Genomic DNA, 115,343 nt, shown 5'->3' with positions numbered 1-115,343 from the left:
ATTGAAGGATTCCAAGAAGGCGATCATGACTGCCGCCAGAATTCCTGATTTTATATTCGGGAGGACGACTGTAAAGAATGTGCCCAATTTACTCGCTCCGAGACTCTCGGCCGCTTCTTCAATCGAAAAGTCAAAGTTTGATAAGCTTGAAGAAATCACACGGATGATGAACGGCAGCATGATAACAGTATGTCCCACAAAAAGGGCCGCATATATCGGAAGCTGATAAGTCCCCACAATATAACGTAAAAACGCAAAGCCCAGCACAATTCCCGGTATTAATATCGGAGAAACGAAAAAGGCATTTATCACGCTTTTCCCTTTGAAATCAAACCGGCTTAATGCATAGGCAGCCGGCACTCCCAGTAACAGTGCCAAAAGATTGCCTCCGAGTGAAACAAGGATGGACGTTTTAAAAGCGACCAAAAACATGTCCACATTAAAAATATTTTCGTACCATCTGAAAGAAAACTCTTCTGGCGGGAACTTCAAAATATTTCCGCCTTCAAATGACGTAACGGATATGATAAGCAAAGGCCCTAGTAAAAAAAGGAACACCAGGAATGTAAACAGGGCCAATCCTCGATTTTTTTCCTGCATACACCTCTACCCCTTTGGATTTAATTTTTTTGCCAAACCATTCATGATCGATATGATCAGAACGGTCACGGCAATCATTATCGTAGCGACTATCGATGCCACTTGCCATTCGTTCAATGTAATCGCGTTTTGATAAAGAAAGGTCGAAATGACCCGCTGTTTCCCGCCTAATAAAGCAGGAGTGGTATACGCCGTGAAGCTTCCTACGAAAACAAGGATGCTGCCAATGACCAAACCTGGAACCGAAAGCGGAATGATCACTTTTGAGAATACGGCCAATCTTGATGCTCCAAGGCTTTCCGCCGCTTTTAATAAGTCCGTCTCGATGTTCTCCATCACACCCACCAGCGTCACGATGATCAATGGCAGGAATAAATGGACCAATCCGATGATGATGGCAGTGGGCGTGTACAATATATCAAGCGGTTTTTCAATCAAGCCCATGCCCATAAGCAATTTATTCACGACACCATTTTTACCGATGATCACCATCCAGCTGAATGAGCGGACAACAGGGCTTGTTAATAGCGGGAAGATCGTCAGTAAAAGCATGATGGCTTTTTTTCGTTGTTTCAGTTTTGAAATATAATAAGCTGCTGGAAATCCCAATAGAATGCAAATGATTGTCGTGAACAGACTCACCCTAAGTGTCGTCAGCAGAATTTCAATAAAGTATCGGTCTTGGAAAAAATCGAGATATCCTTGTATGGAAAAACCGCCGCCTTCATGGAAAAAGGTCGTGCCAATCGTCATTAGGATCGGAATGATCATGAAAATCGTTAAAAATAGAACGCCTGGTAACAGCAGCAGGTATAGATAGCGTTTCTTCACCTCGGAACCCCCTGTTCGTATTATTTATGAATTGATTATGCGAATGAACAGGTCGAAAAACGCTTCCGCATCGACGTCCAGACATACATGCGCATTCGGCTGCTTCATCAGCCTATTTTGAAAGTCGCAAACCATCTGTCCGTCACAAAGCTCGCTTTTTGTTTCAACATCCACATAATATTCTTCTCTGGTGACAAGATCTTCTTGCAAGGCAATGGCTACAGCCAATGGATCATGCATCGCACATGCCCATATGCCGTTACGTTCAATATACCTTTTCCGATAATCAGATGTACTTTGCCTTATATAGTCAGCAAGTTCATGGTTTTGAATCGATTCGATATGCTCTTCACCCAATAGAACCTTTCTCGTGACATCAAGACCAACTTGCGTGATGGATGCGAATCCAGCCTGTAATACGATTTTGGCTGCTTCAGGATCGACATACGTGTTATATTCAGAGGTCGGCGTGACATTGCCAACCCCTTTGATCACTCCGCCCATGAAAATGACTTCTTTAACGAGCTTGGTGATTTGCGGACATTTTTTCACCGCCAATGCCAAATTCGTAAGAGGTCCCGTCATGACAAGAGTCACTTCACCAGGAAAATTTAAAATGGAATTGATGATGAAATCAGAAGCAAATCCATCATCAGGCCGCTTTTTGACTGGCATATCCTTCAAGGCTCCGCCAATCCCGTCTTCGCCATGGATCCGGTGTTCAAAAAAGGGGCTCCTGATAATTGGACTATCTGCCCCCTTTATGACTGAAATGTCCTGTTCATTCAATAAATCCATTATTTTGCATGTATTCAATGTGGCCGTATCAAGTGATACATTCCCGTTCACTGTTGTGACCGCCAATATGTCGAATTGACGGCTTTTGACAGCAAGAATGATCCCGATCGCATCATCTATTCCAGTATCCACATCAAGAATCATTTTTTTCTTCATCAAGCACACCTCGTTTCTTTCTTAGTGTGTAAGCTCACGATTCCAACGATCGATCCATTGTTTCGAGTTTTCATTAACGAACTTCATGTCCAATACACGCAGGCTGTCAATGACTTCAGCCCCATAGGTTAAGCCTTTCGCTTCCGTTTTAGAGAGCTTGACTTCCGTATTGACAGGAGAATCCACTTTCGCTTTCGCTGATTTTTCCTGAACTTCCTTGCTTAAGATGTAATTCATGAATTCGCCTGCCAATTCTTTTTGATCGCTGGCTTTAACAATATTCACCGTATTCATCACGGCGTAGCCGCCCTCTTCAGGGGATATGAACTTAGCATTGGGAACGGCTTCCTGTAAATCGCCAAAATACATTTCCATGATCGGGCCAGCAGCGATTTCCCCTTGCGAGAACATGTTGACGAACTCTGATGTTTGCCCATATTCCTTAACCGCATTCGGCATGATCTTTTTCATTTGATCGAAGGCTTTATCTTCATTGAACTCTTCACTTCCGCTAACTTTTGAAGCGGCATCCAAAAACATCGGTCCAGTTGTCGAAGTGATGGATGGGATCGTGATCTTCCCTTCCATATCCTTGCTCCAAAGATCCTTCCAAGAGGTGATCGGTTTACTCAATTCATCGGGATTATAGGCAACCCCAAATTGTGCAATGGTATAGGCTGGTCCATACTCAGCGCCATTCGGTGCTTTTGCTTTGTCGTATATATTACCAATATTCGGAATTTTATTATGGTCAACTTTCTCAAATAACCCTTCATCGATGCCCTGCTGTGCATAGTAGTCGGATAAATAGATAACATCCACATCGCTATTCGCTTGGCGCACTTTGTTCAATCGATCTGCATTATTTCCTGAATCAACGACAATCTCGACATTATGCTTCTTTTCAAATGGCTCATAGACTTCAGGACGGAAGAAATCATCGGCGAATCCCCAAGTGGAAACGACTAATTTCGCTGGTTTTTCCTTTCCATCATCCTTTGAAGAACATGCAGCTAAAACTAATGTGAACAGTGATAACATCATCAATATTTTTTTCATCATCCAAACCTCCAAGTTCATATTGTTTAAAATTTCCTTTTTACTGATTTACATGTAAAAAAAGACAATCTTAAATAGAATTGAAATTCTACCCAAGATTGTCTTTTCTTTGTAAACAAAGATAAAACTTATCATTTGGTTCTCTAGTGGCGTCCCCTCCAGATAAATCCGAAGGGAAATCCATTTATATGATTATATATTTTTTTCCTTCAATACTATATTGGTGAATGCCAGCTGTGTCGCTGAGTCATAATCCCTCAGGACAGCTTCGATATCCCAATCAGTTTGCGTTTCCAGCTTTTGTTTCAGTTTCTTTTTATAAAGCAGGGACATATGGAAGTCAACCTCCTGCTTCAGGCTGGGAACTTCCCCTTCCAAAGCTTCGGAGCGCGGGGCACGTCGATGTTTGGCCTGAAATGTAATCACATTCTGCTCAACAGTAACCTTCAGCAGCGTCGTACCAAAGCCGAACAATTCCTTCGATACCTCATTATACATATGAGAAAGCAATTTCTTCGTTTCGTTAGCGTTTATCGGTAAGATGACTATCACCTGCCAAACTATCGTTTGAGGTAATTATATATACTTTTTTTTGATTGCACAAGATAATATTCGGATTTTGCACAAAAAAAATGTTTTTTCTTATTAAATAGTACATTTACTCACCAATACACGAATTATAAAAATAAGCAATAAAGATTTCAATATATTCATATAACTTTTTATCCAATCCAGCACCTTCTATTAATGAAAACATTTTCAGAGAAATAAGCACAAGATTGAAAACAGTTGATATAACCTTGCATCGCATTGAAAACGCTCTCAAAGGGATTTAATATAGCTAGTATAAAGCGATAGAAAATAAAGAGTATCAAAGGCTCGTTAAATGAGGGAGGAATCATTATGAAGAAAGCTTTCGAGAAAGCGCAGCAGTTCGGTAAATCTTTTATGCTCCCGATTGCCGTTTTGCCAGCAGCCGGTTTATTGCTCGGAATTGGCGGTGCTCTTTCCAATCCAAATACAGTTGAGGCTTATCCATTTTTAGACTTTGCTTGGCTGCAGGCCATTTTCACGATCATGAGTTCTGCAGGAAGCATCGTATTCGGCAACTTGCCGGTTATTTTTGCCGTAGGTGTTGCAGTAGGCCTGGCACGTTCGGATAAAGGAACGGCTGCATTGGCAGCGATGATCGGCTATTTCGTCATGAACAGTTCAATAAATGCACTGCTTCAAATAAACGGGGAACTTGCCAAAGAGAATTTGGCAGGTGCCGGACAAGGAATGGCGGTCGGGATCCAGACACTGGAGACCGGTGTGTTCGGCGGGATCGTAGTAGGGATCGTTGCCGCACTTTTGCACAATAAATATAATAAAATTCAGCTTCCGCAAGTGTTAGGGTTTTTCGGGGGTTCCCGTTTCATTCCCATCGTCGTTTCCTTCGCATCCATCTTGGTTGGAGCCGTGCTTTTTATCGTATGGCCTTATTTCCAACTTTTCATCAACCAATTAGGTGCGCTGGTAACGAGCACAGGTACGATCGGGACTTTCTTTTACGGATTCATATTACGGATGCTCGGGCCTTTAGGGCTGCACCATATTTTTTACCTTCCCTTCTGGCAGACAGCTTTAGGCGGAACGATGGAGATTAAAGGGCAGCTTGTCAGCGGGACCCAGAACATCTTCTTTGCCCAATTGGCCGACCCAACTACCGTCAAGTATTATGAGGGTGTTTCCCGGTTCATGTCGGGACGGTTCATCACGATGATGTTTGGTCTGCCTGGCGCTGCATTGGCCATTTACCACTGCGCTAAACCTAAAAATAAGAAAATCGTGGCCGGTTTGCTGCTTTCAGCTGCCTTGACCTCTTTCTTAACAGGCATCACCGAACCGCTTGAATTCAGTTTCTTATTTGTCGCACCGATCCTTTATGTATTTCATGCCTTGTTTGACGGACTTGCCTTCATGATGGCAGATATATTCAATATAACGATCGGTCAAACCTTCTCAGGAGGATTTATTGATTTCACCTTATTCGGGATACTCCAGGGCATCAGTAAAACAAACTGGATTTATGTACTTTTCGTCGGAATTCCGTGGTTTTTCCTATACTACTTCACTTTTAAATTCTTGATCAGGAAGAAGAATTTGAAAGTGGTTGGCCGTGAAGATGATGAACAGGCCGCTGTTACACAAGTAACGGCATCTGAGAGAACCCAGACCATCGTTAACGGATTGGGCGGACAGGAAAATATCGAGATAGTCGATTGCTGTGCAACCCGTCTCCGTGTCACGGTAAAGGATGAATCATTGGTGAAAGAAGACGTCATTAAACAAACCGGTTCAAAAGGTGTCGTAAAAAAAGGAAACGGCATTCAAATAGTTTACGGTCCCCAAGTGACGATCATCAAAAATGAAGTGGAAGAATTCTTGGGTCATTGAGAATATAGACAACGATAAGGACGTGTTAAACATGCAACAGGTGCTGGATAAAATTCACAAAGGCTTAATTGTATCATGTCAAGCATTGGAGAATGAGCCGCTGCACAGCTCTTTCATTATGGGACGCATGGCCATTGCTGCCAAAGAAGGCGGTGCGAAGTGCATTCGCGCAAACTCTGTAGCTGACATAATGGAAATCAAGAAAAATGTGGACCTTCCAGTCATAGGGATCATTAAACAGGTGTATGGACAAAACGATGTCTATATCACTCCCACCATGGCCGAAATTGATGCATTGATGGAAACCAAAGCGGAAATCATTGCGACGGATGCTACAGCCCGGGTAAGGCCGGACGGTAAAACGTTAAAGCAGTTTTATGGTGAAATAAGAGCAAAATATCCGGATGTCCTGCTAATGGCGGATGTATCCACCATTGAGGAAGCCAAATACGCGGACGATTTAGGATTCGATATTGTGGCGCCCACTTTATACGGCTATACGAACGAAACGCTCGGCAAGAAAATATATCAGGATGACTATGCTGTGCTCAAAGAGATTGTAAAAGCAGTGAAACAAGCGAAAGTGATCGCGGAAGGAAATGTCATCACACCAGAAATCGCCCGCTCTGTATTGGATATGAACGTCCATGCAGTAGTGGTGGGCGGTGCCATTACCAGGCCGCAGCAAATCACCAAAAGATTCGTGGATGCCATCCAAGAATAGAACATGGCATAGTAATGAAAAGACCCAGACTGGCAACAACAGTTTGGGTCTTTTCTTTTTCATATTCCTGTTTCCATTCCTCCGGTTATTGACGTACCTACTGGATACATTAAACTATAAATACAGATAAGAAATCCGAAATGGGTGATCAAATGGAATACCTAGCAGAAAACCTCATATATGGCATAGAATGCAGCATGGACAAGTTCACCAAAACAGAGGAAGAATTGGCCCATTATATTCTGCAGCGCCCTGAAGAAGTAAGTCAGTTAACGATCAGTCAAATAGCTAAAAAGCTTCATATTTCACCTGCAACCATTACGCGTTTCTGCCAGAAGTTAGCCTTTTCTGGGTTTAATGAGTTCAGGCATGAGTTAAAAAGGTTCGTAGATCTCCAAAGTACGCCGAAAAACATGAAGAACATCAAGCAGGTGGATTATTTCGCTAAACTGTATCAAGATCACTTAGGTATCATTGATAATACCTTTCATATAACGACATATGACAATATCCAAAAAGCTGTCTCTTTCCTTACAAAGGCAAATAAGATTCATGTATATGGAATAGGGAGTTCTGGTATAGCCGCCCAGGAGTTCAAGTCCAAGTTCTTTCGTATCGGCTTAACTGTCGAAGCCATTACAGACCCCCATCAGTCCATGATGGATGCAGCTTTAAGTAACGAGAATAGTGTTGTCATCGGCATTTCCATTTCCGGAACGACGAAAGAAGTGATTTCTGCAGTTAAAATCGCAAAGAAGCAAGGCGCATGCATCTTGGTCTTTACTGGAGATAAGAATTCCGCGCTCTCCCAGCTTGGCGACCTAACACTATTGGTCACAAGCAAAAACAGCATGCATATGGGACAAAACATCTCTCCATTGCTTCCGCTCCTATTGCTTTTTGATTTATTATATACAGAGTTGGTAGCTAAAGATTATAAAAACCGGATAAGCATCAGGGAAAAGACTTTAAAGGTATTAACCGAGAACGACTGACTTTCGGCATCTGAAAGTTACCAGCGATAGTCCTTTTCGTTATTCTTCATAAAGAAACTGCATCTCCAATTGGGATGCAGTTCACTTTTATTCCTTTTAAACTAAATTCCTTATTACTGGCATGGAACGTTCTTGAAGGCTCTCCGAAAGAAGACTATACGCCACTACTTTATTCTTGTACTGTTTGACTACGTCCACATGGTCGTTGTAAATGAACACATATAATCTAACATCGTTTTTCCCTCTTTTTACATCCATTATAATGGGAGTCCCACTGTTCTCTGGATGTAAAAACAATTTCTCGTTCCCGGGAAATATATGATTTTTTTTCAAAAACTTAGCTTCGTTAAAATAATTAAGCACTTGAATTTTACCTTCACCTTCCAAACGCTTTCCATCAAAGGTCACGATTGCATCCGCGTCACTAATTTCTGAATGTATTTTAAATTTACTCATAATCCAATTCACGGCATCGGTTGGAAGACAGGTAACCAATAATTTAAGCAAACTTAAGATAATTGTCAAAATCAATACAGGCCATGTCATATTTGATCATCTCCACTACAACTATTATTTAATGATTCATCTATATATTTTTCATCCATAATTATGTTGAAAGGATTTTTCACTCAGCTTGCAAAAGTATTGTTTCCAGGTATCGATCAGATTCTTTTTGTTCATATTTTCGTCATGTTTGTGAACAAGTTCACATTCCTATTCATTTTGATAGGCTATTACGGTATCTTAGGCTGATTTTATTACGAAGTAGATGATGCCCACAGTTAATACTAGGGCGAGACCGATATAAATATAACTAAGGTTCAATAAATTTCCTCTCGTTGCTGCAGAATAATCACTATCACTTTTCCCCGTTAATGAAAGGGTGCCGACCAGGGCAACTAAACTAATGACCACCACTGCTATTACACTTACCGTCATGAATCAACGCCTCCCAATATTATTTTCCATTTCCTTGATTTAAGATCACACCAAATCTCATCGTATATCGCAGTGTAACTACATTAAGATTGCTCTTTGTGTTTACTGAGTAAATATATTAGTAAAACCCTTCCCCTCTATAATAAAAGAACAACCATTTTTAGGACCATCCAATTCAGTGAAATTTCCACCATCCACTTGTTGATTTCCACTCCAGGTACTCGCTTTCCGCGGGCGGTCCGGGAGCCTCCTCAGCGCAAGCGCCTGCGGGGTCTCTCTTTGACGCGCTTTTCCCGCAGGAGTCTCGTACCTTCCGTTCCAATCAACTTGGTTTTATTTAGATAGAACCCTTTTGTTTCCAAACTAGATAATAATTTTTGCCGACAGCTTTTTTGTGGGTTTGTAAAATAGGAACATTGATTTTCACTCCAGGCACCCGCTTTCCGCGGGAGTCTCGTACCTTCTGTTCCAATCAACTTTGTGTTTTTAAAAGAAGAAACTGATGGCACGTCTTATACCAAACCCTCTTTAAGACTAGTTTATCCTTCATGTTTTTTTCCTGTAATCCTTAATGGATGGTAGAAATTTACAACGCTCCTGCCGAAAAACTGGCTAGCCGAGACCCCACAGACGCTTGCGTCGAGGAGGCTTGGCAGACAGTCGGCGGAAAGGGAGCGGATTTCTGAAATCAACACTTTTTAATAAAAAAACTGCAGGCAAATTGATATTTCATCAAGTTTGTCTACAGTCTGGAATCATATGATTATAAACTTTTTACCGCCTCTGCAAACCTTTTGATGCCTTCGTGAATGGAATCCTCATTTTCCCTTCCAAATGTAAAGCGTACGTATTCCTTATTTGTACCTAGCGTTGAACCCGGAACATATATGACTCCTCTTTTGATGGATTCCTCCAGTAACTTTATTTCGTTCAATGGCACTTTCAGCTTACACCACAAATGAATTCCGCCATTTGGCGAATAATAATCTACTTCCTTTTGCAGGAATTGTTGAAGACTCGAAACCATTGCATCCCTTCTTTTTCCCAGTTGCCTCCTTAAGCCGGCAAGATGGGCAGGAAAATAATCTGAATCCAAAAAATCATTCGCTATCCATTGAGTGAATGATCCATGACCGAAGTCAACCTGCTGCTTAGCATCCGATAGTCTATCTATGACTGATTTCGGTCCAATGATCCACCCAATTCTTAAACCGGAAGCAACAATTTTTGATAAAGAGCTTATGTATAAAACATTTCCGTTGTTGTCCATCGATTTAAGAGTGGAAATTTCTTCCCCGGCAAAGGACGTTAAACTATAAGGATCGTCTTCTATGACCGGTATTCCATATTCGGATGAAAGCTCAAGAATCCTTTTACGGCGGTTGATATGAAGGACAGTTCCTGTAGGGTTTTGAAATATAGGGTTCAAAAAAATCATCCTGATCCGATGTTTTTTATGGAGTTCCAGTAAATCCTCTGGGTTGATGCCATCTTTATCAACCGGCAAAGGAAAGGTTCTTAGCCCTGCGGATTGATAGATGGGAAGGTTGTAACTATATGATAGATCTTCCAATACAACGGCATCCCCTGGCTTTAACAAGCATTGGACCACCAGATGCAGGGCTTGCTGTGCACCAGAAGTAATGAGTATAGAAGATGGATCCGTGTCAATTCTCCTATACTGTTTAACATGATTGGCTATCGTTTCCCTTAAAACCGCATTGCCTTGAGGATGATCATAACCTAAGCTACCAATGAAGGATCTATTGGAAATGATTTCACGCAAGGATTGGACTGGAAATAAGTCTTCTGAAAGCTCCCCGCTAGCTAGGTTAATAAGGTTATGCCCTTCCGTCTCTTTACGTATTTTTTGGGTTACTGGCATATTGGGCAAAAAAGATCCCGCTTCGATATATCTATTCCAGCTAGGGATACGTTTTCGGGTAATTCCCCAGATATCCTTGCTGATCATCGTTCCGCTTCCTTTTTTTCGTTCAATCAGCCCATTCGCTTCCAATTCATCATAAGCCGCAACAACTGTACTTCTGTTAACTCCCAGTTCACTTGCCAGGAAGCGTTCAGACGGTAACGGCTTATCCAATAGGAACGTTCCATCAGCTATGCCACTCTCGATGTAAGCGGCTATTTGTTTATATAAAGGCTTCTTGGATTTTCTGTCCGTTTTCCATTCCATAAGCTACATCCTTTAAAATGTTTAGTTAAAAGCGTACTGCATTAATAACTTTATCTACTATTCATTCAGTATAATCTTCAGCAGAGATTATTGCACTCTGCCACACTGTAATATAAAAACGAAAGCCTCCATTCCTTAAATGAAATGGAGACTTTCGTTTCGTCTTCTTCAACTATGCAGACTACCCTTCAGCCAAGGGCGGTTCAGATAGTGTCCGATCGGGATTTGAATCAGGCTCGTTTTCCTTTGCGGGCCGTCTATCTTATAAAGTTCATCACACATATTCACATCAAAGCCGAGCAGCGGGTGCCCATTCATTCCGAGGGCTGACGACGCCAGCAGTAATTTCTGAACGAGCATCCCCGCCTCCATTTGCTGGATGCGGTATCCTCTATATCCAAGTTGCGTTTTGGAATGGTCCCGCTCACCAACTACATGTATGCAGATCGGCACTTGCTGAAAGTTCATGATATCGAGGGACATTCCGTATTGCAATAGGAGCCGATGATCTCCTGGTTGTATCTGCCGTAATGAATGTGTCATGCTGTCATAATGGTAGGCACCATCTTGTATGTCTTCCACATTATATAAACAAGCATAGAGGGATACGCGATTTCCGTTGTTCCCGTTTGTTCCATCCAAGTCATTTCGATAGGAGAACGAAGCGGTTGCCTCCTGCAGGAGAGCGGCCAGTTGCGATTGACTGACTTTCCCGAGTACAAAGTCCATTTCAGGTGAAAACCGCTTCCGGCAAACCGATGCGAAGTCATAGCACAACCGCTTCACGATAGGAAGGGCTACAATTTCCCCTTCTGATTCCGCCCCATTCTTTGGATGGATCCGCCGGAATGATTGGGTGGATTCGATCATGGATGCTTCATTCATTTTGGTCAGCATCGGAAATTCCCTGATCCTCTGCGACCGAACATAGTGTTCAGTCTGAATTCCCTTCAATTCCAGCAATAATTCCGTCGAAGTGACAGGTCGGTCCATACTTCCTTCTTCCCTAAATCTCCAAGAAGGCTCTGCCGATAAGGGGATTGCCGCATACGTGCTCTCTTCCTCCTCCGAAAGCCCGAGCAGATGATTGATGGCCCGATCAAGGAATTGGAAGTACACCCCGGCAGCGATTCCAAAGCGTTTCGCCACTTCGAGCAACTGTCCAAGAAGCACGCCTGCATCAAGACCTTGCAGACGGTATGAAAAGTTATTATATTTATAGAAGTTTTTCCAAAACATCGTCGATACGAAAACCGTGCCAAAGCAAGCGGACATATCAATGGTTCCACCAAGAGCCTTTGTTATATATGAATCGAAATTCCCTTCCCGCAGCAAAACCAGCCGGTGGTGTGCCGCATCATAATGGTATACGCCAGCAGGTAATCCCTCAATCTTCAAATATACGTATAATTCGCTTGGATACAAAGCTCCCCCTGATGGCGGAAAACGCCGGAATGACTGCATGAGGTCCTCAGATTCCGAGGATCTCGGTACCTGACTGACTTGGGTCAGGCCATAGGCATACCAGAGGAAATGACCGATTCCTTCGAGGTCCTGCTTTGAAGGCCCGCTTTCCCCCTCGAGCGTCAGCGGCACCTCCAATGATAGCGGAACAACAGGCAAGTCACGGTAAAGCTTATACGTTAGCGGCGCATCATCCCAATCCACTTCCCAATTTGGCGGACTTGCCTTTTCGATATCAAAATGTAAATTGTGCAAAAATGCCTCTAGACTCATCCTCCAACCTCCTACGTCACCGCTTATGGAAAAGGATGCGGATGCGGATTGAGCTGTTCGAAATCAAGCGGCCGTTCAGCATATCCAAGTTCCATCGGAACCCTCAGTATTCTCTCAAGCCCCGTTATGCGGGTAAGATGATGGCCGAATGTCATCGGCAGCATCCCCGGAATCAGGACTTTCACGCAATGTAATCCATTCCGTGCAATTTCCGGTGTCGTCTGATCCACCACAATCACCTCGAGTTGCAATCGGCGGAACTGCTGAAGGATTTCCTGCAAATCTTCCGTCAAGTCCGGATGGTTCACCTTTTCCCCGTATTCTTCAGCGAAAGTTCGCATCGGGCGGTCATCATCCAGGAGAAACTGCAGTCGCTCTTCGGCTTGCGGTAAACCGTACAGCATGCCATGATCATCCATTTTCCGTACCAGTGAGGAATCCTGCAGCATTTTCTCAACCTCATCCCGGTTCTCTTCCAATTTATCGTCAAGTGTCAGCATCATGCCGGCCAACTCGAATACCGCGCTTTTCACAGCCCGGACCGGGTCGAGATGGGCCCCTGCCGCACAGATGATATTCAATCCTTTCTGTTTCCTGTTTTTCGCCAGCGCCCATACGCTCGGTATACCATGTTCCATTGTCGAATTAAATAAATGGATATCATATCCCGCTGCCGCCCTTGCCCTGTCAATCATCAGCTCAAGTTCTTTGTCATTTGCAGAATAAGGGTCAAGGCGTGTGAGTGGCAGCTGCGCATACCAGGTCAGCAGGAACGAATCACGTTCGACCACTTCCATGATGCCGTAGAAAATGGCCTCCTCCAAACTTCCCCCTAAAGCACAGCCATTGGAAGTTTCATAGACAAATCCATGACCGCAGCCCAAGCTGTAATAGGAAAGCAATTCCGGGACCAAGATCGGCCGCTCTTGCAAAAATGAGTGGCCCCACACCCAATCTATCGAGCGGTCAGGATTAAACGGTTGAAACGGGAAATCAGGCTGTGAATAATTTTCCTTCGAGTGCACCCCGATCCTGATGGGATCGAGCGCAGAATCTTTCAGGTTGTTGTAGCTGTCATGAATGACTGTCCGTTTACCGCGGGGCTCCATTCCGCAATACCTTTCCAATCCCTCCAATATGGCAGTCATCTCACTGACCGCATATGAGAGAGTCCGGCCTGCCGCCCCCTCATCGCCTATGAACAAAGGCAAATTAACACTTACATCGGCAAATGGCGGCACAAGGTCTATCATTTTATTATTCAGGAAACCTGTGCGGTGGTCCAAGTAATCCTTGGCCAGCACTTCATTAAGCTCATCCATTGAACGGGTTCGATAACTATCGGGACTGATTTTCGGACTTGGCTGCAACGAAATCCTAGCACGCTCCTTTGAGTCATCAGGTAATGTTGAGCAAACAGGACACAATGGATCTGGTAAAAAGGAGTGCCAAGAACCATTCAGCGTTTTCAGGCTGATTAAAGATACATGCCCCTCCGAACGGGCGCGCTCTCCTTTCATCACCTTCCTTACCTCTGCACAAATCAAGTGGGCCATCTGTAAAAGGCCAGTGCGGGATGCCGCCGGATCACGCTCCATCCCCCCATTTTCCTGTAGCTGCTGGCGGATTCCCCACATTTCTTTTCGATCACGCCCGGCCATGAGATGCCTTTGGTCCGCACACTGTGAACAGCCAGGAACACCCGGGCGCACCAACGGCCCTACCACTCCCTCTCCAAATGATACGAACCCCCGCAGCCATGGAATGCCCGCTTTCCCTATCACCTCTTCCGCCTTTACATGGACAGCGGGATTCCAAGCATCTTGCAGCAGAAGGACCATCGCCGTCGTTTGCCGGATTCCTGCCTCGAAATCGGTTTGGCGATTCACCTGATATTGGCCGGACAGGTACCCATGAACATGGTCGGCCAACACTCCTTCCCCGACAAGCAATATGTCAGTTTTCACCCTGATTCCTCCTCTCGCAAAAACACCCCGAACACACCTGCCATTTCTTCCTTCAAGAAAGGTTCTAGATTTAATTCGAAAACATGGATTCGCTTACTGTTCTTCTTCAAAACTTGAATGGCGGACTGTACTAGTTCGGAATTCCCTTTCACCCCGCATGAAGGAATCACAAGATCCACCTTTTCTTCTTCAAGAACAGGTGATGCCACTAAACCTGGAGCTGTTAAGCAAACGGTCTGGTTTTGGACTTTCATGACGGCCTTTTGCAATGCGTTCCGTAATGCGATCGTTACATTCAAACCGACAGCCCCGGACCAGCCATCGCTCGTTCCTGCCCAAACTACCGGGAAACCGGACACTTCCTCACCCAAGGCGATGATCGGATCTCCCTGCAGCCGGGTCAACGCTTGTAGATAATACCTGCAGCGCTCATCTTCCACTTGAGCCAATTGCACCGTCACAAGTTTCTCTTGGTTGAACCGCTTATTTAAAAACTCTGTATCCAAACTGCTTTGCAATCCACGGCAGACACATTCAGCAAATGTTTCCCCTGCTCCGACACCGATCGATTCCTTTATTTCATCTGCTCCCTGAAGCGAAGGAAGAGTCGCAACGAGCTGGCTGAGTGTTCGGGATGCATATGCTTCAACTCCTGCAAGACCGGTTTCCCGCCTCGCTTCCTCATGCGTCAGATCTGAACGGATGATTTCAGTCAGGAGTCCGGCCGGACCGGACGACAGCGGATCCACGACCTGAACGCGGCATTGAGCCAGCGGCAGCTGTTTTAAATCCCCCTCATCCCAACGATGAAAGATACCGGATTCCGCGGATGTCAACCGGCTGAAATACATAAATACTTTCCCCGGTTCAACCGGGTCCGAATTCTGTTCAAGCCGCCGTTCAAAATCTTCAATCCATGCAGCAGTCCCATTACCCGTCACGCCAGGGTGGGGAATGAACGGATGCCATTTTCCCTCCAATGTATCCATATCCAGCAGATAAAATTGATTGGCTTGTTCTGCTGTCGTAACGCCTGTAGCGTCTTTAAACCATTCAAATACCATTATATTGGCTAACATCGCTCCGGCTGTGGCGGAAAAGGAAGATGATGCCTGATTCTTTTCAAGCTCACCTTGATGTAAACGATGCCACGCTGACTCCCAGCAGCCCTTGGAATCCGGATGGACGAGCGGACCAGCCATGCCTACTTGATTGATGATCAATGCAGGAAACAGGGTCTTTTCCCCTTGCCTGCAAACCGAATGAAGTTTTCTTAATTCCTCTATATCACCCTCCTGTGACACATATAAGATCGAGTCAAAAGGCCGCACGATCTCCCGCCATTCAATCCCTGTTCCCTTTTCAAGCATGACCTCCTCTATGGCAACCTCGTCGTCTGTCTTACGCGCATGTGCCACGATCTCGTTCAATCTTGTTCTATTGGTCGGTACTGTGTCCGTAATGAAGATATGGAAAGCAGGCAATCCGGATTCGATCATCGAGGACACCAATGAAAGGAACAATGGGCCAGAGCCTATGGCCAACGCCTTTTTCTTTCGATAAGTTTCAAAACGGTAAGCCCCGGAATCGCCGCAGCTTTCCAGGAACTCGATTTGCGAAGCATACCTTTCAAGAACTTGATTCCTTAATTGATGGGGACTGTCCTGACTTACATCCCGAACAAACCCATTCCCATACAAAACCTCGGCAATTTCCATCACCCGGTTCCGGTATGGGCCAGGCAATCCATCCGTCAACTCGCTTAATGTATGGTTCCCGTTGAACATCGGTAATAACTTTTCAATCCACTGAACGATCGAGGCGCCCTCCATACGGAACGAACTTATGTTATTCCTGAAATACACACCTCTGTTTGGTTCCGGAAGAAAAAACGTATCCCTTTTCACTTTCAAACGCATAGAAGGGGTTAAATTAACCATTCCGCTCCTCCTAACCCGATGCATTCTAAGTACTGCTTTTAGCACAGCACTTCACTTCAATCCTATGTACGACAATTTGTCTCTTATGTCTAATACCATAAAGAAAAGTCCCTGCATATGCAGGGACTTTTCTTTAGAAGACCTGAAACCTTAACCGCCGCAACGTCCGCAACGACCGCCACACCCTCCGCAACGTCCGCATCCACCACAGCGTCCACAGCGTCCGCAACGTCCGCCGCAACCAAAGCAGCCAAAGCACAAGAAGCAGCCAAAACAACCAAAGCAACCGCCAACACCAATGAATTGCCGGGACGAATCATCCAGATTGTACTGGTTTTGCTCCCAAGGAACTGGCTGAGTCACCTGGAAATCATCGACATTCAGATTTTGCAATTGATTTTGAAATTCATACATTTTTTATAACCTCCGTGTATTTATTAATAAGGCAAATCTTAAAACAGGTACTCGAAACGAAATGGTCAGGGAAAGAACAGCACATCAAATACTCCCTCCAACAAAATATGTAAGGGGATTGGGTATTGCTACTGATTACAACGCCCATTTCCCATTAAAAGGCCAATGAAAAAGCAGAAAACCGGAAGGGTAATACCCTTCCGGTTTTCATGATCGCCTCTTAAATTAGCTTTATGTATAGCTCTTTCAATCGAAGTCAGGTTAGTTCTGCAGTTGTTCATAACGATTCCAGTTGACCGTTTTTTCCAGCACGATTGATATCAATACTCCCATTATGAGCCCATTCGTCAAAAAGGGCTGTAATAGCGCGGGCAGGTTCGAAAATGCATTAGGCAGGACATTCATCAAACTCACGCCAATCAATACTGGTACGGCAAGCCTGAATATCGTGTCTGAAGTGAAATGCTGACCTTTGACGCTGTTGAATGCCGTACCGAACAGCTGAAGGTACGCAACGAACAATACTGCATTCCCGACTGTTATCGGCATCGTGGCCAGGAAAGAGATGAAAGGGGGAATGAGGCCAATTATGGTCAATAACATGCCCCCAAGCAAGAAGGGCTTCCGCTCATAGATTTGAGTGCTCTGCAAAAATCCGATCGATGAAGTAAAGGGTGTATACGGAACAAGGCCAAGCAACGGAGCGAAAATGGTAAATCCGCCAGTCATGAATAAAGAATTTCGATACTGCTTGTGTTCTGCTTCATCACCGATTAATTCCGATGCAGCCTGAATGGATGCGAACGTGTTGCACAAATTCAGCAATCCTGCAAAAAAGGAAATCGCTATTATCCCGAATTGAAGGTTTGGAGCACCTAATGGGAAAAATGAAAAAGCGGCACCCGTCGATCCCATTTCTCCCCCGGCCTCCGGAAATAGCAACTCGTAAAAAATCCATCCCACTATGATCCCGATCAATATCGAGAAATTGCTTATCGTCCTTGGTCCTTTTATTTTCAATATACTGACTAGAAGTACAATCCCCACTGACAGGAAACTGACCGGGATGTTAATTTCCCCATTCTCCGTAATCCCCAGCATCCCCTTAAAAAAGACAAAAATGAGCTGGAACGTCAGAAGGAATAAATAAACCGTCATGACCATGGGAGTGAAAATCTTCTGGACATGAGAAATCAGGTTGAAGGCAGAAATAATGAGGGTCACGACACCCGCGGCAAAGAGGCCAGTAGCAATGCCCCCTCCTATTTCAGCATAACCGAGCCCTATGGATGGTGCAGATAACCCTAAATTCAGCATCACTCCCCACAATAGACCGGAGTGTCCTTCCATAAGCGGATACTTATGCCCCTTCCACCCCTGAAACACGCAAGCGATCCCGGTGAAAATGAGCGAGCTTCTCATGGTCATTTCCGTAACATTGGGAGGAAGATCAAAAGCTGCGCCAATCGATATGGGCACAACTACCGTATTTGCAAAAATAAAAAACAACCATTGAAAAGAAGAAAATAGAGTCACAGAAGATCTCCAACTTTTCATAGATTCCATCTCCTTTGAACATGATACTTTTCAAACTCATGGTGAATTTCACTTGTCCTTCCCTTGAAAAAGGCGATAGGACATCACCATGTTAATAAACGCGGTCCCGGATGGTCCGCTGCTGCATTGCTGGACATATGAATTATGTCATATGACCTTTGCAGATGCATGAGAAATGATAACGTTCCCATTAATAGTAACAAAGACTGCGGCTCCCCGCTAATTTGTTTGCTTGATTAAGGTTTCATGGCCGGCAAGCAAAAGCAAGACATTTTATAATATAAAGACATGGGAGGGCAACCCATATAGCCAAAAAAATCACTTTCACAGCATATAACATATGTAAATAAAAAATACACGGAAGCCGCCAAAAACGAAAAAGGAAATCCGGAAATATCCAGAAATCCTTTTTTGGTTCAGTCCTACCGTTCAATGGACTGCTTTTGTTTATATAGTGAACCGGAAACCAAGTTCCCCTTGTAAATGACCGCTTTACGTTCCGAACGCCTGGCAACCGCCTCTGCAGAACAACTTGCATCAATTAACACCAGACTTGCGGCATCCCCAACTTTCGGCCATAACTGGTTACCCTTATCATCCTTTTTCCGCCAGTTATATACCCGAGTGTCCGGGAAAGCGAGACTTCATCAATCCATTTGAAACGTTCTGCGAGCCTTCCTGCCCTCTCAAAGATGTCACCATTCCCAAGAGGGGACCATACATCAAAGATATTATCATTTCCTACTGATACTTCAACCCCTCTTTCATGTAATAGATCAACAGGGGGCATCTGCCTGTTACAACCCAAAAAAAGCGACCAGCAAAAAATAAGGATGGCCTGCCTGCTTTCGATCTGTATTGGAGGATTGGTTTACGTTGCCACACTCTTCTATTCCCCCAACCTATTGGAGCTCTTATTTTATTCAGGCAATATATACTCGGCATTGCTGGCACCAATCCTGGTTATCGTATTCAGTAAAGGAAAAGTCGATGATTACATACCGATAAGTGCGGTCCTGGCGATTGTGGCTTCATACATCATCCAGCCTCATGTAAGTGAATTCCAAAGCATATGGTTCAGTGGATTGGCTTCATTGACGATCCTGGTGATTTGTACGATCCTTAGCCTCATCAAGAACAAATGGAGGATCGTAAAAACAAAACCATGAATACGGCCAACCCCATTCATTATGCATGAATGGGGTTCTTCTTTAATCTCGTAATAACTTAGCTAGCCACCTTCCTGAAATACCGATAAACCTTTTCTAGCTTTTGGGTTTGTTTCCCCTTAGGGCTTTCCATATTCCCGAATTCGAAAAACTTCACTTTCTTGATCCCGACAAAATTGAATAGTGCTCTTTATGCGCATCATTCAACCAGAGAAGAGGATACTTTGCAGGTCCCTTCATCGTGGACACACATACGACCGACTTTCCTTTCAGAAGGCCTTCCGGGAACAAGCCCTTTTTATCCCTGTAGGCAAAATTCGCAGAAAATAATTGATCGATGTATCCCATCAGCATAGCCGGAGGCCTCCCCCACCAGATCGGATAGACAAAGACAATCTTGTCAGCCCAAGTAATTTGATTTCTATATTTTTCAAGCTGAGGATCACGATGCATATCACGCCTTCTTTTATGCTCATTGAATTCCAAGAGCGGATTGAAGCCCTCTTCATATAAATCCAAGACCTGCAGCCCCTTTATGTTCGGGTTCTCCTTACTTCCTTTGACGACTTTTTCCAAAAAAGCATGGCTTAGGCTTTTATGATTTGGATATGTGTAGATGACCAGCATGTTCATGACGCACCCCCTATTTACTTATCATTTGATAACAATCATATAACACCATCTTTTTTGTTATCAAATGATAATTGTATTTTGATAATATTTTTGATATCTTCTCAGTAAGAGGTGAAAGTTATGGACAAAAAAGCTCTTTTTGAAAAAATGGTCACATTTACAACTTCCGTACATCAAGTGACACACGAATTGACCCAAAACGCCAAATCTGATTCCATCACGCCTGTACAATATAAAATTCTTGAATATATAACCGTCAGTCAGCCTGTCACACCAAGTGAAATCAGTGACTGTCAGCATATCTCCATGCCTAACACGAGCCGTGAACTGAAAAAATTAAGCGAAAAGAATTTAATTGAAAAAATAAGTGATTCGGAAGATAGACGGAAACAATACATCCGCCTTACCAAAGAAGGGGAAATCATGATGAACGAGGCTTTTGCAATCGTGGAATCCCGTTTCCAAAGCCGGCTGCAACATGCATCAAACGAAGATTTAGCGGAGATTGACCGTGCCCTGGACATTCTTCAAACAAAACTTTTTTACTGATGAACACAAAAAGAGCTCCCGCAATTGAAGTTGACGAAGAATCGACTTCAATCGCGGGAGCTCTTACATTATCTCCATGCATGTTTCATTATCAGGTACCGCAAAATGTCCGGTAAGGTTTTGTTGACTCAGGCAGTGCGGCGTATTCTGCTTGTTTTTCGCAGTGTGCATAAGGATTTGCAAGAACATCCAACAGCCGTTCCATCACGGTGTAGTCCTCTTGTTCCACTGCCGCCTCCAAAGCCTCTTCCACCCGGTGGTTCCGCGGGATCACTGCAGGATTGCTGCTCTGCATCAACTGATTCGAAGATTCTTTCGATTCTTTCTGCCTCCCTAGCCTCGCCTGCCAAAGTTCCTGCCACTGGGCGAATTCCGGTGTCCCGAAAAGGACCGTATCCTCCTTTTTATCAAAGGTCAGAGCACGGAAAGTATTGGTATAGTCGGCACCATGCTTCTTCATCATGCTGAGGATGCCATTAATAAGGGCCTCATCCTGAGTCTCTTCGTTAAATATCCCCAGTTTCGCCCTCATTCCCGCTAACCAATTGGAGTGATACAGATCATTAAAAACGGAAATCTTATCTTGGGCCAGTGTAACGGCCTGATCCTCGTCATCATGCAACAGCGGCAATAGGGACTCAGCGAACCGTGCAAGATTCCACCCCCCAATTACCGGCTGGTTTCCATAGGCATAGCGGCCTTGCCTATCAATTGAACTGAATACGGTTGCAGGGTCATAGGCATCCATGAAGGCGCAAGGGCCATAATCGATGGTTTCCCCGCTGATCGTCATGTTGTCGGTGTTCATCACTCCATGAATGAAGCCGACCAGCTGCCATCGGGCAATGAGCTCAGCCTGACGCTTGACCACTTCCTGCAGCAGCGAAAGATAACGGCTTTCATCGGCTTCAATGTATGGAAAATGACGCTCAATGGCATAATCGGCAAGTGTCCGGAGTTCCTCGATCGTGCCCCATTTTGCAGCGAATTGAAAAGTTCCGACACGAAGATGACTCGAAGCCACACGGGTCATGATCGCACCAGGCAGCCCGGTTTCACGAATCACCGTTTCACCGGTCGTCACCACTGCCAGACTTCGGGTGGTAGGAATGCCGAGCCCGTGCATCGCCTCGCTGATGATGTATTCGCGCAGCATCGGGCCAAGTGCAGCCCGTCCATCGCCACCGCGGGAATATGGCGTTCTTCCTGGACCCTTCAGCTGGATATCGACCCTCCCGCCTACTGGCAACACCTGCTCGCCAAGCAATATCGCCCGGCCGTCCCCTAACATGTTAAAATGACCGAATTGATGACCAGCATATGCCTGGGCAAGAGGCGAAGCACCTTCAGGAATCTCATTTCCGGCAAACACCGCCACACCATCCTCGCTTTGCAGCGACTTCACATCCAAACCAAGGGAATCCGCCAAACTCTCATTGAGAATGATCAACTCCGGTGAACGTACAGGGGTCGGGTTCGTGCTCGTGAAAAACTTTTCCGGCAGACGTGCATAGCTATTGTCTAAATTCCATCCTGTTTCATTAGTCATGGTTTCTCCTTTTCTTATTTTGACTTTTTTATAAAAGATATTTCGCTCCAGATTCAGTTAAAACACGCGATAAAACTAAGTTGCAGTCCATTTTTTAATGTCTGCTTCCAACAATTAATTATACCTTTTTTGCATAAAAATGGCTCTTTTAAAGTCGTGTTAAATCCATGACGCCCCAAGATTTCATAAAACGATTGCGGTCCTTAGAATGAAAGAAAGCAGGTACCCTTAATGGGTTGCTGCTTCAGAATGTGACAAACCCGATGAAATCATTCCACTCAAGCACTCGCTTTCCGCGGGCGGTCTTCCCTCGACGCGCTTATTCCGCGTGAGTCTCGCGCCTTCCGTTCCAATCAATTTTGTTCCATGCCTATAAACTCAAGTAGGCACCCTGTAGGTTCCTGCTTCGTTTCCTAAGATGCCAATAGTTATAATTTCATCGAAACATCAAAAAAGCCTGCCATTGATTCGGCAGGCTTTCTTCTTCTTCTCTTATTGGTTCCGTCCTCCACCCATTCGAAGGTAGTCTAATTCAGTAAAGTCAGGCTGATAAAGGCAATGCCAAATATACAGTACAGAATGAGGGTAAAGGGCTGGGGAAAAATAATATATACGATCATACTGATGATCATCAGCAGGATGCTGAAGGCATTTATCCTATCTCTCCACATACTCACCTTTGGTCAACTCCTTTTCCACAAGCGTAAGGTACATTTTCATCGCAAACTTCTTCCGGTGCTGCTGCCGGCTTTGAGGAACCACTTCTCCCACAGTCAAAGCGAACATCAGCAAAAATAGTTTCTTCTTCATCCTTTGTTTCTCTTTGTTATAATGGCTGTGTGCCTAATTTGGACTTTTTTCATTTTTCGTTAGTAAGTAAGCGACTGATAATTTATAATTATAAAATTGAACCCACTAAACAGCCATGTAGCCAAAATGATAAATTCATGAAAATAATTTTAATTTTCAGATTTTTTAAGGGGTATGAAGTGAATGATCTATAAAACTTTCAAGGTTGTATTGAGGACAATGCACAAAGGCCAAACCGAGGAATTCGCCTATGTATATGAAGGGAAAAGCCTGCTGATCGGCCGGGCAAGCCAGCACTCCAAAGCTGATTTCAGGCTTTACAATGACTTTGTTTCCAGGGAACATTGCCGGATTTATATGGAGGAAGGGCAGCTCCTCATTGAGGATTTGGCAAGCAAACACGGCACCTCCGTGAACCAGATGCCGCTCGTACCGGGCAATCCCTGTCACATTGAACCGGGGGATTCGATTACTTTGGTCAATGGTTTGATTGAATTCATAATCTCCATCGACAACGATTTAACAATGGATTTCACGCCGGTGAACCCCGAGTTCCTTCAAACCGTCGCTATCAATGAGCACCTTCAGACCGTGATCATCAATGAAGAAGCACCCATTAAAATGCCGACCAAGGAGTTCAATTGCTTTAAGCTGCTATATGAAAATTTGGACAATCTTATTTCAAAGGAAGAAATTGTCCAGCAAGTCTGGCCAGAGCGTGTCGGAGATCCCGAGCAAATTGTGACGGCAGAGGAAATCGCATCACTGCTGTACCGCGTACGGAAACGGTTAAATGGGCACTTTGCCATAAAAGCCGTCATTCAAAAGGGATATTATATGGAATCCATCCATTCATTCAATTTATCGGACTTATCATGACAATCATTCGAAAACATGAAAAAAGCATTGCGGATAACAATGCTTTTTTTCATGCTTATATTGGAGATGGCAAGTGTATATGCCCACGGTCCATTATCATTTCTTTGGCAAATCCAGATTAGTGAATTCATCGACTGGAACGATGTCTTCTTCCATATCCATCACCTTCAGCACAACCCGGTCTCCTACATTCGTCAACACCACATCAGATAGCGCATTGACACCTGGGTCCACCGAGAACCTCTTGGCATTGCCTTCGACGATTAAATGGAATACGTATCCATTCGAGAGATTGGCATCATTGATCCTCATTACCTTCCCCTTTATTTCTTTCATCTCAAATCCTTTTTGAGGCGTCACACCGCTCACCTTCCCTAAAGAGGCAATCAGTTTTTTATAATTGCGGAAAGCTTCGTCTTTCGTTTTCCCAAAGACCACTTGGGGATTATCGCTATTGGCATAAACGATCGCCACACCTTGGAACTTGCTGCCCTTTGTAACCGGAATCACATATGTGGGAGCACCGTAAATCGTATAGAAAATTCCATTAGTGGCTTTCCAGCCTGGATATTTGGACAAAAACTCACTCGCATTGGCGTTGGATTTTGCTTCCTTTCCGGTCAGAACGGACGTGACGCCTTTGTAGTACGTCATTTCACCGGTTTTCGCATTGAAAACACCATAACCTACAAGGGTTTTGGAGTTGCCTTTTGATTTAGCCCGGGTAAAGTCCACTACGTAAATCAATTCGCCTTTTTCGTTAAACGTAACCTGCATATTATCCTCATTAGGAATCAGGACATCTTTCTTGGGCCCAATCAGGGACTGGTTTTTCCAACCGTGAATATATTTTCCCCAGTAAGTCCAATATTCCAGGGCTGTTTCCAATGTGAATGTCCGATCTACCCATTTAGGTTCTTTTCCTTTTGGATAGTATTTCGTGTCCCCCGTTTCCGGATTCACCAATACCACCCCGTCCACCACGGGACCGCTGCGGTATTTCAAATAATGTCCGACTGAAGCTACGAAGAAGGGCTTTCCATCTTCATTCGGTTCCAAATATGAATCATGGATGATTTTATTCGGATATGCCTTGCGGATGGTCCTTTCCAAATCATGATCAAGGTACTGAGATGGAGCATACAGCATCTTCCCTTTGACAGTACTTGCCCCTTTATCCGTCGATACGGCGGAAATCAGATTATAACCTGGCGTGTATTCCGCTTTCCCGGCTTTTAAAAACCCGTCCATTTCAATAGGTGATGTATAAGCCAATTCATCATTGATATTGGTCAGACGGTATTCGCCTTCAGTGAAATATGATGCATTTTCTATTTTATTAATCGCCGCATCGCCTTTTGCGTCAGCCATTTTCACTGTAACGAGCGGCATGGTTTTTATATCTTGAACTTCTTCCAGCTCTTTTTTCTTATCGACCTTCGCCAATCCATGCAGATCTGCGGCAAATGTGAGCGGGTAAAACAGCATGATGATCCATGCGGCAATCAACACGACACCCATCAAACTGTTGAAGTGTACGTTCCAAGGTGTTTTTGGCTGCTTTGCTGCTTCATTTCCCCTCCGATTCCGTCGGGTGCTTGAAGATTCACTGGCCCTGTATATATACATGCTTGAATCGATGATGAGAATGAGCCCGAAAATAATGGCAAAACTTGAAAAGAATGCAGCGGCAGTAAGATCCAGCAGCATGATATCGATAACGAAAAACAATATCGCAGCAGAAACTAAAAGTCTCAGCACTTGTTCTATGAAAAAAGGTATATCTTTTTTGGTGATGGCGTTCGTCCATCTCTGCGGAATCAAGGAAAGTCCCAATATGGCAAATGGTATTTTCATTAAAATTCCTTTTAAGATGAAACCGAGTAGTGAAAGTATCATGGTTTGAAAAATCTCTCCTTGTCATGTATGTTCCTATTTACCCATTTTACCACTTTTGTGCAACTAATTTACTATTTTTTAAATCTAGCGAAATTACGTCAAAACTATCTGCTCCACTGATGCTACTTTTTCCGATTCAATGTTTATATAGACTCTAGAAAAGAATCGATGCCAAAGGGGGCGAAGCCTTATGATTTATGAAGAAACATACCGATACCTATTAAGAAATGTATCTTCCACTGAATTCGATACGTGTTTGTACGCCTTGCTCCACAGTGATTGGGATGGGGTCATCCAGTGCCCGCTTCATATGATGGCCCGGGGAGTCGGAACGACAGAAAAGTACTTAAGGCAAATCATCCATAAATTCACCGTACCACAAGGATCACTAAAAAAAGTGTTTGTGCCTGTTCATCTGGGTGAAGATGTTTTGTACAAGTTTAACCTTGGTCCTGCAAGTAATCTTGGCTATAACAGGAAGACGGACCGTTATTGCAAAAAGTACCGTTTCTTTTATAGCGCTGCTTTCAAGGCCCTAACGATTCATGGAAAACGGCTGTTGCTTATGGGTGCCTTCCGAATGTCCGTTTTGAAGTCTGAAGAAGTACTGTTCGATTATCATGAAATCGTTCCTGATTCCCGCTCGCCATTCACAAGGCAGCGCTTATTGGATGCAGTCGCTGCCATCCATGACGCTTTAGGCCATATCGTAAAGATTTCTTTTGCGAGCAGGGCTTTTTCAAAAAAAGAAATTCTGGTATTCAACTTTAACGAAGGCGTCTTGGATGAGTATAAGGAAAATAGGGCGGAACGGACATTGTTGCGGAGAACGATTTTTAACTCTGGCTACCTTGGGCATATCAATGATTCTGTATGCAGGGAATTGGAAAGGGTCGGCAAATATATTTTCCGTTCATTTCTGCAAGAAGCGACGAACATCTCCCATGATATCCAAAAGGAACTGCAGAAGTTAGCCCGTTTCATCTATTCTCATTCCCTTAAGAAATTTGGCCAGGCGCTTCCCGCCAATAAGCAGTTGCTTCTTGCCCCAAAACAAGCCTCTGCTTATTTAAGCAAAATCATGTACAATGAAGCATTGGAACAGATGGTCAAGTATGCCCACCAGGCAGAATCCATCAAAAGCCTGCTTGAACGCGACCATTTTCATAGAAACATCTCCGAGAAAGCCCTCCGCCGGGAAGTGAATGATTTGGAAATGGGTGAACATATCGAGCCCATTCTCCGTAAATACCATCAAGCGGACTTCATCCGCCATGTGCTGAACGACTGGTGCGAAACATGGCTCATTTCCCGTGTAAAGACAGTGACCGATGAATTCCGGGCGGAAGGAAAAAGGAAAAGTACCGATGATAAACAGGTCACGGCCGAATATATGGCCCGCATAAGAAACGATACATATGGCCAGTTGGACAGGCTGTTGACCTTGCTTCTCCAATTCGGCAATCATGCAGTGGCCCCGGACGTCCGGAACTTCCCTCTCACAAAGAAAAAGGAAACCCTCCAATCCTATTTCGCAATCCAAAAGGAGCGTCTCGATGTTCTCTCCATTTCCTCCTAAAAATCACACGCTTTTAATATGTTTTCCAAGAGAACGGCTCCGTTCTCTTTTTTTTGTAACAAATGCCGACTGTGAATTGCAGAATGAAGATTGTGGTTTGGTGATTGGCGCACTGTGGATTTCTCCTCTGAATTCGTGTGTTGCATATGGCCCTTGTGGATAAGGGAACTTGGGCAGCAAGTTGTTTTGACGGCAGGCCATAACACCTGTAAGGGCAGGGGCATTTAAATGGAGTTATTCCAAGGGTCTAAGAATCGGTCTAAATAAAGGAACTGAAAAAGGTTTTAATCATCAGTATGAATAAGGGGTTGAATCTCGGCAGACAAACAGGCCCCCATTTAGAATGGAAAGCCCTCATGATTTGTTACGGTATTAATAATAGTTTCCCCGAACTTTTCCTGCTTTCAAGAAGTCGATGTGCATCCGCCCCATTTTTTAACGAAAAAAGAGTCGGTTCTTTGATGTGGATTTCCCCTGACAGAATCCATTGGAACAGCTCTTCTGTCCTTCTTGTCCGTTCTTCATGGGTAGTCAGGACATTCCAAAGATCTCCGCCTATTAATGCCTTGGATGTATCCATTAACATCCTGGGATCGATTTTCTCTGGATCACCGCCTGCCATCCCAAAGAATACGACAGTCCCTCCCGTCTTGGTCGCACGGAAACTATCCATCAAGGTTTGGCCCACTGATTCATAAACGACATCAACGCCCTTACCGCCGGTAACATCCTTAATGGACTCCACCCAGTCCGACCCATAAAGGAAAACATGATCCGCACCCATTTGTTTGGCAACAGCCGCTTTATCATTTGATGAGGTCAGGCCAATGACCAGCCCGCCCTTCATCCTGATCATCTGTGTCAGTAATTGCCCGACTCCGCCTGCAGCGGCATGGACCAGAATGATTTCCCCTTCTTTAACTCGATGGCTGTCATGCGTTAAATATTGGGCAGTCAATCCTTGAAGTAAAACGGAAGCGGCCGTTTCAAAGGAAATGCCCTCAGGCAGCGGTAACAGCTTATCAGATGGAACTGAAACCAGCTCGCTATTGGCATGGGGAACATCAGCGAACCCGACACGATCTCCTGCTTTCACATGATGGACATCTTCCCCGGCATATTCGATGACCCCAGCCCCTTCATACCCTAGAATGAAGGGGGGATCACCCACCAAATGATAATTCCCTTTCCTTCTATATACATCAGCAAAATTCAACCCAATTGCTTTCATTCGAACGATCACGGCTGATTTTAAACGTTCAGGCTCTGCAATTTCCATTACGGACAGAACTTCCGGCCCGCCGAAATCATCAAAGACAAGTGCTTTCATCATCCTAACTCCCTTCAATGTTTCTTCATTCTTTAAGATATAGGATGGCCCCTTCAATGGCAAGAAAACAAACAAATGACCGCCCTGCCCATTAAAGGCAGGAGCGGTCACTACGTTTACTCAATCTGTATTGGAACCAGGACCGTTCTTTCGTTTATTTGCAGAATACTCCTTACCGTGTGCTTCATGTTCTGCTATGATATCCGCTTTCGGTATATGGTTATTCTTTTTTGGTGAAGCGATGCGGTTGCGATGTTTTTTTCCCATGATCTATCTCCCCTTCATCCAATGTTTTTTATTGAACTAATGTTAGCTTGTCCGATTAACACCGATAATACCGGCAAAATAAGCACTTCATAATAAAGGAAAAACCTTTATCGAGACCGAATAGATAGAAAACTGATTTACGAGGAGGAAAAAATGTTCCCTGTATTGAACACAGAAAGGTTACGCTTACGGGAAATTCGTGAAAGTGATGCGGAAGCTCTTTTCCAATGCTTATCAAAAGATGAAGTCACCCGCTATTATGGCCAGGATTCATTGGAAAATGTCGAACAGGCCAAGGATATTGTAGCAGCCTTTGCAAAAAACTATCATGAAAAACGAGCCGTTCGATGGGGAATTGAAAGAAAAGATACACAGGAATTGATTGGCACCATCGGTTTTCATGCCCACAGTCCCAAATACAGACGGGCAGAAATCGGTTATGAAATCCATCCAGCGCATTGGCGCGAAGGATTTGCATCAGAAGCTCTTAAGGAAGCTATCGCCTACGGTTTCAACGACCTTGATTTAACCCGCATCGGAGCGGTCGTTTTTCTGGAAAATCAGCCATCAAGTGAGCTCTTGCTTAAGCAGGGGTTTCATCAAGGAAGGAATATTAAGGAGTTATATTTACCAAAACGGGATTACTCATGATACATATGTCTATTCCTTACTGAAGTGAAACCAACTTCTTTGGAAGGTTGAACCTGAAGAAATTCGCGACACTCCTGCCTATAATGGTCAGTAGGCAAAAGGGTGCGAATTTCCGGAACCAAGATTCGGTTCTTATCAGGAGCATCCTTTCCCCATTCAATTTACTTATTTCGGTAGGATAAAACCAAAAATATTCTTCCTTTATATTCCAAATTACCCACAAGAAAAAGTCACCAAAACATGGCGACTCCCACTTCACGATTTAGGTGACTACAAGATAGTCCTTCAATGCCTGCTGCAGCGTACCCTTTGTTTCCGCTTTATTATCGAGCTGAATCCCTGAACGGATCATTTTCGTAACAACCTCTGGGCGTAATCCAGTCACCACAGCTTTACACCCCATCATTGCCGTCCCATCGAGAATTTTCATCAAATCAGTGATCATTTCAACTTCGATTTCGATGATACCGGACAAATCCAAGATCAAGGTTTGTATCCGCAATTTACCTATCTCCATCAATACCTTTTCTTCGATTATCTGTATCCGTGAGTAATCGATTGTCCCAATTAACGGAAGGACACAGGTGGTGGAAGTGATGGGAATGATCGGGACGGATAGGTTTTCCACCAAGTTTTGCTGAGCGAGAATCAATTTGTCTTTGTAATCGGAGTAACTGACGAAAAAGGATTTAAGAAATAGATCAACCTTTTCATTCACTATTTTCTCTAAATCAAAAAAGACCTTGGAATCCTCAATGAACGCTTTCTTTTCTTGTTCGAACTTATAAAGAAAGGTCCAAAGCGTTCTGCGGAGGGCCTGAATCCATTCCAGCTTGAATGAAAGTGTCAAGGAGTGGGTTGCCCACGTAACTCCCTCTTGTTCGGCAAAGGCAGTCAAATCCGTTTCATTCTGCTCCACTATATAACGGACGAGCTTATGTGCATTATTCAAAAGATCGACATTTCCAATCAGAAGGATTTCTTCGATTTTATCCCTGACATTGACCGCTGCTGATAAAAGATATTCTTCAAACTCACTTTTATTCTGCAAAAGGAATTCCATTATTTTATCTTCATCATAAACAAAACCCACTCTTCTCCACTCCCTTTTTGAACATCCTACTGTGATTTTTGTTACTATTTTACTTTCTATATTGGTGGAGTTTTTTCCTGCTAATCGCTTATATATTAAAGAGTAGGAAAGTAAAGTGGTTGAAGCCGGTTAAATCTCCTCTCCTGAAAAAACATTTTTCGATGCGGAAGAAAAGATCAGATGGGTGGAAGACTTCCCATATTTAATGGCTTCATCGACGAAGTCTTCCAGCGTTTCCATCGAATATGTACTTATTTTAATAAGATAACTGTATTGACCGGCTAACCGGTGGCATTCCAAAACTTCCGGATGGCTCAAGCTAAATTGATAAAAATCCTTGCATCTATCCGTTTCGAATAATATGAATGCCGTAATGCTCCTATCAAGTTTTTCAAGTGATATTTCCGTTTTATATCCCTTTATCACTCCGCTTTCCTCTAATTTATTCACACGTTCTTTCGTTGCTGGAGCCGTTAAGGACACTTCTTGTGCCAGTTCTTTCATGGACATGCGCCCATTATTCTCCAACAAGGAAAGTATTTTTTTATCCGTTCGATCCAACTCAATCGCCCCCACTTTTTATTATTAACAGAATCCTTTCAAATACATTATAAAATAAAAAGAAATGTGATGAATACGTAATTAATCGTATGTATTAGGGAATTTGCTTTTTATATAATTAATTCAAATATAAATAAGGGGGTTCTGCTTTGAAAAAAGTATTGATGCTGCTATCCAATGGATTCGAGGCGGTTGAAGCAAGTGTGTTTACAGATGTATTGGGGTGGAATAAATTAGAGGGTGATGGCACCACGGACCTGGTTACGGTGGGACTTCACGAACAATTGAAATGCACATGGAACTTCATCGTGCAGCCCGAACTGACACTCGATCAAGTGAACCTTGATGACTACGATGCTCTGGCCATTCCAGGAGGCTTTGAAGAAGCCGGGTTCTATGAGGATGCCTATGATCAGAGATTTCTTGATGTGATCAAGCATTTTCATAATAAGAACAAAATCATCGCAACCATTTGTGTAGGTTCCCTCCCACTAGGAAAAAGCGGGATATTGAATGGAAGAAAAGCCACAACATACAACCATCCAACCAGTAAGAGACAGGGGCAGCTAAAAGATTTTGGGGCGATTGTCGTGAACGAACCGGTGGTCGTCACGGACAATATCATTACATCCTACAATCCATCCACAGCTTTCGAGGTTGCCTTTACGCTCTTGGAAATGCTCACTTCAAAAGATAATTGTGAACATGTGAAGGAATTGATGGGCTTCCATTAAGAACCATGATTGGGATGTTATTTGGATGTTGATTTCCTCTCCTGGCACTCGCTTATCCAGAGGCGGTCGTTGGGCCCCCTCTAGATGCGCTTTGCTGCAGGAGTCTCGAACCTTCCATTCCAATCAACTGGAACGTTTTTCAACTAAAAAAATGCAGACCAAACTCACTATTCTTCGAGTTTGGTCTGCAGTCTGGGGTTCCGGGTGAATTCGGAACCTTTTTCACGTTATTTCCAATAAGCCAACGAACGGGTTTTCATGGATGCACGGAATTGTTTTGTTGATTCCGGCAAGGCTTTATTCGTTGCATAATCGATGATGACACCATACCGGCGAATGACATCGAGACTATCCAGCTCGCCATTGGCGAATTTATCTTCCACGCTTTGTATGTTTTCCTCAAGCCAGTTGTTCCTGCTATTTTAAGTATGCTTACACAATAATATTATTTATCAGGTGTTTCCGATGTGCCTTCCTCGCTGTTTTTGAGGTAAACTTCAGAAATTCCATTCATACCTTCCATTAGTTGCGCTTTAGTATATTCCATACTGCCAACCAGTTTATGAAGCTTCTTATCATTATTCTCTTCTGTAAGTTTAGATTTTGAATCAGTCACATTTTTTCACCTCCATCATTTAGGATGGCAAATCAAGATGGAAATATGTATGACAGGCGTCGATGGCAGACACCCTCTTACAGTACACTTTAGGTAAAAACAGGTAACTTTCATTAATATCTGTACTTCAAATAAGCAGGAAAAGATGATTTTATGAATCTTTTTTAAAAAATCAGCTGTTTTCAAGCCACTAAAGGGATATACTATAGTTTAGCTTTTATTACATTTTTGTTAGTATTTTTTCTTGTCTCACATTGTGTAATATTTTACAAGTTTTTCTAATTACATCAACAAAATGCATATTGCAAAGGAGAATTGGATATGTCAGAAACGATTACCCAATCACAAACTGAACAACTTAATGCCCGCCAAAAACAATTAGATGTACTGGACCAATTATTAAAGCCTGAGGTTCAGGAATCATTGAACACTTTAGTCGAGCAGTTACCAAAACTAACTGAGTTAGTGAATATTTTAACAAAGTCTTATGATTTCGCTCAATCGGTTGCGACTGATGATGTGTTGAAAAATGATACGGTCAGCGCCATTTCGGAGATCGCGACACCTGTGGTCCATTCAGTGAAAGGCCTTGCGGCAAATGCCATCGAAGCTAAGGATCGTGCAGAAGCGAATAATGATGTGATCGGTCTTTTTGGTCTGTTAAGGATGATGAAAGATCCGCAAGCACAAAAGCTTTTCCGTTTCGCCCAAGCTTTTCTTGAAGTCTCTTCAGAACGTAAAAACCAAAAATAATTTGATAACTTTCAATCAGTAAGGACGGGGGATTAACTATGTCAAAACAAATCGTCATCTTAGGTGCAGGTTACGCAGGATTACTATCTGCCTTATCCGTACGTGAATATTACAAAAAGGATGAAGTGCAGGTTACAGTGGTGAACCAATTTCCAACGCACCAAATCATCACCGAATTGCACCGTCTTGCAGGCGGATCCATTTCTGAACAAGCCGTTTCCATTCCTTTGGAAAAGCTTTTCAAAGGAAAAGATATCGACCTTGTCATTTCCAAAGTGGAGTCATTCTCGGTCGATAATAAAGAAGTGAAACTTGCCAATGGTTCCACATTATCCTATGATGCCCTGGTTGTTGCTTTGGGAAGCCAAACAGGATTCTTCGGCATTCCGGGACTTGAGGAAAACAGCATGGTCTTGAAATCCGTAAATGATGCTAACAAGATTTACAAACATATCGAAGATCGCATCCGCGAATATTCTCAAACGAATAATGAAGCGGACGCAACCATCGTGATCGGCGGAGGCGGATTGACGGGCGTTGAGTTAATCGGTGAAATCGTGGATCATTTCCCTAAAATCGCCAAAAAGTTCGGAGTGGACTTCAAGGACTTGAAAATCAAGCTTGTGGAAGCTGGTCCAAAAATCCTTCCGGTCCTGCCTGATCACTTAATCGAACGTGCCATGACAAGCTTGGAAGCACGCGGCGTGGAATTCTTGACAGGCCTGCCTGTAACGGGTGTTAAAGGAAATCAAATCGAATTGAAAGACGGACAAACGATAACGGCCAATACGCTTGTTTGGACAGGCGGAGTTGCGGCTCTTCCTATCGTAGGCGAATCAGGCCTTGAAGTGGATCGCGGCAAAGCAACCGTCAATGAGTATCTGCAATCCAAATCCCATAAAGACGTATTCGTTGTCGGCGACAGTGCCGTTGCCTTCCCTCCAGAAGGCGGCCGTCCATATGCTCCAACTGCACAAAATGCTTGGCAAATGGGTGAGCTTGTAGGATACAACCTATATGCAGCATTTGAAGGCAAGAAACTTGAAGAATTCTCACCTGTAAACTCAGGTACACTTGCGAGCCTTGGCCGTAAGGATGCAGTGGCAACCGTTGGGGCCAATAACACGTCCCTTAAAGGCCTGCCGGCTACATTGATGAAAGAAGCAAGTAATGTTCGTTACCTATCACACATCAAAGCCCTATTCAGCCTGGCTTATTAATTCATTATCACCGTGACATGTTCACGGTGCATGCCCTTCATTCCCGTTTGGGAGTAAGGGCATTTTTCATATCAAAAAAGGCGGGCACCCGCTGGAGGGGGCCCGCCATATTTCACTCTTGTTGCTTTTTTATCTTACATTTTATTCGGTGCTGAAATTCCCAATAAACTTAACGCATCCTTCAATACGATCGCAACGGAAAAAGCGAATGAGAGCTTCATTTGTTTCCATTCATCTTCCACTAAGATTTTCGAATGTGCATAATACTTATTGAATGCACGCGATACATGCAGGCTGAATTTCGCGATTTGTGATGGATCGGCTTGTTCAAATGATTTTTGGACAATGATCGGGTATTGCTCCAGCAGCTGGATGACTGGCCACGCATATTCGCCTAAAGCGTCAAATTGGATGGCTTGCTCTTTAAAATCGCCTTTTTCAAGCAAGGAGGAAATTCGCGCATATGTGTACTGTACATATGGGCCCGTTTCTCCCTCAAAATTCATCATTTGCTCTAATGAAAAATCAATATCGTTCATGCGGTTATTTTTTAAATCATTAAAGATTACCGCTCCGACACCGACCTGTCTTGCAACAAGTTCTTTCTGTTCAAGCGCTTGATTTTTTTCTTCAATATTGCGCTTTGCAGTTTCGATCGCCTCTGCCAATACATCGGCAAGCAGCACGACTTTCCCTTTACGGGTCGACATTTTCTTACCGTCTTTCAGCATCATGCCAAATGCTACGTGCTGTAAGTCTTTTGACCACTCATACCCCATTTTTTCAATGACGTTAAAGAGTTGTTTAAAGTGCAGGGATTGTTCGTTTCCGACCACATAAAATGTTTTCTTTGCCTCATACTGTTTTTTACGATACAGTGCTGCAGCTAAATCACGTGTCGCATAAAGTGTCGCACCATCCGTTTTCGTAATCAAACAAGGCGGCATATCTTCCAATGGCACGACATAGGCACCTTCTGAAAGGGCAAGCAGGCCTTTTTCTTTTAGTTCCCCGACAACCGCATCCATTTTATCATTGTAAAACGCTTCTCCCGCATAGGAATCAAAACGGATGCCCAATAAATCATAAATCGTCTCGAATTCTTTTAAAGACGCATCCCTGAACCATTTCCACAATGCCAGTGCTTCCTCGTCCCCGTCTTCAAGCGACTTGAAGCTTGCGCGTGCTTTTTCATTCAACGATTCATCGGTTTCTGCTCTTTCATGGAACTTCACATAGATTTTCAATAATTCCTGAATCGGCGAAGCTTCGATTGCCTCTTTGTCGCCCCACAGCTTATACGCGACAATCAACTTACCGAATTGCGTGCCCCAATCTCCTAAATGATTGATACGAACGGCATTGTAGCCGTTTTTTTCGGAAATGTTGGCCAGTGCATTTCCTATGACCGTAGAGCGTAAGTGCCCCATGGAAAAAGGCTTGGCAATATTCGGGGAGGAATAATCAATCACGACATTTCCCTGTCCAGGCTGCATCGAACCATACTGATCTTTTTCCCTTAATATCGTTTGCAGCACGTTTTCCGTCACCATCTGTTGATTGACGAAGATATTCAGATAGCCTCCCACTACGTTCACTTCTTGGATCAACGCACTGTTTAATTGTTGGGCTATTTCCGACGCAATCACCTGAGGCGATTTTTTGAATTTTTTCGCAAGAGTAAAGCACGGAAAGGCGACATCACCTAACTCCATCAATTTCGGCTTTTCCATTAATTTTTCTATTTCACTTGCTGGCATTTCATTGTTCAAAGCAGTTGAAATCAATTCTGCAATTGGTTTATTCATCGTCATTTTCCCTCCTAAACAAAAAAGCCCCCGCCTCTAAATAAGAGACGAGAGCATGAATTCCCGTGGTACCACTCTAGTTGCCGCAAATTGCGGCCACTTTCCATTGTTAACGGGGTGACTCCCCGATATTCCCTACTGAACGTTTCAAGAAATTTCTCCAAAGTGCGCTTCATTCATCCGACCTGCATTAGGCTCCCACCATCCCTAACTCGCTTTCCATTTCAAAATGAACTACTCTCTTCATCACAGAATTTTCAATATTATAATTTAATCCATCGTACACAATTTAAAAAAACGTGTCAACAGAATTTAAAAACAAATCCTAACCAGCCGGTAATTTCATTTTGTCCTTGATCGTCGAAAAATACTTCCTTACTGTCCCAATTGTGCCGCTTTGATTGGACGGCTCAATATTGGATGGATCATCGGCTAACAGCCCTAACACTCCCATTTCCCGGCCATTATGGCTGGAAGGCCCATCAATAAGCTCTGGGGAGTATATTCGCTTGCCATCCATTATGCTGCGAATCGAGCAGGCTAACTCTTCACCCGGGTTATCCTTCAATAAATAACCACTTACATCAGCCTTTAATGCACGTTGAAAATAACCAGTCCTTCGAAACGTAGTTAAAATGACCACTTTGCATTCAAATGACCTTAATGCTTCTGCTGCCTCAAGTCCGCTCATTACAGGCATCTCCATATCCATGATACACACATCAGGCTGTAATTGGTGTACAAGAGCCATCGCTTCTTCTCCGTTAATGGCTTGCCCGACAATTTCTATATCTTCTTCAAGATTGAGTAGAGAACTTATTGCCTCTAATAGCATTTGCTGATTCTCTGCAATGACAATTCGAATCATTTTAAGTTCTCCCCTTTATCGAGTTCCTTATATGAAGCAAAGACTCCCCAAATCCGAGGATTATTAAGGGAGTCTGGAATGATACATGAACGTTACAGTTCAGATTTCACTTGAGTGGGAACACTTTTTTTCGTTAAATATTTTATGTCCTTGAAACCGACGAAATTCTTGGATTCCTCATCCCATAAGCGGAAACGGAGTGAGCTCAAGCTTGTCGCAAGAGTGATTGTCGGAACGTTCTCTAAAGGCTGCGTATTATTATGCGCCATTTCCAGTTTATAGTTAGGCACCCTTGGACTTAAATGGTGAACATGATGGTAACCGATATTACCAGTAAGGAACTGCATCAGTTTTGGAAGCTTATAAAAAGAACTTCCCTCCACTGCAGCCAATACATATTCCCACTCTTCATTTTCTTCAAAATAAGAGTCCTCGAATGTGTGCTGGACGTAAAACAGCCAAATGCCGATCGAACCAGAAATCATGAAAATGGAACCTTGTACCAGAAGGAAAGACTTCCAGCCTACTGCCAGGCAAAGCAATGCCGCTAAAACGACGATTAATGCATTCGTCAAATACGTATTATTTTTTTCCTTCTTTCTAGCACCTTTACGGTTAAATCTATTTTTAAGAAGGAAAACATAAATCGGCCCCAAACCAAACATGACCAATGGATTACGATAAAAACGATAAGCAAAACGAAGTTTAAACGGTGCAGCCAGATACTCATCTACCGTAAGGGTCCAAATATCACCTGTACCCCGCTTATCCAAATTACCGCTTGTTGCGTGATGCACAGAATGCTCATGTCCCCATTGATCAAACGGGAATAAAGTCAAAACACCCATGATCGTACCGACGATTCTATTCGCACGGCGGTCTTTGAAAAATGAATGATGCGTACAATCATGAAAAATTATGAATATTCTCGTCAAGAATCCTGCAGCAAACACAGCTGGGATTAAAGCTAACCAATAAGAAACGGAAAGACTTATATATGCTAGGTACCATAAAATGATGAACGGCCCCAAGGTATTGATGATCTGCCATATACTTTGCTTTGTCGTTGATTGTTCAAAAGGAGCAATTTGTTTTCTCAAGGATTTCGTATTTTGCAAGGTCATATTTCAATTGCACTTCCTTTTATTTGTCGTTATCCATAGTATAAAGAATCCAACCTGATTTTATTAGTACCAGGTGTCATGACTAGAAGATGACAAATGTCATGTACAAGTGATTTCCAGGTGAAAAACGTAAAAAAGGCCAACCAGGAAGAACCGGTTAACCTTTCACTTATATAGGATCTCGTTATCTTCAAAATGACAGGCGGCCTTACTTAAAGAACAGGACTGTCAATGCTTACAGCCCAGGCCCGTTACTCTCCTTTTAAAAACAAATAAAGACCATAATCCGTCGAAGTTGAGGCATAACCCATTTGGTGCAACATGGCCGTGATATTGCCGCGATGATAGGTTCCATGATTCACGACATGAGGTACCAATTCAGCTGCACTTGTTTTCATTTGTCCGCCTGCTGGATTCTCAATCATTAGAGGCTTATCTAAATTTTCTATTTGGCCAAGCAGCGATTTGTACCGCTCGGACAACTCAATAAACATGGCCTCCATTTCCTCCAATTCCTTTGACTCCGTTTGTTCCTTCTGTTGTTCAGCCAGCTCCAATGCATGTTTCATGCTTTTACCGGAAAAAACCTCCGCCCACCCCAGATCAGAAAGATACACATGGGCCATCACACTCGATATCGAGGAAAACACACTTTGAACTTCTTGATGGTAAACATCCTTTGGAAGCTCTTTTAAACGGTTGAAAATCTGATTATTTGCCCATATGTTGAAATCATAAAACTGCAATGCAAAATTTGACATATAAACTCTCCCCTTCTACTTACAAATCACTTGCCCTTCATACGGAATAACTCGTCCCACACGCTGGTTAGAAATGCCTTTCCACAATGTACCTCTATTTATATGGCTATTCCCCATAGTAAACTAGTAAAGTTAAATTTTTCAAAGGGGAATAAAATCATTGTGAAAAAATTCTTTGGATGTTTTATCATGTTAAGCCTTCTTTGTATGTGTCTCTTTCCGACCAGTGGTCATTCAGCAAGTAAAACCCAATCCATAGGTTCTGTTAAAGCGGACAATACAAAAGTTTTTAGTTCTCCTAAATTAGGTTCCACTCAATTAAAGACCTTAAAAAAGGGCGAGGAGTTTCCCATCATTTCTTCTTCCGTTGGGGATTCCGCTGGTCCCATCATTCATAAAGTGAAGACTGGAAACACATTATGGAAAATAGCAAATCAATATGGTGTTTCAGTAAGCGAACTTCAAAAAGTAAATAAATTGACCTCTTCCGAAATAACTGTTGGCCAAAACCTGAAGATCCCCCAGAAATATAAGATCCATAAGGTTGTATCAGGCGATACATTGTGGAAGATATCTACTAAATACAAGGTTACAACCAGTGATTTGACGAAATTAAATAACTTACGCACGGTTACCCTTAAAGTCGGCCAAAAATTGAAGGTTCCGGATTATTACTGTCAGGTTCAATTGCTTGGCGGAAAAAAGGGCTGGATAAAGGAATCCCAGCTTCAAAAAAAGGCGCAAAACCGTATCGTCATGGGCTGGAAGTATAATGGATTGAAAGAAAACTATACCCAGCAGCTTAAACACCCCAATTTGAATGTAGTATCTCCCCGTTCTTATACGCTGACGGATACTGGTAATTACGTTTCCGTTTCTGTAGATACAAAATACATCCAAGCTGCCCATAAACAAGGAAAACAAGTTTGGCAGCTTATCGGGAATAAATTTGATCCTGTTTTGACTGGTTCTGTATTAGGCAATACAAAAAAACGCCAGAAATTAGTTTCAGCTTTACGCGATTCACTTGTTAAAACGAAAAGTGATGGAATAAATGTGGATTTCGAAAACATCGACCCAAAAAATAAGAAGGATTTTGTACTTTTCATCAGTGAACTAAAAAAGGCACTAAAACCGCATGGAATTAAAGTGTCTGTGGATGTCACCCGAGAAAATGAAGACCCTTTTTGGTCAAAAAGCCTGGATAGAAAAGCACTTGGCAAAATAGCGGACTATCTAATCATAATGGGTTATGACGAGCATTGGGGAGGGAGCCCGGTAGCCGGGTCCGTTTCCTCGTTACCTTGGATCAAAGAAGGAACCAAGCTTTTAATGAAAGACGTACCTGCCCATAAGATCATATTGGCTGTACCATTTTATACGAGAGAATGGGTGACCGATTTGTCGACCAAAAAAGTGAAAAGTCATGACCGTACCATGGATGAGGTCAACAAAATCATTTCATCTCATAAACTTAAAAAGGTATGGGATAAACAGACGCAACAAAATTACGTGGAGTATACTTCCAAAGGGGAAAAGCATCAAATTTGGATAGAAGATAAAAAATCGATGAAGCTCCGTATTGATCTGGTAAAACAAAGTCATCTAGGCGGTGCAGCTGCTTGGTACATTGGATCAGAAACCCCTGACATTTGGGATGTCTATCATTTTAATCAATAGATAAATGAAAAAAGGAAAAAGGCCTCACATTGTGTGGGGCCTTTTCTCCATGACATCATTTTCGGTCGGTCTAGTCGTCTTAAGTGAATAGACCACCCCGATAAATATCAAGGAGATACCCAGAATTTGAATACCATCCGGTTTAAATCCTGAAAGCAGAATATCCAAAAGGATGGCAACTGCCGGATCGACAAAAATCATGAAAGATACTACATTTGTAGGCAAATGGCGAATACTATTAAAAAACAGCAAATACACGACGCCTGTATGGATGATGCCGGTCAGTACCGTATAAAACCATTCGGAAGATTTTAACGTTGTATATACCGAATAATCGACAAAAGGAATCAGTACTAAAAAACCAATGAACATTTGCAGAAATGTAGTCGCATATACACTCGTCTTTGCAATGCTCTTTCCTAAAAGCATGGTTGCTGCATAGAAAAAGGCAGCAATGATCCCATACATGATCCCTTCCCATTCAGGAGATGATGATCGAAATCCATCTGTTCCCATAATGAGTAATGTGCCAATGAAGCAAAGGGAAATCGCCAAGATGGAGAATACATTCATTTTCTCCCTAAAGATGAAGCTCCCTATAATGAGTACAATGATTGGCGCTAAATGATAAAGCGAAATGGCGATTGTCACCGATATCAGCTCAAAAGACTTAAAGAGGAATATCCAGTTCAACAAGTTGGCCACCGCGCAGAAAATGATGAGCATTACCTCCCTGCCATTCCATGTTTCATTCTTGAAATGTCCGGTGATCATCCAGGCTGCACATAAGAATACGGCAGCACAAATGCAGCGAACAAAAACCAGCTCCAATGCAGGAAGTCCTGATAGTTCCGAAAAGAAGCCGACAGAACCAAAAATTGTCATGGCTAGAGACAGTTGAAGAAGTGCTATTTTATTCATTTCATTTCCCCTCATTAAATTTCCAGTTTTTACATTTATACTATCATTTCTCGGGCATGCCGTCACGAGTGTAATGATATTCGCCCACATTTGATCAGGAATAAGCGCGGCAAGGCTGCCACGAATCTCATCTTCCCTGCCTTCCTTTATTTTGGCATCCCATTCCGGTTCACGTAAAATAAAAAAACAAGAATCCCCTTTTCATGAAAAGGGGATTCTTTCCGTGCCAGTGATCATCCCAAGAATAGATCCAGCAGATTACTGCCTGCAGATGATTGCCTATTATAAAACTCTGAATAACCGCACTGCTTGCAATACACAACCGTAAATTGATTATTCTGGACATCGAACATTTTTGACAAGCCTGTTCCTGTCATCGCTACATCCTTCTTGGCAGCATCATTGCTACCGCATTTCATACAACCCTTTTCGCTCATGATCCTTCATCTCCCAAATTTATTAAAATGATAAATGCTTATAAATACCGGAGCTTCCCGGCACCGTTCATAATTACATATACGGATAACCTGGATAAATGGTTTCGGAATTCATGCAAAAATATGTAAATTCCATTGAGTACTGTTTTATTGGCTGCCTTTTTTATTACGGTTAGATTTCATGGCAGGCAAAGCATTATACACACTAATTACAAAATAATAGATTAAAATCATATGCATATCGTCACTTATAGGAACGGGGGTATCATCAAGCTTAAAAATAACAAATAATGCATATACCCCCAACAAATATGATCGGATAAATGATGTAATGATAGATGAAATTTTTTATGAACATATTATTTTATCGCATCGCTTTCTTATTACTTAAACGGCCAAATTCTTTAATTTGGTCCTCCCCATGTAAAAGGGGTGTTTTCTTATTATTATATATTTGGTCCATCCACAGGTAGAAACTGTCTTCCTCAAAAAAAGAAAAGCTCTGTAGAAAATCCCCTTCCACAAAGCTTTCTTCAAATCTATTAGTATTTTACAAAGATAGAGTAGTGACAGGCTGTTTTATCCTGCATTATGATATTTCTTCTTATTTTATATGAGTAATCAAAGGTCTATATCTTTAAACGCCACTTTAAATGGTATAGAATTTAATGTGCCTTCTTCGATTAAATCACATACACTTTTATACTCTTGAGAAAAACTCTCACTAACCAAGGTTAGGAAAAAAAGACCTTCATTTTGGCTTATCCAGTATTCATTATCTTGGAAATTAAAAACAAATTCTTCACCATTTAATAATCTTTCTGTTAGCTCAGCTAATGTCATTTATTACTCACCTCATCTTCATTTCCTAATTTTAGTTTCAATACCATTTACCTCTTTTTCCGTTAGTAAATTTATGTCTATGTGGTACTTTAGGATGTTGCTTCGCATTCCCATGATTAGTATAATCAATATCAATTTTAGGTTTTCCGTTTTTATCATAATATCTTCTTTGTTTTAACTTTCCGTTAGAATATAAATCTTTTGAAGAATAAGGCTTACCCTTATATGATAATGAACCCTTCTTTTGTTTAGAATGATTTTTTGTTTTAGATCCATTTTTTACGGGAGCATTAAAATCTTTCTTTGCCTTATTATCAACTTTCTTATAAAGAGATGAACCAGCATAAACTACTGCTCCTCCTACTATAATAATTCCACCAACTAGTATCACTGCTTCTCCAACACCAGGAATAAATAGTAGTGTGCCTGCCGCTGCTGCATATTGCCCATCAGTATCCACAAATGTAACTGGATTATTATTTGCATAGGTATACCCATTCCATGAAATTGGATTAATATTATCTCCCGGGTGTGAATCTAATGCCAAGAAGCTGCCGTTCTCTGAATTATAATAACGTGTTTTAAGATAATAATTCTTTGTTTCGATATCATAGTAATACCCAGCATAACGTATCGGGTTAGATTGAGCTACTTCACCAACCTCGCTTAACACATTACCATAGGCATCGTACGAATAAGAACCTAATTCTTTTCCCTCATTATCTCGAATTGAAATAACATCCCCACGATAATTAGTCCAGTAGTGAAAAACTTGTTCCTCCCAGTTACTTTTCTCCTTTTCACGAATGACCATCCCTAGAGGAACGTCCTCATCCCACTGGTAGTATCGATATTGGGTATTAAGATTGCCTTCCAACACCACTTCTAGAACTAAATGCTCTTCATCATAATAATATTCGTGTGTTTTACTACCTTGTATTTTTTTTGTGCGTAATCCAGCTTCATCATATTCATATCTAGCAATTTCTTTGCCCTGTAAATCGTCGACTCTTGTTAGATAACCAAGAGCATTATACTCATAATTGTAATGTTCATCCTGAGTTAAATTACCGTCCAAATTATATAAATAAGATTTTCCATTTTTAGAAGTAATCTGATTAGCTGTGTTATAGGTAAAGGTATCCCTTTTTTTACTCCGGGTGCTTTCAACGCGATTTCCAACGTCATCGTAACTATACTTATTAATAGTTCCGTCGGGTAGTATTTCTTGGATTAATTGATTATTTTTATCGTTAATAAAACTTGAAACACCATGTATGCTCTTTTCTTCTAAAATATTCCCTGAACCATCAAATGTATATTCATATTTTACTCCCGTACCATTTCTTTGGGTATATTCGATACTTTTTAAAAGGTTACTATGATTATATATATTAGATTTTTGATATAGATTATCATTGATATTGGCTTTCTTTATATTATTAGTCAAGTCATAATCATAATCTAAGGTCAACCATTTTTTTTCACCAACTCCAACATTTAATTCATCAATTTTTCCTTCATCAGTATACCTAAAAGATTGTACAAGCTCCCAAGGCTCTTTATCTTTAATATAATTGATGCTTGAACTCAGTAGTTGTTCATTCTCATCATATATATACCCAATTTTGTATTTACCTTGCGTGTAAGACTCCAGCAATTGAGAATTAACATTATAGGTTAATTCTTTTTTCAGAAGTTGAGTGGATTTTATATCTTTATATATTACACTGGTTATTTGACCACTGTCATTATACGACTGATTCCTCTCTAATATTTCGTCAGATGGTGAAGTGGCTATTACACTTTCTATTTGGTCCATATTATTATAGGTATAAGTTAGTTTATTTCCAGAAGGTTTTATTTCCTTTTCCATTTTCCCATTTGAATTATATTGATATTTAAATAACATACCCGGTAGGGTTGCTTTAATTACTTGATCATTATCATTATATTCGTAGGTTTTATTTCTCCCTAAAGCATCTGTAAGATTCGTTAAATTCCCATTTTTATCATACTTGTATTTGCTAGTTTTTCCTTTCCCGTCTGTTATGTCTGTAATCACATTAGGCTGTAAAGGATGATATTTGTAAGATATACTTCTTTCTCCAGCATCTGTTTTGCTCTTTATATTCCCAAACTGGTCATACGAGATACTTGTTATTTGACCATTAGCATCTTTTATCTTTTTAGTATCAACTCTATCATCATAGACCGTTTCCTCATATGTTTGATTGGTATAAATCACTTTCGTTTCTCGACCATAAGAATCATACAGATAAGTTGTCGTTTCCTCACCATTCTTCGTGTTAGACAAGTTTACCCCATCATAAGTGTATCTTGTTTGTGTACCTGTTGGATTGGTGATTTTATTTACTCGATTATTTTCATCATATTCATATGAAGTTTTTCCATTAGAATCTGTATGGGTCTTCTGATTGCCGTTGGTATCATAGGTAATGGAAACCTTTACACCATTCTCATCGATAGATTGCAACAAATTATATTGATCATCATTTTGGAAACTTGAAGACGTCTCATCACTATTCATGATCTCGCTAACAGCAAACGTTCCATTTTTTGTATCTCGTTTATAAACCGTCTCATTGTCGTCAGTATCTGTCACCGAAAATTCATTTTTTGCACTATCATAACGGTACGTAGTAGAGACGGATATGGATGCATCTTTTTCCTGTTTATCGAATATCTTCAATTCATTTTCATCATAAAAATATTTGGTTTCATTCCCCTTGCCATCTACATAAGATGCTAGTTGGCCTAGTGAATTATAGGAAAGCTTTTCTGTGATGCTATCCGTTGTGCGCGAATCTTTCGTTACAATGGATGCCAACTGCTTATTGTGATACCCAATTTCCTTCCAATTACTTCCGTATCCTACTTTATTGATTAGTCCATCAGTGTTATAGGCTAATTGAATACTAGTCCGAATTTTATCACCTTGTTGATTGACTTCAGAGATTTCGGATAACTTATCTAGAGTGTAAAAAAAGCGGATTGTATTTTGATTGATATCCTTGTATGCATATAAGCGATATTCTTTACTTTTGCTCGAATTCCCCTCGAAGGTTTTTGAAAAACCATTTTTTTCTTTCAAGATAAATCCTTGTGCACCATTAACCGTTTCCTTTGTTAGTGTTAAATATTTCCCTTTTGGAGAGATATATTTTTTATTGCTAGAATCATAGCTAAATTCATGTTTGGTTCCATTTTCATCATAATAAATGACTTTTGCTGGTTCTGTGCTCTTAGCATCTACTTCTACAAGATTTTCATTTCCTGCAAATGTCCACCCTTGCCCAAGCGCAGATGTACGAGTGGACCGTGAATTATAGTAACGGGTGAAATCAAACCCCAAGAGTCCTTGAGTGAATAGGGATTGATCCGTGAACTCCATGACCATATTCCCCGTCGTTACATTGACGGAAGCTGTTACATTTCCAAATGAGTGGTCTTCATAAGTGAAATAATCTTCTAACCCGTTTAAATCTTCTCTAGGATCAACTGATGCGGTTGCTTTATTCGAAGCAGGACTTAAACCACGATTTCCTGTAACTTTACCCTGTTCTGTTTCTGAAGCATTATCGTCGTCCACAAAATAGGCTTTAACCGTTGCGGAATAATTTGATGAAACACCATAAATGGGTTCTGTTGTGAAAGACGTTTTGCCTTTTACTTGATATGTTTTACTTGTTTTATTATCTGCAATCTGTACCTCGTAATATTTTGCTGAAGGTGTCGCATCCCACTTCACTGTCAAACTACTTTTGTTATTGACCATATCCACTAAATTACTAGTTAGCTTTGCATTTTTAGGTGCATATAGTGGAATGTATCCATAGTTAACATCAGATGAAGCAGAATCCCCTGCTGCAGAAATTGCTTTGACTCGAATACTATAACGATTTGAACCATTTCCATAAGTAATACTAGGGTCAATTGGTAATTCTGTTCCTTTACCTATACTTGTCGATTTGTCTAATTCGACTGGATAAAGTTCTTTCATCCCATTTTTCAAATCCGCATCCGTAGGCCAGATCTTTTTCCCCTTTGTACTGACACTGGTTACTTTACCTACCGAAAATTCTTTATATTTTGTACCATTCCAAATAAGAACTTTATAACCCGTTGCATTAGTCACTGGTTTCCAGGAAATATCTAGCCAACCACGCCCTTTATTTACTGTATCTGTTTCCGGGTACGCATATGGTTTTACGGTTGGGAATCAATGGCTGCACCCTTTAAATCCAATAACACTAAATTTAATAAATGGGTAATTGGTTCCTGTAGTGCTATCATAATATCCTGTTTTTAATACATATTCCCCTTGTGATGGATCCCATTCTTTATTGTAATTGTTATTCGGATAGGCACTCATCACGAATGTATCTCCCAATGCATCAATCGATACAGAAGGGTCAATATAAATAGGGAAGACTCGCTTAGACGAAGATAGCCATTCTTTACTAGCATTTAAAACTAACTCATAACTATCGTCCGACTTTTTATTTAAATCATAATGGATATCTGTTGATCGTACACCGTCGCCTAACGTGTCGTTATAGTTTGAATCCACCATTACAGGCTTTGGTAAAGTGAAAACTGATTTCTCTTTAGATTCATTTTCATAGAATCCTATTGATCCGTCCTTTTCAACTTGACCGTATAAATCCGTTTGAATCGTATAATGAAATTCATTGATTCCATTATATTCATTCATAATCCAATCTTCTTTTACCTCATTATTTAAGGCAACATGCCGTAAATCAATATTCGGGTATAAAGATTTATGAGTTATTGAATTATCTTCTTTTACTGAACCCGATGTATAAGTTGGTTCAGTTTGCTTCTCTCCATCAGAGGCATGTGTTAACTCAAATGATAACTTGTGTTCACCAGATTGATAAATTAAAGGCTTATCTTGCTCTAATTTTTCAGGAAACTTAAATTCCAAGTTTGTTGTTTCTGTCTCTATGTAGCCCTTATTATCTTTTTCCACTAACTCTTCGGAAATGGTCTTGTACTTTCCGTCTACTTTGTTATGTATTTCTTCTGGATAAATCTCTTTAACAAAGTTTCCTTCTCCATCAGTGAATGTTTTTGAACTTTCCGTTCTTTCTTTCACCATTTCATCCAAATTGTCAGTATTGATTGTTCCCTTTTCATTTTGTATTGTCTGACTCGTATTATCACTTGAAGCACCTGTATAACTAGGCAACAAGCTACATAGCAAAGCCAAAATCAAAATCGATGCAATGTACTTTCTGAATTTAAACAATATATTTCCTCCAATTCCAATTAATTCTAACAGATTATACATCAGTAAATATATCTAGTAAATTAGTAAAAATATCAGAATAATAACAAAATATATCAAAACACACATACTTATTAACCATTACAAAAGAATCTTTTATATATAATGAATTTTATATAATCATAAGTATTTAAGTTAAAATACCTATTTTCGCTTAAATAACTCAATTTATATACTTACCAGGTATGCAAAATTATTGGAAATAAAATTTATAGTAACGATAAATTCGGAAGAACTTTTCAATTTTCAATCAATATGGAGATTCGCATTACAAACTTTAGATTGGGGGTTTGAGGGGATTAACACAGTCGATTTCTATAATAGTTATCTCCTGAAAGAGTTCTGATGTTTTATGAAAGATGAAGTTGGTTTAATCGCCTAATGCAAAAACAAAAAAGCGACACTTCATCTGAGAAGTATCGCACCTTTAATATAGAGAATGGGTATAACATTGTTTCGTCGAATGATTCATGCGTTCCCCTGATGCATAGGTCGAATTTCCAACACAATTGCCGAATTTCTGTGCGTGTTAACCAAAGAAAACCGATAATCGGGGACACTGGTGAAAAAACATTAAATCACATCTGCATCATCCAATCGTATTTCTGCGACCCTTCCACCTGGTACACACCAGAATTCCAAGGTAATATTTCGTTTATGGTCAATGTATCCGATAATATCGGCTCCCTGTTCATAACTTTTATAATAATGATCTCCGTACTTCGAAAGGACGTCCGCTTTCTTACTTCCTAATTTAATGCCTTTGCTTGTTTGAAGGGAGTTTTCAAATTGGGCGTCGTCCGTGCTTGAAATGATCAACCGCATGATTTTGCCTTTATCCTTGTCTGTATTGATAGAGGCCGTTTTTAACCCGCCTTTCCAATAATAATAATCATAAGCATTATTATTATCCTGATCGATGGGTTCACCATATTCCCTAATGAATTCTGGACTCGATATGTTATCAAACACTTTAAATCCCCCGATAGATTCATCAGACAAATCTGTTGATTTTGTCAATTTTTGAGAGAATGCCGAGTACACGTAGAGCCCTAATGCTGTTCCAATAATTATTAATACAATGACTAACTTTCGTTTATAATGCATTTTCCCCATCTTTAAATCTGCTCCATCTCTATCAGATTATTTCCGCGAAGTCCGCAATTAACTAGTGTTTTGTTCATATGTACATGGAGCTACTGACTAGCAAACAGGTAGGAACTGATCCCCATTACGAGCCCTCCGCCTATCCCGATCACTACGCCAGCAACTGTCCATTGTGATATCACCATGCCCATTAGAAATAAAGAAAATCCTATAATTCCAATTGATAGAACCTTGTTTTTATTCATTTTACACCCCTAAACCCAACTGAATATCCTCATATTATCTTATACGGATAATTTTGGATAAAGGTTTCACTTTATTCCAGAATCAAGCAGCAACATTCCTTTTGCATAAAAAAACCGAAATCAGCCACTGATTTCGGTTTTTCACTCTATTTAATTAGTGATATCTTTTTTCTGGAAGAAGAAGAAAGTTAGCGCTAAAAAGATAAGATAATAGATTCCGAGTACACCCATCGAGAATCCAAGTGTAGCTCCATCGAACATGTCTATCGTTCCGGAAATATAGCCCCTTAAATCGAGATGGGGGAATAAGACGAATTTTAACCACTCGTATTTTCCGATGAATGATTGAATGACCATATTTAATGTCGAAGAGGCAAATAGGATGAAAATCGATATACCTACTGCAAGTGCTTGGTTTTTAAATAATGTGCTTAACATGAAAGCGATGGTCGTGATGACTAGGAATCCTGGTATCCAGTAAACGATCATGTCCACGAAATATTCGCCGACTACCACCGGACTGAATTCACCGAAAGAAGCGGGATCCATGATTTTGTCTGAATACGAGCCATTGCCAAAGAATATGATTCCGATTAGATAACTGAATATAAGCAGGCTCGCAAGTAATAACGCTGCAAATAACAAGGAAGTAATATATTTGGAAAGCAGGATCTTCCAACGTTTATAAGGCCTGATCAACAATTGTTTAATGGTGCCATCGGAAAATTCCGATGAAACGAGCGAGCTGCAAACAATGACGACGAATAATGTGACAAATGATGTTAATGATGTAGTCCATTCAGCCATATAGGTCCAATTCGTGTTTAAGTCAGGGTTTATATTATCAGCCAACAGTTGCTTGTTGTAATTAATTTCTTCCATGATGGCGGCTTTTTCTTCTTCACTGATTTCCTTGGCTTCCAAAGCCTTTTCCTGTTCTTGGATATCGGCGTTTAACTCTTGCTTCCAATCTTTATTCGTTTCGTCAGGACTTAGTTTATAATCGATGACCGCAGCCCCTAATGCTGCCAATAATAGAAAAGCGATGAATATATAGGTTGATACTTTTGAAAAGATTTTCATCCATTCATTTTTTACTAAGGACATCATACAGACTCCCTCATTTCCTGCTCAGTGATTTCGAAGAATTTATCTTCCAGCGATTTTCTGGTTATGCCAATTTCAAAGACATCCAGATCATTTGCATTAAAGCTCCTGTTTATATGGGCCGTTTGTTCTCGGGTGGCCGATACGGAGATTTTCTTCGCACCATTTTTTAGGATCGTAATATCCGCAAACTGTTCTTGAAGGATTTTTTTAGCTAGCTTCCCATCACTGACGGTGAATGACACTTCATTGATCGTTTCGGTTTTTTCATCAACAATATGTTCTTTCGTATGGATCAGTTTTCCCTTTTCGATAACGGCAAAACTATCACACATCAATTGCATTTCCGATAGTAAATGTGATGAAATCAATATCCCGACGCCTTCACTTGCCAGTACTTTCAAATAATCACGAAACTCGCGAATCCCTTGCGGATCCAAACCATTCGTCGGTTCATCAAAAATCAATAACGACGGTTTATGTAAAATGGCCTGTGCCACGCCAAGGCGCTGGCGCATTCCCAATGAATAGGTTTTAACCTTCTTATCGATGGCATGATCCAGTTTGACAAGCTTAATGACCTCTTCAATTCTCTCATTGGATATGTCATTGGATGACATCCGGGCATAATGCAGGATATTCTTTCTGCCTGTCATATACTTATAGAACTCCGGATTTTCAACAATGGCCCCCAATTCATGCATCGCACCTTCGAAATCATGATCGAGGTCACTGCCATTGATCATGACCGTACCGCCCGTACGATTGATGAGACCTGTGATCATACGGATGATCGTGGTCTTCCCAGCACCATTCGGACCAAGCAAACCAAATATTTCATTGCTTTTTATTTCAAAGCTAACATTGTCTACGATGGTTGCTTTTCCAATTTTTTTAGTTAAGGATTGAACCTTAAGAACCGCTTCAGACATATAATACCTTCCTTTTTTATGAATTTCCAAAATCACACAAATTCAACATTACCATATTATTCATATTATTACTATACTGATATTCTACTAATTGGGTATATTGAACCAATGCCTCCGCCGGCGTGACCTTCCCGCCCCCATTATCCTAAACACTGCCAACACTTCTTTTCCTCGAAATAGCAACAACTCCTATATATCGTTACCATTTTATACGATTACGTAAGGAGAAAGTTTCAGGTTATTTTATCTGATAAGGAAAATTCATCATGATTTATACAATATATAGGTAAAGCCGATAGAAATGGCCAGACCCAATGCAAATAGAAGGATTTTTCTAATAATGGAAGGTAAAAGCTTATATATCATCATTAAAATTACATCGATGAAATTCGTGGGTATTCCGGAGCCGAACTCTTTGATTTCTTTCTTTTTGCCAAATATGGCGAACCACATCACAAAAAGACCGCATAAAATAAAAATGATGGAAAAAATCTTATATCCCATTGTCTGTCACCCGTTTCCTCATAGGCTAAACGATATTGTTATTATTATCTTACCTTTCAAGTTTCAAAATGAATTCTTCAACCTCTTTGCCTCTTGCATGGGAATACCCTTTGTCCTCATCGAATCTTTCAAATCCGCATTTTTCCAGTACCCGGATGGATGCAAAATTATCCTTGGCTGCGCGGGCATATAGAGGGCGGACTTTTATTTCCGGCAAAAAATGGAGCAGTGCACATGTAGCGATCCCTTTACCCCAAAATTGCTTCCCGATCCAATAACTCACTTCCGGGTTACCAAAATGATCAAACTTGAGAATGCTTCCTGCCACACCCCCATTGCAGAGTATGGTCATTTTTTGAATATCCCGGTTCGATAAGATGTTCTTCCAGTGTGTCATAAATGCCGCCTTGTCTGATGGATCCTTAGATGTGAAAGCAGCCATATAGTTTGCGGCAGGATCCAATTGCTGCTCGAAAAGGATAGGAAGTTCACTCTCCTTGACCTCCCGCAGCCGGATTCCTTCGTCATTTGTATGCAATCCCATAAACTCATCCTCCCCACCATGTTTACCCTTCATTAAAACCAGAAAAACCGAAGACTCTGCCATCTTCGGCGCGGTTTCATTCTTTCATCTTACTATAATTACCGATGAACTGTTATTGCTCAATATGCTTGATAACGTCAGACAAGCTCTTATCCGCCATGGATCGGAGGCGTAAATGATGGTTTTCAAAAGCTAAAGCTTCCGTCACGGGATTTGGTTCAATGACACACTTTAATCCAGCAGTCAGGACCGCTTGCAGCCCATTTAACGAATCTTCAAATGGTACGCTTCTGCAGGCTGAATGCCTAGGTCCTCAATTGCCTTTACCTACAAATCAGGAGCCGGTTTAACTTTATCAACATCATCCCCTGTGATGATAACTTCAAAATAGTGTAACAGGCCGAGCTTCACCAAATGATGAGTGACCCGCTTGAAGCGAGGGCGACTTTATATCCCTTTCTCTTTGCTTCTTCTAGATAATCCTTCACACTTTCACGTGCCTGTGCTGTTTTCATCTTTACTACATGGAGGCTTTTTGCTCAGGATTCAATTTATTCTATTTTACACCTTTCCCCTGCTGATCTTTGAAGTGCTGATTTAGCTCAGTATTATCGGTTCCGATACATGTAACAAAATGTTCAAGAGGCAAATCAGATTCATAAAAAGCCATCGTTTCTTTATAGGCCTCATACCAAACCGGTTCCGTGTCTAAAATTAAGCCATCAAAGTCAAAAATAACTGCCTTAATCAAATGATTTCCTCCTTTAACACTGCAATGGAATTTCAATTAACTTAAACGTACATGAATGAATGCCCCTGTTCAACAAAACGGTTCCGTTAGTTTCATATGAAACTATTTTTTTCCATAATTCTACAATTAATAAGGATATGGTAACCCGATGTCCGCCTCATTTCTTTTCTTTCTGTTACATGTTTTAACAATTACTTAGTGCCTTCGCGGTGTTTTTCCGTAACTGCGCCTAAAAGGGTGATAGTTTAACGAATGGTTTAATTGCAGGAAACAACAAGGAGGATAAACATGAAGAAAATTTTATTAACGATCCTAACGGCTTCTGTATTCATTCTAGGAGTTTGCATGCCAACTAAAGGCGAAGCCGCTGCTTTGGATCGCACACTTTCATTTGGAATGAGTAATAGTGATGTTAAAGAATTACAAGAATTATTACTGACAAAAGGGGTTTTTCCCTATCATGAAGCAACAGGTTACTACGGACCGATTACAAAGGAATCCGTAAAGAAGTTTCAGGAAAAATCAGGACTGAAAGTCGATGGAATATCAGGAACACAAACGAATCAGAAAATACAGGTACTGAAAAGCGGGGACATGGGAAGACCTGTAGCTGAACTGCAAAGGCTGTTGAAAGCCTGGGATGTTTACTCATCAACGGTCGATGGCATTTATGGAACAGGTACAAAACAAGCAGTCATGAACTTTCAAAAGCAAAAGGGATTATCCGCTGACGGTATCGCCGGTGCACGAACCTTCAGTAAATTAGAAGAAAGAGCCAGTTCAGCAAGTTCAGCCGTTAAAGAACTGACGGTTACAAGTACAGCTTATACAGCAAGCTGCGAAGGATGTTCAGGCACTACAAGAATGGGTGTCGATTTAGAAAAATATGATGATGCCAAACTGATAGCAGTCGATCCGAACGTGATTCCGCTAGGCTCCATCGTGGAAGTCGAAGGCTACGGACAAGCCATCGCTGCAGACACGGGCGGTGCGATCAAAGGAAACAGAATCGATGTCTTCATCGCGAAAGAAGCGGATGCTTTAACGTGGGGAAGAAAGCAAGTGAAGGTAAGAGTAATTAGATAATGCATAACGTTTTACTAAAAATAGATACATAACAAAACCGTAAAGAGCATGTAATGAATCCATTCATGCTCTTTCGGTCTGATCAAACCCATTTGTACATGATAATATCATCAACGTATTCACTTTCGCTCATCTTGAATTCCTTGATTTTCCGGCCTTCTTCAACAAACCCCAGCCGTTTATACAATGATATTGCCCGATGATTTGTTGAAAAAACTCCTAAACTCACCTTTTCAATCAACGGATTGGCTTCCGCCCAATCCAATAACGCTTCAATAAGCTCTTTTCCCATTCCCATCCCTCTGAAATTTTTTCTGATCATCACCCCAAATGAGCCCTTGTGGGACATTCTCTTCCTATTTTCCGATTGAAAGGCAATCCATCCAACCACTTCATCATTCATTTCGGCCACGATGATGGTTTCCCGTTCATTTTCCAATAACCTTCGTAGCCAATCTCGTTGCTGTTCAGGTGTTTTATTGAACTCCTCCGATACGGCAATAAAATACTCACCTTCGGAAATAACGGAATTCTGTACATCCAAAACCGCTTCCGCATCTTCCAAAACACCAGTCCGGATCATATATTCACCTGACATCCCACTCCCCCTTAATGAACCATGTTCGGATCGAAGTGAACAATAGTTCGACCTTCCATGATTCTTTGTTCGATTTTTTGAACGGTGCTGGATAATGAACGATCCGCATTCTTCAAATCATACTTTTTATGAAAAAAATTATATAACGTTAAATCCCTTAGCTTTAAAAATAGAGGAATCGTTTCGTATTCCACAGGTGCCAGGATATTTTCCGTCTCATACCCTTTTATGAATTCCCTCATGAACTTGGCAGCATATTCATCGAGCCCTTTTATCCCTTCACGTTCCAAACTCCACATCAGATAGTACAGAGGGATAGCCAAATCGCTGGCAAACCAGTGATATGAACAGTCATCAAAGTCAAAAACATGAATCCTCCCCTCATGATAATGGAAATTGCCGTTATGTATATCAGAATGAATCAAGCCAAAATTATCTTGATGAACCGGAAGGGCATTTAATTTCTGCTTGATTACTTCTTGTTGGCGGATCACTTGCTCCGGTACATCGGATTGATAGAGCTGGACATTCAATAATTCCTCTTCGTACCAATCCAGCCGTTTATATTTCGCTTCTGGCTTATAGCTTTTTGTTTGTTTATGCATTTGGCCAATGGTCCTTCCCCATTCAAAAAATAAAGGTCCATCGAAATGTTCATCAGTGACATTCATCCTAACACCAGGAGCTTTTTCAAACAGGCAACAATAAAATTCCGTACCATCCGCGCCCTCTACATTTTCAACTAAGTTCTTTTCTTTTGAAGTGAGAACTTTAGGAATTTCACTTCCATTATTCTGTAAATGCTCAATCCACTTTAACTCCGCAAGCACTTGATCTCTTGTACGATGTGATTGATGGGTCATTCTTAAGATATATGGCGTTCCATCCCTGTAAACCTCAAATACGTAGTTCTCTGCATCTCCAAGTTTAACCGGATTCCCAGCATTCACTTGAAAAAAATCCCCCGCCAATTTCACCAATTCATTAGAAAAAATTCGTTCTACCGCTGCTTCCATGATTCTCACTCCCATAAATGATATTGCCAACGTTATTAAATAAAAACGATTTATACTATACTTTATACGATACCAAGATGCCTTTTCCCTTTATTTGTATTTTATAAATCTAAAAAGTAAAGATATGTTCTTTTGCATAATAACGCTCCTTCGTCTTTCTCAAAAAAAAAACGCCCTATAGGGCGCGTCCAAAATCAGGTATCCTTTTCTTCTTCATTCGCTATTTTATTGAACTTCAAGATCGTTTCTTCGATTACTGGATTATTGAAATCCGCTTGGATGGCTGATTGTACAAATTTATCTTCACCATTCATTTCATCCCACTCATTAACTCTGTAATCTGGATCCCGACGAATTGATTTCCCATTTTGTTCATCATGATTTGACAACTATTTTCACCTCTTAACCATAGTAGAATTCGAACCATTCAGAAGCAGCTTTTTAATAATCATCCTTGATTGAAATGGGTGAACCCGTTGAGGTATGTTGATTAACCCAGTCAAGCGATACTTTTGAGACGGCATCCCACTCAGGTATTTGGGCTTTATGCTGTTCCACCCAGCTCATGCAATATTGCGGGTCTATATTGCTTTCTTGAGATTTTGCCAAAAATGACTGAATTGTAGTTTCCGTACAATTTTCCCATGATCCACATGTATCCTGCCAAATATGTTCCATTTTCATTTGGATATTTTCGTTAGCCATTGGGTTTCCTCCTTCATTAAATGTTACTTATTGATATCTTCCTTAAGTATGTCCAAGGCTAAATAAATCATTACAAAATTTTTAGCGTAAAAATGAATTTATAGTTGTAAAAATGATGAATAAACTGATTACGATAAAAAAAATCCGCCAAAACCAATAACTGCTTACGAAAGGAAAAATCATTGCCTTCCTCAATCTCCTTTACACCTTTATTCAGCCAATTGTATTGAAACAAACCAGTTTTGGAGAATTTCCAGTAAGTTTGGGGCTATTATGCGTGGATTGGGGCATTTAATCGTGAATTTTTCACGCTTTATTTGTCGAATCGGCGTTTACTCGTGAGTTTAGCCATTTTACTCGTGAATTTCACGCTTTTACTCGTGAATTTTGCCGATTTACTCGTGAGTTCCACGCTTTTACTCGTGAATTTAGCGATTTACCCGATTTGGACTCCGCTCATCCCGGCGACGTTCGACGAACAATCCGTTGCCGAGTTCGGTACAGAGGCAACGCTTGGCCGCCCTGGGCAGCCGGCAGATCATGCAGGCGCCTATGTGCTGCTGGCATCTGATGAAGGTGCTTATATAACAGGACAGTGCATTCACATCAATGGCGAGATCACGATGTCCTCATAAACCCAAAATGACCGAAAAGCATGGTGCTTTTCGGTCGCTTTTTTTTTGAAAATTAATTTCATATACCGGGCGAATTCATCAATACAATTCTCCAACCATCCGGATCCTCAATGGTGACACCTGATTTTTCCCAATATGGATTTTCCGGTGAAACCGGTTCATAGCCCATACCTTTCAACCTATTCGTGATTTCCTCAATGGTTTTACGTTCAGGAATATAAAAGACAAGCAGATTATCTTTTGATGGGCAGGACAAGGACTGCCATCTTCATGTTGAGTGAACTCCAGATGATAGCTGGAATCCGGAAGTCCGATTATGATGCCGTCATATCCCTCGTGCCCTTCGAAAGAACCGATTTTTTTCAAACCTAATCCATCACAATAGAAGTTTACTATCTTTTTTAATTGATCAGTAGGACGTGCAACCCGGATCTGCGCTACTTTCATATCAGTTGGCCATTTACTTTCCATTGTCCCATCCCTCTCTGGAATTAAATTTCTTCTTTCAAATTACTCTTTCCAATATTCATGCCAAAACCTAATGCAATCGCCGCACCTAAGCAACTGAAAAGACAGCCGGCTCCCAAGAAAATGGTTGGATCTGATTCACCAATCATCACTGAAGCTATACCTCCAATTGCTGGAAAAAGGGCAACCATGTATCCACTTTTCGCCCCACCTATCTTTTCTACAAGCTTGAGGTAGAATAGCCAGGCTCCAAAGGAAGCGAATATAGTTAAATACAACAAAGCCGATAAATATGTAATGGATGTCGGTATAATGACTGCTTGTCCTTGGATGAACACAATGGCCACCAAAAGAATTCCTCCTGCTGCAAATCCAAGTACATTGGCATAGATTGGGTTCACTTTCTCCCTGGCATTTCTAGCCGAGCTTGCATCGCCCAATGCAGTGAGGATGGTACCAAGAACGGCCATCATGATGCCCTTTATATCATTGAACCCATGAATATCATGTAAGCTCGGATAAATAACAATACAAACAGCCAGCACACCAATTATCCCGCCAATTATGATACGTGAATGCAATGGTTCCTTCAAAAAAACACGAAGGGCAATGGGCGTTAAAATGACTTTCAACGAAAAAATTAACGTAACCATTGCTGCTGAACTTAAGATAGTGGCGTAATAAAGGCATAAATAGCTTAAAGCAAAATTACAAACTCCAAACGCAATAATGAATGGAACATCCTTTTTCTTGGGTTTTCCTTTAGGTCTAAGCATGCACAATAAAATGAAAAATAGGATGGCCGTCAAACCTAAACGATAGGTTAAAGATAATTCTAAACTCACAGGTGTACCTTGAATCTTGACGGCAATAAAATTAAGTCCCCATACTAATAAACAAAATATGTACATAAAGTTTGTCATAATAACATGACCAATTTGCGATATTGCCCACTTACTATCAGTTTATTAGACTCGTCGCAACTGATTTTCCCATCCATAATTTAACCGCCTTCTATTAAAAATCACATATGTAATAATAAAGTAAATATTACCAATTCGAAGGGAATTGTCAATATTTAAACATACATTCCGAAAAGCCCTCCAGTTAATTTGGAGAGCTTTTCATTGGCAAACGACCATTAGCACAAACTCGGTAATTGATTTTCTACAGTTTTAAAAAAAGTTGCAGTTGATTTCAGAAATCCGCTCCCTTTCCGCCGACTGTCTGCCTAGCCGCATCAAAGCAAGCGCCTATAGGGTCTCGCCTAGTCAGTTTTTCGGCAGGAGTGTCACGAATTTCTTCCTTCCATTCCAAGTCTGCTTTGTTCGGGGTGCCATTCCGATTCCCTTTTGTCTAAAAACTGTGGCCAACGACTATTAGCCTTTATAGTTGACTTGTCCAGTTTCGACCAATTCCTTCAGGCCCATGAACATTAAATTCCAGCCATGTTCAGATCCATCGTGATACTCTCCGAGAGCTTTTTCGATATCGGATTGTGTCCAATTTTCTTCATGAGGAACAATGATGTTTTGTGAAAATGTCATTTCACAGCCCTTTTGAAGTTCTTTCAGTTCAACTGTAATTGTATCTGCCGCTTCACTGAATTGCGGCATTTTAAACGTGAACACTAATTTATTGGGACGGTCCATTTCAAGGTACTCCCCTATCGCCCGATAATCTTTTCCTTCGCGATGATCAATAATCTCCCAAGCTCCTCCCACTTGAGGCTCATTTTGTGCCACTTTATTTGTCCCCTCCAATGTAAAAAACCATTTTCTCATCATCCCAGGGTCCACCCATGCATCAAATACCCTTTCAGGCATTACATCAAAATTTCTAATCATCTTTAAAGTGGTTGTTGAGTATTTTTCCATTTACATACTCCTTATATCATTTTTACATACTTTTCCATTATTCTTTTGAGACAGCACGCCAACCGTTTGCTTCCAGTTTCTCCAAATAAGTTTCCATCCTTATTTCCTCGATTTCGATCGCAAGCGGGTGCAGGGATACCAAACATTCATTCGAAGCATAATTTATGGTAACCTTTACAACTTCATATCCATTATGAAATCGTGGATCGAACCCGGGATCATCGATTATATCCCCTGTAACAGGACGAATATCGGAATCGAATGTTTTCATCATCAGCCTATTCTTTTCTTGTTCTTTTATTGATGTAATGAAGATCATTAAATTTACTTTCATTGCAGTCTCCTTTTCTCTATCCTTAGCGTCCTGCGACCATGCTGCCGCAGCTTACCCTAACAGTTCTATAAGACTTTGGAATTCACTATTTCCTTTTTCATATTTTGAAAGGAATAGAAATCATTTATACCTTTATATAGTTCCCCGTTCTTGCAGAAAACTGCACTTCCATTTGGTATTGCATATATCTTTCGTTCATTTGATAAGGGATATAATTCTCCATCTATATTATCCTCGTAATGGACCTCAACGCTAAACCTCACTAATCCTAAGCCCTTGATCACTATCGTTTCTGGATAGTCTTTATCTTTTGTGATTATGCAATCATGGCCGAAAGCTAATGAACCCGCACTATATCCAATGATTAACCCTTGAAAGTTTTTGATAATTGGGGTAAGTCCTTTTTCTTCAATTACATGGATTAACCTTTCTGGCTTTCCACCAATAAAGTAAAGAATATCATGTTCTTTTATAGATTTTTTCATTTCTTTATCTGAAAGGTCTTCGTTTAATAATTCAATGCTTACATTCTCCATTATTGAAAAGGCTTGTGTAATACTTGCCATCCAACTTTCATACCTGGAATTATCGGTTGCAAAAGGGATTATTAAAATTTTAGCATCAGGTTTAATCATTTTTGAAAGTTCCAGGAACACTTCACCTAATTCATTATTCGTGTGATTCCCCCCGCCAATTAAACAAATGTCCATATATGTCCCCCTTTTATTCACATGCTATTCTCTTAAAATATTCTATGTAAAAAAGACAATACCTTTATATGTAACTACTCTTTAGCTAATATGCACCGACAGTTGCATAGAAAAAGCTGTCATAAAGATAGCCCCGATAATCAGCTAAAGCACATCCGTTAGTTATATAACATCATCAACTATTTTAGTGATGATATACGTTTAGTAACACCTATGTTTACGATAGTTTGAATACTAGGATTAAAGAAACCAACACATCCCCCTATTGATTGCCAAGATCCTTTCACTAATAACTGTTATTCATAACTTAATGACTAAATTTCTTTACCTCAGTAATAAGGAGTGCTGCGGTTGTCTTTATCTTACGTAGCTAAAGGGGCAGTATGTTTAAGCAAGAAATGAAATAAAAAATTACAAAACTAGGGTTATTTTGAGAAAAAAATCCAACTTTATAAAAAAATAAACTATACTAAAAAAGGTAATGAAAAAATAAATATTTTGGGGGATTTATGAAAAAAACAAGGAATTTTATTATTTTATTCTTGTCAGTACTTCTATTTCTTAGCACATTCAATTTTTCTACATGGAAAGTTTCTGCTCAAGATGATGTGACAAAGGTTAATCATTTTTACTCTGCTGACGAAGTAGTTTCTGGTACGACAACACCAAACACACGAGTGAAATATGTGGGCAAAAACTACTACGATGAGAGATACGGAGTTTTTAGTGCAGTATCGAATAAAGATGGAATTTTTAAAATATATGTAGGAAAGCATCAAGCAAATACCACTTTTACGATTAATACGTATGATCCCAATGGAAACTTAATCGATTCTGATGAAGTATTTGTATTAAAAGCATCGCTTGAAGCTTACTTTTCAATTTCTTTTGGCAGTAAAATGATGATTGATGATCAAGGCGAAGTTGGACAAACACCGATCAAAAGACCTATGACTGGAATTTACTATAAAGCGAGTCAAGGTTCAAAAATTGAGGTAATAGTCGATGACAAGATCGTAAAAAATGTTTTCGCAGGAGGGAGTTATAGTTCCCTTGAATGTCCCGAAATACATCTAGGAGATTTTGTAAAGATAAGGGTTTCAAAAGGAAAGGTAATAAAAACCTATGAATTATTGGCCACATCCTATGACATATATGATTGGTTTATGGTTGACTATCCTATTTCTACTTCTAAAATTACGACATGGTCAGATTCAATCAGCGTTTATCTTCCGCCGAATCTAAAATATAGTGGTCTATTTAATAAAAACAAGGATGTTCTTTCAACTGGAGCAACGGGAGTAATTAAACAATCTTTCGATGAAAATACAACATTAAAAGATTTGAAACCATTAACTTTATATGAAGAAGAATTTGAAAATGTGATTAGTGTTGAAACTTTAAGATTAACAACGTCGCCGAAACCAGAAATTGACCCAGTTTCACAGATTTCAAATGAAGTAACTGGAACTGCAACCGCAAATAGTCTAATTACCGTTTTGGATGAAGAAAATACCAAGTTAGGTGAAAGTACGACTAATGAAAATGGAAGATTTGGCGTACCTGTTGATGGACTAGATCCTGACACAATAATAAAAGTGGAAACAAGAATGCCAAATACGAATCAATATGATTATAGTTATACTTCAGTAGAGGAAGTCCATATTGAAGAACTCTCAGACAACAATGCTTATATTACTGGACAAAGTTCATTTGGGAACGAGGCCGAAGTCTATCTCTTGGAATCGAATCCCATTCCAAATAATTCGATGAAGAAAAGTTTTAGTTCTAACGGATTGACTACAACTGGAGAAATAAAAACAAACTCGAAGAAAAGTATTGGGAAATTCACGCTTAATAATGACTCGATGTTTAAATTAAATATCGGTAAACAAAAAGCAAATTCCATCGTTCAAGTGGTATTAAATGAAAACGGGAAGTCACTCTCCCTTCCTTCGAAAACGGTCAAAGATAAAACGGCACCTGTAATTTCAGGTACAACAAAGAAATCCATTCCTATCAACTCAACTTTTAATGCTAAAACAAGTGTGACTGCGAAGGATAATGTTGACAGTGATTTAACAAGTGCTATAAAAGTGACTGGTACGGTTAATACAAAGAAAATAGGCACCTATGATTTATCTTACGCTGTAGCAGACAAGTCAGGAAATGGAGCAAAAATCACAAGAAAAATAACTGTTTATGACAATGTTAAACCTGTGATATTAGGTGCCACGAATAAAACTGTTCGACTAAATTCTTCATTTAATCCAAAAACAAGTGTGACTGCGAAGGATAATGTTGACGGCAGTTTGACTAGTAAAATTAAAGTAAGCGGAACCGTTAATACAAAGAAAAAGGGTACTTATACATTGAAGTACACGGTTACTGATAATTCAAAGAACGTAACAACTATTACAAGAAAGATCACGATTGATAGCACTAAACCAGTGATTTCAGGAGCTAAGAGTAAAACGATTGAATTACATTCATCATTCAGTTCCAAAAAAGGTGTAACAGCAAAAGACAATCTGGATGGCAATTTAACAAATAAGATTAACGTAACAGGTTCTGTTAATACAAAGAAAAAAGGTACTTTTACATTAACCTACTCTGTTACTGATAAATCAAAAAACAAAACAGAAGTGAAGAGGAAAATAACTGTTAAATAACCAAAACGATAGGGGTTCTAAGCTATTAGAATCCCTTTTTTATATTGGTTCGTTTCTAATACACTATTCTTTAAATCAAAGAACCCTGTCTTACTATCCGCAATTTTAAAATTAGCTTGGTAAGAAGCTCTAAGGTTTTATTTGATAAGTATTCATTACTTCCTTTGTTGAGCTAACTTGCCCCTTCAGCTCAACAAAAAAAGGCTGCCGCAGCAACCCTCAATTAAACCCTTGCCTATTTTCTCAAATATACGGCACTTCGTTTCTGTCTCCTCGAAATTTAAACCATCCTTAATATTAAGCATATAGCGGCAATATCCATTATTCTTAGGATAACCATATAAATAGCAGACCACTTTTCCATCATTCATTTTTAAATACCGTATTGTCTTTTAAATTCAAAAATCTCATCAACAGCTTGTTGATATCCACCCGATTCTTGAAAGGATTCTTTTAAATTTGAAACAGTTTTATGGAAAGTTGGGTCGTTTAACACATGATCTGCGGCCTCACGCAGCTGGTTTGCAGTCAAGCTTTGCATTTGTAGTGTAATACCGGCTCCGATATTGGCAACTTGCCCTGCAATCATCGGCTGATCCGCGCTTTGCGGGATGACAATTAGCGGAACTCCATAGTAGAGACCCTCATTGGTACTATTCATTCCGCCATGTGTGATAAATAATTTAGTGTATTTTAGCACTTCCGTTTGTGGAACATAGTTTTTCACAATGAAGTTTTGGGGGATCTCTCCTAATTCAATTAGCGGGGTTTGTTGACCGACCGACATGACCACCGTGTGATTGCTATTTCCAAATGCTTCAAAACAAAGCTTATAAAAATCAAGAGATCGGTTAAAAACTGTCCCAAGAGAAATGTAAAGGGGACTTTTTCCTTTGATATCAGCAAGGTTAAAGTTATCCTGCTTTAATCGTGAAGAGATGGATGGACCTACAAATTTGTAAGTTTGGTCGAATGCTTCTTTAAAAGGTTGAAACTCCCTTGTTGTATAAACGATTGAAAGTGGTGCAGGATTACAAAAAACTTCGTAAGCAGAATGGATCTCCACATCATATTTTTCCTTCACCATTGCCGTCAGTCTTTGAAATTCATCTTGTATAGGTTTACCTATTTCTGGAGTGATTTTTTTAGAAAGCTGTTCCAGCATTTTATCGAATGATGCTTTTGTCTGCGCAAAAGAAGTACAAGAATTGATTGCAGGAAGCTTAAGGATTTGGGCAAGCATACGTCCACAGCCAAACATGGAGTCATGGATGATGTAATCGAAATGCTCTCCTTTGATCTGTTCAAGCACGCTAGGTATGACGATATCTACCGTATGTAAAAGACCGTTGATTCTTTCGAGTAAATAATTTCTTCCCCCTGAGAGAAAAGCTTCTATAAATTTTTCACCGTCAATTGTTCGTACAGTAGCTCCCGTCCTCTCTATACGTTCCCGGAAAGCTTCTATCGTAAAGTACACGACCTCTTCTCCACGCGAAATAAGCTCTTGCACAACGCCAATAGTTGGATTGATATGTCCTTCTGATCCAGCATTAATAAATAAAACACGTGCCATTTTACCACTCCTTAAATGATTCTGTAAGAGTCTGGTCTTTGTCCCATACCCTTCCAAAATCAAACAATATAAATTTATCATAGTACAATACTGGAAAATCTCAAATTCTTATTCACCCTTGTAATCTAAAATTAATATCGTTCATAAAGATCAGCCGGATTCTCAAAGGGAAAATGGGCGCTGTATGTAGCTATCGCTTTTTTCATCAGGGGAGTATAGCTGAAAAAGGTGATCCACTCATTAATAGAGAACTTATATTTTATAATGGATTTCTTTGGAGGGAATAATGATGGCAAAGTATTTTCCGGAAATGTCACCTGAGCATCAAAACTTCATAAAGAAACAGCATTTGTTTTTTATTGCAACGGCACCTTTGGATGCGTGGGGTCATGTAAACCTTTCTCCAAAAGGGTATGATACCCTTCGCATCCTATCATCTACCGAAATAGCGTATTTGGATCTAACTGGAAGCGGTAACGAAACAAGCGGACATATTAATGAAAATGCCCGGATCACCTTTATGTTTTGTGCATTTGAAGGTCCACCGATGATCTTGCGCTTATATGGTTCAGGCAAGGTGATTCTGCCAGAAACAGAAGAATGGGATCGGATGATAGGTCATTTTGAAATGATGCCCGGTGCAAGACAAATCATTTTAGCTAAAATTCATAAAGTGCAAACCTCTTGCGGATATAGTGTACCCTTCATGACCTACTCCAGTGAACGTGAAACATTGAATCGGTCCAACATGAAAAAGGGTGAAGCTGAACTGAAAAAATATTTACGTGAAAAGAATTCCTCCACCATCGATGGCATTCTGACACCATTAGGGAAAAAACTATCGAATGACTCGAGGCCCAATAAACAATAAAATTAATGATAAGCCTTTGTCATTTGACTTATGGTGAAGATTCTTTGTAACTAAAAAAAGTAACTATTCGCCGCTAAGAATAGTTACTTCAAATGAACCGGATGGGAATAAATAGGACAGGAGAGAGTTGTCCTATCTACTTTCATTATATGGAATAACGATTACAAGGTGAACAAATTGTCTGTTAAAGAAACAGTCCGAAGAAACTTTGCACAACCTGCCCCTATAGTTCCATAAGAAAAGGAGCTGCAAAAGCAACTCCTTTAGATGCGAGAAACATTATATGTTACTTCAGACGAACAACTTATATGCATACGCGTCTATTCCGTCTATGCTTGAATTAAAGCGTGACAATGATCGGTCCATTTTTAGTAAGGATAATCGTATGTTCCACTTGAGCTACATAGCTTTTTTCTGTAGCATAGGTCCAACCGTCTTCCTTTTGGAATACTTCTTCTTCAAAGGTTGAGATGAATGGTTCGAATGCGATAACCATCCCTTCCTTTAATATTTCATTATCCCATGGATCATAATAATTACAAATATGGTCAGGTGCTTCGTGTATTCTACGTCCAACACCATGTCCTGTAAGGTTTTTGATAACCGTGAATCCCTGCTGTCTCGCTGTTTCGAACACTGCTTTTCCGATTCTGCTTTTTTTGGAACCGGGTTTTGCTTTCTTAAGACCCGCTTCGAATGCCTTTTTTGCGACGTCGCATAATTTCGTTAATACTTCTTCTCCTTCGCCTACTACAAATGAGATTCCTGTATCTGCGAAATAACCGTTCTTTGAAGCAGATACATCTATATTGACTAGATCCCCTTCACGAATAATCCGATCACCCGGAATGCCATGTGCCACTTCATCATTTACGCTGATGCAAGTATAGCCAGGAAAATCATATTCACCTTTTGGAGCTGAAACTGCACCCGCTTTTTCTAAACGTTCCCCGGCTATATCATCAAGTTCTTTGGTCGTTATTCCCGGAATTGTTCTTTGTACCAATTCATCTCTAATGGAGGCAATAATTTTGCCAATTTCCTTCAAACCATTAAAATCATCTTCTGTTTTTGCAATCATTTTTTTCTACCTCATTATCTTTTATCATCAATAAACTATATACGCATTCATTATACCCTTTATTTTAGCGAAAAATAAAAGCAATGTACATAATTGGGTACGATGCCCCTCTTTTCCCCCTACTTTTATTCTCATTCAAATATCCAACTTAATTGAAACATCTTAAATCGTTCTTCAACTATACTGCCCCAATAGTTCCATAAAAAAAGCTGCCTTAAAGGCAGCTCCGATCTTTACAAAGGCACTTGTTAGCTGAAGAAGCAGGTTACTTTCCGGGGTTCTCATCAACAGGTTTTCGTTTATGTTTTTCATTAATGATCTTTTTATTAAATATCTTAACTTCTCCAACCATTAGTAACCTCATATCCTCTACAATATACTTGGCTAACTCTTGGTCAGTGATGTCATCTCCATCAATATCAAGGCGGAATTCCTGCCCTTGAAGCCCACCGCCATTAGTAAACTTGATTTCAAAGTCAAATTGAACTCTTTTATCCATTTGAACCCTCCTCATATTGATTGATACTGAAGTGCATTGATATATAAACCTTTTGGTGACACAGGGTTTTTACACCTTTCACAGTTCCCACTAGACATATTCTAGACAAAAAAACATTTTCCTTCATCAACTAATTCACCTGTTAGTTCTATAATGTTTTACTCAAAAAAAAGCCAACAGATTACTCAACTTAAAGGAATAAGCAAGAACCCCTTTAGGGTATATTCTAAAGGGGTTTATTACATATGAACCGATTTAACCTTTAATAACATATATGAGGGGGGCAATGCTTTTTAAATGTTATTGAGGAGCTTGTGTTTGCAGCAACTTTAACCCCATGCCAATAAAAATTATTCCTGTTATTTTGTTTAAAATCATTCCTACCTTTTGGTTTCCTCTTAGTTTTTTTGTAGCATGCGAAGAGAAAATTGCAATAAATAGACACCATAGAAATCCAGTGAATGTAAAAGTAAGTCCTAAAATGATAAAAGGAATAGGACCTGAAACCTTTGTATCTATAAATTGCGGAAGAAATGCAATAAAAAATAAAGAAACTTTTGGATTCGTAAGACTTGTTAAAAGTCCTTGTATATATAACTTTCTGATGTTTAATTTACTGGATGGAGCAATATCAAAATTTGCATTTGTTTTATCGATCAACATTCTAATTCCCAAGTACATCAAATAAATAACACCAACAATTTTAATTGCATTAAATAAAATAACAGATTTTGTAAGGATGATTGATAAACCCAAAGCAACAAATAACGTATGGATTAAAGATCCTGTAATAATGCCAAAAACAGAATAAACACCTGCTTGTCTTCCTTGTGAAATACTTCTTCCCACAATATACATTGTGTCTGCACCAGGAATGAGATTTAATAGGATTCCTGTTAGTAAAAATACCTCGTAATTAATGATTCCGTACATTGTAGCACCTCTTTTTATTTTTTGGTGCCCTTATTGATAATAGTTAAAATTGTATGAAAAGAAAAGATTTTTTTGTTTTTTTAATACTTCTCTTAAAGTTAGACGATTCAAATTGCTTCTTAACATATTCCCTTCTTCAACTAACCGCCCCGATCATTTCATAAATAAAAAGAGCTGCCAATTTCAATAATAGACTCATTAGAAAAACTTGGAATTTAAGTTGCTGTATATTAAGATAGTATATGGTTAATATTTTCCATTATATAGGAGGAGACATATGAAAAAGAAAATTCTACATACGGTACTTTCGATTGCAGTAGGAGCAGGGATACTTTCCGTTGGTGATGTTCCTGCCCAAGCTAAGAGTCAAAATCAGGAGATGAATGACTCATACGCAATAGCTTTTAAAGGTGGATTACCAGAGAATTATCAAGAGGTAATACGGAAAGCCGGTGGTAAAGTAACCAAAGTCCTTCCCGAAGTTGGAGGAATAGAAGCTCAATCTGACGAGCCTTCTTTTCTTAAAAACCTAAAAGCTAATTCTTCAATAGAAGCTGCTAACAGGGAAATTCCCCTAACCTTAGACAAAACAGCAGTCAGCCCTTATAACAATGGATCCAGTATCATCAGCCAGCAAAACTCTGAAAGTTATTGGGACTCCCAATGGGATATACGGAGGGTGACCAACGATGGGAAATCATATGATTTAGAAACAGGCGGATATAAAAATAAAGATGGCAGCATGACTCATAAAGCAGTGGTGGGAGTCATTGATACTGGAATTGATGAGTCTCATCCTGACTTAAAGAATAATATAATAGGCGGACGTAATCTTGTTCCTGCTGGAATGGATGAATCTGAAACAGGTGATCCCACTGATATAAAAGATCGCAACGGGCACGGCACTCACGTTGCCGGGATCATTGGCGCAAATGGTAAAGTAAAGGGTGTAGGGCCAGATTTAGGAATCAGGGCCTATCGCGCATTATACTCAGAGCAAGCCCTTGGATTACCAACTTGGATAATAGATGGGATCATTGCAGCAACAAATGACAAGGTAGATGTTATTAATATGTCTCTACGTTTCTATAATAATAACAAAATGACCATTGAAGGAGAAAGTTATAAATCAATCGCTGAAACGTTACTTTGGAAGAGAGCCATTCAATATGCAGTAAAGAATGGAGTAACTGTAGTGGCCGGCAGTGGTAATGAAAGTTTAAATTTAGATGACAAGAAGGAAGTTAACGAATTTTTAAATAAATTGTATGAACCATATGGAATGAGCGTGAAAGGGCCTGCAACTGTAGTACCGGCACAGATGCCAGGAGTCATTAATGTGTCTGCCTCCACAAAATGGTCAACTCAACAGCTTGCTTTCTACTCTAATTATGGAAACAGTGCTATTGACGTGGCAGCTCCCGGAGGAGATTACGGGCCTGAATACGCAGCAACCAATGACCCTGCGACGGCTGATCCAAGTAACTTAATCCTAAGTACTTGGCCTACCTATTTAGGTACTCCATATGAGTTTAATGCCGGTACTTCCATGGCCACTCCTCAAGTAGCTGGAATTGCAGGAGTAATTAAGGCAGCTCATCCGGAGTATAAACCAGCCCAAGTATCCGCACGCATTAAGCAAACAACTCTTGACTATGGAAAGAAAGGACAAGATGCTTTATTTGGTTCAGGAGAAGCAAATGCTTATAGAGCATTAGAAAATATAAAGAAGTAGCTTATATTTCTGAAATATTAATAGTACAAGGAAAGGTAACCCGAACAGTAATTGGGATAAATATATCCATAACAAAAAAGGCTACATGCCCGAAATATAAAAAACGGAAACACATAAAATGCGTGAAGACATATTCTAATTAACACAACTCACCAGTTAAAATTCATCCCCTACATAATTGTAGGGATTTTTTTGTTTTATCGCTTAATTACAATTTCTGGTCCAAGCAAATACACATTTTCCAATTTGTGTTATGGAATTATCCTGACCCTTTAGTTTCATAAAGTACTGGCCGCCAGCTAGCCTTACCTTTTCATGATTTTGGCAATCTTGAAAATTCCAAAGCCGCAAAGAATTATGAGACCCATTATAATAATTGGTATCAAAATATTAAATGACATTAAATCATCTCCCTTTAAATAATGTAAGTCATTCTTATATCCATATAATACCACACCAAAAACATCTACTTATTGAACTAACGCCCCCTTTACACAAACCTGTGTTTTTAATTATCTAAAAAGGAACTGCTTCCACAGTTCCCTTTTAGATATTTTCCCAATGAACAACTAAAGCCAATCTGCACTTTCATCAGCAAACCTTTGGAATTCATTCATAAAAACACTTGCATGATAACCATCAGAAACTGCATGATGAATTTGCAACGAAACAGGCAAGAACCATTCATCTTTTATTTGTGAATATTTCCCCCCAGTTATAATCGGTAAGAGAAAATCGCCACCATTATTAATATTTAAATTAAATGCTGTAAAAGAACTCCAAGGGATCATGGATATCGGAATATAATTATCTGGTATAGGGGTCTTTGGAAATAAACTACCCGTACCATTGTATTCTTCTACATCTTTTTCATACTGGGAATGGAATTCAGAAAACCTACTTGCATTTGGTGACCAGATGCTAGAAAATGTGTTTGTCTTCTTATCGAAAATTGTATAAGAAGGCACAATTTCCGACCAATAACCTAAATTCCCTTCTTGGTTAAAACTGGTTCTGAATTCTCGATGGGAATTAACTATTTTTGTAACCATAAAAATAAACGCGGGATATAACTTATAATTCTTCTTTCTTAAGTTTTCCATAAGAACAGTAATATTCATTTCATTCGTTATACTGAATGTTGTTTGTTGTTGTAAATAGTGTTCAAAGTACTCTTTTCTAACCCAATTTTCACGATCAATTTTATTGAATTTCATATACAACGCCTCCTAATGTGTTTTATTTGATTTAGGAGGCTATTTCCTCTGCTTTTTTCATGACAGTCATCCTTTTGCAAACGAATTTATACCCTTACATTATCAAATATTCCCAGACTAAAATCAACTTACAGGGAACTTTCTTTAACAATCCCCCCTCGCCCGTTCTATAGGGCATTAAGCATCACTATTTCTTATTCTTCTCAAATAACACAAGCACTGCATTAGAACTTCTTATCAAAAGGGGTATGGACAAGGTTGAGGATATGATATGCCCACATACTAAAATTCGTGCACCTATACTCAGCCTACATACAGTACATTAAAAGTTCATGGCCTAAAAAAAGAACATACCCTTCTTTAAAGGATATGGTTTGTGATATGGAGTTACTTTCATTACGGAACTGTAAAAGTGATTCTAATTTCATATGTTGTCGTACCAGTGATAGCAGCAATATTAACATTAGTAGAAGCAACAGGAAAGCGCCGGGATCTCCTGTTGGCCCTGTAGTTCCACTAGCTATCGCAACTTTATGAAATTTGTAACAACAGTGAAACTGCACAAATCCTTTATACTTGTAAAATATCCAGCGTCCTCCTAAAAGAGGGAAATATCATCTGTATTTTTTATTTAGTCTAAGGATAATCAATATTCTTACGATTAAAAGATCAAATTACCTTTCAAAAAGCAAAAAAGCTAATCCCTTGGCGTTCAAGGAATCAGCTCTTTTCCTTTTTTTCAATACTCTGAAAGTATCTGCGGTTATAGTCGATGGAAGGGTGATCCGGAAAGTATTCAGCAGCTAACTCATTATGCCTTTTTGCTTCCTCTAGCTTGCCGATGCGGTCAAAACATACGCAAAGCTGAATATGCGGCAACCATGTGTAACAATTCCGCTCGATAAAAGGGCTTTTTGTTTCTGGTATTTCTATTCGCGTCGCCAAATTGTACCAGAATATGGAGCGTTCATATTCATGCTGCTCCATATGGATGAATCCGAGCCTGCAGCATATTTCCCCTCTTGGTGTATCGTACTCGAAAGACTTTAAACAGCTCTGAACAGCTGAACTCCAATCTTTTAAGTGAATATAACAGTCCGCCAGCTTGCCGCAGGCTTGAATGTTATCCTCGCTCCATCCTTTACCCTCATCAAGAAATTTACGATACCACTGGATGGCTTCATCATATAAACCATGGTCATTGCATTCATTCGCATAGTAATATTTGTCGCGCGGTGAAAAATCCATTCCGGATTGAAGGGACTTCTTGTAAATTCTCAAATTACGATCATTAAAGCTTTTTTCCTTTTTATGATGTATGGCAATATCCGATTGAAATGTGAGTCCGGTCACTTCAAGATACTCATGAACGAATCCTATCCAATTGAAGTTCTTCTCCCGTTTTACGAGTCGGTTCCGCCTGGAACTGAAGCTGGGGTTTCCATTCCCATCAAAAGAAAGATGATAAAACATCATGACAGAATCGAAGTGAGGAGGAAGCTCTTTTTTCAGAGTTGCAAATTTCTCCTTATTCTCTTCTGTTAAAATATCATCCGCATCAAGCCAGAGTATATATTCTTTTGTCGCTTTAGAAAAAGCGAAGTTTCTCGCCGCCGAAAAGTCATCGATCCATTCAAAATCATAAACATGATCAGTGAAGGCTGAGGCAATTTGTTTCGTGTCATCCTTTGATCCTGTATCAATGATAATCATTTCATCGACCAGTTCCCTAACAGAAGCAAGACAGGTAGGAAGGGAATCTTCTTCATCCTTTACAATCATGCATAAGCTAATTGAAATCCCGCCCATTAAACCACCTCCAATAACAGCATATTAGTTCCTGCCTGCTATAATGTCTGGATTTAGGCTGATCTAATTAATTTCAAGTCATGACAAGGAAAATCGTCATTGCAGGAAATTTAAGATTTTTTTGCAAATGCATTTTGTTATAATTCCTTTGCTGAAGAACCCTAATCTGTTTAAAATTTTGTTTTTACATCAAATGTATGATTTTGTTAAGACCGTACATTCAAAAGGCCGCAAATTGGCGACCCTCTATGGCGCTAAAGCCCGCGTTCGTTTAAATACAATAATTAACAGACTTAAACTAATTTCTTCTTTTTATTTGGCTATATTAAACGATTATGTTGATATTTGAAAAAACGAACTGTTGTTCTATATCAAAAGTGATTGGGCAAGGACGTATCGTAAAATCTCGCTTAGAGAAAGCAATCGGCTCCAAGTTATCTAAATCGAATACCCTTTGTACAGATGCTTGGCGGGCTTTCAAAACCTATGCAAAAGTTAAAGGATTAGAGCACTATCCCTTCAAATCAGATGGGAAGGAACGTGTAAAAGGGCTTTACCATATCCAAAATGTCAATAACTATCACAGCCGTCTGAAAGGTTGGATGGACTGTTTTAATGGTGTGGCAACAAAATACCTCGACCAGTATTTGAGTTGGTTTCAATTTCTGGATTTAATTAGATTCCGTAATGATTCTACAACGGTAAGCAAAATGGTTATTGATAGCTGCTTGTTATCCACCGATGCTACTTATGATAAATTAAGACTATCGACATTTAAGTTATAGCTTGCCTTAAAAATAACCTAAGTAGGAGGGAAGAAATTGAAAAAAGATTATTTCGTTCAAAGCTCACACGATAGCATAATAAATGATTTTGCCCTTCCCAAAGATATATTTAAATCAATCAATGTTGGAATTAGAGACATAGAAACTGACTTTCTTTTTACGTTGATTCAAAATATGAGCTTTCCTGTTTTCTTTGTGCTGGAACCTGTGATTTTTGAACACATTGAAAGGATTATTTTAGAAAAGAGAATCCCTTCCTACAAATTTGCTTCTGACGGTTTTATTATCAAAGTTGATTCGGTTGACATACTAGAAGTAATTTGTGATTGTACGGTTGATTTAGTTTTAAATGGATTGAGCGTGTTTATTTTCTTTGGACAGGGACTTTCTGAAGGGAATTTAGTTCCAACAAGAAGCTGGGATAAACCTATTGAATTTAAAAACCTTGATTTTGAAAAGGTCGATACATTTATTGATGTACACGAGGTTGGACTTACTATATTTAGTAAGAATGACAAATACAACTCCCCTAGAAAAGTTACACACTATATATCGGAAGCCTACTCGCTTGATTTGGAAAACAGTGACATTTGATGGGCGGATTAGCTTAAATAGAATATAAATCAAGGACCTGATTTGAGGTCCTCAATTTATATTCTTTTAGCAACAATATTATTTAACAGAGCCTTTTATTTAAATAATAATACGTATTTTCCTTATACTTGCGCATATTAAAAACAATAAACATTGAAAGCGAGATGGATACGTATTGTCTAAACAAGGGATGCAAAACAAGGATCAAACGAGAAAGCAAATCGAGAAACAGGATAAAAGAAATGATGTAGAACTAGGTAATGAATTTCAAATTGGAAACACAAGTTCACAGAGCTCAAAAAAAAGTGGACGTCAAGTAAATAAAAAATAACCCCGATTTTCGGGGTTATTTTTTCGGTTTATGAACTTTTTTAAAATGTTCCATTTATATTGGAGAATGACAACAATATCATATAAAGCCTATTTACCACTATTTCACATAAAGTTACTGCTGGATTATCTGAATAAGGTTGCCGCATGTATCATCGAAGACAGCTATTGTGCTTTCGCCCATTTTTGTCGGCTCCATCGTAAACTTCACGCCGTTTTCCAGTAGTCGTTTGTACTCTTTATGAATATCCGCAACGCCAAACATTGTTGCCGGGATGCCTTCGGCTACTATCTTCTTTTGATATTCCTTTGCGGCAGGATGCTCATTCGGTTCAAGTAAAAGCTCGGTACCATCATGATCGTCGGGAGAAACAAGCGTAATCCACCTGAATTTCCCCATGGGAACGTCATGCTTTTTTACAAATCCCAGCTTTTCGGAATAAAATTCCAGTGCCTTGTCTTGGTCTTGTACGAATAAACTGGTAACAATGATTTTCATAATCTTTTGCCTCCTTTAATATTTACCACGTTGGTGCTCTGCAAACAATTTGGCTCCAATCCGAAAAAACACACATGTGACAGAAGTCCTGTTCCGATTTTATAAAATTACTCTATCCATCCTTTCAGCAGGTTTTTAAGTGGTTCGTTGTTGAACATTAGTACTCGATATTTTCCCTTACGTTTTGATTTTACGAGTCCTGCATCTTCCAATGCAGCTAGATGTTTAGCGATTGCCTGTCGCGAAATGGCAAGGTCGTGCTTTGTAATGAGACGTACCGTAAGTTCATACAACGTCAGCTCGTTGCGTTCTGTTAGTTCGTCCAATATCAGCCGCCGAGTCGAATCGCCGAGTGCTTTGAATATAGCGTCTTTATCCCACATACACCGATTATAAGCAACTCTATGGTTGCGTGTCAATGAGCATAAGCAACTTTATGGTTGCGTGTCAATCGCACCTATTCCTGAACGAGAAAGCCAAAAATACATATGTTGATCTATTATCTCCATCATGAATAACCCCAACACTCATTCATCTCCAATAATTGCAGACAATTTAAGTATTGGTTTTAGTTTTTCATCTTAAACCGCCCCTTAAGTAACGCACTCCTTTAGATTCCTTACGCTCATACGGAAAGTGATGCATTGCCTTATCAGATTCCCCCCCTGCCTAATTTGGTACTAATGGACAGTTCTAATCATATTCTTATTAAAGAAAACAATAAGAAGGGGGGCAAAATCAGTTGATAAAAGTGAAAGTTGGTTTACGGCCCATTGTAAGTAAGATAAATTTACCTACTGTTTTGAAAACGACTATACTTCCGGGTGACTCCATTGAAAGATTATTTATTGCAACCCAGGTAGGAGAGATTTTTTACATAGGAAACGGAGAGATAAGGACTTTTTTAGATATTCGCCCGCGAATCCTAAAACTAGGTGCTTCTGGTGGCGGATATGATGAACGGGGATTGCTGGGGCTGGCGTTTCATCCCGAATTTTATTATAACGGTTTGTTTTATCTCCATTATTCAGTGGCCGGAACACAAGGACCAGGTGCTCTTTCTGAATCTTTTAAGCCTGACCCGTGTGATCCCAAAACATTAAACCTAAGGTGGATGAATAGAGAAACTAAATATGACCATATTGATACAATTGAAGAATGGATTTTACAAGCGAATGGTCAACCCAAAAAACGACGGACTTTACTTAACTTAAGAAGACCATTTTTAAATCATAATGGGGTCAATAGTTTAAACTTTTCACCTGAAACAGGAAAACTTGTTTTAACAACCGGAGATGGCGGATCAGGCTATGATCCATTTAACTTAAGCCAAGATGATCTCGAAATCGCTGGTAAAATAATTGAAATGGATGTAGGTAAGAATCCATACATCAATAACCCACCCATTGTCACTCGTTTTAATGAGCTTCCCACACCCATTCAGGAAACGCTCATGGTAATGGCCAAAGGGGTGCGCAATATACCAGGCATTTCATTTCAAAGGTTTTATAATCAGTATATTAAATATGCGGGAAATGTCGGCCAGAATTTGGTCGAGTCGATTTTTTCATTCGTTCAGTATAAACCAATACCGGTTACTGAGCTTGTTCAAGCTCCTTTCATGAATTCTCAGCCTGACAAAGAAGGGTTTATTAACTTGGGCTGGCGAGGCTGGGAAGGTGCTTTTCCTGCATCAATTATAAAAAGGTGCACGAATAATCCGGCTTTGGATGAGAAAACCATTGCTTATTACAATGAAGCAGCTGCGCTTTCAGGGAGCCGTCTTCAGCCTTTGACCAGTTATTTCCATGAAGATTCCAGACCCGATAAGTTTGGAGGAACTGCACTTACAGGGGTGCAAGCCTATATGGGGGAAAGAATCCCTGCTTTGACAGGAAGCGTTGTGTTTACCGATCTTGCCCGGAAAGAATCTCAACCTCAGGTAAGAGGGGCTTTAGCTTATACCACCGTAAGACCAAATGGTGAACAAAATGATTTTAGTGTGATACAGACCGATTATGATTTTGGGTCTCAATCAGCTTATTATGTTAATTTGGGAACGAACCTGGATCAAACCAGATTATATTTAGGGGTTTATGGCTCTATGAAAGTAAAGGATTTTAACCAAGGTACGATTTTTGAAATCGTTGAAGCCTAAATATATGATTCTACTTAATCATGGTAATTTGATTTAATGAATCGAAATTAAAATCATTTTTAGTCTTTTAAAAATGATTAAAGCAACTTCAACCCAAAACCAGCTATAAATGAAAGCTAATAAAAAGGCAGTTATCAGAAATGAATAGGAAACAGACACGGCTGGACCTAAAACCGGAAAGTGAAAAATAAATAGCAGACTCATAATTCCTGACATTAAAAGAATGGCACCAGCAGCAATAACACTTACTCTCTTCCTTAAAAAAGAAAAAGATGCCCCTATGCCAAGTCCCAACAATCCTGTTGTAAAAAGAAATACAATGAGTTCAGTTGGCTGTAGGATGAATAACAACATAATTGTCAAAAGGTAGGACACCACTCCAAATGGAATGGAAAGCATCGAACCTAACAGAATAGGTGCAGTGGCTAGCGGACTTATAAAATATCCGATACCTGGTAAAAAGCCTGGAGCAGCCTGAAGTATGGCAGCAATGCAAGCAAAAATGGACACTAAAATGAGCTTCATCGTTTTTTTATGTTTATTGAATATGATTTGAAATAAACGAACCTCATCAGAAATAGGTTTAAAAAAATACACCTTTCCACCTCTTTCTAAATGGTTTATACGTTACCATACATTATATTTGCCATTCATTAGAGGTGGAACCATTATTCATGATCCAACACCCATATCCTGAAATGAAAAATGATTTTCCTTTGTCTAATAAAAAAACAAGGCCATATTTGGCCCTGCCTTTTATTCGACAATCACTTTTCCAACCATTCCTTCCTGGAAATGGTACCGGCATATCAGTTCATATGTACCCGGCTGTTTCGGTTGCACGGTAATGGTTCTTTCTTTACCTGCCTGGACCTCAGCGTCAATTCCGAGCTTTTCCACTGTGAAGGTGTGCTCTTTCTTACCTTTGTTTTTCAAAATCAACGTTGTGGCTGTTCCATTCGGAATAGTGATGACTTCCGGATTAAAGAAATCATCGTTCAAGTCGACCTCAATCGATTTCACCGCAGGTTGAGCTACAACACGGGATTCGGCAGATACGCCGAATGATCCTAGAGATGTCACAACTACAACCGTTGCAAGCGCAACGACCAACCCCGTTACCCACTTTTTCACTGACATTCGCAATCCCTCCTTCCCTTACCCTATCTTTTTCTAATTCATAAAATATTATTACTATTAATTTGGTCGCAGTGCGCTTTCAAATAAATGAAAAGAAAAAGACCGCCATTAATGACGATCTTCTGGAGTCCAATCTTATGATTTTGCAATGGTCTCATTGTCCTTTTTGACATTTTACCATTATAAATATAAATGGAAGGAAATACACTCTCCATTCTTTCCAAGCTTTAAGATAGCCACTTAAGTCACGCGGATGAACTCTAATACAAACGCCTATACGTGTGGTGCATATGCATGAATTTTTGTGGTTTCACTTTTTCATGTCTCATTAAACTTTGAACCCCTTCTAGAGGCGCCCATGAATCTATTATGCTATGCTATTTATAGACTTACAAAGGGGGAATTATGCACATGTCATTTTTTGACAAAACGAAAGCCAGCATCGGAATCGGTGCGGCTAAAGTGGATACAAGATTAGAAAAAGATTCATACAAACAAGGAGAAACGGTAAAAGGGAACGTGTTTGTCCTTGGCGGAAACACCCAACAGGAAATCAATGGGCTGCACATCCATGTGATGACACAGGTTTTGAGGGAACAGGATGACCGTAAGTATTTAGATGATGTTACCCTTTACAAAATAAAGGTTTCGGATGCATTCGTCATTGAAAAAGGCGAAGAAAAGGTGATTCCGTTTTCCTTGCAACTTCCGTACGAAACGCCAATCACGATAGGGGACGTGTCTGTGTGGATGAAGACGGAAATGGATGTGACGTTCGCATTGGACCCTAAAGATAACGATTATATAAACGTATTGGGAAATGAAACAGTCAGTAGCTTCCTAAAAGCAATCGAATCATTAGGGTTTTACTTGAACAAAGTGAAAAATGTACCCTTCAAACGTAGCAAAACGGGTGTCTTTCAGGAATTCGAATACAAGCCAAATAGCGGTCCATTCCAAAGAAGCCTTGATGAAGTTGAAATCGGATTCGTCGCGGACGCTCGATCCGTAGATTTATTCATCGAAGTGGATAGAAAAGCAAGAGGACTTTCTGGCTTTTTGGAAAGTGCAGCAGGAATGGATGAATCCAAGATCCGAGTGCAATACAAACATTTCCAAAAAGAAAGTGTAGAAACAGCTAAGCAAGAACTGATGGATATACTATCCCGTTATTCTCGATAAATTGGATTTGCTTATCTGCCTTATATAAACCCCATACATCAGTTAAGGTCATACCTGTTTCTCTCCAATCTATACCATATTAATAGACAGTATAGACAAAAGAAGAACTATTATCCTAGATTAGCAGGTTTTCCATTAAACAATAACACCTGTTAGTTAAAGAAGAAAAACTGCCTTAAGACAGCTCCGACCTTCAGCTAACGCACCCTTTAAAGGAGTTGCCCCAACAACTCCTTTAAGAACAAAATTTATTTATTAATCACTAATAATACTGTTTTTATTTTTAAAGTAAAGAAAAAAATTAAATATGCTTAACCCTAAAATTATAAGAAACAAATATGAGGAAATAACATCTCCTCCTAAATTTAATTCATCAGCTATGTATCCTATAATAATAAGATTAATACCAGAAACAATTATTGAAATTATTGAAGTAATACTAACTGTGAATCCATTAACGAGGTTGCTCCGTTTCTTTTGAACCAATAAAATAATGGTAATAACAATTAAACTAATTATAAAGGTTATAAAAACTAATCTTAAAAAATCGTATATTTCCAACCCTTCCATAGTCATTCCCCCTATTATCCTTTTCCTGTTAATTTTACCACAAGAAAAAGCTGCCTTAAAAACAGCTTTGAGCTTCAGCTAACGCACCCTTTAGTTTAAATCCTTTACAACCCTGTTGTTGGAAACGATCTCCATCTTGAGGGGTCGCAAGATATTTAATAATAATCAATAACCTTTTGTGCACAGGTTGCAAAAGAACCTGTTTGAGGACGGAACAGGCAGCCGTAGCCTACGCTATGGCTTTTTTATTTTCCCTCAAACTTTTTTGGCTGTACTTTCTGTCTTTCTATCACCCATTACAAACAAAGTACGTGCATAATAATTCTGTTTGGCTTGCCCGTACTGCCACTCAAACGTAGCCTCCTCTATCCTCGCCGTAGTTTTTTATATACTCGGTGAAGTCTTTCCTTGGATGTTTAGCTACATAATCCGGCTCCCGAAAAATAAACATATACTGAATGATATTTGTGACCAGATTAGAAAGGAGAAATAGCTTTGACAAAATATCGGATCATGTCCTTTGATGGAGGCGGCACTTTAGGTGCTTTAAGTTTACAACTTTTGAACAGACTGGCTCGGCAAAACCCAAAATTAATTAGTCGAACCAATGTTTTTTCGGGAAATTCAATCGGTTCATTCACTGCCCTTGCTTTAGCAAGTGGAAGATCGCCGAAGGAGACACTCCAGTTTTTTAAGGATAAAATCCTGCCGGCTTTCAGCGTTTCCCGACCAGGTGGACCTGTTTTTAACCAACAATTGCCATATTCTGGTTTCATTAAAGCTGTACAAACATTTTTCCCATCAGATCTTCTCCTCAAAGACTTAAAAAGACGAATTGTTGTACCTGCATTTCATTTATTTTCACCGGAGCTGAATCGTTGGACTCCTGTGTTATTCCACAACTTTCCTGGATCTCCCTATTTAAATGAGAAAGCGAGTGATGTAATACTGCGGAGCAGTGGTGCTCCAGCGACGCAACGAGCCTATCAAAACTACGTGGATGGGTATACAGTAGCAACTAACCCCAGTACAGCCAGTATCGCATTTGCAGTGGGGAAAGCCAAACAGCCGTTGGATCAAATTGCGTTATTATCCATTGGAACAGGTGAAGAGCCGACTCGATTAAGAAGAGATACGAAGGGGTGGGGGATGGTAAGTGCAGATAACATACGTCCCGAAAATATGAAGAACCTTCCCCCCAATTGGGGAGTCCTTTTGGACCGATCTCCCAATGAACCCTTACTGCCATTTCTTCAGATTGTCGCTAGTGGATCCGGTTACTATGAATCCATGGTCAGTTCCCAGCTTCTAGGAAATCGTTTTTTTCGGTTAAATCCACGGATCCCTAATTTCTCCAAAACGGATCCTTCTGTGGTTCCAGCTCTCATTTCAATTGCTAACAAAACAAATTTAAATCCCGCAGTTCAATTTATAGAGAAAAACTGGAATTAATAAAGTCATCCCATAAATCTGTTTGAATTTTGATTTTTATTCCAAGCATTCGGATTTTTTACAATAAAAACAGCCAGAACCTGGCTGTTTTTATTAATTCAGTTCTTCTTCAACTAAACTCTCTACTAATGTAAGGAAAATATTCCAATGTAATCTCTTTAATCGAACAACCTGCCCCGTTACTTTAAGTAGAAATATTCACAATATTAATTTACACAAATATCATCCATTTTCCTTTAAATTAGAAGTTTTTTGTGTAAATGGGTTTAGTAATTATAATAATAGGGTATTTATTATTTGGCATATTTAAAAAAAGGAGATTAAATTATGGATTTGTCACTTGATATATATAAATTAATGAAATTCATCGAAGAAAATAACGAGGATTTTGAAGATTCATTATTAAACGAAGCATCTAATGTGAAAGACAAAATTGAAGAAATATTAATGGTCGGTAATATTGACCTGATAAATAATGCCCGTAAGCTGGTTCGATACATTATTGAGGGTGAAGAACAAGAGCTTAAATCATTTGCTAAACAAGAAGGTATAGCTTGGGCGACACACGAAATACCATTAACTTTCAAATTAGAGTGGGTGCAAGCCATTCGAAGAACTTTGTGGAAGTTCCTACAAGAATATAACGAGGTAACGAATCAGGTTATAAATGAAGACTTTTTTTCGGTAGAAAAACAAATAAACAATCAAGTAGACAGGTTTTTAAATGTTTTCTTTATCACATATTCTCAATACAAAGATTCATTGATAATGGCTCAAAGAGAATTGGTCGAAAATCTTTCTGTGCCAATTATCCCAATAACACCCACTATATGTATTTTGCCTTTAATTGGTGCGGTTGATCTTTACCGAACGAATATTCTAGAGGAAAAAGTTTTAATAGAGATTGGAAAATTACGTATTCAAACATTGATTATGGACTTATCTGGAATTATGGAAATGGAGACTGAGGTAATTGATCATTTAATGAAGATTATTGAAGGCACTTCATTAATGGGATGTACCACTGTGATTACCGGGTTAAGAGCTGAAGTGGCTAGCAATATGATACGCTTAGGAATGAGATTAAATGAAAAGGCACAAACATTAGGAACTTTACAACAAGCGTTGAATAAATATTTAAAAAGTTAAATACGGAGAATCTTAGGAGAGGGTCGCTTTGCCGACTCTTTTTCCTTATTCTTATATTCTGACCAACTGTCTAAATATTTTTCCTGCCTAGCAGTTACATCTTTGTATAAAAAGTATAGTTAAGTATTTAATTCAACACCAATTAATTCGTTTTCTTCTTCAACTAACCTGTCCTATAGTTCCATACAAAAAAGCTGCCTTAAAGACAGCTCCGATCTTCAGCTAAACCACCCATTAGTTTAAATACAGTTCTTCATATACTAACTTGTGAATAAGAAAAAGAAGTGTCCCTGCTGCCTTCATAGCCTCAATTCAAGCCTCCTATAGTTTAAATGTAACTATTCACAAATATCCATGTTTATTCATGCCCTATTTACATATAACGATCGATAATTTATAGTTTGCATACTTGTTTAACTCTAATAAAAATTGATTTAACGCTTCATTACCTGGAAACCTGCACTCCAAAAGATAACAGCTATCTCCACTGATTTTATAATTATTGATGACATACCCCTCCTTTGTTTGGATAAATGAGAGATAAGGTTGATGATGTGTACCTTCTATATAGATATTGATAAAGGCATACGTAAAGCACCCTAATTTCGCTTGATTTACTTTAATGCTATAACCCTCAATAACCCCATTGTCCTCTAATTTCTCCACTCTAGCTGCGGCTGCTGGTCCTGTTAAGTGAACTCTCTCCCCTAATTCTTTCATCGTAATCCGGCTATTGCTACATAACTCCTCTATAATTCGCTTATCTGTTTGATCCATCTGAACGTCAACTCCTTTCAAAAATAAAGTCAAACGCCTAAAACACTTTAATTTATCTGTGTATTTGAATCCTGCTCATATTATACACTTAACACTGTTAGTGAACACATGAAAAGAAAGGGAGTTGTAAAGATGAAGATTACACAAATTCGAAATGCAACGATAGTTGTAGAATATGCAAATAAAAAGTTTTTAATTGATCCTATGTTAGCAGAGAAAGGTACGTACCCGTCTTTCCCTGGTACGATTAGGCAAGATCAAAACAATCCTTCAGTGAGTTTACCAACCTCTGCTGTAGATATTATTAATGGAGTTGATGCAGTCATTGTGACTCATTTACATTTAGACCATTTTGACGAAGCAGCACAGAGACTATTACCAAAAGATATTAAAATGTTCGTTCAAAATGAAGAAGATGCAATGGAAGTCCAAAATACCGGTTTCCAAAATGTAGAGGTATTAACAAAGGACACTGTCTTTGAAGGCATCCAATTAGTTAAAACAAGAGGCGAGCATGGAAGAGGAGAAGAACTATTAAAGCGTATGGGGGAAGTATGCGGCGTTGTCTTTAAACATCCAAGTGAAAAAACATTGTACGTAGCTGGTGATACAGTCTGGTATGAAGGTGTACAGGAAGAATTGGATATCCATAAACCAGATATTATTGTTGTCAATGGCGGAGATAATCAATTGATGGAATATGGTTCTCTCATTATGGGAAAAGAAGACATCCATGAAGTACACAAGGCGGCTCCTAATGCTATGGTTATTTCTGTTCATATGGAAGCTGTTAACCATTGGACACTATCTAGAGAAGAATTAAAAAACTTTAGTAAAGAAAAAGGATTCTCAAGTCATATTTTAGTACCAGAAGATGGTGAATCCTACAAATTTTAATATGACCACCGAAAAATAATGTCACGTTCCTATTTAAAAATAAGAAATAGAAGAAGCTCATAATTATCGAAAATTTAATTATGAGCTTCTTCTAATGACGATATAAATGAAATGTTCCAAGATGACAAAAAAACATGATAAGCTACAACGATATTTCGTTAGGAGGTAACGTTCATGACAATGTCAGCAAAAGATATAAATACCTCAACACAGCAGCCTATATGGGTGCAAGAATATATTGATTCACCAGAAAGACAAATACAGCTTTATAAGAAAACCTTAAGAATTTTGATTCTTTCACAAATCTTTGGGGGAGCAGGACTTGGAGCCGGTATAACAGTAGGAGCGCTTCTTGCACAAGATATGCTAGGGACTGAAAATGCGGCAGGAATTCCAACTGCCCTATTTACTTTAGGCTCTGCAGGAGCTGCCTTGCTTATTGGCCGGTCTTCACAACGTTTTGGCCGCAGAGCAGGACTTGCAGGTGGTTTCCTTGCAGGTGGGTTAGGTGCTATTGGTGTAATGATTGCAGCTTTAACCAACAGCATCCCACTTTTATTTATTTCTCTTTTTATTTATGGAGCTGGTACGGCGTCCAATCTACAAGCGCGATATGCAGGGACAGACCTTGCAACAGATAAACAAAGGGCAACTGCTGCAAGCATGGCCATGGTTTCCACTACCTTGGGTGCCGTTGTTGGTCCTAACTTGGTCAATAAAATGGGAGCATTTGCGGATTCAATTGGTGTTCCAACCTTGGCTGGCCCCTTTATCTTGTCAGCAGCTGCTTTTATCATTGCCGGAATATTTATCTTAATTTTTCTCCGTCCAGACCCTTTGGTTGTGTCCACGGCTATTGCGAATGCTAAGAAAAAAGACGATAACGCACAGACAGGGACACATTTAAAGAATGCTGCCATAAACAAAAAGGGTGTTGTTGTAGGGGCCGTAATTATGATTTTGACTCAATTTGTCATGGCAGCCATTATGACAATGACACCAATTCATATGGGACATCATGGTCATGGTTTGGGAGAAGTAGGATTAGTCATAGGTTTCCATATAGCAGCCATGTATCTCCCTTCACCATTGACAGGTATACTGGTGGATAAGCTTGGCCGTATTACTATGGCTGTTGCTTCTGGTGCTACACTCCTAACCTCTGGATTGGTGGCAGCTTTTGCACCCGTAGGTTCAATGCCACTGCTTACCCTGGCGTTAGTACTGCTAGGTTTGGGCTGGAACTTTGGTTTAATAAGCGGGACCGCTCTCATTATAGATTCAACACACCCATCTGTACGTGCAAAAACACAAGGATCAGTCGATGTACTATTTGCACTGTCAGGAGCAGCTGGTGGGGGGGTATCAGGAATGGTAGTCGCTCATTCTAGTTTTGCAGCATTATCACTTTCTGGAGCCATTCTGTCACTAGTGCTTATTCCTGTAGTTGTTTGGTCTCGGAAAAGTCCAAGCAAAGAGCTATGATAGAAAGGTTTTTATTAATACTTTATTTCTTCAATAGTTAGACTAATGTAGATATATAGTGAATTTAAAATCTAATTAACAAGGCAGCTTTCAGCAAGAAACTGAAAGCTGCCTTTATTCATATAGGAAGGTGACTTATATAAAACATCTTATAGATGGAAATAATCTTTATATTAATTTATAAGGGTTTACAGAAAGTTGACTTTTACCTAACTCAAATACGTAAATTATTATGCCTAACTTTAATGCACTTCATTTTTCCAAAGCCATATTGACGGATTCGATGGCATGTATGACAGCTGTATCGAATAATGGCACTTCGGAATCCTCGGGTTTTACTAGTAATCCAATTTCGGTGCAGCCTAGTATTATTCCTTCCGCTCCATCATCAACTAACCCCTTGATGACCTTTTTGTAATAATCCCTTGATGCTTGTTCAATTTCCCCTAAACATAATTCTTCATAAATCACTTTATTGATGACTTTTCTATCCTCATCATTTGGTATCAGGACCTTGATACCGTTAGTCTCAATCCGTGTTTTATAAAAGTCTTGCTCCATCGTATATTTAGTGCCAAGTAAACCAACGGTACTGATTTTGGACTTTTGAATTTGTTTTGCCGTTGAATCAGCAATATGCAAAATCGGTAAACTGACTTTTTCTTCAATATATCCAATCACTTTATGCATCGTATTTGTACAAATTAGAATCATTTCGGCACCTGCCTTTTCCAAAGACAGAGCTGCATCGCCTAATAATTCACCGGAGCTTTCCCAATCCCCTTCAGCTTGGCAGCGTTCTATTTCTTCAAAGTCCACACTATATAAAATGCACTTGGCTGAATGCAATCCTCCCAATTTGGCTTTTACCTCTTCGTTAATGATTCGATAATATTCCAACGATGACTCCCAGCTCATACCGCCAATAAGGCCAATAGTTTTCATGAACATTCCCCTTTTCATTTGAAGATAGCTTACTTATCAGTCGAAAAACTCCATATGTGCTTTTTCTTGTTTGTAGTAATCTATTCTATCTTGTAAAGTACCTGTATGAAACTCAAACTTATGGCCATCTGGATCAGTGAAATAAATGGACTTCTTATCTTTTTCATCTCTTGGACGTCCTGACAGGATGTTTACATTCAATCCGATTAGTTTCTCGTACATGTTCATAAAGTCGGCTTCTTCTATGGAAAATGCGATATGTGTGTACGATTGGCTTATTTCATTACGGGGAATATCTTTTTCTGCATTCAGGGCAATCCACATTCCATTCAAATCAAAATAGGCTGTGGTTCTCCCCTTAACTAATAATTTCGCATCAAAAACCTTTTGATAAAATTCTATGGAACTGTCTAAATCAGAAACTGAAAATAAAAAGTGATTCAAACCTTTTATAGACACATTACCACCTCATATTAAGGTTTCTTTTTATTCGCCATTAGACGCTTATAGAGAGGATACCCGAACATGTAATACCCGGAAAATGACAGCAGGATTAAGGATAAACCCGTCATTGTGAGGATACTGTATCTATACCAATCACCAAAGAAGGTTCCATCATGCAATGTAATGAGGAAAGTCGAGTAATCTGGATTTGTGGATAACACTTTTCCCGTACTCACATCCATTTGAACACCTTGACCGTTATTAAAGCGCACCTGGTACACATTTGCACTTGGTCTATATTCGATTCTAAAGATATCTTCAACCGAATCCGCCCCTGGTAGATCCTGAGACACAGCAATGGACACGACCTTCTCCATGGGTATCGCTTGATCTGGACTTGCCTCTTTCCCCGTCCTTAACTCATCTGCCACCCCGAGTGGTAACATATAAACAAGCACGAGACCCGTTACTGCGATGAACATGAAAAAGATGGATAAAACCAATCCAGTCCATTTATGTACTTTTCGGCTTAATTGATACAACTTTACAGATTTCGACAATGTCCCATCACGTCCCTTGACTATTTTTCAAAATAAATTTTTCTTCATGACCACCCTATTTTCATTTACAGCATAATCATTCTTCAGATAAAATGCTTCTGCAAGCCCGTCATTGGCCGTTAATAGATATAGACTTTTAATCTCTCTCTTCTGCAGTTCATCTTCTAAAGCTCGAAGCATTTTTGAGCCATGCCCTTTGCCTTGCATTTGATTATTCACACAAAGTTCTGCCAAATAAAACGTTAAACCTTGATCAGACACTTTACTATTTCCAGCAATGAAACCAACTGGTTTATGATCAATATGAAATAAAAAGCCAAGAAACTTAGGTGTATGCAATAAGTCGGAAAGTCTCTCTTTAGCCGTTTCATAGGTCCATCTTTCATTCCATGGTTCACGATTAAAAACGTTCATGTAGAGCTCGGTGCATAGCTCCAAATTCTCCAATGTCAGTGGTATCATTTCTGTCATTTTCATGCTTCCTTTCTATTTTCATTAAAATTTAGTATATTAATCCAAATTATATCTTATGTGAACTATCCTGTCCCTATAGGACCATAAAAGACGAGTAGCTTAAGAAGAAGAGCATACAATGAGCAGATTAGATAATTATGAGGTTCTAAAGAGAAATATGCTATTCCAGGCAGCATTAGAAACGAATAAAACCCGCTTTAGCTGATAATCCTGCCTTAGTGGATTATATAAAAAAAGATCGACCGGATTTTTACAGGTCGACCTTAGTTCATTGATAACTGTTTCATGAATAAAACTCTATCTTGATTATGTCCGTCATAGTCAGTGTGGACTGAAACACCCTCAATGAATGTATCTCCCTCTCCCATTTCAAAACCCATCTTGATATGATAGGCGATTGAAGATTTGTTGACCGGAGACGTTACACAACGGACAACATTGCGGCCATTTTGATAAACGACATCGAAAAATCGATTATATAACTGTCTGCCGATATCATTTTTTCTGTATTCAGGATGCACTCCGACAAAGTGAATATAAGCCTCCTCAGGTTGAGATTGAGATAAAATCCCTATTAGGAAACCGACTATTCCCCCTTCCTTTTCGGCTATGAAACTTGTATTTGTAAAATGATCAAAGAATAATTTCGGTAGCATCTCAGACATTTGCCTTCCGCCCCACCATTCATTGATTAACGGCGATATGGCATAGTAATCTGCCCCTTTCACTGAACGAATTTCCATCCTTCTCCTCCTTTAATCATTAAGGTCATTTTCACGAAATTCATTCAATCATTAACATACCGCGTTAGTTCACTATCTTTTCATACGCTAAAATTGCAATTCCACATATTAAAGAAACGCCTAAAAATGATAAAACATAAAAATGAGGGGGCGTAACACTCACAAACTCTACCTCGTTTTGAAGGTTTCCTACCTTCACCCATGCATTATCACTATCCGGTTTATAGTTTTTTGTTTTTATATACCCGACTAACATCATAACGACTACATAGAATATATGAATGGAAATTGAACCTATAATTGCTTGAAGAACCACTTTCATATTGCCCCTCCTTTTTTACTCATTTTACCATATTATTACATCAAAAAAGGAGCTGCTGATCAGCTCCTGGTAATGAAGTAAAGCACCTGTTAGTTCATAAAGAAAAACGATTCCTATTAAGAATCGCCCTTTAGTGAAAGATTGATTAACCCGCGATTCATGGCTTAACTTCCTCAAAAGCTTGAGTTTGTACAGGATCGATATGACTGTCAATGTTCATATGCAGTATATATCGAATACTCTACTTCACCTGAGATATTTAACAACCCATTTTCTCACAACTCCATAGCCATTAAATTCTCAAAAGAAGGTGGAGGATTTTTCTTGGACACATATTCCTTCAACAATAATTCCCTTAAACCCCTTTTTAGCAGCTAATTTAATACCTTCCTGCAACATATACGTACCAATATCCTGACCTTGTTTATTAATTGCCACCGAAACTGGTGATAACATCACTATTTCATTTTCATACCTATCACTAATTGGAAGTTTTGAAAGGATAAAGTACCTATAATCACTCCTTCATCCTCAACAACTACATCAAGCGGTGGAATATAATAGGGTTTTTCCCGAATCTCTCTTACCAAAGCTTTTTCAGCTAATCCATTTGAATAAGTAGTATTTTTGAATACCTCATATACAAAGTCTTCACTAAAACCATATTCTTCTTTTTTTACTGGTCTTAACTCCATTAATACACCTCCACCATCTTTGTTCTACAGATTCTGAAATCATTCCAGAATTTTTCATCATCTGGCCCAATTGTTGAATTAAGGTCAAACAGCACGCTTCTGCTATCCTGCCCCTTTAGTTGCATAAAGAAAAAGCTGCCTTAGAGACAGCCCGATCTTCAGCTAAAGATTAAATTATTTAAAACACCTACGAAAATACATCCTGTGATTAAAATCGACCAGCCTGCTTTTTTTGTTACAGATTTTTGAAGAATTTTGATTTTAGATAAAGTAAAATCAATGCCCAAAACTAGAACGACAATATACAATAAATTAAACCAATAAGGTTACCCATTCTATCAAGATAAGGACTTAGAAAGAGTATGACACTAAAAATTGTCATTCTGTAGGCAACATGTTCCCACTTCAATTTTTTTAACCACCTTATGATTAATGTTTCATTATCATCTCCATTATAATACGAGTCACTTAATCAGCTATAAAGGAGTTTTTCACCTTATTCCTTCAAGTCTTTGTTCAACTATGGGTTTAGCAATCTTTACCGGCAACATTCCAGCATTCAACCAACTTCAGATCAAAGTTTAAAGTTGGACTGTTTAACCTAAAAATGCCCCAAAACCTAATGGCTTCGGGGCATTTTATTAGTTAAGCCTTGAAACGGGATATCATCCCTTGCAATTCCTCGGCCAATCTGCTCAAGGAACTCGTTGCATTCGAAACCTCCTCAATCGAGGCCAATTGCTGCTGACTGGCAGCTGCTGCCGTTTCAGTGCCAGCAAGTGTTTCCTGTGACCCTTCAGCAATTACTTCTATGGTTTGCTGCAGTTCTTCGAAACCATTCCTAATAAACTGGGTGGCTGCTGCCACTTCTTGAATCTGGGATGTTACCTGTTCTATTAAAATTAAAATTTCTTTAAAGTTTGTAACCGTTTCTTCTGAAAGCTTTATTCCAGAGTCCACATTCTCTCTTACAATATGAATATTATTGACGGTCTCGTTTGATTCATTTTGGATGGTTGAAACAAGCTTATGGATATTATTTGCAGATTGACTGGTTTGATCGGCTAATTTCCTAACCTCTTCTGCAACAACTGCGAATCCCTTGCCATGCTCCCCGGCTCTAGCAGCCTCGATTGCAGCGTTTAATGCAAGTAAATTCGTCTGTCCTGAAATATCAGTAATTAGCGTGGAAATTTCCTTAATTTGTGTCGCGCTAAATACTAATGAGGTGACCCCTTTATCCGCCCTGTCAACAGACAGATTGATGGATTTCATCTGCTCGAGCATTTCATTTACTGAGCTTTCACCGCTTTCGGCTTGCCCTCTCATATTTGATGAAACTTCTGCTACCTTTGATGTATTCGAAGCTACCGAAATGATGCTGTTTAGTGAATCAGTAACCGCCTTAAGGCTGTTAACTGTCAATCGGCTTTGTTCACTATTGTTTTGGGTTATCGCTTGCATCGTTTCCGAGATGTGATCCGATGTTACTATAGACTGTTCGGTACTGGCCGAAAGTTCTTCAGAAGCAGCTGCCACTTGTTCAGATGATATGCCAATTTGAGAAATCATTTGTCTAAGCGAGTCCACGAAGATATTGAACGATTTAGCCAGTTGACCAAATTCATTATTACCCGTAACCTCCATATGCTTAGTTAAATCAGCATCACCTGTGGCTATTTCCTCTAATTGGCGGTTTAACTTTCCAAGTGGAAGCAGAATTGACCTTAACAGCAAAATACATAATACAAGTCCAACTATCGATGAAGCGATAGCCAGGAAGAGAAAGGCTTCCCTGCTGAAATGAGAACTGCGTTCATTTAACGATTGTATTTGGGAAACATCAGTATGAAGGGCTTCCACCAACTCATCTACTGATGGATCCAGCACTTCTTTCCTAAGGGTTCTTTCTTCTCCAAAGTGTAAGTTTTTAGCTCTTTCAGAATCTTCTTTATAAATGCTAATTACCTGCTGGTTCATTTCCCAAAAATCATTAAAGTTTTCTTCTAGCTTATTTATATTCTCCCCGTATTTCCTTTCCTTATTAAGCTCCTTGATTTTTTCGATTTTCTTATGTACATCGTTTGCCTTTTTTTCCATCTCCTCCACAGATTGTTTATCCCCAGTTAAGATAAATGCCCTTTCATCATTCGACAAACCTGCCAGGCGATATTGAATTCCAATTACATTCTTTTGAATTTCCATCTTATCCTGAAGTATTGAATTTCTTTCAGATGATGCATCTATCACATAAACAGCAAAACTCCCCAGTATTAGAATGGTTCCAATAAGAATGGATACTGTAGTTATCAGCCTCGTTTTAATTTTCAATTCTGTAATCTCCTAAAATCTATAGATTTTTAACATTCACTCACCTTTATATCGGAGTTTCAGTTCATTTTTGAAGATTAAAAGCCTCGTGTATCAATAAAAATAAGCCGCCTTCATGGCAGCTCCCTCTTCAATCAATATAGATATATTGCTTAAAACTTCACGTAAGTATCGGCTCTGCCTTCGTCAAATACCTTGATTGCCCTTATCATATTAATATTTTAAGAGACCTCTCTTACATTCCCTTTAAAAAGTGTGCGTAACTTTTAATTTTATAGTAGATACAGTATCATTGATTTTACAAACAAAGACTAAATATTCTTACATTTCATCCTATTCCCTGCATTCCTTAACAGGCATAGGTAATGAGAAATTCCCCATAAAAATAAATAGGAGTGACTAAAGTGAAAGCACAAATCATTCAATCTTTTGGCGATCCATCCGTATTTCAGCTTGAAGAGGTTTCAAAACCCGAATTAAAACCTGGACATGTCCTTATTCAAGTCAAGGCTTCAAGTGTAAATCCTATTGATACGAAAGTCCGTGCTGGTGCAGTTCCAGCCGTTGCCCCCGAGTTTCCAGCCGTTTTACATGGTGATGTCGCAGGTTTGGTATCTGCAGTGGGAGAAGGAGTGACTGAGTTTAAAGTTGGCGATGAAGTGTTTGGATGCGCGGGTGGTTTTAAAGGTACCGGCGGTGCACTTGCAGAGTTCATGCTTGCAGATGCTGATTTACTTGCTCACAAGCCGAAAAAATTGACGATGGAAGAAGCCGCTTCTTTACCACTGGTTGCCATTACCGCTTGGGAAGCATTATTCAATCGGGCACATCTAGTCCCTAGTCAAGATATACTGATCCATGCTGCAACCGGGGGTGTAGGCCACATTGCCATTCAGCTAGCCAAATGGAAGGGCGCGACAGTCTATACAACTGCCTCTTCGCGAGAGAAGCTGGAGATTGGCACGCGCCTTGGGGCAGATGTAGCGATCAATTATCGAGAAGAAAACGTTCACGACTATGTACAAAAATATACAGACGGAAAAGGATTTGACGTTGTGTTTGACACGGTAGGGGGAGAAAACCTTGATCGCTCTTTTGAGGCGGCTGCGGTACATGGAACGGTGGCAGCCATTGCAGCCCGTTCGACTCATGACCTCTCCCCAGTGCATTCAAAGGGACTTTCCCTACATGTTACCTTTATGTTGTTGAAGATACTAAATAAAGACATGCATAAGCAATATGGAGAGATTTTGAAGAAGGTTGCCAAGGTGGTTGAGGAAGGTAAGCTGCACCCGCTTGTGGATCCAAACATGTTCACCTTTGATGAAGTCTCAAAAGCTCATGAGTACATGGAGTCAGGCAAGGCTATAGGAAAAATTGTTTTGAAAAATGATTGGTAATGAATAGGCACCTTAACAACTTTATGTTCATTTAAAACTAGACGGTACAGTGAAAATCTCTATAGATTCTCGCTGTACCGTCTGTTTTTATTTCTCCCTTCTCAGTAATCATCTTCTCCAAGATGACTGTTCGCAATTTTAAAAAAAGTCGCCAACCATTTGAGCGGCTCTATCAGTTTTTTAGTTTTGGCATTGAATGTGAATTTTAAAGATTGGCTTCAGGCGTCCTTTCTCCCAACTAAAAAGCGACGGCTAAATGCAGAAAGTTAATCATTAAAAAAGTCCTAAACTTTTGCTCTCTGCATTATAGTTTCCAACTCTCAAAATACCTATTTTTTACTAAAATATTCATATGTAAAATGTGGGTTTTCGTAAAGTACTCTCACCTTGTTTACACTTTAGAGAAGAAAAAACAAAAGGCAGCATATTTGCTGCCTTTTATTCAGGGTAGGTGAACTGTCCTAATATGATGAAGATTTAAATATACAGGTTCCTCCCTAGCCGTAATAAGTTCAACAAAATTATCTTCTATCTTATTAATTTGTCCAATAAAATTGGGGTTTTCTCCAATATTAAAAATAATTAAGCTACCGACCAGTTTTTCCACCTGTACGTCAAAGGTTCTTGCCAATGAAAGATTTGAAGGATGTACAGGAAGATCCTTATTACTTAAACCATAAGGAGTTTGGTTGTCTGTGTATGGGATTATCCACTTTAAATGAAATAAAGGTATATACATAGTCTTATAAACTGGTGAATAGAATTCAAAATAGTTATTCATCACCTTTGTTATATAACCGTGTAAAGGCTGGTTACCAGTTACGTATATTTCCGTGAACATCCCTTTCGCGGATAAAAGAGTTTTTCGTAGTGATAATTCTTCCTCAGCTTCAATTCCAGGTGAGTCTACAGGAAGGGAAATCTCCTCGTTTTCTGTGGTATTCACTTTGCAACTTTGAATATGAATTATTGGGAGATACACAAAATCCTTTCCATTAAAGATTACCACTACATCAATTCCAGTATCAACCAGTGTACCGAAAAAGAATTTCTTTCCGGAAATTTCCATTTTAATTGTTTCTCCTCTGAGCTTTTGTAAGTTTTTATTCATAATCACCCCTCCTTTCTACTTTAATAACCAAGTGGTCCAAAAATACAGTGAGATCAAACTTACGATTAACCCTATGGGAATTATCAAAAAGGTGACTCTAAGATACTTTCCCCATGATATATTGATGGAGTGTTTCTTCAATATATACATCCAAATTAATGTAGCCAGCGTACCAACAGGCGTTAACAAGGCACCTATATCGCTTCCAATCACGTTAGCTAGATAAGCAATTTGTACAAGGTGAGGATCCAATCCCATCTCTGTTATCGACAAAGTCCCTATCATGACTGCAGGAAGATTGTTAAATAAATTGGATAGGATAGTTAATAATATGCCCATGATCATGGTAGCGTTGAATGGGCTGTCCATAATTAAGGGTTTTAAATTGCTGACTATATAATCATTCAAGCCAACATTCTTCAAACCATATACCAGCACGTACATATTGAAAGCAAATAAAAGAACATGCCAGGGTGTTTTCTTTACAATATCACTAAGACCAGTTTTGGTTTTATACCATCTCAGTACTATCAAAAGGAACGCTCCCACCATACCGATCAATTCCAAGGGAACCCCAAATGGTGTAAGTGCGAAGAAGCTCGCCCGGGTTAAAATGACGATTGCAAAACTCATTTTAAACAATTTCCAATCATTATCTTCGGATTGTTGTTTAACATCGAGTGGATGAGTTTGCACATAGCGCGAAAAGGTATTATCCCATTTTACAGGTACACTGGGAATTTTCCTTGGAAGGTCCTTCTTAAAATATAGATAAAGTAATAACCCGATTGTTACAATCCCTATCATTGAAGGAACGAACATCATATTGATATAACTATTAAGGCTCAGTCCTACAATTTTTAGTGCAATCAAATTGGAAATATTGCTTACTGCTATCGGGGCACTCGCTGCCGTTGCAATTAGAGCTCCTGATATTAGAAAGGGGATTTTTTGGTGAGGTTTAATCTTTAGTAACGTTACAATGTGAATAATGATAGGTGTTGTGATAAGGATACTTCCATCGTTATTGAAAAACATTGTCATGAAAAAACATAGGAGATTAGTGTAAACATATAATCTAACCCCTGAACCCTTAGACCGGATGATGATATTCAAAGCAATCCACCTAAAAAAACCAATGCTCTCAAGTACAATAGACATCATAATGGTGGATAATATGGTTAAAGAAGCACCCCTGATAATATCAAATATATTTAAAACATCCATCCAAGGAACAATGCCTGCAACTAATACAGTCAAGGCACCTATTGTAGTAGGTATCGTTTCATTAATCCCAAATGGTCTCCATAACATGAGAATAATTGTTAAAGTAAAAATTATTGTCATCAAGACAATTTGTGAACTAAGCATTTACCTCCGCCGCCTTGTTTTTGGATGGTGTAATTTTTACGGTTTCAGGAGTGGTTTGATTTTGAGGTTTTACAAAAAAAGAATAGAAGACTCCCCCAATTACAGAAAAAAACAAAATCATCATTCCATGTCCTCCTTTCAATTAGCCTTGAATTGTATCTTAAGGCTTTAACCGTTTTGCCTTCAATTTCCCATGCATTCTTTCAGCAAATTTCATTAATGAATAATATTCGTTTTTTTGATTTCCGTTATCTGTATTCATTTTTTCAGTGGTCTTCATTAGTTCGTAACATTTCTTATCTATCAGTTTTCTTTTTTCTTTTAAATCATTTTTCTTCGCGGATTGTTCGTTCATTTCTTGAGGGCTTGAGTTCCTGAATACTTCAGTCAGGTTTTCTGGGATTTCTTCTTGTCTATCTTTATTATTAGTTACTGAAGTGTTTTCCTTCTTACTTTCTTTTTTCGTTTTTTCCCGGGATTTTTGTTTTTTACATTTTTCATCCGCATTTTTTTTTATTTCATTGGACTGATCTTTGTTCACTTCATTTACTGTAGATTGAAAAGTGAGTTCTTCTCTCACGTTACATAAAACTTCCGGGTGTGCACTTATTTCTGGATTAGTTTCTGAAGGTTTTTCCTTCTTACTTCCTTTTTTCTTTTTTTTCGTGGATTTTTGTTTCTTATATTTATTAGTACTTTTCTTTACATTGGATTGTTTTTTGTTAACTTCATTTACTGAAGATTGAACAGTCGGTTCTTCTCTTACATCAGATAAGACTTCTGGATGTGTACTTCTTTCAGTTGGTGAAGCTGGTTCTTCTTTTCCAATAGTTAATATGCCTTGTTCTTGTTTCTGTTCAACCGGCTCTTCTTTCACGACAGATAAAACTTCCGGATGTGCACTTATTTCAATTGGTGAAGCTGGTCCTTCTTTTCCAATAGTTAAAATGTCCTGTTCTTGTTTCTCTTCAATCGGCTCTTCTTTTCCTTTGGAATTAACTTCCGTGTCTTCCTTCAACACGGAATCACTTTCCTTAACTTGTTCTCCTTCTGACTGTTTATTTTCAGTTTTTTCGTCCTTATCTCCCTGCTGTTTGTTCTCTGACGATTCCTTGTTATCTATCCCTTTAAAAATATATAGTATATTTGATAATTGGACATAAAGTTGTTTATCCTTATTTAATAAAACAATATAATTATTCGTTACGGTACTTAAAAATCCGTCAAAGGTTAGATTATTATCTCGGTTTACTGTCACCCAATTGCCTTTGAGTTCATTTATTAATTCTGTAAAACTTTGTTTTTGTGTTGGTTCGTGGTCAATCATTTGGGCCTGGAATTCTTTGGTGTTTTTTGCTAAGGCATAAACCTGATTTAAGTTAAAATAACATGGTTTATCTGGATTCATTTGAATGACAATAAAGTCACTTTTCACATCCAGTACCACCCCATCATGAACGGTTTTATCATCGGAAATAATACTTACATTAAAACCTATCAGTGAATGAAGTGCCTCTTGAAAGTTTTGTTTTTTCATCTGATGAGCCTCCCTTATTAATTGGATGGTCGCTTCAGTTCAGAAGCGACACATCATTTATGGGATATACTATTTTTCTTTTTCTTCAGCTTTATTATCTTTATTTTTATCCGATTTTCCATCGTCTTTATTATTTTTATTTTTATCCGATTTTTCATCTTCTTTTTGTTTCTCTACCCTTGCCCCGTAACTGATACTGCGGATATGGAACATTGACAGGCGAATAACTTCTTCGTTCAATATTAACGTTACAAATTCATCATTAATATCATGAAGTACGCCTTCAAGCTTCTCAGGACCGCCTCGGTTAATATTTACCCATTGATTTCTAAGGTCATCTAGTAAGCCTTTAAAAGTTGCAGCTGTTTTAAAAGTAAAATCTTCGGGAATTTCCAATTGAAATTGGAACCCCTTCTTTACATTCTCAGTAATACTTTTTATATGGTCGGTTTTATAGTAGATAACACCTTCTTGTTCAGTTAAAATCGATAAGTGGTCATCATATACCCCTAATAATAATCCTGTCCGAGATTCAGGCCCTCCTCTATCTACCTTTAGAACTTTCCCAACCAAATTAGTTAACCATTCCTTATTCATAATGTTGCCCCTCCTATATAATCATTTACCCTGTATGTATATGTGTCATGGAATGACATTGTGTCGTGGTAAATGTCCAACTTCTATCCATAACACTGAAACTCATCAAAAATGTGTATATGCACTATTGTCGGAAGCGCTGGTGGTGTGGCAAAGTCATAACTCGCTATATTAAATAAATCGATACTTGATAAAAAAGACCCGATTTACGATACCATTTTTAATGACAAAATAAACTTAATCGATGTGAAACAAAAAGAACTAGAGTATTACCATAATCTTTTCCCTAATTTAGTCAATAAGCTTTTGCTACACGTATTTGATTTAATGGATACGATGACATTAAAAAAACACCTGGAGAACACAAAAACAGATATTGTGGTTGATCTTTCCTATGCGGACATAGTGGAGATGCTAAAAAGCTGCAATGAATTCGGTGTGAAATATGTTAATTCTGCCTTGGAGAACACTATGATTGACGAAAATGAAGATTTGTTTGCGGGATTCCCTTTGATTGAGAGAATTAGATACTTTGAAAAATTCAAAAAAGGTTTCACCAATACGTCCGCTATCGTTTGCTCCGGGATGAATCCAGGAGTCGTTCAATGAATGGAAATAGAGCTTCTAAACAAATGCCCAAGACTCCCCAATTGCCTGCTATATTATTGAACAAGACACTTCTTTTTTAAAGATAAGAAATTGGCAAAAAAGAACGTCATCTACACAACCTGGTCACCAGAATGTTTCCTTGATGAAGCGATTATGAGCTACCCGATGTTTATTCAGCACCACACACCACCTTCACCTATTACATGACGGATTTTGTGACAGGGGAAAATGAAAATACAGATGGTTGTTTGCTAAATAGGATGAGGAAGTTTCGCGACTGAAATTACTCTTTTAGATATGGATCAAAAATCTTAGCAAAAATAAATGTGTTGGAGTCTAATCAAATTTCGGACTTTTTTCATAAGTTAAACAAGAAAATAAATTTAATAAGATGGTGAAAAAATGAAGAAAAAATCTAATAAAAAAGATCAGCCAGTGCCTGCAACTCAAGATGTAACAGAAGGAAAAAACGTCAAAGAAAAAAACGCACCGAAAGATAGTACAGCCTCCACCGAGTCAGTACAAACCGAGGAGCTCTCGGAGCCTAAAGGCCATAAAGGTCCTCATGATGGAGGAGACTCAGCGGGAGCCGGTGACGTGAAAAAGGAAAAAGGCGCCAAAGGAAAAAAAGGACCGAAAAATGGCACAGCCTCCACCGAGTCAGTACAAACCGAGGAGCTTTCGGAACCCAAAGGTGAGAAAGGTCCTCATAATGGAGATTCAGCAGGAACCGGTGAGGGGAAGCATGGCAAAGGGCCCAAAGGGAAAAAAGGGAAAAAAGGACCGAAAGATGGTACATCCTCCACCGAGTCAGTGCAAACCGAGGAGCTCTCTGAACCTAAAGGCGATAAAGGTCCTCATGATGGAGGAGATTCAGCGGGAACCGGTGACGTGAAAAAGGACAAAGGCGCCAAAGGGAAAAAGGGAACGAAGGATGGTACATCCTCCACCGAGTCAGTGCAAACCCAGGAGCTCTCTGAACCCAAAGGCGATAAAGGTCCTCATGATGGAGGAGATTCAGCGGGAACTGGTGACGTGAAAAAGGACAAAGGCGCCAAAGGGAAAAAAGGACCGAAAGATGGCACAGCCTCCACCGAGTCAGTGCAAACCCAGGAGCTCTCTGAACCTAAAGGCGATAAAGGTCCTCATAACGGAGGAGATTCGGCGGGATCTGGTGACGTGAAAAAGGACAAAGGCGCAAAAGGGAAAAAAGGACCGAAAGATGGCACAGCCTCCACCGAGTCAGTGCAAACCGAGGAGCTCTCGGAACCTAAAGGCGATAAAGGTCATCATGATGGAGGAGATTCAGCGGGAACCGGTGAGGGGAAACATGGCAAAGGACCCAAAGGGAAAAAAGGGCCGAAAAAAAGATAGTCAAAAGAGAACCATGGGAAATAAATATTTTTGTGTAAATGTGGTTTTAAACTTTTGAGCCTGGCGATGTCTTTCTTTTGGAGGGTATCGCCCAATCGCATTACGCCCAGACATTTTTGAAGTTAGGAGCTGTCAATCAAGACAGCTCTTTCGTTATTCAATTAACACCCGTGGTTCTTCATTTGTATTGTCATTTTTTCGAGTTAGGGAAGTTTATTTTAATGGTAGTTTAATAACAGATTTCTATTTTGGTTTGGTTGGGATAATAAATTGAATTAGTGATTTCTTCAGACGTAAAAACATATTAAATTTTCATTCGTATAACAAGCAATGTTAGCTAAAAAATATTTACATACCATTTATGATTACTCCACTGGACTGATTGTACCTCATCCATTTAAATACTCAACAACTTATCATCCATTATGTCCTTAATTAAAGAAAAAGCTGCCATAAAGGCAGCTCTGATCTTTTTTAACATATTAAGAATTCCAGCAAATCCTACTGGACACCATTACATAACCGACCGATATTCTCGACTTCAACAACGACTTCATCACCCGACTTGATCATGCAGCTACCAGATGGTGAACCCGTGGCCAAAATATCACCGGGCTCCAGTGTCATTACCTGTGAAAGCCAGCTGATCAAAAATGGAATGCTTAGAGACATTTCATTGGTATTTCCGTCTTGGACAACGCGGCCGTTTAAAGTGGTCACAATCCTTAAGTTTGTAGGATCTACCCCGGTAACGATGCATGGTCCCAAAGGTCCGAATGTATCAAATCCTTTGCCCCGCGTAAACTGTGGATCTTTTTTTGTAAGATCTCTTGCTGTGACGTCATTAAAAATCGTACAGCCGAATACATAATCAAGCGCATCTTCTTCTTTAATGTTTTTACCGCGCTTTCCAATGACAAGGGCCACTTCCCCTTCAAGTTCCACTTGATTGGATAGCTCGTTTGGAGGAAGGATAATATTCTCCTTGTCTGCAATAAGCGAAGATAATGGCTTTAAAAATAGGAATGGTTCAACAAGGTTTGCCTCTCCACCCGTTTCCTTCGCATGACCTGCATATGTCCAGCCGAAATTAACGACTTTCGAAGGTTTTACAGGTTCCAAGATTTTCACGTCACTATATTTCAGCTCGACCCCGTCATACTTTATTTCCTTGTTGACAAGTTCAGCAAAACTGCTAGACAGTTGTAATATCATGTCATCCTCAACAATACCGTAATGTATATTGCCCTGTTGATTCTGATAGCGAACTATTTTTTGTGTTTTTTGTAGCACATGCATTATGAATAAACTCCTTTGATGATTAAGATTACCACAGATCATATAAAATCCGGTTCTCCTATACTATAACATGCCTGTTCTTATACGGGAAAAAAGAGCTCTCGTCGCGACTCCCTCTTCAGCTAAACCGACCTTTAGTTCAATAAGAAATTATTTAACTATGTATTATATGGAACCTATCATTTTTTTATAATTTTATCTGTGCATTGCCTTATATAGGCTGCAATACATAATCCGATTGGCAGCCCCAGTAGTACATTCCACATGAAATGTTTACCACCCAAACTTGTACATTATTTTCTAAACAAATCCACTCTATTAAAGACTTGTTGCTTATTGATTATCTCAAAATATCAAAACTTTTGTACTGGTAATTCGTCCCTTTTCAGCCAACCTGCCTTGTTAAGGCCATTAGAAAAAGGCTGCCTCAGCAACCTTCCTGCCTGCTAAATCCTTTATGTATCCGTACTTATTTCCTCCCATTCTTGATCCATATAATTCACTAGCCAATTAAGAGTGTAGTGTCTTTCATATACAACGCCTTCATCTAGAGATGATGGAACTTCCAAATGGTTTATCTGAGCTTCACGTACCGCCCAATGTGCTCTATATATAAAATCAAGACTATCTAATATATCACTGGTTGGTTTTAGAGAGGATTTATCAAGCAACTCTTGTTTAGAATGAAGGAAAACCGTCTCAAAAACATATTCAGCATTACACGTATCGGCTGGAACATCCATATCGGATACTAGATTTACAGACCAAAGCAGAAGCCAAATACATTCTAACTTCCAAGAGTACTGGATCAGCTCGTTCTGAGTCAGATTTTTTTTCAATAAAATCTTTTTTTCTTCTGCTGTGAATAATACATTGGCCTTATACCTTTCAATAAATTCGTCAATTTTTTCTGGCGGGGCCTCCATGGCTTTCGCTGCGACTATCGCTAATGAAATAATCCTGTCTATGATCTCTTCCTTTGTTCTTAGGGAAACTTCTTCTTCATTTTCCGTTAAGGGTAAATGTTTATTTATTGGTACCTTTAGGGTCTTTAATATTTTTTCGGATACTTTTTTTCTCTTTTTCGAACTTTTCATTCCGCACCTCACTATTAGCTAATTCCGTTTCTTTAAACTGCCCATTAGAAAAACTTTCCACAGACCACCAATTATTGTACCATGTTTCCCAACTCCCCTGAGCCTTTAGTTGCATAAAGAAAAAGCTGCCTTAATGGCAGCTCCAGAGTGTATACAAACTCGATGAAGAAAAAGTTCGTCCAAATTTCATTTAGGTTTATAAAACCTCGAACGTGGATTGGAACGTAGGGCACTTTCTTTCCGCGGGCGGTCAGGGAGTCTCGCACCTTCCGTTCCAATCCACTTTGTTTTTTGAAATTCAGACACCCTCCCTAGTGTCTACAGTCCAAGCTGTCTCCTAAGCCAAAGCACACGTTAGTTCTAGGGAATATTCGCCTAAACTCCCCTTTAACAATAAAAAAAGTGCCAACTTCTCTTTAATAGAAATTCAGCACTTCTTTTATTTGTATACGTTATCGAGTCGCTTTAGGCGGTTGGCACACATCACATTTACGTTGGTTATTATTTTTGAATTTCTTAAATGTTTTTTCAAAGTTGCTTCCACATGTACATTTAAATAGTAACTTTTGAGAAAAACCGTGATATTCCGTCGTCAGCAACTTACTTTCCGAATTCTTCTCAACAAATTCTTTAATTTGACCAATCGTCCATTGTTTATTCATTCTCTTACACCTCCATATTTTATCGCTATGCGGAGGCTTTTCTAGGCATCCGTTCAAAAATAGTAATTTTCGTAAGTTATTCATTATAACATGAGCCGGCACTCAATCAAACATCTCGTTTGTTGAATAAGAAAAGGAGCTGCTGAACAGCTCCTGGTAATGAAGTAAAGCACCTGTTAGCCATCCATGAAGCGCAAAATCGGCGCTTCACCACAGAGAATGAAAATTGGTCTCTATGTCGATAATGTTTTAATGGCTGGCGAAGAAGGTCGTTGAACTATGGTGCCTTTAAGCCCACTGACTCTGAGACCACGTTGTACCACCGATTGTCACGCCCTTTATGGGTAGCACTACTCATGGGGGATTAATCCTTTTGTGGTAGTCGTGCTACCCTCTACTTAATATGCTGTGATTGGAGGTTTTTGTTTGACGATCTACCAAACTCAATCAGATTACTTACAAGGCTCAGCCCAGTTCAATGCAACTCTAAAGATAAAACCCCTTTTTAATAATTAACCAATTGTCTTAAGAACATTTTTTAAATGTAGGATATTGTTCTGTTCGCCGTCGTTCATCTTATAAACGAAAACGGTATTAATGACATTGTTAAAGCTTAATTTGTAATAGTGAATGTTTGTATAGTTATATAATTCTATAAGCTTAGTATTCAATACTGCAATGGTATTGCTGATTTGCAAAAAATCTTGGATACTGCTGATTGATTTTATTTCTTTTAATTTATATGGTATTTGATTATTCATAAGCCATTCGGTCACAGCTCTTGTATACATACAACCTATACTCAATACGAGCAATGTAATAGGTGTTTCCCAATCAAAATTGATGATATGGTCCTTACTTGAAATGACCTCGAATGTTTCAGTTGCAACGATGTCATAAGTTAAGTCGGGATATTTCTTAATCGGTTCACTAATGAGTGCACAATCTAATTCGGAATTGTGCACTTTTTGGTTTATGGCATTACTGGAATCTACGGCGAAATCCACATCCATTTGAATGTCGTTCATATCCAAATTATTCGCAATATGGGCACCATAGATTTTCAAGGTTGTATGTGAGGTGCCAAAATCCACTTTAGAGTTAGTTTGAAAGGCACCAATGTTTTTTAAAAATTCTTCGTACTCTTGTGAAATAAGTTGAAGATAGTTTTTATACTGTATTCCTACGCTAGTGATTTTCAATCCTTGGGGCGTGCGTTTAAAAACAAGTTTTCCAATTTCCGACTCCATTTTTTTCACTTTAGCCGTAAGGGCGGATTGAGTATAGTTCGTGATTTCTGCAGACTTACTTAAATTTTGACGGTTTAATATTTCAATTTTCAATGCTATTTCTTTGATGTTCATATAGTTGGCACACCCTATAAAAAAAATTTATGAACCCTATCATTTTCCTCCATTTTACGCTTCTGGGCAGTCAGAGTAAACTCTAGTTAGCTTAATAAGTAAGGGAGACCAGATAATGCTAGAAGCTGAAAATAAGAATTTATCCCACCGAATTATTATTGAACGATACATCAAGCATAGGGGGAGCATCTCTTAATGCATACATATTATAAATGGTTAATCGTATTGGTGGCCACGTTATCCCAAACTGCAGCAACCTTTGTGACGTATGGCATGGGACCTATCGCTGCATTTTATCAAATTGAATGGAATTTAACACCACTTCAAACAGGCTTCATTGTTTCAGCAGTCAATATTGGACCGATGTTTTCAATGCTGGCGTTCGGTTACTTGATGGATAAAAAAGGGGAAAAACACATTATCGGGTGGGGCAACATTTTATTGGGGCTCTCAGCTTTAACGCTAGTTTTTGTAAATGATTATATTGTATTGCTGCTTTTATTATTGTTGGTTGGTGTATGGTACGGAAGCGCTCAAACCGGTGGAAGCACGGCCATCGTAAAATGGTTTCCAAACGAACATAGAGGTCTGGCTCTAGGGATAAGACAGACGGGAATACCGATTGGAGGATCTTTAGCCTCTGCAGTTTTATCCTATACATATTATCATTTCAATTTGTCATCAGTACATGTAGTACAAGGGATCGTAGCAATAATGGGAGGACTGATCTTCCTATTATTATATAACGAACCAGAAAGAACGAGTGAAACGGGATCAACATCGGTCGGGTTCAAGGAGAAAATGAATGTCATCAAAAATAATAAGGAATTATATCCAATGTATATAGTGGGTGTTGTGATGATGTCATTACAGATGATTATCATTGCGCATTTTATGAGTTATTTGCATAACGAAGGGAGCTATTCATTAACAGAGGCAGGAAAATATTTAAGCGTCGTTTTAATAGGTGGTATGGTTGGGCGGGTAGTCATCGCATGGGCGAGTGATCAATTCTTTGAAGGTATAAGGGAAAGATTATTGCTTATTGTGATGGCTGTTACCGTAATTCTTACAGTGATGCTGCCACTCATCATGACTGTTGAAATGGAAATCTTGATGCTATTATTTTGTTTTCTTTTGGGTTTTGTAGCCATTGGTTGGTATTCCATTTTTATTGCTTGTATCACAGAGCAATCGGATTCACGTTTTATAGGTTTAACGGTGAGTTCAGCATTGACATTAAATCAATTATTCATTGTCATAGCACCCTCATTATTCGGATTAGTCGTTAATCTATTGAACAGTTATCACCAAGCCCTATATTTAGCCGGAATATCTGTAGCTTTGGGAGCGATTAATTTATACAGAGTAAAAATAAAAAAAAGGAATGGGTCATGGCATCACCACAAAGTTTGAGCAAATTAATAAAAACAACCTAGATAAATGAAAAAATAGAAAGGGCATGTTTTGAAAAAAGATTAATCAAAACATGCCCTTTTACTATTTAATTAGATATTCTGTTATAAAAAGGATTGATCATTATTGTGTTCCTTAATCAACCTTGCACCCTTAGTTTAAGTGCAATCCTTCACATTCTATTTTTTTTTATCACAAAGAAAAAAATTGACACATTACTGTTTATGAAAGCATACTGTTATTAACAGTAACATGTTGCCGAATAAATTTTTACATTAAAATTAGGAGGTTTTATTTCATGAAACATACAGGGAGACATACAGGTGCATTTCTATTGCTATTTTTATCAGAGGGAGATAACTATGGAGGGAAACTTCTGAAAAAATGTGAGGAAGAGCTTCCCATCAATCCAATTGATAGTGCCATATTATATCGCACACTAAAAAAATTAGAGGAAGAAGGCGCTGTTGAGTCTTATTTGGATACATCTGATCGAGATAAACCGATAAGGATGTACAAAATCACTACAGTTGGAAAAAGAAAATTAGAAGATTTTCAAATAGATATTGAGGGAAAAATTAAAAATTTAGCGTTTTTCCTAGAAAAATATAAAGAATGGGAGGCTCAAAATAATGATTAGTGGAATTATTCTATATATAATAGCCATTATTTATTTGGGTATTTCTTTTACAAAAGATAAACATAAAACAAAGGCAGCCTTATTAAGTTCATGGAAAATGTTTCGCAATGTTTTACCGGATTTATTAGCTATTATGCTTTTTGTTGGGCTAGCATTATCTTTATTGACACCGTCCCTTATTTCTTCAATTATTGGCGAAAATTCTGGCTTACTGGGCATCATTTATTCAACACTCATTGGCTCAATTGCTTTAGTTCCAAGCTTTATCGTCTTTCCTCTCGGAGATACATTAGTTCAAAATGGTGCTGCTCTTCCACAAGTTGCGGTATTAATGTCGACATTAATGTCTGTAGGACTTACAACTTTATCTATGGAACAAAAAACTTTTGGACGAAGTTTTGCTTATGCTCGAAATATTTCTGCCATAATAATGTCTCTTCTATTTGCATTGATTATTTGGGTGGTGATGACATGAAAAAACTAAAAAGATATCGGTTCCTTTTCATTTTATTATTAGGGCTTCTTCTTATTGCATTTATGAATCAAGCTATTGCTATGACAACAGTTCAATTAACTGGTAAAAGTATTTTGGATATGTTATTCCTACTTCCTCCTATATTTATATTAGTGGGATTATTGGATCAATGGGTAAAGAAAGAATCACTCATTCGATATATGGGTGAAAAATCAGGTATATATGGTGTCTTCTTCACCTTATTATTAGCAACAGTAGCAGCAGGCCCTCTTTATATAGCCTTTCCAATTGCAGTACTTTTATTGAAAAAAGGAGCCAGTGTCCGCTATATAGTGTTTTTCTTAGGCGCTTGGTCAACAGTGAAATTGCCAGTTCTAGTATATGAATTCACTTCATTTGGTCCTAAATTTACACTTATTCACATTTGTTTTGGCCTCGTGTTTTACTATTTAACAGGAATTCTTTTTGAAAAAATTTATGATCAACAAAAATTGTTAAGGTATGATATAACGAAGGAAGTATAGATTCAAATCAATAAGTCTTTGAACTCCTCAATCCCAGATTCTTTTGTAGCTGTAGCTTTTAAATTTTTAATATTCCATTAGGATCCGGACCTTTTATGAACAACACTAGGGAAATAAGTTGAAAATACCTTGAGATTATTCACTTGTCGCTGCTGGACTTGTCTCCAGGATCGCTCATTAATACCAGCATTTTCCGTTAACCCTGCACTTACAACGGACTACTGTATGCAGGAAAAGGTTAGAGGATACAGTATGTACTGTATCCCCTTTTTAATTCGCTTATTAAATTAACCTGCCCCGTTAGTTGCATAAAGAAAAAGCTGTCTTAAAGACAGCTCTGATCTTCAGCTAACGCACCCGTTAGTTTAAGTAGAATGTTTCATAATCTTTCTCGAGGAAAAAGTTTATGCGTCATAAAATATTCTCTGTTTATCTAAATGATTACTTAGAATACATCACAATGGTGTAGGAGTATTAATTTGTTCGTCAAAATTCAATTCTAAAAGTTGTCCAGCGTGAACCAATCCAGATCCAAATCCGTACATAAGAACTCGGTCTCCATTTTTGACTTTTCCCTTACGGATTCCAAGATCAAGAGCTAAAGGAATGGTTGCAGCAGAGGTATTTCCAAAGTTGACTAAGCTATAAAGCGTTTTTTCCATTGGGAATTCTAATTTTTCGCAAATTGGCTCTATCAACCTTAAGTTAGCACTATGAGGGATAAACCAATCAACTTGATCTAAACTCGTTTGTGATTTTTCTAATATCTGTCTTATACTCTCAGGAACATTCCTTACAACCCACCGAAAAACTTCTCTACCATTTTGTACAAGATATTGAGTATCTAATAACTCAATCCCATTGACCTTTTTTGATAGTCCAGGTCGATATACATGTTGTGCTCCTCTTCCATCACTTCCTAGGTGGAATCCAATGAAACTTTTTGATTGTTCATCTCTTTCAACTAATACAGCACCAGCACCATCACCAAATAAAATACATGTATTCCTATCCGTATAATCTGTAATTTTTGAGAGTGTATCCGCTCCAATAACTAGTACCTTTTTGTGGAGCCCAGAAGAAATTAAACTGTGTGCTGTATGTACAGCATAAACAAATCCTGCGCACGCTGCACTTAAATCTATGGCACCTGTTTGAGATATATTTAATTGGTCCTGTATGATACTTGAGACAGATGGGAATGGTAGATCTGGTGTGCTTGTTGCCACAATAATCATATCTACATCTTTGACTTCTTTATTATATCTGTGCATTAAATCTTTTACTGCAGATATGCATATATCACTGGTAAATTCATCAGGACGGGTTATTCTTCGTTCATGAATCCCGGTTCTTTGAATAATCCATTCATTATTTGTTTCGACCATTTGCTCAAGTTCAAAATTTGTTAATTTTTTATCTGGTACATATGTCCCGATAGCTGTTATTCTCGCTCCTATCATACGCTCACCCCATATATTTATTAGAAGTTAGTGTTAATACCTGGTACTAATTATAACAATTTATATTGTTAATAATCAATTTAAATTCCTTTTTTTTCTAAAACACTTACTCCTTATTGAAGTAAACTGCCCCGTTAGTTGCATAAAGAAAAAGCTGCCTTAAAGACAGCTCTGATCTTCAGCTAACGCATCCGTTAGTTCATTAAGAAAAGCAATTCTTATTAATGAATCGCGCCCTTGAATAAGAAGGGACTATATTTTACTGAAATTATCGTCAACAAACCTCTTCATTTTATCTATACACGAACTCTAAGTTTCCAGGTTAGTAATTTTGCCGAAAAGTAATGCATCATAATACTTATCCTCTATAAAATAGTGGTCTTTTAATCGTCCTTCTAACTCATACCTGTTCTTTTCAAGTATCCGTGCAGAGCCAATATTGGCATGCACTACCATTGCATGAAGCTTATGAAGATTAAGTGATTTAAATGCAAAATCACTCATCAATGCAACAATCTCCGTGCCATACCCTTTACCCCAATGATGTTTATGCAACACATAACCAATTTCAGCTTGGTTTGATTCTTGGTCAAAATTGAAAATTATGGCTGTTCCTATAATTGCCTGAGTTAATTTTTCAACAATAGAGGAATATAAATGAGTTCCTGCAGACTCGTGTTTTAACATTATTTCAATGAACTGACGAGTTTCCTCCAAAGTACTCATCAAATTCCAGCCAATAAATCGTGAAACCTCTTGATCTGACGCATAATGATGTATTTCTTGAACATCCTCTATCCTTAGTGCTTTGAAGTAGATTTTTTCACCCTCTAATGAATGAAATAAAACAGCCCGCTTCTCCATTTGAACCTCCTCTAACTACGCTTTGTTAATGAACACCGATGGTAGCGAAAATGTCCCCAATTAAGGTTAATATCATCACACTCATCTTAGTACATCCTTTTTAAATAATTTTCCATATATATGTTTCAACTGTTTACTCAACAATCTGGACCTTTAATGGAATAACATGACTGACATTTTTAAACAACTTTATTTTATTTTAAACAACTTTAATCTGACTTAACAGTATTCCTTAATGAACTATCCTGCTCCGATAGTTCCATAAGAAAAAGCTGCCTTAAAGACAGCTCCAACCTTTAGCTAACGCACACGTTTGTTAAACAAGAATCATCCTATTTATTACCACAATTTGTTCGAACTGCGACACAATAACTTTCTTAAACTGTAAATTTACTTTTTTATAAAGACTGTTAAGAAGTAGTGTCATTGACAAATTTATTGCATAAAAAAAATTTGTCTAGATGACAGATCTAACTTACTTCTATTGCATCTGTTACTTCTATAATACGTTTGATGGAGTGTCAGGAAATCCCCCTAACAATCACATAGGAATGTACCCTTTTGTTAGATATACAAATATCATAACAGGAATAAAACTAAAGACCATAAATAAATTGCTTAAGGCTATTAATCTCTTGTTTGATAAAGAACCTAATACCACTCCAATTGGGTTAAGAACAAATGTTAGCATCCCATAGGGTACTTCAATTTTAAAGACCAAATAAGGAATCCAAGAAACAATCCCACAGAGTAAAAAGGTAACAGATAGCCAAAAGTATATCTTTGTTTTTGGATTGACACGACTCAATTGTTCCAACGCCTTTCAAAACAACAATGTCCTAATCTTAACACAGTTTCCAAATAAAGTTACCAAACTATCCTGCCCCGATAGTTCCATAAAGGCAGCTCCCACCTTCAGCTAAAGTACCTGTTACTTAAGAAAATTTTTTTTAGGAATTGTGTATTATCTTTATCTAACTCTCCATAACTTTCGTTTTCATTATTGCTAATAATTGTTGCTGTACCTGCACTTTCATTAAACCAAATTTTATATTCGTAAAGTCTTTCAGGTATATTTTCATCAAAAGTGTAAAACAAAGTAGCTTCTACGTCTGGTTCACTAGCCATTTTAACCACTTTATCATCCCATTTGATTTGTGCAAATGCTTGCCTTAGCAGTTCTATTGATTCGCTATCTGTTATCATTACCAAATTTTCATAATTTCCTTCTGTATCAATCTTTTGAACATCTACTCTTGATAATTGTCCTTTTTCTTCCCCATTACAACCGACCAATAACACCATAAAGACAAAAAGAGAAGTAAAATTTATTATCTTTTTCATCATACACCTCCATAAATTTAGACGTTTACATTTCATAATAGTTCCAGCTTATCTTCAACTAAACTGCCCTGATAGTTCCATAAGATAGCTTTTTCAGCATTATTAACTGCTTTTCAAAAAACGAATATAAAGATAGAAAAACAGAAGTTCTTATTTAATTCCGAGTACGACCAGTCGGAATTTTTTGTAAATAAAAAGAATCCATTTTGAAAAAAAAATAGATCATGGTCTTCCTGTATTTCTCCACAATCGCGCCCGCCCTTTTCTTGGATAAGCTATATTGCATATTGTTAACAGTCTACGTAATAAAAACATGGATTAATTTATCACTTTATATATATTTCAAAGAATTGTAATATATATAAAGTGTTTTTTTTAGCAAGGAGGGAACATAAATTTGATTACAGAAGGAAATCTAGCTAAAAAGGAGCAGTCAGAAGCAACAATTCAACACAACGTTCGATTTTACCTAATTAAAATGAGGGGAAGAGGAAAGAGTCCTCTAAAAGTAAATGCGAAAGATATAATAACTGGAATCATAGGTGGTTTTATTACTATTTTTTTTCTTGGATTATTAACCAGCTTTACATCTACTCCATGGTTAATAGCTTCATTTGGGGCAAGTTGTGTATTAGCATTTGGGCTTTGGAATTCTCCTTTGTCACAGCCTAGAAATATCATAGGCGGACACTTCATTTCAACTTTAATAGGATTAGTTGTTTATCATATATTTGGAAATGAACCATGGTCTTTGGCCATGGGAGTCGGATTAGCTATCGGTCTGATGATGTTAACTAAAACAACCCATCCTCCTGCCGGGGCAGATCCAATCATTGTAATATTTGGTGCTTACCCCTGGGGGAGTTTATTTACGCCAGTATTAACAGGATCCATTGTTATTGTGCTAATTGCCTTATTAATTAATAATTTACGAAGTGATAGAGAATATCCTGTGTTTTGGATTTAAAAGTATAAAAAAATAATTTCTTTTAATGAATGAACTCAAATTTTATTCCGTTATATTTTCTGAAAAGACCTGTATGGATAAAATCCTATACAGGTTTTCGTTATTCATTCTGTATTTTTTAATAAATTCTATCAGAATGCTGTATAGGAGTTAGAGCTTCTTAATTAATTTAATAACCTTTCATATCTTATATTCCATATCTAGACATCCATAAGGATGACCTTTGTAAGGAATTAATTAGTTCTAAGTGAACAAGAACATCATATACATCATGTTCTTTGGCTAATGCCTGTTCTACATTTGTAGAAATATCATGAGCATGTTTAATATCCAATTTCTAATTCACTAAGATGACAAGCCGGGAATTGATCGGATAATCTTAGATTCTTCAATACATTTTGCTAAAGCATCTATCTCATTTTCAAGCATGGATAGATGTTTTTTGTGTTGAAAGAGCATATTAATATACCTATCTAAGCTTAAGCCATTCCTTCACAATCTCTTTTTATTAACATAAATATCTAAGTCAACTATCAAGTGTTATTCAATTATCTGGCCCGATTGCTTAATAAGAAAAAAACCTACATGATCCGTGCTATTTAAGGAGTTAAGATTCTTAGTGTTGCTTTGAAATAAAGTTTGAACATTTTGCCAAGAACCGAATGCTCTCGATTTATACACTTTCCTAAAAAAGGATTTTCGATTAGAGGGACATTTTTTACTGGTTTTAAATGAATGATTATTCAAAATAACCCACAATTAAAAGCCACCAATTTAGTAGTCTTAATGAACAAATGCACCCGTTAGCCCTCCATGCAGCTGAAAAATAGTTGCTGCACCACAGAGAATGAAAGTAGGGTTTTTGTGGTCATACTGATATTGGCGACATGAGGTTTAATTTACGGCTCAGTTTTAAAAAATATAAATTGCTGGGTCTACTTTAGTATTGTCATTTTTAGATTTTCACTGTTTTTGTACTTTCATGGTAGTTCATTAAGAAAATAGCTTCCAGATTGTATACTTCTCCTTAAATTTTATATTTTTTAAAAGCTTTATATGGAGAAAGATTGACTGTTTCATCAGGTACATAACATTCTCTATCATGGTATGGCATTTCTAACGCTTCCCATTTAAAATTATCTTCCACACATTTGATGAATAAATCATACCCTTCACCATCTGAAGGAGATAAACCTAATCTAGTTTCTTCAAACTTCAAGGCAGTATCAATTGCTTTCCTTAGTTCAATTAAAGCTGTACGATTGGCTATTAGATACGCGTTGTCATGCCACATCTGTTGTCCAAATATATGGCACATTGGCATGGGTTCATCTTCTTCATAAAAACTATTGCTATAGGCTTTGTTTAATTCAATGAGAGCATCTTCAGGTTTGCAAACGTCTAAATAGGTATCCATTCCACTCACCCAATACCTTTCACCACCGCCCCAAAACTGCGATACAAATTCATCATACAATTCATTATTTTCCACAAACAAATATCTTTCTAACTCATCTTCTAAATCTCCAATAAGATAAAAACTGTGAATTTGCTTGTCATTCTTTTTATAAATAAAATGATAAAGAGTATCAGCTATTTTTTTGTTTGTAAACAATTCGAAATTATATTTCTTTGCCTTTTTTGGCTTTAATACTCCGTTTACAAACGGTGTCTCTGGTATGTAAATAGCTGTAAATAACTTTTCATTAGACATTTTTAATCACCTCTTAGAATCTTATATTACTTCTTATCTTGGAATTAACCTGCCCCGATAGTTCCATAACAAAAAGAGCTGCCAAAGCAACTCTCTTATTGAAGTAAAGCACCCGTTAGTTTAAGTAGATTTCTTCACAAACTCTCCATTATATTGATTCCCTATTTTTTAATAACAATGGATAATTTATAATTTGCATGCTCGTTTAACCTTTCCAAAAAATTATTCATTAATTCATTGGTTGGAAATTTACATTCAAGAAGGTAACAACCATCTCCACTGATTTTATAGTTACGTACAAGGTATTGTTCCTGCGTTTTGATGAATGACAAATATGGCTGATGGTTTGTGCTCTGTGTAATGATGGTTAGAAAAGCATGTATATAAAATCCCAATTTGACATGATTAACTTTTATGCTATATCCCTCAATAACCCCACTATCCTCTAACTTTGCCACCCTAGCTGAAGTAGCTGGTCCAGTTAAGTGGACTTTCTCGCCTAATTCTTTCATCGTGATACGACTGTTCTTGGATAGTTCATCAAGGATATCC

The 115,343-nt window shown here is 39.0% G+C and carries 113 protein-coding genes, 6 pseudogenes and 1 other annotated feature (1 of these 120 running past the window's edge); of the genes and pseudogenes, 34 read left to right on the top strand and 85 right to left on the bottom strand.

The window, feature by feature from the left end:
• The 5 genes from J7I96_RS18825 to J7I96_RS18805 form a co-directional block, all read right to left on the bottom strand.
• A protein-coding gene (locus J7I96_RS18825; RefSeq protein WP_048687496.1) for an ABC transporter permease crosses the window boundary here: on the bottom strand, positions 1-600 show its 5' portion. It extends 189 nt beyond the left edge of the window; the window shows 600 of its 789 coding nt (coding positions 1-600); its start codon is at positions 598-600; its stop codon lies beyond the left edge, outside the window.
• A gap of 6 nt (positions 601-606) precedes the next feature.
• Positions 607-1,431, bottom strand: coding sequence for an ABC transporter permease (locus tag J7I96_RS18820; protein ID WP_057278330.1), 825 nt, complete (start codon positions 1,429-1,431; stop codon positions 607-609).
• 24 nt (positions 1,432-1,455) lie between these two features.
• The gene (locus J7I96_RS18815; RefSeq protein ID WP_214924170.1) at positions 1,456-2,385 is read right to left on the bottom strand and encodes a nucleoside hydrolase; all 930 of its coding nucleotides are present in this window, start codon (positions 2,383-2,385) and stop codon (positions 1,456-1,458) included.
• A gap of 21 nt (positions 2,386-2,406) precedes the next feature.
• Positions 2,407-3,444 (bottom strand): ABC transporter substrate-binding protein, encoded by a 1,038-nt coding sequence (locus tag J7I96_RS18810; protein ID WP_214924172.1) that lies wholly within the window; start codon positions 3,442-3,444, stop codon positions 2,407-2,409.
• Positions 3,445-3,636: 192 nt separating this feature from the next.
• The gene (locus J7I96_RS18805; protein WP_202312510.1) at positions 3,637-3,987 is read right to left on the bottom strand and encodes a DUF2294 domain-containing protein; all 351 of its coding nucleotides are present in this window, start codon (positions 3,985-3,987) and stop codon (positions 3,637-3,639) included.
• Between the two features lie 360 nt (positions 3,988-4,347).
• On the opposite strand from J7I96_RS18805, the gene J7I96_RS18800 reads away from it, so the two are divergent.
• The 3 genes from J7I96_RS18800 to J7I96_RS18790 all read left to right on the top strand — a co-directional run bounded on the left by J7I96_RS18800 (position 4,348) and on the right by J7I96_RS18790 (position 7,602).
• Positions 4,348-5,883, top strand: a complete 1,536-nt coding sequence (locus J7I96_RS18800; protein WP_214924174.1) for a maltose/glucose-specific PTS transporter subunit IIC — start codon at positions 4,348-4,350, stop codon at positions 5,881-5,883.
• A 31-nt stretch (positions 5,884-5,914) separates the two neighbouring features.
• Positions 5,915-6,607, top strand: coding sequence for an N-acetylmannosamine-6-phosphate 2-epimerase (locus tag J7I96_RS18795; RefSeq protein ID WP_214924177.1), 693 nt, complete (start codon positions 5,915-5,917; stop codon positions 6,605-6,607).
• A gap of 152 nt (positions 6,608-6,759) precedes the next feature.
• Complete coding sequence (locus J7I96_RS18790; RefSeq protein WP_214924180.1) at positions 6,760-7,602, top strand: MurR/RpiR family transcriptional regulator; 843 nt, start codon at positions 6,760-6,762, stop codon at positions 7,600-7,602.
• A gap of 96 nt (positions 7,603-7,698) precedes the next feature.
• Here J7I96_RS18790 and J7I96_RS18785 read toward each other — a convergent pair whose 3' ends face one another.
• The 9 genes and pseudogenes from J7I96_RS18785 to J7I96_RS18745 form a co-directional block, all read right to left on the bottom strand.
• A complete protein-coding gene (locus J7I96_RS18785; protein ID WP_214924182.1) occupies positions 7,699-8,148 on the bottom strand; it encodes a YfmQ family protein in 450 nt (149 codons plus the stop codon).
• Between the two features lie 198 nt (positions 8,149-8,346).
• A complete protein-coding gene (locus J7I96_RS18780; protein ID WP_095391551.1) occupies positions 8,347-8,541 on the bottom strand; it encodes a hypothetical protein in 195 nt (64 codons plus the stop codon).
• Positions 8,542-9,304: 763 nt separating this feature from the next.
• Positions 9,305-10,735, bottom strand: a complete 1,431-nt coding sequence (pdxR, locus tag J7I96_RS18775) for a MocR-like pyridoxine biosynthesis transcription factor PdxR (protein ID WP_214924184.1) — start codon at positions 10,733-10,735, stop codon at positions 9,305-9,307.
• 168 nt (positions 10,736-10,903) lie between these two features.
• Positions 10,904-12,472, bottom strand: coding sequence for a SagB family peptide dehydrogenase (locus J7I96_RS18770; RefSeq protein WP_214924186.1), 1,569 nt, complete (start codon positions 12,470-12,472; stop codon positions 10,904-10,906).
• A gap of 23 nt (positions 12,473-12,495) precedes the next feature.
• On the bottom strand, positions 12,496-14,439 hold the full coding sequence (locus tag J7I96_RS18765; protein WP_214924188.1) for a TOMM precursor leader peptide-binding protein: 1,944 nt from the start codon (positions 14,437-14,439) through the stop codon (positions 12,496-12,498).
• The gene (locus J7I96_RS18760; protein WP_214924190.1) at positions 14,436-16,379 is read right to left on the bottom strand and encodes a putative thiazole-containing bacteriocin maturation protein; all 1,944 of its coding nucleotides are present in this window, start codon (positions 16,377-16,379) and stop codon (positions 14,436-14,438) included. Before J7I96_RS18760 ends, J7I96_RS18765 begins: the two co-directional genes overlap by 4 nt.
• Before the next feature lie 150 nt (positions 16,380-16,529).
• Complete coding sequence (locus J7I96_RS18755; protein ID WP_082196509.1) at positions 16,530-16,793, bottom strand: heterocycloanthracin/sonorensin family bacteriocin; 264 nt, start codon at positions 16,791-16,793, stop codon at positions 16,530-16,532.
• Between the two features lie 261 nt (positions 16,794-17,054).
• On the bottom strand, positions 17,055-18,350 hold the full coding sequence (locus J7I96_RS18750) for a uracil/xanthine transporter (protein ID WP_214924192.1): 1,296 nt from the start codon (positions 18,348-18,350) through the stop codon (positions 17,055-17,057).
• Positions 18,351-18,772: 422 nt separating this feature from the next.
• Positions 18,773-19,149: pseudogene (locus J7I96_RS18745) on the bottom strand (deaminase); the annotation flags it as partial.
• Positions 19,150-19,216: 67 nt separating this feature from the next.
• Between J7I96_RS18745 and J7I96_RS18740 the strand changes: the two are divergent.
• Entirely contained in the window at positions 19,217-19,519 is a 303-nt protein-coding gene (locus J7I96_RS18740) for a hypothetical protein (RefSeq protein WP_214924195.1), read from the top strand.
• A 58-nt stretch (positions 19,520-19,577) separates the two neighbouring features.
• Here the strand turns inward: J7I96_RS18740 and J7I96_RS18735 are convergent.
• Positions 19,578-20,152, bottom strand: a pseudogene (locus J7I96_RS18735) (NAD(P)H-dependent oxidoreductase).
• A gap of 120 nt (positions 20,153-20,272) precedes the next feature.
• Here J7I96_RS18735 and J7I96_RS18730 point away from each other — a divergent pair.
• Positions 20,273-20,701, top strand: a complete 429-nt coding sequence (locus J7I96_RS18730; RefSeq protein ID WP_214924197.1) for a MarR family winged helix-turn-helix transcriptional regulator — start codon at positions 20,273-20,275, stop codon at positions 20,699-20,701.
• 91 nt (positions 20,702-20,792) lie between these two features.
• Here the strand turns inward: J7I96_RS18730 and J7I96_RS18725 are convergent, their stop codons facing one another.
• Positions 20,793-22,250: a protein adenylyltransferase SelO gene (locus J7I96_RS18725; protein WP_214924200.1), complete on the bottom strand. Its 1,458-nt coding sequence runs from the start codon at positions 22,248-22,250 to the stop codon at positions 20,793-20,795.
• Positions 22,251-22,907: 657 nt separating this feature from the next.
• Entirely contained in the window at positions 22,908-23,060 is a 153-nt protein-coding gene (locus tag J7I96_RS18720; RefSeq protein ID WP_214924203.1) for a hypothetical protein, read from the bottom strand.
• A gap of 183 nt (positions 23,061-23,243) precedes the next feature.
• Between J7I96_RS18720 and J7I96_RS18715 the strand changes: the two genes are divergently transcribed.
• Positions 23,244-23,939 (top strand): FHA domain-containing protein, encoded by a 696-nt coding sequence (locus J7I96_RS18715; protein ID WP_082196512.1) that lies wholly within the window; start codon positions 23,244-23,246, stop codon positions 23,937-23,939.
• A 96-nt stretch (positions 23,940-24,035) separates the two neighbouring features.
• Here the strand turns inward: J7I96_RS18715 and J7I96_RS18710 are convergent, their stop codons facing one another.
• Positions 24,036-25,796: a hypothetical protein gene (locus J7I96_RS18710; RefSeq protein ID WP_214924206.1), complete on the bottom strand. Its 1,761-nt coding sequence runs from the start codon at positions 25,794-25,796 to the stop codon at positions 24,036-24,038.
• Positions 25,797-26,028: 232 nt separating this feature from the next.
• On the opposite strand from J7I96_RS18710, the gene J7I96_RS18705 reads away from it, so the two are divergent.
• The gene (locus J7I96_RS18705) at positions 26,029-27,417 is read left to right on the top strand and encodes a hypothetical protein (protein WP_214924208.1); all 1,389 of its coding nucleotides are present in this window, start codon (positions 26,029-26,031) and stop codon (positions 27,415-27,417) included.
• 364 nt (positions 27,418-27,781) lie between these two features.
• On the opposite strand, the gene J7I96_RS18700 is transcribed toward J7I96_RS18705, so the two are convergent.
• Together J7I96_RS18700 and J7I96_RS18695 are read right to left on the bottom strand one after the other, a co-directional pair.
• The gene (locus J7I96_RS18700; RefSeq protein ID WP_214924210.1) at positions 27,782-28,747 is read right to left on the bottom strand and encodes a quinone oxidoreductase family protein; all 966 of its coding nucleotides are present in this window, start codon (positions 28,745-28,747) and stop codon (positions 27,782-27,784) included.
• Positions 28,748-28,867: 120 nt separating this feature from the next.
• Positions 28,868-29,014, bottom strand: coding sequence for a hypothetical protein (locus J7I96_RS18695; RefSeq protein ID WP_100298038.1), 147 nt, complete (start codon positions 29,012-29,014; stop codon positions 28,868-28,870).
• 153 nt (positions 29,015-29,167) lie between these two features.
• Here J7I96_RS18695 and J7I96_RS18690 point away from each other — a divergent pair.
• Positions 29,168-29,693: pseudogene (locus tag J7I96_RS18690) on the top strand (GNAT family N-acetyltransferase).
• A gap of 234 nt (positions 29,694-29,927) precedes the next feature.
• Here the strand turns inward: J7I96_RS18690 and J7I96_RS18685 are convergent.
• Together J7I96_RS18685 and J7I96_RS18680 are read right to left on the bottom strand one after the other, a co-directional pair.
• Entirely contained in the window at positions 29,928-30,758 is an 831-nt protein-coding gene (locus J7I96_RS18685; protein ID WP_311315228.1) for an STAS domain-containing protein, read from the bottom strand.
• Positions 30,759-30,887: 129 nt separating this feature from the next.
• The gene (locus J7I96_RS18680) at positions 30,888-31,319 is read right to left on the bottom strand and encodes an Lrp/AsnC family transcriptional regulator (RefSeq protein ID WP_034304284.1); all 432 of its coding nucleotides are present in this window, start codon (positions 31,317-31,319) and stop codon (positions 30,888-30,890) included.
• 149 nt (positions 31,320-31,468) lie between these two features.
• Here J7I96_RS18680 and J7I96_RS18675 point away from each other — a divergent pair, with 149 nt between their 5' ends.
• The gene (locus J7I96_RS18675; protein WP_214924212.1) at positions 31,469-32,053 is read left to right on the top strand and encodes a DJ-1/PfpI family protein; all 585 of its coding nucleotides are present in this window, start codon (positions 31,469-31,471) and stop codon (positions 32,051-32,053) included.
• A gap of 227 nt (positions 32,054-32,280) precedes the next feature.
• Here the strand turns inward: J7I96_RS18675 and J7I96_RS18670 are convergent, their stop codons facing one another.
• Entirely contained in the window at positions 32,281-32,436 is a 156-nt protein-coding gene (locus J7I96_RS18670) for a hypothetical protein (RefSeq protein WP_156404402.1), read from the bottom strand.
• A 62-nt stretch (positions 32,437-32,498) separates the two neighbouring features.
• Positions 32,499-32,669 carry a hypothetical protein gene (locus J7I96_RS18665; protein ID WP_214924214.1) on the bottom strand — a complete coding sequence of 57 codons (171 nt, stop codon included), beginning with the start codon at positions 32,667-32,669 and terminating at the stop codon, positions 32,499-32,501.
• Positions 32,670-32,990: 321 nt separating this feature from the next.
• On the opposite strand from J7I96_RS18665, the gene J7I96_RS18660 reads away from it, so the two are divergent.
• Positions 32,991-33,422, top strand: a complete 432-nt coding sequence (locus tag J7I96_RS18660) for a helical membrane plugin domain-containing protein (RefSeq protein ID WP_214924216.1) — start codon at positions 32,991-32,993, stop codon at positions 33,420-33,422.
• Positions 33,423-33,460: 38 nt separating this feature from the next.
• Complete coding sequence (locus J7I96_RS18655; protein ID WP_063575153.1) at positions 33,461-34,642, top strand: NAD(P)/FAD-dependent oxidoreductase; 1,182 nt, start codon at positions 33,461-33,463, stop codon at positions 34,640-34,642.
• A 134-nt stretch (positions 34,643-34,776) separates the two neighbouring features.
• Here J7I96_RS18655 and argS read toward each other — a convergent pair whose 3' ends face one another.
• The 4 genes from argS to J7I96_RS18635 form a co-directional block, all read right to left on the bottom strand.
• Positions 34,777-36,456, bottom strand: a complete 1,680-nt coding sequence (gene argS / locus J7I96_RS18650; protein WP_396020117.1) for an arginine--tRNA ligase — start codon at positions 36,454-36,456, stop codon at positions 34,777-34,779.
• A gap of 34 nt (positions 36,457-36,490) precedes the next feature.
• Positions 36,491-36,709, bottom strand: a binding site (T-box leader).
• Between the two features lie 66 nt (positions 36,710-36,775).
• Entirely contained in the window at positions 36,776-37,318 is a 543-nt protein-coding gene (locus J7I96_RS18645) for a response regulator (protein ID WP_214924221.1), read from the bottom strand.
• Positions 37,319-37,410: 92 nt separating this feature from the next.
• The gene (gene desA / locus J7I96_RS18640) at positions 37,411-38,442 is read right to left on the bottom strand and encodes a Delta(5) desaturase DesA (protein WP_214924224.1); all 1,032 of its coding nucleotides are present in this window, start codon (positions 38,440-38,442) and stop codon (positions 37,411-37,413) included.
• A 251-nt stretch (positions 38,443-38,693) separates the two neighbouring features.
• The gene (locus tag J7I96_RS18635; RefSeq protein WP_214924226.1) at positions 38,694-39,203 is read right to left on the bottom strand and encodes a DinB family protein; all 510 of its coding nucleotides are present in this window, start codon (positions 39,201-39,203) and stop codon (positions 38,694-38,696) included.
• A 189-nt stretch (positions 39,204-39,392) separates the two neighbouring features.
• On the opposite strand from J7I96_RS18635, the gene J7I96_RS18630 reads away from it, so the two are divergent.
• Positions 39,393-40,883, top strand: coding sequence for a LysM peptidoglycan-binding domain-containing protein (locus J7I96_RS18630; RefSeq protein WP_251029197.1), 1,491 nt, complete (start codon positions 39,393-39,395; stop codon positions 40,881-40,883).
• A gap of 24 nt (positions 40,884-40,907) precedes the next feature.
• Here the strand turns inward: J7I96_RS18630 and J7I96_RS18625 are convergent, their stop codons facing one another.
• The 12 genes and pseudogenes from J7I96_RS18625 to J7I96_RS18570 all read right to left on the bottom strand — a co-directional run bounded on the left by J7I96_RS18625 (position 40,908) and on the right by J7I96_RS18570 (position 53,606).
• Entirely contained in the window at positions 40,908-41,804 is an 897-nt protein-coding gene (locus J7I96_RS18625; RefSeq protein WP_214924228.1) for a DMT family transporter, read from the bottom strand.
• Between the two features lie 233 nt (positions 41,805-42,037).
• Positions 42,038-42,241, bottom strand: coding sequence for a zinc ribbon domain-containing protein (locus J7I96_RS18620; RefSeq protein ID WP_034304303.1), 204 nt, complete (start codon positions 42,239-42,241; stop codon positions 42,038-42,040).
• A 621-nt stretch (positions 42,242-42,862) separates the two neighbouring features.
• Entirely contained in the window at positions 42,863-43,084 is a 222-nt protein-coding gene (locus tag J7I96_RS18615; RefSeq protein WP_214924230.1) for a hypothetical protein, read from the bottom strand.
• 37 nt (positions 43,085-43,121) lie between these two features.
• The gene (locus tag J7I96_RS18610; RefSeq protein ID WP_214924232.1) at positions 43,122-47,243 is read right to left on the bottom strand and encodes an RHS repeat-associated core domain-containing protein; all 4,122 of its coding nucleotides are present in this window, start codon (positions 47,241-47,243) and stop codon (positions 43,122-43,124) included.
• Between the two features lie 84 nt (positions 47,244-47,327).
• Complete coding sequence (locus J7I96_RS18605) at positions 47,328-48,380, bottom strand: hypothetical protein (protein WP_214924234.1); 1,053 nt, start codon at positions 48,378-48,380, stop codon at positions 47,328-47,330.
• A gap of 612 nt (positions 48,381-48,992) precedes the next feature.
• The gene (locus J7I96_RS18600) at positions 48,993-49,535 is read right to left on the bottom strand and encodes a hypothetical protein (RefSeq protein ID WP_311315229.1); all 543 of its coding nucleotides are present in this window, start codon (positions 49,533-49,535) and stop codon (positions 48,993-48,995) included.
• Between the two features lie 80 nt (positions 49,536-49,615).
• On the bottom strand, positions 49,616-49,771 hold the full coding sequence (locus J7I96_RS18595; protein ID WP_214924236.1) for a hypothetical protein: 156 nt from the start codon (positions 49,769-49,771) through the stop codon (positions 49,616-49,618).
• A gap of 150 nt (positions 49,772-49,921) precedes the next feature.
• Positions 49,922-50,881 (bottom strand): ABC transporter permease, encoded by a 960-nt coding sequence (locus tag J7I96_RS18590; protein WP_215048104.1) that lies wholly within the window; start codon positions 50,879-50,881, stop codon positions 49,922-49,924.
• Complete coding sequence (locus tag J7I96_RS18585) at positions 50,878-51,810, bottom strand: ABC transporter ATP-binding protein (RefSeq protein WP_214924240.1); 933 nt, start codon at positions 51,808-51,810, stop codon at positions 50,878-50,880. The genes J7I96_RS18590 and J7I96_RS18585 overlap by 4 nt, the downstream gene beginning before the upstream one ends.
• Positions 51,811-52,074: 264 nt before the next feature.
• Positions 52,075-52,314: a hypothetical protein gene (locus tag J7I96_RS18580; RefSeq protein WP_214924242.1), complete on the bottom strand. Its 240-nt coding sequence runs from the start codon at positions 52,312-52,314 to the stop codon at positions 52,075-52,077.
• A gap of 49 nt (positions 52,315-52,363) precedes the next feature.
• Positions 52,364-52,858, bottom strand: coding sequence for a GNAT family N-acetyltransferase (locus J7I96_RS18575; protein ID WP_214924244.1), 495 nt, complete (start codon positions 52,856-52,858; stop codon positions 52,364-52,366).
• Positions 52,859-52,970: 112 nt separating this feature from the next.
• Positions 52,971-53,606, bottom strand: a pseudogene (locus J7I96_RS18570) (HAD family hydrolase).
• A 291-nt stretch (positions 53,607-53,897) separates the two neighbouring features.
• On the opposite strand from J7I96_RS18570, the gene J7I96_RS18565 reads away from it, so the two are divergent.
• Positions 53,898-54,695: a peptidoglycan-binding protein gene (locus tag J7I96_RS18565; RefSeq protein WP_096341090.1), complete on the top strand. Its 798-nt coding sequence runs from the start codon at positions 53,898-53,900 to the stop codon at positions 54,693-54,695.
• Positions 54,696-54,777: 82 nt separating this feature from the next.
• Here the strand turns inward: J7I96_RS18565 and J7I96_RS18560 are convergent, their stop codons facing one another.
• The 4 genes from J7I96_RS18560 to J7I96_RS18545 form a co-directional block, all read right to left on the bottom strand.
• Positions 54,778-55,293, bottom strand: coding sequence for a GNAT family N-acetyltransferase (locus J7I96_RS18560; RefSeq protein WP_251029196.1), 516 nt, complete (start codon positions 55,291-55,293; stop codon positions 54,778-54,780).
• 11 nt (positions 55,294-55,304) lie between these two features.
• Positions 55,305-56,309 carry a phosphotransferase enzyme family protein gene (locus tag J7I96_RS18555; RefSeq protein WP_214924246.1) on the bottom strand — a complete coding sequence of 335 codons (1,005 nt, stop codon included), beginning with the start codon at positions 56,307-56,309 and terminating at the stop codon, positions 55,305-55,307.
• A 194-nt stretch (positions 56,310-56,503) separates the two neighbouring features.
• Entirely contained in the window at positions 56,504-56,698 is a 195-nt protein-coding gene (locus J7I96_RS18550; protein WP_214924248.1) for a hypothetical protein, read from the bottom strand.
• Positions 56,699-56,750: 52 nt separating this feature from the next.
• Positions 56,751-57,014 carry a hypothetical protein gene (locus J7I96_RS18545; RefSeq protein WP_048683899.1) on the bottom strand — a complete coding sequence of 88 codons (264 nt, stop codon included), beginning with the start codon at positions 57,012-57,014 and terminating at the stop codon, positions 56,751-56,753.
• 317 nt (positions 57,015-57,331) lie between these two features.
• Between J7I96_RS18545 and J7I96_RS18540 the strand changes: the two genes are divergently transcribed.
• On the top strand, positions 57,332-57,649 hold the full coding sequence (locus J7I96_RS18540) for an SDR family oxidoreductase (RefSeq protein ID WP_396020116.1): 318 nt from the start codon (positions 57,332-57,334) through the stop codon (positions 57,647-57,649).
• Positions 57,650-57,707: 58 nt separating this feature from the next.
• On the opposite strand, the pseudogene J7I96_RS18535 reads toward J7I96_RS18540, so the two are convergent.
• The 5 genes and pseudogenes from J7I96_RS18535 to J7I96_RS18515 form a co-directional block, all read right to left on the bottom strand.
• Positions 57,708-58,120, bottom strand: a pseudogene (locus J7I96_RS18535) (VOC family protein).
• Between the two features lie 20 nt (positions 58,121-58,140).
• Positions 58,141-59,040, bottom strand: coding sequence for a DMT family transporter (locus J7I96_RS18530; protein WP_214924250.1), 900 nt, complete (start codon positions 59,038-59,040; stop codon positions 58,141-58,143).
• A 456-nt stretch (positions 59,041-59,496) separates the two neighbouring features.
• On the bottom strand, positions 59,497-59,994 hold the full coding sequence (locus J7I96_RS18525) for an SRPBCC family protein (protein ID WP_214924253.1): 498 nt from the start codon (positions 59,992-59,994) through the stop codon (positions 59,497-59,499).
• 37 nt (positions 59,995-60,031) lie between these two features.
• Positions 60,032-60,328 (bottom strand): hypothetical protein, encoded by a 297-nt coding sequence (locus J7I96_RS18520; protein WP_214924255.1) that lies wholly within the window; start codon positions 60,326-60,328, stop codon positions 60,032-60,034.
• A 65-nt stretch (positions 60,329-60,393) separates the two neighbouring features.
• On the bottom strand, positions 60,394-61,038 hold the full coding sequence (locus J7I96_RS18515; RefSeq protein WP_215048102.1) for a Type 1 glutamine amidotransferase-like domain-containing protein: 645 nt from the start codon (positions 61,036-61,038) through the stop codon (positions 60,394-60,396).
• A gap of 509 nt (positions 61,039-61,547) precedes the next feature.
• Here J7I96_RS18515 and J7I96_RS18510 point away from each other — a divergent pair.
• Positions 61,548-63,710, top strand: coding sequence for an immunoglobulin-like domain-containing protein (locus tag J7I96_RS18510; protein WP_214924259.1), 2,163 nt, complete (start codon positions 61,548-61,550; stop codon positions 63,708-63,710).
• A gap of 373 nt (positions 63,711-64,083) precedes the next feature.
• Here J7I96_RS18510 and J7I96_RS18505 read toward each other — a convergent pair whose 3' ends face one another.
• Complete coding sequence (locus J7I96_RS18505; RefSeq protein ID WP_214924261.1) at positions 64,084-65,286, bottom strand: macrolide family glycosyltransferase; 1,203 nt, start codon at positions 65,284-65,286, stop codon at positions 64,084-64,086.
• A 289-nt stretch (positions 65,287-65,575) separates the two neighbouring features.
• Here J7I96_RS18505 and J7I96_RS18500 point away from each other — a divergent pair, with 289 nt between their 5' ends.
• Positions 65,576-66,157, top strand: a complete 582-nt coding sequence (locus tag J7I96_RS18500; RefSeq protein ID WP_214924263.1) for a pyridoxamine 5'-phosphate oxidase family protein — start codon at positions 65,576-65,578, stop codon at positions 66,155-66,157.
• 340 nt (positions 66,158-66,497) lie between these two features.
• On the opposite strand, the gene map is transcribed toward J7I96_RS18500, so the two are convergent.
• The 3 genes from map to J7I96_RS18485 form a co-directional block, all read right to left on the bottom strand.
• Entirely contained in the window at positions 66,498-67,238 is a 741-nt protein-coding gene (gene map / locus J7I96_RS18495) for a type I methionyl aminopeptidase (RefSeq protein ID WP_214924265.1), read from the bottom strand.
• A 265-nt stretch (positions 67,239-67,503) separates the two neighbouring features.
• Positions 67,504-67,737, bottom strand: coding sequence for a cyclase (locus tag J7I96_RS18490; RefSeq protein ID WP_214924267.1), 234 nt, complete (start codon positions 67,735-67,737; stop codon positions 67,504-67,506).
• Positions 67,738-68,037: 300 nt separating this feature from the next.
• Complete coding sequence (locus tag J7I96_RS18485) at positions 68,038-68,670, bottom strand: LysE family translocator (RefSeq protein ID WP_214924269.1); 633 nt, start codon at positions 68,668-68,670, stop codon at positions 68,038-68,040.
• Between the two features lie 277 nt (positions 68,671-68,947).
• Here J7I96_RS18485 and J7I96_RS18480 point away from each other — a divergent pair, with 277 nt between their 5' ends.
• Entirely contained in the window at positions 68,948-70,405 is a 1,458-nt protein-coding gene (locus J7I96_RS18480) for a S8 family serine peptidase (RefSeq protein WP_214924271.1), read from the top strand.
• A gap of 569 nt (positions 70,406-70,974) precedes the next feature.
• Here J7I96_RS18480 and catA read toward each other — a convergent pair.
• Both catA and J7I96_RS18470 read right to left on the bottom strand, forming a co-directional pair.
• The gene (gene catA / locus J7I96_RS18475; protein WP_214924273.1) at positions 70,975-71,622 is read right to left on the bottom strand and encodes a type A chloramphenicol O-acetyltransferase; all 648 of its coding nucleotides are present in this window, start codon (positions 71,620-71,622) and stop codon (positions 70,975-70,977) included.
• Positions 71,623-72,342: 720 nt separating this feature from the next.
• The gene (locus J7I96_RS18470) at positions 72,343-73,431 is read right to left on the bottom strand and encodes a glycosyltransferase (RefSeq protein ID WP_214924275.1); all 1,089 of its coding nucleotides are present in this window, start codon (positions 73,429-73,431) and stop codon (positions 72,343-72,345) included.
• Between the two features lie 371 nt (positions 73,432-73,802).
• On the opposite strand from J7I96_RS18470, the pseudogene J7I96_RS18465 reads away from it, so the two are divergent.
• The 3 genes and pseudogenes from J7I96_RS18465 to J7I96_RS18455 form a co-directional block, all read left to right on the top strand.
• A pseudogene (locus J7I96_RS18465) lies at positions 73,803-74,216 on the top strand (IS1595 family transposase); the annotation flags it as partial.
• 36 nt (positions 74,217-74,252) lie between these two features.
• Positions 74,253-74,810, top strand: a complete 558-nt coding sequence (locus J7I96_RS18460) for a hypothetical protein (protein WP_214924277.1) — start codon at positions 74,253-74,255, stop codon at positions 74,808-74,810.
• Positions 74,811-74,985: 175 nt separating this feature from the next.
• Complete coding sequence (locus J7I96_RS18455) at positions 74,986-75,141, top strand: hypothetical protein (protein WP_164468797.1); 156 nt, start codon at positions 74,986-74,988, stop codon at positions 75,139-75,141.
• A gap of 114 nt (positions 75,142-75,255) precedes the next feature.
• Here the strand turns inward: J7I96_RS18455 and J7I96_RS18450 are convergent, their stop codons facing one another.
• Both J7I96_RS18450 and J7I96_RS18445 read right to left on the bottom strand, forming a co-directional pair.
• Positions 75,256-75,639, bottom strand: coding sequence for a VOC family protein (locus tag J7I96_RS18450; protein ID WP_214924279.1), 384 nt, complete (start codon positions 75,637-75,639; stop codon positions 75,256-75,258).
• 107 nt (positions 75,640-75,746) lie between these two features.
• Entirely contained in the window at positions 75,747-76,022 is a 276-nt protein-coding gene (locus J7I96_RS18445; protein WP_214924281.1) for an ArsR/SmtB family transcription factor, read from the bottom strand.
• Between the two features lie 359 nt (positions 76,023-76,381).
• Here J7I96_RS18445 and J7I96_RS18440 point away from each other — a divergent pair, with 359 nt between their 5' ends.
• Positions 76,382-77,797 carry a PQQ-dependent sugar dehydrogenase gene (locus J7I96_RS18440; RefSeq protein WP_214924283.1) on the top strand — a complete coding sequence of 472 codons (1,416 nt, stop codon included), beginning with the start codon at positions 76,382-76,384 and terminating at the stop codon, positions 77,795-77,797.
• Between the two features lie 33 nt (positions 77,798-77,830).
• Here J7I96_RS18440 and J7I96_RS18435 read toward each other — a convergent pair whose 3' ends face one another.
• On the bottom strand, positions 77,831-78,394 hold the full coding sequence (locus J7I96_RS18435; RefSeq protein ID WP_214924285.1) for a hypothetical protein: 564 nt from the start codon (positions 78,392-78,394) through the stop codon (positions 77,831-77,833).
• 159 nt (positions 78,395-78,553) lie between these two features.
• Complete coding sequence (locus J7I96_RS18430) at positions 78,554-78,937, bottom strand: cupredoxin domain-containing protein (RefSeq protein WP_214924287.1); 384 nt, start codon at positions 78,935-78,937, stop codon at positions 78,554-78,556.
• 411 nt (positions 78,938-79,348) lie between these two features.
• Between J7I96_RS18430 and J7I96_RS18425 the strand changes: the two genes are divergently transcribed.
• Positions 79,349-80,119: a sporulation protein gene (locus J7I96_RS18425; protein ID WP_214924289.1), complete on the top strand. Its 771-nt coding sequence runs from the start codon at positions 79,349-79,351 to the stop codon at positions 80,117-80,119.
• A 255-nt stretch (positions 80,120-80,374) separates the two neighbouring features.
• Here the strand turns inward: J7I96_RS18425 and J7I96_RS18420 are convergent, their stop codons facing one another.
• The gene (locus tag J7I96_RS18420) at positions 80,375-80,689 is read right to left on the bottom strand and encodes a hypothetical protein (protein ID WP_214924291.1); all 315 of its coding nucleotides are present in this window, start codon (positions 80,687-80,689) and stop codon (positions 80,375-80,377) included.
• Positions 80,690-81,184: 495 nt separating this feature from the next.
• Between J7I96_RS18420 and J7I96_RS18415 the strand changes: the two genes are divergently transcribed.
• Together J7I96_RS18415 and J7I96_RS18410 are read left to right on the top strand one after the other, a co-directional pair.
• A complete protein-coding gene (locus tag J7I96_RS18415; RefSeq protein ID WP_214924293.1) occupies positions 81,185-82,141 on the top strand; it encodes a patatin-like phospholipase family protein in 957 nt (318 codons plus the stop codon).
• A 327-nt stretch (positions 82,142-82,468) separates the two neighbouring features.
• The gene (locus J7I96_RS18410) at positions 82,469-83,290 is read left to right on the top strand and encodes an STAS domain-containing protein (protein WP_214924295.1); all 822 of its coding nucleotides are present in this window, start codon (positions 82,469-82,471) and stop codon (positions 83,288-83,290) included.
• Between the two features lie 369 nt (positions 83,291-83,659).
• Here J7I96_RS18410 and J7I96_RS18405 read toward each other — a convergent pair whose 3' ends face one another.
• Positions 83,660-84,067: an Lrp/AsnC family transcriptional regulator gene (locus J7I96_RS18405; RefSeq protein WP_214924297.1), complete on the bottom strand. Its 408-nt coding sequence runs from the start codon at positions 84,065-84,067 to the stop codon at positions 83,660-83,662.
• A 132-nt stretch (positions 84,068-84,199) separates the two neighbouring features.
• Here J7I96_RS18405 and J7I96_RS18400 point away from each other — a divergent pair, with 132 nt between their 5' ends.
• Together J7I96_RS18400 and J7I96_RS18395 are read left to right on the top strand one after the other, a co-directional pair.
• A complete protein-coding gene (locus tag J7I96_RS18400; RefSeq protein WP_214924299.1) occupies positions 84,200-84,964 on the top strand; it encodes an MBL fold metallo-hydrolase in 765 nt (254 codons plus the stop codon).
• 174 nt (positions 84,965-85,138) lie between these two features.
• Positions 85,139-86,449 carry an MFS transporter gene (locus J7I96_RS18395; RefSeq protein ID WP_214924301.1) on the top strand — a complete coding sequence of 437 codons (1,311 nt, stop codon included), beginning with the start codon at positions 85,139-85,141 and terminating at the stop codon, positions 86,447-86,449.
• Between the two features lie 252 nt (positions 86,450-86,701).
• Here J7I96_RS18395 and J7I96_RS18390 read toward each other — a convergent pair whose 3' ends face one another.
• The 9 genes from J7I96_RS18390 to J7I96_RS18355 form a co-directional block, all read right to left on the bottom strand.
• A complete protein-coding gene (locus J7I96_RS18390; RefSeq protein WP_214924303.1) occupies positions 86,702-87,394 on the bottom strand; it encodes an aspartate/glutamate racemase family protein in 693 nt (230 codons plus the stop codon).
• A gap of 36 nt (positions 87,395-87,430) precedes the next feature.
• Positions 87,431-87,853 carry a FosM family fosfomycin resistance protein gene (gene fosM, locus J7I96_RS18385; RefSeq protein WP_095392350.1) on the bottom strand — a complete coding sequence of 141 codons (423 nt, stop codon included), beginning with the start codon at positions 87,851-87,853 and terminating at the stop codon, positions 87,431-87,433.
• 14 nt (positions 87,854-87,867) lie between these two features.
• Positions 87,868-88,398, bottom strand: a complete 531-nt coding sequence (locus tag J7I96_RS18380; protein ID WP_214924305.1) for a PepSY-associated TM helix domain-containing protein — start codon at positions 88,396-88,398, stop codon at positions 87,868-87,870.
• Between the two features lie 27 nt (positions 88,399-88,425).
• Positions 88,426-88,869, bottom strand: coding sequence for a GNAT family N-acetyltransferase (locus J7I96_RS18375; protein ID WP_214924307.1), 444 nt, complete (start codon positions 88,867-88,869; stop codon positions 88,426-88,428).
• 266 nt (positions 88,870-89,135) lie between these two features.
• Positions 89,136-89,615, bottom strand: coding sequence for a GNAT family N-acetyltransferase (locus tag J7I96_RS18370; protein WP_214924309.1), 480 nt, complete (start codon positions 89,613-89,615; stop codon positions 89,136-89,138).
• 64 nt (positions 89,616-89,679) lie between these two features.
• Positions 89,680-89,937, bottom strand: a complete 258-nt coding sequence (locus J7I96_RS18365; RefSeq protein ID WP_214924311.1) for a hypothetical protein — start codon at positions 89,935-89,937, stop codon at positions 89,680-89,682.
• A 300-nt stretch (positions 89,938-90,237) separates the two neighbouring features.
• Positions 90,238-90,393 carry a hypothetical protein gene (locus J7I96_RS28100; protein ID WP_251029195.1) on the bottom strand — a complete coding sequence of 52 codons (156 nt, stop codon included), beginning with the start codon at positions 90,391-90,393 and terminating at the stop codon, positions 90,238-90,240.
• A gap of 2 nt (positions 90,394-90,395) precedes the next feature.
• Positions 90,396-90,632: a hypothetical protein gene (locus J7I96_RS28095; RefSeq protein ID WP_251029194.1), complete on the bottom strand. Its 237-nt coding sequence runs from the start codon at positions 90,630-90,632 to the stop codon at positions 90,396-90,398.
• Positions 90,633-91,277: 645 nt separating this feature from the next.
• A complete protein-coding gene (locus J7I96_RS18355) occupies positions 91,278-92,963 on the bottom strand; it encodes a methyl-accepting chemotaxis protein (RefSeq protein ID WP_214924313.1) in 1,686 nt (561 codons plus the stop codon).
• Positions 92,964-93,367: 404 nt separating this feature from the next.
• Here J7I96_RS18355 and J7I96_RS18350 point away from each other — a divergent pair, with 404 nt between their 5' ends.
• Complete coding sequence (locus J7I96_RS18350; RefSeq protein WP_214924317.1) at positions 93,368-94,363, top strand: zinc-dependent alcohol dehydrogenase family protein; 996 nt, start codon at positions 93,368-93,370, stop codon at positions 94,361-94,363.
• Positions 94,364-94,805: 442 nt separating this feature from the next.
• Here J7I96_RS18350 and J7I96_RS18345 read toward each other — a convergent pair whose 3' ends face one another.
• From J7I96_RS18345 to J7I96_RS18330, 5 genes are all read right to left on the bottom strand, one after another.
• Positions 94,806-95,474 (bottom strand): DUF2642 domain-containing protein, encoded by a 669-nt coding sequence (locus J7I96_RS18345; protein WP_214924320.1) that lies wholly within the window; start codon positions 95,472-95,474, stop codon positions 94,806-94,808.
• Positions 95,475-95,489: 15 nt separating this feature from the next.
• Complete coding sequence (locus J7I96_RS18340; RefSeq protein WP_214924321.1) at positions 95,490-96,845, bottom strand: arsenic transporter; 1,356 nt, start codon at positions 96,843-96,845, stop codon at positions 95,490-95,492.
• Positions 96,838-96,969, bottom strand: a complete 132-nt coding sequence (locus J7I96_RS28455; protein ID WP_285292101.1) for a hypothetical protein — start codon at positions 96,967-96,969, stop codon at positions 96,838-96,840. Before J7I96_RS28455 ends, J7I96_RS18340 begins: the two co-directional genes overlap by 8 nt.
• Before the next feature lie 36 nt (positions 96,970-97,005).
• Positions 97,006-98,382 (bottom strand): DUF2642 domain-containing protein, encoded by a 1,377-nt coding sequence (locus J7I96_RS18335; RefSeq protein ID WP_214924323.1) that lies wholly within the window; start codon positions 98,380-98,382, stop codon positions 97,006-97,008.
• 69 nt (positions 98,383-98,451) lie between these two features.
• Positions 98,452-98,979, bottom strand: coding sequence for a hypothetical protein (locus tag J7I96_RS18330; protein ID WP_214924325.1), 528 nt, complete (start codon positions 98,977-98,979; stop codon positions 98,452-98,454).
• A 336-nt stretch (positions 98,980-99,315) separates the two neighbouring features.
• Between J7I96_RS18330 and J7I96_RS18325 the strand changes: the two genes are divergently transcribed.
• Together J7I96_RS18325 and J7I96_RS18320 are read left to right on the top strand one after the other, a co-directional pair.
• A complete protein-coding gene (locus J7I96_RS18325; protein ID WP_214924327.1) occupies positions 99,316-99,588 on the top strand; it encodes a hypothetical protein in 273 nt (90 codons plus the stop codon).
• Positions 99,589-99,990: 402 nt separating this feature from the next.
• Positions 99,991-100,962, top strand: coding sequence for a putative sodium/potassium/calcium exchanger (locus tag J7I96_RS18320; protein ID WP_215048101.1), 972 nt, complete (start codon positions 99,991-99,993; stop codon positions 100,960-100,962).
• A 501-nt stretch (positions 100,963-101,463) separates the two neighbouring features.
• Here J7I96_RS18320 and J7I96_RS18315 read toward each other — a convergent pair.
• From J7I96_RS18315 to J7I96_RS18300, 4 genes are all read right to left on the bottom strand, one after another.
• Complete coding sequence (locus J7I96_RS18315; protein ID WP_034304454.1) at positions 101,464-102,261, bottom strand: fumarylacetoacetate hydrolase family protein; 798 nt, start codon at positions 102,259-102,261, stop codon at positions 101,464-101,466.
• Between the two features lie 455 nt (positions 102,262-102,716).
• Positions 102,717-103,358: a DUF4272 domain-containing protein gene (locus tag J7I96_RS18310; protein WP_214924332.1), complete on the bottom strand. Its 642-nt coding sequence runs from the start codon at positions 103,356-103,358 to the stop codon at positions 102,717-102,719.
• A gap of 452 nt (positions 103,359-103,810) precedes the next feature.
• Entirely contained in the window at positions 103,811-104,020 is a 210-nt protein-coding gene (locus tag J7I96_RS18305; protein WP_034304456.1) for a hypothetical protein, read from the bottom strand.
• A 512-nt stretch (positions 104,021-104,532) separates the two neighbouring features.
• A complete protein-coding gene (locus J7I96_RS18300) occupies positions 104,533-105,384 on the bottom strand; it encodes a LysR family transcriptional regulator (RefSeq protein ID WP_214774645.1) in 852 nt (283 codons plus the stop codon).
• A 195-nt stretch (positions 105,385-105,579) separates the two neighbouring features.
• On the opposite strand from J7I96_RS18300, the gene J7I96_RS18295 reads away from it, so the two are divergent.
• From J7I96_RS18295 to J7I96_RS18280, 4 genes are all read left to right on the top strand, one after another.
• A complete protein-coding gene (locus J7I96_RS18295; protein WP_214924333.1) occupies positions 105,580-106,800 on the top strand; it encodes an MFS transporter in 1,221 nt (406 codons plus the stop codon).
• A gap of 298 nt (positions 106,801-107,098) precedes the next feature.
• Complete coding sequence (locus J7I96_RS18290) at positions 107,099-107,440, top strand: PadR family transcriptional regulator (RefSeq protein ID WP_214774649.1); 342 nt, start codon at positions 107,099-107,101, stop codon at positions 107,438-107,440.
• On the top strand, positions 107,433-107,915 hold the full coding sequence (locus J7I96_RS18285; RefSeq protein ID WP_214774651.1) for a hypothetical protein: 483 nt from the start codon (positions 107,433-107,435) through the stop codon (positions 107,913-107,915). The genes J7I96_RS18290 and J7I96_RS18285 overlap by 8 nt, the downstream gene beginning before the upstream one ends.
• A complete protein-coding gene (locus J7I96_RS18280) occupies positions 107,912-108,439 on the top strand; it encodes a permease (RefSeq protein ID WP_214774653.1) in 528 nt (175 codons plus the stop codon). The genes J7I96_RS18285 and J7I96_RS18280 overlap by 4 nt, the downstream gene beginning before the upstream one ends.
• Before the next feature lie 455 nt (positions 108,440-108,894).
• Here the strand turns inward: J7I96_RS18280 and J7I96_RS18275 are convergent, their stop codons facing one another.
• From J7I96_RS18275 to J7I96_RS18265, 3 genes are all read right to left on the bottom strand, one after another.
• A complete protein-coding gene (locus J7I96_RS18275) occupies positions 108,895-109,902 on the bottom strand; it encodes a ketoacyl-ACP synthase III (protein ID WP_214774656.1) in 1,008 nt (335 codons plus the stop codon).
• A gap of 309 nt (positions 109,903-110,211) precedes the next feature.
• Positions 110,212-110,766 (bottom strand): GNAT family N-acetyltransferase, encoded by a 555-nt coding sequence (locus J7I96_RS18270; RefSeq protein WP_214774658.1) that lies wholly within the window; start codon positions 110,764-110,766, stop codon positions 110,212-110,214.
• 915 nt (positions 110,767-111,681) lie between these two features.
• Positions 111,682-112,110, bottom strand: coding sequence for a hypothetical protein (locus J7I96_RS18265; protein WP_214774660.1), 429 nt, complete (start codon positions 112,108-112,110; stop codon positions 111,682-111,684).
• Between the two features lie 478 nt (positions 112,111-112,588).
• Between J7I96_RS18265 and J7I96_RS18260 the strand changes: the two genes are divergently transcribed.
• Positions 112,589-113,077: an HPP family protein gene (locus J7I96_RS18260; protein WP_214924350.1), complete on the top strand. Its 489-nt coding sequence runs from the start codon at positions 112,589-112,591 to the stop codon at positions 113,075-113,077.
• 187 nt (positions 113,078-113,264) lie between these two features.
• On the opposite strand, the gene J7I96_RS29005 is transcribed toward J7I96_RS18260, so the two are convergent.
• The 3 genes from J7I96_RS29005 to J7I96_RS18250 all read right to left on the bottom strand — a co-directional run bounded on the left by J7I96_RS29005 (position 113,265) and on the right by J7I96_RS18250 (position 115,339).
• Positions 113,265-113,411, bottom strand: a complete 147-nt coding sequence (locus J7I96_RS29005) for a cation transporter dimerization domain-containing protein (RefSeq protein ID WP_483861583.1) — start codon at positions 113,409-113,411, stop codon at positions 113,265-113,267.
• A 693-nt stretch (positions 113,412-114,104) separates the two neighbouring features.
• The gene (locus tag J7I96_RS18255) at positions 114,105-114,791 is read right to left on the bottom strand and encodes a hypothetical protein (RefSeq protein ID WP_214924336.1); all 687 of its coding nucleotides are present in this window, start codon (positions 114,789-114,791) and stop codon (positions 114,105-114,107) included.
• 161 nt (positions 114,792-114,952) lie between these two features.
• Positions 114,953-115,339 carry an Lrp/AsnC family transcriptional regulator gene (locus J7I96_RS18250; RefSeq protein ID WP_311315230.1) on the bottom strand — a complete coding sequence of 129 codons (387 nt, stop codon included), beginning with the start codon at positions 115,337-115,339 and terminating at the stop codon, positions 114,953-114,955.
• Positions 115,340-115,343 lie beyond the last annotated feature (4 nt).

It is taken from the genome of Bacillus sp. ISL-78 (assembly GCF_018613455.1).
Taxonomy (GTDB): Bacteria; Bacillota; Bacilli; order Bacillales; family DSM-1321; genus Peribacillus; species Peribacillus frigoritolerans.
Note: the sequence above shows the minus strand (reverse complement) of the source record. Positions and strands in the feature narration are given on the sequence as shown.

Coding starts and splice junctions, on each gene's coding strand:
- J7I96_RS18815 (WP_214924170.1), bottom strand. CDS start 2,385: ATGAAGAAAAAAATGATTCTTGATGTGGATACTGGAATAGATGATGCG.
- J7I96_RS18810 (WP_214924172.1), bottom strand. CDS start 3,444: ATGAAAAAAATATTGATGATGTTATCACTGTTCACATTAGTTTTAGCT.
- J7I96_RS18800 (WP_214924174.1), top strand. CDS start 4,348: ATGAAGAAAGCTTTCGAGAAAGCGCAGCAGTTCGGTAAATCTTTTATG.
- J7I96_RS18795 (WP_214924177.1), top strand. CDS start 5,915: ATGCAACAGGTGCTGGATAAAATTCACAAAGGCTTAATTGTATCATGT.
- J7I96_RS18790 (WP_214924180.1), top strand. CDS start 6,760: ATGGAATACCTAGCAGAAAACCTCATATATGGCATAGAATGCAGCATG.
- J7I96_RS18785 (WP_214924182.1), bottom strand. CDS start 8,148: ATGACATGGCCTGTATTGATTTTGACAATTATCTTAAGTTTGCTTAAA.
- J7I96_RS18780 (WP_095391551.1), bottom strand. CDS start 8,541: ATGACGGTAAGTGTAATAGCAGTGGTGGTCATTAGTTTAGTTGCCCTG.
- pdxR (WP_214924184.1), bottom strand. CDS start 10,735: ATGGAATGGAAAACGGACAGAAAATCCAAGAAGCCTTTATATAAACAA.
- J7I96_RS18770 (WP_214924186.1), bottom strand. CDS start 12,472: ATGAGTCTAGAGGCATTTTTGCACAATTTACATTTTGATATCGAAAAG.
- J7I96_RS18760 (WP_214924190.1), bottom strand. CDS start 16,379: ATGGTTAATTTAACCCCTTCTATGCGTTTGAAAGTGAAAAGGGATACG.
- J7I96_RS18755 (WP_082196509.1), bottom strand. CDS start 16,793: ATGTATGAATTTCAAAATCAATTGCAAAATCTGAATGTCGATGATTTC.
- J7I96_RS18750 (WP_214924192.1), bottom strand. CDS start 18,350: ATGAAAAGTTGGAGATCTTCTGTGACTCTATTTTCTTCTTTTCAATGG.
- J7I96_RS18730 (WP_214924197.1), top strand. CDS start 20,273: ATGGACAAAAAAGCTCTTTTTGAAAAAATGGTCACATTTACAACTTCC.
- J7I96_RS18725 (WP_214924200.1), bottom strand. CDS start 22,250: ATGACTAATGAAACAGGATGGAATTTAGACAATAGCTATGCACGTCTG.
- J7I96_RS18720 (WP_214924203.1), bottom strand. CDS start 23,060: ATGAAGAAGAAACTATTTTTGCTGATGTTCGCTTTGACTGTGGGAGAA.
- J7I96_RS18715 (WP_082196512.1), top strand. CDS start 23,244: ATGATCTATAAAACTTTCAAGGTTGTATTGAGGACAATGCACAAAGGC.
- J7I96_RS18710 (WP_214924206.1), bottom strand. CDS start 25,796: ATGAAAATACCATTTGCCATATTGGGACTTTCCTTGATTCCGCAGAGA.
- J7I96_RS18705 (WP_214924208.1), top strand. CDS start 26,029: ATGATTTATGAAGAAACATACCGATACCTATTAAGAAATGTATCTTCC.
- J7I96_RS18700 (WP_214924210.1), bottom strand. CDS start 28,747: ATGAAAGCACTTGTCTTTGATGATTTCGGCGGGCCGGAAGTTCTGTCC.
- J7I96_RS18695 (WP_100298038.1), bottom strand. CDS start 29,014: ATGGGAAAAAAACATCGCAACCGCATCGCTTCACCAAAAAAGAATAAC.
- J7I96_RS18660 (WP_214924216.1), top strand. CDS start 32,991: ATGTCAGAAACGATTACCCAATCACAAACTGAACAACTTAATGCCCGC.
- J7I96_RS18655 (WP_063575153.1), top strand. CDS start 33,461: ATGTCAAAACAAATCGTCATCTTAGGTGCAGGTTACGCAGGATTACTA.
- argS (WP_396020117.1), bottom strand. CDS start 36,456: ATGACGATGAATAAACCAATTGCAGAATTGATTTCAACTGCTTTGAAC.
- J7I96_RS18645 (WP_214924221.1), bottom strand. CDS start 37,318: ATGATTCGAATTGTCATTGCAGAGAATCAGCAAATGCTATTAGAGGCA.
- desA (WP_214924224.1), bottom strand. CDS start 38,442: ATGACCTTGCAAAATACGAAATCCTTGAGAAAACAAATTGCTCCTTTT.
- J7I96_RS18635 (WP_214924226.1), bottom strand. CDS start 39,203: ATGTCAAATTTTGCATTGCAGTTTTATGATTTCAACATATGGGCAAAT.
- J7I96_RS18630 (WP_251029197.1), top strand. CDS start 39,393: ATGTTAAGCCTTCTTTGTATGTGTCTCTTTCCGACCAGTGGTCATTCA.
- J7I96_RS18625 (WP_214924228.1), bottom strand. CDS start 41,804: ATGAATAAAATAGCACTTCTTCAACTGTCTCTAGCCATGACAATTTTT.
- J7I96_RS18620 (WP_034304303.1), bottom strand. CDS start 42,241: ATGAGCGAAAAGGGTTGTATGAAATGCGGTAGCAATGATGCTGCCAAG.
- J7I96_RS18615 (WP_214924230.1), bottom strand. CDS start 43,084: ATGACATTAGCTGAGCTAACAGAAAGATTATTAAATGGTGAAGAATTT.
- J7I96_RS18600 (WP_311315229.1), bottom strand. CDS start 49,535: ATGGGGAAAATGCATTATAAACGAAAGTTAGTCATTGTATTAATAATT.
- J7I96_RS18595 (WP_214924236.1), bottom strand. CDS start 49,771: ATGAATAAAAACAAGGTTCTATCAATTGGAATTATAGGATTTTCTTTA.
- J7I96_RS18590 (WP_215048104.1), bottom strand. CDS start 50,881: ATGATGTCCTTAGTAAAAAATGAATGGATGAAAATCTTTTCAAAAGTA.
- J7I96_RS18585 (WP_214924240.1), bottom strand. CDS start 51,810: ATGTCTGAAGCGGTTCTTAAGGTTCAATCCTTAACTAAAAAAATTGGA.
- J7I96_RS18580 (WP_214924242.1), bottom strand. CDS start 52,314: ATGGGATATAAGATTTTTTCCATCATTTTTATTTTATGCGGTCTTTTT.
- J7I96_RS18575 (WP_214924244.1), bottom strand. CDS start 52,858: ATGGGATTGCATACAAATGACGAAGGAATCCGGCTGCGGGAGGTCAAG.
- J7I96_RS18565 (WP_096341090.1), top strand. CDS start 53,898: ATGAAGAAAATTTTATTAACGATCCTAACGGCTTCTGTATTCATTCTA.
- J7I96_RS18560 (WP_251029196.1), bottom strand. CDS start 55,293: ATGTCAGGTGAATATATGATCCGGACTGGTGTTTTGGAAGATGCGGAA.
- J7I96_RS18555 (WP_214924246.1), bottom strand. CDS start 56,309: ATGGAAGCAGCGGTAGAACGAATTTTTTCTAATGAATTGGTGAAATTG.
- J7I96_RS18545 (WP_048683899.1), bottom strand. CDS start 57,014: ATGGCTAACGAAAATATCCAAATGAAAATGGAACATATTTGGCAGGAT.
- J7I96_RS18530 (WP_214924250.1), bottom strand. CDS start 59,040: ATGACAAACTTTATGTACATATTTTGTTTATTAGTATGGGGACTTAAT.
- J7I96_RS18525 (WP_214924253.1), bottom strand. CDS start 59,994: ATGGAAAAATACTCAACAACCACTTTAAAGATGATTAGAAATTTTGAT.
- J7I96_RS18520 (WP_214924255.1), bottom strand. CDS start 60,328: ATGAAAGTAAATTTAATGATCTTCATTACATCAATAAAAGAACAAGAA.
- J7I96_RS18515 (WP_215048102.1), bottom strand. CDS start 61,038: ATGGACATTTGTTTAATTGGCGGGGGGAATCACACGAATAATGAATTA.
- J7I96_RS18510 (WP_214924259.1), top strand. CDS start 61,548: ATGAAAAAAACAAGGAATTTTATTATTTTATTCTTGTCAGTACTTCTA.
- J7I96_RS18505 (WP_214924261.1), bottom strand. CDS start 65,286: ATGGCACGTGTTTTATTTATTAATGCTGGATCAGAAGGACATATCAAT.
- J7I96_RS18500 (WP_214924263.1), top strand. CDS start 65,576: ATGGCAAAGTATTTTCCGGAAATGTCACCTGAGCATCAAAACTTCATA.
- map (WP_214924265.1), bottom strand. CDS start 67,238: ATGATTGCAAAAACAGAAGATGATTTTAATGGTTTGAAGGAAATTGGC.
- J7I96_RS18490 (WP_214924267.1), bottom strand. CDS start 67,737: ATGGATAAAAGAGTTCAATTTGACTTTGAAATCAAGTTTACTAATGGC.
- J7I96_RS18485 (WP_214924269.1), bottom strand. CDS start 68,670: ATGTACGGAATCATTAATTACGAGGTATTTTTACTAACAGGAATCCTA.
- J7I96_RS18480 (WP_214924271.1), top strand. CDS start 68,948: ATGAAAAAGAAAATTCTACATACGGTACTTTCGATTGCAGTAGGAGCA.
- catA (WP_214924273.1), bottom strand. CDS start 71,622: ATGAAATTCAATAAAATTGATCGTGAAAATTGGGTTAGAAAAGAGTAC.
- J7I96_RS18470 (WP_214924275.1), bottom strand. CDS start 73,431: ATGGGCGGGATTTCAATTAGCTTATGCATGATTGTAAAGGATGAAGAA.
- J7I96_RS18450 (WP_214924279.1), bottom strand. CDS start 75,639: ATGAAAATCATTGTTACCAGTTTATTCGTACAAGACCAAGACAAGGCA.
- J7I96_RS18445 (WP_214924281.1), bottom strand. CDS start 76,022: ATGTGGGATAAAGACGCTATATTCAAAGCACTCGGCGATTCGACTCGG.
- J7I96_RS18430 (WP_214924287.1), bottom strand. CDS start 78,937: ATGTCAGTGAAAAAGTGGGTAACGGGGTTGGTCGTTGCGCTTGCAACG.
- J7I96_RS18425 (WP_214924289.1), top strand. CDS start 79,349: ATGTCATTTTTTGACAAAACGAAAGCCAGCATCGGAATCGGTGCGGCT.
- J7I96_RS18420 (WP_214924291.1), bottom strand. CDS start 80,689: ATGGAAGGGTTGGAAATATACGATTTTTTAAGATTAGTTTTTATAACC.
- J7I96_RS18410 (WP_214924295.1), top strand. CDS start 82,469: ATGGATTTGTCACTTGATATATATAAATTAATGAAATTCATCGAAGAA.
- J7I96_RS18405 (WP_214924297.1), bottom strand. CDS start 84,067: ATGGATCAAACAGATAAGCGAATTATAGAGGAGTTATGTAGCAATAGC.
- J7I96_RS18400 (WP_214924299.1), top strand. CDS start 84,200: ATGAAGATTACACAAATTCGAAATGCAACGATAGTTGTAGAATATGCA.
- J7I96_RS18395 (WP_214924301.1), top strand. CDS start 85,139: ATGACAATGTCAGCAAAAGATATAAATACCTCAACACAGCAGCCTATA.
- J7I96_RS18390 (WP_214924303.1), bottom strand. CDS start 87,394: ATGAAAACTATTGGCCTTATTGGCGGTATGAGCTGGGAGTCATCGTTG.
- J7I96_RS18375 (WP_214924307.1), bottom strand. CDS start 88,869: ATGACAGAAATGATACCACTGACATTGGAGAATTTGGAGCTATGCACC.
- J7I96_RS18370 (WP_214924309.1), bottom strand. CDS start 89,615: ATGGAAATTCGTTCAGTGAAAGGGGCAGATTACTATGCCATATCGCCG.
- J7I96_RS18365 (WP_214924311.1), bottom strand. CDS start 89,937: ATGAAAGTGGTTCTTCAAGCAATTATAGGTTCAATTTCCATTCATATA.
- J7I96_RS28100 (WP_251029195.1), bottom strand. CDS start 90,393: ATGTTATCACCAGTTTCGGTGGCAATTAATAAACAAGGTCAGGATATT.
- J7I96_RS28095 (WP_251029194.1), bottom strand. CDS start 90,632: ATGGAGTTAAGACCAGTAAAAAAAGAAGAATATGGTTTTAGTGAAGAC.
- J7I96_RS18345 (WP_214924320.1), bottom strand. CDS start 95,474: ATGAATAAAAACTTACAAAAGCTCAGAGGAGAAACAATTAAAATGGAA.
- J7I96_RS18340 (WP_214924321.1), bottom strand. CDS start 96,845: ATGCTTAGTTCACAAATTGTCTTGATGACAATAATTTTTACTTTAACA.
- J7I96_RS28455 (WP_285292101.1), bottom strand. CDS start 96,969: ATGATGATTTTGTTTTTTTCTGTAATTGGGGGAGTCTTCTATTCTTTT.
- J7I96_RS18335 (WP_214924323.1), bottom strand. CDS start 98,382: ATGAAAAAACAAAACTTTCAAGAGGCACTTCATTCACTGATAGGTTTT.
- J7I96_RS18330 (WP_214924325.1), bottom strand. CDS start 98,979: ATGAATAAGGAATGGTTAACTAATTTGGTTGGGAAAGTTCTAAAGGTA.
- J7I96_RS18325 (WP_214924327.1), top strand. CDS start 99,316: ATGACATTAAAAAAACACCTGGAGAACACAAAAACAGATATTGTGGTT.
- J7I96_RS18320 (WP_215048101.1), top strand. CDS start 99,991: ATGAAGAAAAAATCTAATAAAAAAGATCAGCCAGTGCCTGCAACTCAA.
- J7I96_RS18315 (WP_034304454.1), bottom strand. CDS start 102,261: ATGCATGTGCTACAAAAAACACAAAAAATAGTTCGCTATCAGAATCAA.
- J7I96_RS18310 (WP_214924332.1), bottom strand. CDS start 103,358: ATGAAAAGTTCGAAAAAGAGAAAAAAAGTATCCGAAAAAATATTAAAG.
- J7I96_RS18305 (WP_034304456.1), bottom strand. CDS start 104,020: ATGAATAAACAATGGACGATTGGTCAAATTAAAGAATTTGTTGAGAAG.
- J7I96_RS18300 (WP_214774645.1), bottom strand. CDS start 105,384: ATGAACATCAAAGAAATAGCATTGAAAATTGAAATATTAAACCGTCAA.
- J7I96_RS18295 (WP_214924333.1), top strand. CDS start 105,580: ATGCATACATATTATAAATGGTTAATCGTATTGGTGGCCACGTTATCC.
- J7I96_RS18290 (WP_214774649.1), top strand. CDS start 107,099: ATGAAACATACAGGGAGACATACAGGTGCATTTCTATTGCTATTTTTA.
- J7I96_RS18285 (WP_214774651.1), top strand. CDS start 107,433: ATGATTAGTGGAATTATTCTATATATAATAGCCATTATTTATTTGGGT.
- J7I96_RS18280 (WP_214774653.1), top strand. CDS start 107,912: ATGAAAAAACTAAAAAGATATCGGTTCCTTTTCATTTTATTATTAGGG.
- J7I96_RS18275 (WP_214774656.1), bottom strand. CDS start 109,902: ATGATAGGAGCGAGAATAACAGCTATCGGGACATATGTACCAGATAAA.
- J7I96_RS18270 (WP_214774658.1), bottom strand. CDS start 110,766: ATGGAGAAGCGGGCTGTTTTATTTCATTCATTAGAGGGTGAAAAAATC.
- J7I96_RS18265 (WP_214774660.1), bottom strand. CDS start 112,110: ATGAAAAAGATAATAAATTTTACTTCTCTTTTTGTCTTTATGGTGTTA.
- J7I96_RS18260 (WP_214924350.1), top strand. CDS start 112,589: ATGAGGGGAAGAGGAAAGAGTCCTCTAAAAGTAAATGCGAAAGATATA.
- J7I96_RS18255 (WP_214924336.1), bottom strand. CDS start 114,791: ATGTCTAATGAAAAGTTATTTACAGCTATTTACATACCAGAGACACCG.